Origin of the sequence: Nonomuraea sp. NPDC049152 (assembly GCF_040648355.1) — a bacterium.
Taxonomy (GTDB): Bacteria; Actinomycetota; Actinomycetes; order Streptosporangiales; family Streptosporangiaceae; genus Nonomuraea.
The window spans coordinates 1-83,527 of record NZ_JBEZDO010000041.1 but is presented as its reverse complement, the minus strand read 5'-3'; the positions used below and the strand labels follow the sequence as shown (position 1 = coordinate 83,527).

103 protein-coding genes, 2 tRNA genes and 3 pseudogenes are annotated in these 83,527 nt (G+C 69.4%); 57 read left to right on the top strand and 51 right to left on the bottom strand.

Annotated features, from left to right (window positions below; genetic code table 11):
• Positions 1-801, top strand: an 801-nt coding sequence (locus AB0B45_RS45560; protein WP_358144308.1) for a transposase, incomplete at its 5' end; no start/stop codon positions are given.
• A 172-nt stretch (positions 802-973) separates the two neighbouring features.
• A complete protein-coding gene (locus AB0B45_RS45555) occupies positions 974-1,813 on the top strand; it encodes a hypothetical protein (protein ID WP_358144305.1) in 840 nt (279 codons plus the stop codon).
• Positions 1,814-1,894: 81 nt separating this feature from the next.
• Here AB0B45_RS45555 and AB0B45_RS45550 read toward each other — a convergent pair.
• Positions 1,895-1,968: transfer RNA gene (locus tag AB0B45_RS45550), tRNA-Gly, on the bottom strand.
• Positions 1,969-2,067: 99 nt separating this feature from the next.
• Between AB0B45_RS45550 and dcd the strand changes: the two genes are divergently transcribed.
• The 3 genes from dcd to AB0B45_RS45535 all read left to right on the top strand — a co-directional run bounded on the left by dcd (position 2,068) and on the right by AB0B45_RS45535 (position 4,945).
• Entirely contained in the window at positions 2,068-2,643 is a 576-nt protein-coding gene (gene dcd, locus AB0B45_RS45545; protein ID WP_358144303.1) for a dCTP deaminase, read from the top strand.
• Between the two features lie 679 nt (positions 2,644-3,322).
• Entirely contained in the window at positions 3,323-3,940 is a 618-nt protein-coding gene (locus tag AB0B45_RS45540; RefSeq protein WP_358144301.1) for a DUF47 family protein, read from the top strand.
• A complete protein-coding gene (locus AB0B45_RS45535; protein WP_358144298.1) occupies positions 3,941-4,945 on the top strand; it encodes an inorganic phosphate transporter in 1,005 nt (334 codons plus the stop codon). It begins immediately after the preceding gene.
• Here AB0B45_RS45535 and mshD read toward each other — a convergent pair.
• Positions 4,935-5,852 carry a mycothiol synthase gene (mshD, locus tag AB0B45_RS45530; protein WP_358144296.1) on the bottom strand — a complete coding sequence of 306 codons (918 nt, stop codon included), beginning with the start codon at positions 5,850-5,852 and terminating at the stop codon, positions 4,935-4,937. The genes AB0B45_RS45535 and mshD overlap by 11 nt on opposite strands.
• Before the next feature lie 108 nt (positions 5,853-5,960).
• On the opposite strand from mshD, the gene AB0B45_RS45525 reads away from it, so the two are divergent.
• The 3 genes from AB0B45_RS45525 to AB0B45_RS45515 all read left to right on the top strand — a co-directional run bounded on the left by AB0B45_RS45525 (position 5,961) and on the right by AB0B45_RS45515 (position 8,969).
• Positions 5,961-7,718, top strand: a complete 1,758-nt coding sequence (locus AB0B45_RS45525; protein ID WP_358144294.1) for a bifunctional metallophosphatase/5'-nucleotidase — start codon at positions 5,961-5,963, stop codon at positions 7,716-7,718.
• A 73-nt stretch (positions 7,719-7,791) separates the two neighbouring features.
• The gene (locus AB0B45_RS45520; protein ID WP_358144292.1) at positions 7,792-8,319 is read left to right on the top strand and encodes a GNAT family protein; all 528 of its coding nucleotides are present in this window, start codon (positions 7,792-7,794) and stop codon (positions 8,317-8,319) included.
• A complete protein-coding gene (locus AB0B45_RS45515; protein WP_358144290.1) occupies positions 8,319-8,969 on the top strand; it encodes a 2'-5' RNA ligase family protein in 651 nt (216 codons plus the stop codon). The genes AB0B45_RS45520 and AB0B45_RS45515 overlap by 1 nt, the downstream gene beginning before the upstream one ends.
• A gap of 3 nt (positions 8,970-8,972) precedes the next feature.
• Here AB0B45_RS45515 and AB0B45_RS45510 read toward each other — a convergent pair whose 3' ends face one another.
• Positions 8,973-9,680 (bottom strand): response regulator transcription factor, encoded by a 708-nt coding sequence (locus tag AB0B45_RS45510; protein WP_358144287.1) that lies wholly within the window; start codon positions 9,678-9,680, stop codon positions 8,973-8,975.
• Between the two features lie 219 nt (positions 9,681-9,899).
• Between AB0B45_RS45510 and AB0B45_RS45505 the strand changes: the two genes are divergently transcribed.
• The 11 genes from AB0B45_RS45505 to AB0B45_RS45455 all read left to right on the top strand — a co-directional run bounded on the left by AB0B45_RS45505 (position 9,900) and on the right by AB0B45_RS45455 (position 16,051).
• Positions 9,900-10,151 carry a MoaD/ThiS family protein gene (locus AB0B45_RS45505; RefSeq protein ID WP_358144284.1) on the top strand — a complete coding sequence of 84 codons (252 nt, stop codon included), beginning with the start codon at positions 9,900-9,902 and terminating at the stop codon, positions 10,149-10,151.
• Positions 10,152-10,184: 33 nt separating this feature from the next.
• Positions 10,185-10,850 (top strand): DUF2993 domain-containing protein, encoded by a 666-nt coding sequence (locus AB0B45_RS45500; RefSeq protein WP_358144282.1) that lies wholly within the window; start codon positions 10,185-10,187, stop codon positions 10,848-10,850.
• 37 nt (positions 10,851-10,887) lie between these two features.
• Positions 10,888-11,400, top strand: coding sequence for a sigma-70 family RNA polymerase sigma factor (locus AB0B45_RS45495; protein WP_358144318.1), 513 nt, complete (start codon positions 10,888-10,890; stop codon positions 11,398-11,400).
• Positions 11,400-12,221 (top strand): zf-HC2 domain-containing protein, encoded by an 822-nt coding sequence (locus AB0B45_RS45490; protein ID WP_358144315.1) that lies wholly within the window; start codon positions 11,400-11,402, stop codon positions 12,219-12,221. The genes AB0B45_RS45495 and AB0B45_RS45490 overlap by 1 nt, the downstream gene beginning before the upstream one ends.
• Positions 12,222-12,257: 36 nt before the next feature.
• Positions 12,258-12,680 carry a thioredoxin family protein gene (locus tag AB0B45_RS45485; protein WP_358144280.1) on the top strand — a complete coding sequence of 141 codons (423 nt, stop codon included), beginning with the start codon at positions 12,258-12,260 and terminating at the stop codon, positions 12,678-12,680.
• A 176-nt stretch (positions 12,681-12,856) separates the two neighbouring features.
• Positions 12,857-13,258 carry a DUF4395 domain-containing protein gene (locus AB0B45_RS45480; RefSeq protein ID WP_358144277.1) on the top strand — a complete coding sequence of 134 codons (402 nt, stop codon included), beginning with the start codon at positions 12,857-12,859 and terminating at the stop codon, positions 13,256-13,258.
• Positions 13,255-14,094, top strand: a complete 840-nt coding sequence (locus AB0B45_RS45475) for a sulfurtransferase (RefSeq protein ID WP_358144276.1) — start codon at positions 13,255-13,257, stop codon at positions 14,092-14,094. Before AB0B45_RS45480 ends, AB0B45_RS45475 begins: the two co-directional genes overlap by 4 nt.
• On the top strand, positions 14,094-14,399 hold the full coding sequence (locus AB0B45_RS45470; protein WP_358144273.1) for a DUF1416 domain-containing protein: 306 nt from the start codon (positions 14,094-14,096) through the stop codon (positions 14,397-14,399). Before AB0B45_RS45475 ends, AB0B45_RS45470 begins: the two co-directional genes overlap by 1 nt.
• A 96-nt stretch (positions 14,400-14,495) precedes the next feature.
• On the top strand, positions 14,496-15,050 hold the full coding sequence (locus AB0B45_RS45465; protein WP_358144270.1) for a sigma-70 family RNA polymerase sigma factor: 555 nt from the start codon (positions 14,496-14,498) through the stop codon (positions 15,048-15,050).
• The gene (locus tag AB0B45_RS45460) at positions 15,047-15,808 is read left to right on the top strand and encodes a methylated-DNA--[protein]-cysteine S-methyltransferase (RefSeq protein WP_358144268.1); all 762 of its coding nucleotides are present in this window, start codon (positions 15,047-15,049) and stop codon (positions 15,806-15,808) included. Before AB0B45_RS45465 ends, AB0B45_RS45460 begins: the two co-directional genes overlap by 4 nt.
• Positions 15,809-15,850: 42 nt before the next feature.
• On the top strand, positions 15,851-16,051 hold the full coding sequence (locus AB0B45_RS45455) for a hypothetical protein (RefSeq protein ID WP_358144265.1): 201 nt from the start codon (positions 15,851-15,853) through the stop codon (positions 16,049-16,051).
• Here the strand turns inward: AB0B45_RS45455 and AB0B45_RS45450 are convergent.
• Positions 16,033-16,572: a helix-turn-helix domain-containing protein gene (locus AB0B45_RS45450; protein ID WP_358144263.1), complete on the bottom strand. Its 540-nt coding sequence runs from the start codon at positions 16,570-16,572 to the stop codon at positions 16,033-16,035. The genes AB0B45_RS45455 and AB0B45_RS45450 overlap by 19 nt on opposite strands.
• A 36-nt stretch (positions 16,573-16,608) precedes the next feature.
• Here AB0B45_RS45450 and AB0B45_RS45445 point away from each other — a divergent pair, with 36 nt between their 5' ends.
• Positions 16,609-17,781 carry a benzoate/H(+) symporter BenE family transporter gene (locus AB0B45_RS45445; RefSeq protein WP_358144259.1) on the top strand — a complete coding sequence of 391 codons (1,173 nt, stop codon included), beginning with the start codon at positions 16,609-16,611 and terminating at the stop codon, positions 17,779-17,781.
• Here the strand turns inward: AB0B45_RS45445 and AB0B45_RS45440 are convergent.
• Positions 17,736-18,095, bottom strand: coding sequence for a tetratricopeptide repeat protein (locus AB0B45_RS45440; protein WP_358144257.1), 360 nt, complete (start codon positions 18,093-18,095; stop codon positions 17,736-17,738). The genes AB0B45_RS45445 and AB0B45_RS45440 overlap by 46 nt on opposite strands.
• Positions 18,096-18,164: 69 nt before the next feature.
• Here AB0B45_RS45440 and AB0B45_RS45435 point away from each other — a divergent pair, with 69 nt between their 5' ends.
• Complete coding sequence (locus AB0B45_RS45435; RefSeq protein ID WP_358144254.1) at positions 18,165-19,475, top strand: hypothetical protein; 1,311 nt, start codon at positions 18,165-18,167, stop codon at positions 19,473-19,475.
• Here AB0B45_RS45435 and AB0B45_RS45430 read toward each other — a convergent pair.
• The 3 genes from AB0B45_RS45430 to AB0B45_RS45420 all read right to left on the bottom strand — a co-directional run bounded on the left by AB0B45_RS45430 (position 19,465) and on the right by AB0B45_RS45420 (position 21,586).
• Positions 19,465-20,220, bottom strand: coding sequence for a hypothetical protein (locus AB0B45_RS45430; protein WP_358144252.1), 756 nt, complete (start codon positions 20,218-20,220; stop codon positions 19,465-19,467). The genes AB0B45_RS45435 and AB0B45_RS45430 overlap by 11 nt on opposite strands.
• 92 nt (positions 20,221-20,312) lie before the next feature.
• Positions 20,313-20,963 (bottom strand): hypothetical protein, encoded by a 651-nt coding sequence (locus AB0B45_RS45425; RefSeq protein ID WP_358144249.1) that lies wholly within the window; start codon positions 20,961-20,963, stop codon positions 20,313-20,315.
• Positions 20,960-21,586 carry a hypothetical protein gene (locus tag AB0B45_RS45420; RefSeq protein WP_358144247.1) on the bottom strand — a complete coding sequence of 209 codons (627 nt, stop codon included), beginning with the start codon at positions 21,584-21,586 and terminating at the stop codon, positions 20,960-20,962. The genes AB0B45_RS45425 and AB0B45_RS45420 overlap by 4 nt, the downstream gene beginning before the upstream one ends.
• A 145-nt stretch (positions 21,587-21,731) precedes the next feature.
• Between AB0B45_RS45420 and AB0B45_RS45415 the strand changes: the two genes are divergently transcribed.
• From AB0B45_RS45415 to AB0B45_RS45400, 4 genes are all read left to right on the top strand, one after another.
• Positions 21,732-23,663, top strand: coding sequence for a hypothetical protein (locus AB0B45_RS45415; RefSeq protein ID WP_358144244.1), 1,932 nt, complete (start codon positions 21,732-21,734; stop codon positions 23,661-23,663).
• A gap of 146 nt (positions 23,664-23,809) precedes the next feature.
• Positions 23,810-26,671, top strand: coding sequence for an ATP-binding protein (locus AB0B45_RS45410; protein WP_358144242.1), 2,862 nt, complete (start codon positions 23,810-23,812; stop codon positions 26,669-26,671).
• Positions 26,672-26,859: 188 nt separating this feature from the next.
• Positions 26,860-28,089, top strand: coding sequence for a MurT ligase domain-containing protein (locus AB0B45_RS45405; RefSeq protein WP_358144239.1), 1,230 nt, complete (start codon positions 26,860-26,862; stop codon positions 28,087-28,089).
• Positions 28,079-28,795, top strand: a complete 717-nt coding sequence (locus AB0B45_RS45400; RefSeq protein ID WP_358144237.1) for a glutamine amidotransferase — start codon at positions 28,079-28,081, stop codon at positions 28,793-28,795. Before AB0B45_RS45405 ends, AB0B45_RS45400 begins: the two co-directional genes overlap by 11 nt.
• Before the next feature lie 89 nt (positions 28,796-28,884).
• Here AB0B45_RS45400 and AB0B45_RS45395 read toward each other — a convergent pair whose 3' ends face one another.
• Positions 28,885-29,247 carry a DsrE family protein gene (locus tag AB0B45_RS45395; protein ID WP_358144236.1) on the bottom strand — a complete coding sequence of 121 codons (363 nt, stop codon included), beginning with the start codon at positions 29,245-29,247 and terminating at the stop codon, positions 28,885-28,887.
• Positions 29,248-29,415: 168 nt separating this feature from the next.
• Here AB0B45_RS45395 and AB0B45_RS45390 point away from each other — a divergent pair, with 168 nt between their 5' ends.
• From AB0B45_RS45390 to AB0B45_RS45375, 4 genes are all read left to right on the top strand, one after another.
• Positions 29,416-29,904: an FABP family protein gene (locus AB0B45_RS45390; RefSeq protein ID WP_358144234.1), complete on the top strand. Its 489-nt coding sequence runs from the start codon at positions 29,416-29,418 to the stop codon at positions 29,902-29,904.
• Positions 29,901-30,197, top strand: coding sequence for a DUF2470 domain-containing protein (locus AB0B45_RS45385; RefSeq protein WP_358144231.1), 297 nt, complete (start codon positions 29,901-29,903; stop codon positions 30,195-30,197). Before AB0B45_RS45390 ends, AB0B45_RS45385 begins: the two co-directional genes overlap by 4 nt.
• Before the next feature lie 472 nt (positions 30,198-30,669).
• Complete coding sequence (locus tag AB0B45_RS45380; RefSeq protein ID WP_358144229.1) at positions 30,670-31,089, top strand: Fur family transcriptional regulator; 420 nt, start codon at positions 30,670-30,672, stop codon at positions 31,087-31,089.
• A 4-nt stretch (positions 31,090-31,093) separates the two neighbouring features.
• Complete coding sequence (locus AB0B45_RS45375) at positions 31,094-32,032, top strand: glycine cleavage T C-terminal barrel domain-containing protein (RefSeq protein WP_358144226.1); 939 nt, start codon at positions 31,094-31,096, stop codon at positions 32,030-32,032.
• An 85-nt stretch (positions 32,033-32,117) separates the two neighbouring features.
• On the opposite strand, the gene AB0B45_RS45370 is transcribed toward AB0B45_RS45375, so the two are convergent.
• The 4 genes from AB0B45_RS45370 to dtd all read right to left on the bottom strand — a co-directional run bounded on the left by AB0B45_RS45370 (position 32,118) and on the right by dtd (position 34,937).
• Positions 32,118-32,561 carry a hypothetical protein gene (locus AB0B45_RS45370; protein ID WP_358144225.1) on the bottom strand — a complete coding sequence of 148 codons (444 nt, stop codon included), beginning with the start codon at positions 32,559-32,561 and terminating at the stop codon, positions 32,118-32,120.
• 13 nt (positions 32,562-32,574) lie between these two features.
• Positions 32,575-33,219, bottom strand: a complete 645-nt coding sequence (locus AB0B45_RS45365; RefSeq protein WP_358144224.1) for a response regulator transcription factor — start codon at positions 33,217-33,219, stop codon at positions 32,575-32,577.
• The gene (locus AB0B45_RS45360) at positions 33,210-34,433 is read right to left on the bottom strand and encodes a sensor histidine kinase (protein ID WP_358144222.1); all 1,224 of its coding nucleotides are present in this window, start codon (positions 34,431-34,433) and stop codon (positions 33,210-33,212) included. The genes AB0B45_RS45365 and AB0B45_RS45360 overlap by 10 nt, the downstream gene beginning before the upstream one ends.
• A 78-nt stretch (positions 34,434-34,511) precedes the next feature.
• Complete coding sequence (dtd, locus tag AB0B45_RS45355; RefSeq protein ID WP_358144220.1) at positions 34,512-34,937, bottom strand: D-aminoacyl-tRNA deacylase; 426 nt, start codon at positions 34,935-34,937, stop codon at positions 34,512-34,514.
• A gap of 100 nt (positions 34,938-35,037) precedes the next feature.
• Between dtd and AB0B45_RS45350 the strand changes: the two genes are divergently transcribed.
• Positions 35,038-35,949 (top strand): asparaginase, encoded by a 912-nt coding sequence (locus AB0B45_RS45350; RefSeq protein ID WP_358144218.1) that lies wholly within the window; start codon positions 35,038-35,040, stop codon positions 35,947-35,949.
• A gap of 17 nt (positions 35,950-35,966) precedes the next feature.
• Here the strand turns inward: AB0B45_RS45350 and AB0B45_RS45345 are convergent, their stop codons facing one another.
• The gene (locus tag AB0B45_RS45345; protein ID WP_358144215.1) at positions 35,967-36,551 is read right to left on the bottom strand and encodes an ankyrin repeat domain-containing protein; all 585 of its coding nucleotides are present in this window, start codon (positions 36,549-36,551) and stop codon (positions 35,967-35,969) included.
• A 117-nt stretch (positions 36,552-36,668) separates the two neighbouring features.
• Between AB0B45_RS45345 and AB0B45_RS45340 the strand changes: the two genes are divergently transcribed.
• Both AB0B45_RS45340 and AB0B45_RS45335 read left to right on the top strand, forming a co-directional pair.
• Complete coding sequence (locus tag AB0B45_RS45340) at positions 36,669-37,703, top strand: sensor histidine kinase (RefSeq protein ID WP_358144214.1); 1,035 nt, start codon at positions 36,669-36,671, stop codon at positions 37,701-37,703.
• Positions 37,700-38,320: a response regulator transcription factor gene (locus tag AB0B45_RS45335; protein WP_358144211.1), complete on the top strand. Its 621-nt coding sequence runs from the start codon at positions 37,700-37,702 to the stop codon at positions 38,318-38,320. The genes AB0B45_RS45340 and AB0B45_RS45335 overlap by 4 nt, the downstream gene beginning before the upstream one ends.
• A 189-nt stretch (positions 38,321-38,509) precedes the next feature.
• Here AB0B45_RS45335 and AB0B45_RS45330 read toward each other — a convergent pair whose 3' ends face one another.
• The 3 genes and pseudogenes from AB0B45_RS45330 to ligD form a co-directional block, all read right to left on the bottom strand.
• On the bottom strand, positions 38,510-40,741 hold the full coding sequence (locus tag AB0B45_RS45330) for an excinuclease ABC subunit UvrA (protein WP_358144210.1): 2,232 nt from the start codon (positions 40,739-40,741) through the stop codon (positions 38,510-38,512).
• Positions 40,742-40,743: 2 nt separating this feature from the next.
• Positions 40,744-41,079 (bottom strand): annotated as a pseudogene (locus AB0B45_RS45325) (serine hydrolase domain-containing protein); the annotation flags it as partial.
• Positions 41,080-41,125: 46 nt separating this feature from the next.
• Complete coding sequence (gene ligD, locus AB0B45_RS45320) at positions 41,126-42,091, bottom strand: non-homologous end-joining DNA ligase (protein ID WP_358144207.1); 966 nt, start codon at positions 42,089-42,091, stop codon at positions 41,126-41,128.
• Between the two features lie 196 nt (positions 42,092-42,287).
• On the opposite strand from ligD, the gene AB0B45_RS45315 reads away from it, so the two are divergent.
• A complete protein-coding gene (locus tag AB0B45_RS45315) occupies positions 42,288-43,883 on the top strand; it encodes a DUF2207 domain-containing protein (protein ID WP_358144205.1) in 1,596 nt (531 codons plus the stop codon).
• A gap of 29 nt (positions 43,884-43,912) precedes the next feature.
• On the opposite strand, the gene AB0B45_RS45310 is transcribed toward AB0B45_RS45315, so the two are convergent.
• On the bottom strand, positions 43,913-44,998 hold the full coding sequence (locus AB0B45_RS45310) for an FAD-dependent monooxygenase (RefSeq protein WP_358144202.1): 1,086 nt from the start codon (positions 44,996-44,998) through the stop codon (positions 43,913-43,915).
• A gap of 44 nt (positions 44,999-45,042) precedes the next feature.
• On the opposite strand from AB0B45_RS45310, the gene AB0B45_RS45305 reads away from it, so the two are divergent.
• Positions 45,043-45,936, top strand: a complete 894-nt coding sequence (locus AB0B45_RS45305) for a TetR/AcrR family transcriptional regulator C-terminal domain-containing protein (protein WP_358144200.1) — start codon at positions 45,043-45,045, stop codon at positions 45,934-45,936.
• Positions 45,917-46,255: pseudogene (locus tag AB0B45_RS45300) on the top strand (ankyrin repeat domain-containing protein); the annotation flags it as partial. The gene AB0B45_RS45305 and the pseudogene AB0B45_RS45300, both read left to right, overlap by 20 nt.
• Positions 46,256-46,288: 33 nt before the next feature.
• Here AB0B45_RS45300 and AB0B45_RS45295 read toward each other — a convergent pair.
• Positions 46,289-46,486 (bottom strand): hypothetical protein, encoded by a 198-nt coding sequence (locus AB0B45_RS45295; protein ID WP_358144320.1) that lies wholly within the window; start codon positions 46,484-46,486, stop codon positions 46,289-46,291.
• Positions 46,487-46,579: 93 nt separating this feature from the next.
• Complete coding sequence (locus tag AB0B45_RS45290; RefSeq protein WP_358144313.1) at positions 46,580-47,314, bottom strand: alanyl-tRNA editing protein; 735 nt, start codon at positions 47,312-47,314, stop codon at positions 46,580-46,582.
• 141 nt (positions 47,315-47,455) lie between these two features.
• On the opposite strand from AB0B45_RS45290, the gene AB0B45_RS45285 reads away from it, so the two are divergent.
• Positions 47,456-48,046: an SGNH/GDSL hydrolase family protein gene (locus AB0B45_RS45285; protein ID WP_358144311.1), complete on the top strand. Its 591-nt coding sequence runs from the start codon at positions 47,456-47,458 to the stop codon at positions 48,044-48,046.
• Here the strand turns inward: AB0B45_RS45285 and AB0B45_RS45280 are convergent.
• From AB0B45_RS45280 to AB0B45_RS45240, 9 genes are all read right to left on the bottom strand, one after another.
• Complete coding sequence (locus tag AB0B45_RS45280; RefSeq protein WP_358144198.1) at positions 48,012-48,467, bottom strand: MarR family transcriptional regulator; 456 nt, start codon at positions 48,465-48,467, stop codon at positions 48,012-48,014. The genes AB0B45_RS45285 and AB0B45_RS45280 overlap by 35 nt on opposite strands.
• Positions 48,468-48,520: 53 nt before the next feature.
• The gene (locus AB0B45_RS45275; protein WP_358144195.1) at positions 48,521-48,856 is read right to left on the bottom strand and encodes a DUF2516 family protein; all 336 of its coding nucleotides are present in this window, start codon (positions 48,854-48,856) and stop codon (positions 48,521-48,523) included.
• A gap of 288 nt (positions 48,857-49,144) precedes the next feature.
• Positions 49,145-49,561 carry a hypothetical protein gene (locus AB0B45_RS45270; RefSeq protein ID WP_358144193.1) on the bottom strand — a complete coding sequence of 139 codons (417 nt, stop codon included), beginning with the start codon at positions 49,559-49,561 and terminating at the stop codon, positions 49,145-49,147.
• 3 nt (positions 49,562-49,564) lie between these two features.
• On the bottom strand, positions 49,565-50,107 hold the full coding sequence (locus AB0B45_RS45265; protein WP_358144190.1) for a helix-turn-helix domain-containing protein: 543 nt from the start codon (positions 50,105-50,107) through the stop codon (positions 49,565-49,567).
• A 38-nt stretch (positions 50,108-50,145) separates the two neighbouring features.
• Complete coding sequence (locus AB0B45_RS45260) at positions 50,146-51,051, bottom strand: M56 family metallopeptidase (RefSeq protein ID WP_358144188.1); 906 nt, start codon at positions 51,049-51,051, stop codon at positions 50,146-50,148.
• Positions 51,048-51,404 (bottom strand): BlaI/MecI/CopY family transcriptional regulator, encoded by a 357-nt coding sequence (locus AB0B45_RS45255; RefSeq protein WP_358144186.1) that lies wholly within the window; start codon positions 51,402-51,404, stop codon positions 51,048-51,050. Before AB0B45_RS45255 ends, AB0B45_RS45260 begins: the two co-directional genes overlap by 4 nt.
• Positions 51,405-51,465: 61 nt before the next feature.
• A complete protein-coding gene (locus AB0B45_RS45250; protein ID WP_358144185.1) occupies positions 51,466-51,996 on the bottom strand; it encodes a GNAT family N-acetyltransferase in 531 nt (176 codons plus the stop codon).
• Between the two features lie 10 nt (positions 51,997-52,006).
• Positions 52,007-52,819: a class I SAM-dependent methyltransferase gene (locus AB0B45_RS45245; RefSeq protein WP_358144182.1), complete on the bottom strand. Its 813-nt coding sequence runs from the start codon at positions 52,817-52,819 to the stop codon at positions 52,007-52,009.
• Positions 52,820-52,877: 58 nt separating this feature from the next.
• Positions 52,878-53,624, bottom strand: a complete 747-nt coding sequence (locus AB0B45_RS45240; RefSeq protein WP_358144181.1) for an SDR family NAD(P)-dependent oxidoreductase — start codon at positions 53,622-53,624, stop codon at positions 52,878-52,880.
• 129 nt (positions 53,625-53,753) lie between these two features.
• Here AB0B45_RS45240 and mshA point away from each other — a divergent pair, with 129 nt between their 5' ends.
• Both mshA and AB0B45_RS45230 read left to right on the top strand, forming a co-directional pair.
• The gene (mshA, locus tag AB0B45_RS45235) at positions 53,754-54,989 is read left to right on the top strand and encodes a D-inositol-3-phosphate glycosyltransferase (protein ID WP_358144309.1); all 1,236 of its coding nucleotides are present in this window, start codon (positions 53,754-53,756) and stop codon (positions 54,987-54,989) included.
• Complete coding sequence (locus AB0B45_RS45230) at positions 54,986-55,495, top strand: YbjN domain-containing protein (protein WP_358144178.1); 510 nt, start codon at positions 54,986-54,988, stop codon at positions 55,493-55,495. Before mshA ends, AB0B45_RS45230 begins: the two co-directional genes overlap by 4 nt.
• Here AB0B45_RS45230 and AB0B45_RS45225 read toward each other — a convergent pair.
• Positions 55,422-56,729, bottom strand: a complete 1,308-nt coding sequence (locus AB0B45_RS45225) for an MFS transporter (protein WP_358144176.1) — start codon at positions 56,727-56,729, stop codon at positions 55,422-55,424. The genes AB0B45_RS45230 and AB0B45_RS45225 overlap by 74 nt on opposite strands.
• A 40-nt stretch (positions 56,730-56,769) precedes the next feature.
• On the opposite strand from AB0B45_RS45225, the gene AB0B45_RS45220 reads away from it, so the two are divergent.
• Both AB0B45_RS45220 and AB0B45_RS45215 read left to right on the top strand, forming a co-directional pair.
• The gene (locus AB0B45_RS45220) at positions 56,770-57,549 is read left to right on the top strand and encodes an SAM-dependent methyltransferase (protein ID WP_358144174.1); all 780 of its coding nucleotides are present in this window, start codon (positions 56,770-56,772) and stop codon (positions 57,547-57,549) included.
• A gap of 10 nt (positions 57,550-57,559) precedes the next feature.
• Entirely contained in the window at positions 57,560-58,303 is a 744-nt protein-coding gene (locus AB0B45_RS45215; RefSeq protein WP_358144171.1) for a phosphoglyceromutase, read from the top strand.
• A 112-nt stretch (positions 58,304-58,415) separates the two neighbouring features.
• On the opposite strand, the gene AB0B45_RS45210 is transcribed toward AB0B45_RS45215, so the two are convergent.
• Both AB0B45_RS45210 and AB0B45_RS45205 read right to left on the bottom strand, forming a co-directional pair.
• Complete coding sequence (locus tag AB0B45_RS45210) at positions 58,416-58,862, bottom strand: DoxX family protein (protein WP_358144169.1); 447 nt, start codon at positions 58,860-58,862, stop codon at positions 58,416-58,418.
• 90 nt (positions 58,863-58,952) lie between these two features.
• Entirely contained in the window at positions 58,953-59,411 is a 459-nt protein-coding gene (locus tag AB0B45_RS45205; protein ID WP_358144166.1) for a carboxymuconolactone decarboxylase family protein, read from the bottom strand.
• Between the two features lie 133 nt (positions 59,412-59,544).
• Between AB0B45_RS45205 and AB0B45_RS45200 the strand changes: the two genes are divergently transcribed.
• Positions 59,545-60,438, top strand: a complete 894-nt coding sequence (locus AB0B45_RS45200) for a LysR family transcriptional regulator (RefSeq protein ID WP_358144164.1) — start codon at positions 59,545-59,547, stop codon at positions 60,436-60,438.
• Between the two features lie 106 nt (positions 60,439-60,544).
• Positions 60,545-60,832 carry a hypothetical protein gene (locus tag AB0B45_RS45195; protein WP_358144161.1) on the top strand — a complete coding sequence of 96 codons (288 nt, stop codon included), beginning with the start codon at positions 60,545-60,547 and terminating at the stop codon, positions 60,830-60,832.
• A 106-nt stretch (positions 60,833-60,938) separates the two neighbouring features.
• Here AB0B45_RS45195 and phoU read toward each other — a convergent pair whose 3' ends face one another.
• Positions 60,939-61,583 carry a phosphate signaling complex protein PhoU gene (phoU, locus tag AB0B45_RS45190; protein ID WP_358144159.1) on the bottom strand — a complete coding sequence of 215 codons (645 nt, stop codon included), beginning with the start codon at positions 61,581-61,583 and terminating at the stop codon, positions 60,939-60,941.
• Between the two features lie 146 nt (positions 61,584-61,729).
• On the opposite strand from phoU, the gene AB0B45_RS45185 reads away from it, so the two are divergent.
• Together AB0B45_RS45185 and AB0B45_RS45180 are read left to right on the top strand one after the other, a co-directional pair.
• Positions 61,730-62,905, top strand: a complete 1,176-nt coding sequence (locus tag AB0B45_RS45185; protein ID WP_358144156.1) for an ATP-binding protein — start codon at positions 61,730-61,732, stop codon at positions 62,903-62,905.
• 66 nt (positions 62,906-62,971) lie between these two features.
• Complete coding sequence (locus tag AB0B45_RS45180) at positions 62,972-63,664, top strand: response regulator transcription factor (protein WP_358144154.1); 693 nt, start codon at positions 62,972-62,974, stop codon at positions 63,662-63,664.
• 247 nt (positions 63,665-63,911) lie between these two features.
• On the opposite strand, the gene AB0B45_RS45175 is transcribed toward AB0B45_RS45180, so the two are convergent.
• The gene (locus tag AB0B45_RS45175; RefSeq protein ID WP_358144152.1) at positions 63,912-64,493 is read right to left on the bottom strand and encodes a copper chaperone PCu(A)C; all 582 of its coding nucleotides are present in this window, start codon (positions 64,491-64,493) and stop codon (positions 63,912-63,914) included.
• A gap of 242 nt (positions 64,494-64,735) precedes the next feature.
• Here AB0B45_RS45175 and AB0B45_RS45170 point away from each other — a divergent pair, with 242 nt between their 5' ends.
• The 4 genes from AB0B45_RS45170 (at position 64,736) to AB0B45_RS45155 (ending at position 66,519) form a co-directional block, all read left to right on the top strand.
• Positions 64,736-65,218 carry a CarD family transcriptional regulator gene (locus tag AB0B45_RS45170; protein ID WP_181615762.1) on the top strand — a complete coding sequence of 161 codons (483 nt, stop codon included), beginning with the start codon at positions 64,736-64,738 and terminating at the stop codon, positions 65,216-65,218.
• A 17-nt stretch (positions 65,219-65,235) separates the two neighbouring features.
• Positions 65,236-65,712, top strand: coding sequence for a 2-C-methyl-D-erythritol 2,4-cyclodiphosphate synthase (gene ispF / locus AB0B45_RS45165; RefSeq protein WP_358144149.1), 477 nt, complete (start codon positions 65,236-65,238; stop codon positions 65,710-65,712).
• Positions 65,713-65,886: 174 nt separating this feature from the next.
• The gene (locus AB0B45_RS45160; protein ID WP_358144147.1) at positions 65,887-66,156 is read left to right on the top strand and encodes a GlsB/YeaQ/YmgE family stress response membrane protein; all 270 of its coding nucleotides are present in this window, start codon (positions 65,887-65,889) and stop codon (positions 66,154-66,156) included.
• A 93-nt stretch (positions 66,157-66,249) separates the two neighbouring features.
• Entirely contained in the window at positions 66,250-66,519 is a 270-nt protein-coding gene (locus tag AB0B45_RS45155) for a GlsB/YeaQ/YmgE family stress response membrane protein (protein WP_358144144.1), read from the top strand.
• Here AB0B45_RS45155 and AB0B45_RS45150 read toward each other — a convergent pair.
• Both AB0B45_RS45150 and AB0B45_RS45145 read right to left on the bottom strand, forming a co-directional pair.
• Positions 66,516-67,646: a fumarylacetoacetate hydrolase family protein gene (locus AB0B45_RS45150; RefSeq protein ID WP_358144142.1), complete on the bottom strand. Its 1,131-nt coding sequence runs from the start codon at positions 67,644-67,646 to the stop codon at positions 66,516-66,518. The genes AB0B45_RS45155 and AB0B45_RS45150 overlap by 4 nt on opposite strands.
• Positions 67,647-67,777: 131 nt before the next feature.
• Positions 67,778-69,088, bottom strand: a complete 1,311-nt coding sequence (locus AB0B45_RS45145) for a DUF2637 domain-containing protein (RefSeq protein ID WP_358144140.1) — start codon at positions 69,086-69,088, stop codon at positions 67,778-67,780.
• Positions 69,089-69,120: 32 nt separating this feature from the next.
• Here AB0B45_RS45145 and AB0B45_RS45140 point away from each other — a divergent pair, with 32 nt between their 5' ends.
• From AB0B45_RS45140 to AB0B45_RS45120, 5 genes are all read left to right on the top strand, one after another.
• A complete protein-coding gene (locus AB0B45_RS45140; RefSeq protein WP_358144138.1) occupies positions 69,121-69,498 on the top strand; it encodes a PPOX class F420-dependent oxidoreductase in 378 nt (125 codons plus the stop codon).
• A gap of 82 nt (positions 69,499-69,580) precedes the next feature.
• Positions 69,581-70,972, top strand: coding sequence for a cysteine--tRNA ligase (cysS, locus tag AB0B45_RS45135; RefSeq protein WP_358144135.1), 1,392 nt, complete (start codon positions 69,581-69,583; stop codon positions 70,970-70,972).
• A gap of 13 nt (positions 70,973-70,985) precedes the next feature.
• Positions 70,986-71,948 carry a 23S rRNA (guanosine(2251)-2'-O)-methyltransferase RlmB gene (gene rlmB / locus AB0B45_RS45130; protein WP_358144133.1) on the top strand — a complete coding sequence of 321 codons (963 nt, stop codon included), beginning with the start codon at positions 70,986-70,988 and terminating at the stop codon, positions 71,946-71,948.
• Positions 71,949-71,968: 20 nt separating this feature from the next.
• A tRNA-Thr gene (locus tag AB0B45_RS45125) sits at positions 71,969-72,041 on the top strand.
• 95 nt (positions 72,042-72,136) lie between these two features.
• A complete protein-coding gene (locus AB0B45_RS45120; protein WP_358144131.1) occupies positions 72,137-72,451 on the top strand; it encodes a hypothetical protein in 315 nt (104 codons plus the stop codon).
• A 71-nt stretch (positions 72,452-72,522) separates the two neighbouring features.
• Here AB0B45_RS45120 and AB0B45_RS45115 read toward each other — a convergent pair whose 3' ends face one another.
• The 10 genes and pseudogenes from AB0B45_RS45115 to AB0B45_RS45070 all read right to left on the bottom strand — a co-directional run bounded on the left by AB0B45_RS45115 (position 72,523) and on the right by AB0B45_RS45070 (position 78,268).
• Positions 72,523-73,746 carry a site-specific integrase gene (locus AB0B45_RS45115; RefSeq protein ID WP_358144128.1) on the bottom strand — a complete coding sequence of 408 codons (1,224 nt, stop codon included), beginning with the start codon at positions 73,744-73,746 and terminating at the stop codon, positions 72,523-72,525.
• Positions 73,743-73,928: a helix-turn-helix domain-containing protein gene (locus AB0B45_RS45110; RefSeq protein WP_358144126.1), complete on the bottom strand. Its 186-nt coding sequence runs from the start codon at positions 73,926-73,928 to the stop codon at positions 73,743-73,745. The genes AB0B45_RS45115 and AB0B45_RS45110 overlap by 4 nt, the downstream gene beginning before the upstream one ends.
• Positions 73,918-74,388, bottom strand: coding sequence for a replication initiator (locus AB0B45_RS45105; RefSeq protein WP_358144123.1), 471 nt, complete (start codon positions 74,386-74,388; stop codon positions 73,918-73,920). Before AB0B45_RS45105 ends, AB0B45_RS45110 begins: the two co-directional genes overlap by 11 nt.
• A gap of 115 nt (positions 74,389-74,503) precedes the next feature.
• Positions 74,504-75,274 (bottom strand): annotated as a pseudogene (locus tag AB0B45_RS45100) (replication initiator); the annotation flags it as partial.
• A 196-nt stretch (positions 75,275-75,470) separates the two neighbouring features.
• On the bottom strand, positions 75,471-75,638 hold the full coding sequence (locus AB0B45_RS45095; RefSeq protein ID WP_358144121.1) for a hypothetical protein: 168 nt from the start codon (positions 75,636-75,638) through the stop codon (positions 75,471-75,473).
• 11 nt (positions 75,639-75,649) lie between these two features.
• Positions 75,650-75,970 carry a hypothetical protein gene (locus tag AB0B45_RS45090; protein WP_358144118.1) on the bottom strand — a complete coding sequence of 107 codons (321 nt, stop codon included), beginning with the start codon at positions 75,968-75,970 and terminating at the stop codon, positions 75,650-75,652.
• Positions 75,971-75,985: 15 nt separating this feature from the next.
• Positions 75,986-76,606 (bottom strand): DUF2637 domain-containing protein, encoded by a 621-nt coding sequence (locus AB0B45_RS45085; RefSeq protein ID WP_358144116.1) that lies wholly within the window; start codon positions 76,604-76,606, stop codon positions 75,986-75,988.
• Between the two features lie 21 nt (positions 76,607-76,627).
• Complete coding sequence (locus tag AB0B45_RS45080) at positions 76,628-77,482, bottom strand: FtsK/SpoIIIE domain-containing protein (RefSeq protein WP_358144113.1); 855 nt, start codon at positions 77,480-77,482, stop codon at positions 76,628-76,630.
• Positions 77,479-77,946: a hypothetical protein gene (locus tag AB0B45_RS45075; protein WP_358144111.1), complete on the bottom strand. Its 468-nt coding sequence runs from the start codon at positions 77,944-77,946 to the stop codon at positions 77,479-77,481. Before AB0B45_RS45075 ends, AB0B45_RS45080 begins: the two co-directional genes overlap by 4 nt.
• Positions 77,939-78,268, bottom strand: a complete 330-nt coding sequence (locus tag AB0B45_RS45070; RefSeq protein ID WP_358144108.1) for a hypothetical protein — start codon at positions 78,266-78,268, stop codon at positions 77,939-77,941. Before AB0B45_RS45070 ends, AB0B45_RS45075 begins: the two co-directional genes overlap by 8 nt.
• A 99-nt stretch (positions 78,269-78,367) precedes the next feature.
• Here AB0B45_RS45070 and AB0B45_RS45065 point away from each other — a divergent pair, with 99 nt between their 5' ends.
• The gene (locus AB0B45_RS45065; RefSeq protein ID WP_358144106.1) at positions 78,368-78,733 is read left to right on the top strand and encodes a winged helix-turn-helix domain-containing protein; all 366 of its coding nucleotides are present in this window, start codon (positions 78,368-78,370) and stop codon (positions 78,731-78,733) included.
• A 117-nt stretch (positions 78,734-78,850) separates the two neighbouring features.
• Here AB0B45_RS45065 and AB0B45_RS45060 read toward each other — a convergent pair whose 3' ends face one another.
• The gene (locus tag AB0B45_RS45060) at positions 78,851-79,048 is read right to left on the bottom strand and encodes a hypothetical protein (protein ID WP_358144103.1); all 198 of its coding nucleotides are present in this window, start codon (positions 79,046-79,048) and stop codon (positions 78,851-78,853) included.
• Between the two features lie 148 nt (positions 79,049-79,196).
• Between AB0B45_RS45060 and AB0B45_RS45055 the strand changes: the two genes are divergently transcribed.
• Positions 79,197-79,937 carry a helix-turn-helix transcriptional regulator gene (locus AB0B45_RS45055; protein ID WP_358144101.1) on the top strand — a complete coding sequence of 247 codons (741 nt, stop codon included), beginning with the start codon at positions 79,197-79,199 and terminating at the stop codon, positions 79,935-79,937.
• A gap of 2 nt (positions 79,938-79,939) precedes the next feature.
• Complete coding sequence (locus tag AB0B45_RS45050; protein WP_358144099.1) at positions 79,940-80,416, top strand: NUDIX domain-containing protein; 477 nt, start codon at positions 79,940-79,942, stop codon at positions 80,414-80,416.
• Here AB0B45_RS45050 and AB0B45_RS45045 read toward each other — a convergent pair.
• The 4 genes from AB0B45_RS45045 to AB0B45_RS45030 all read right to left on the bottom strand — a co-directional run bounded on the left by AB0B45_RS45045 (position 80,380) and on the right by AB0B45_RS45030 (position 82,542).
• A complete protein-coding gene (locus AB0B45_RS45045) occupies positions 80,380-81,060 on the bottom strand; it encodes a DUF6000 family protein (protein WP_358144097.1) in 681 nt (226 codons plus the stop codon). The two genes, AB0B45_RS45050 and AB0B45_RS45045, sit on opposite strands and share 37 nt — an antisense overlap.
• Before the next feature lie 31 nt (positions 81,061-81,091).
• On the bottom strand, positions 81,092-81,664 hold the full coding sequence (locus AB0B45_RS45040; protein ID WP_358144095.1) for an HD domain-containing protein: 573 nt from the start codon (positions 81,662-81,664) through the stop codon (positions 81,092-81,094).
• A gap of 73 nt (positions 81,665-81,737) precedes the next feature.
• Positions 81,738-82,187 (bottom strand): winged helix-turn-helix domain-containing protein, encoded by a 450-nt coding sequence (locus tag AB0B45_RS45035; RefSeq protein ID WP_358144092.1) that lies wholly within the window; start codon positions 82,185-82,187, stop codon positions 81,738-81,740.
• A gap of 10 nt (positions 82,188-82,197) precedes the next feature.
• The gene (locus AB0B45_RS45030; RefSeq protein WP_358144090.1) at positions 82,198-82,542 is read right to left on the bottom strand and encodes a hypothetical protein; all 345 of its coding nucleotides are present in this window, start codon (positions 82,540-82,542) and stop codon (positions 82,198-82,200) included.
• A gap of 145 nt (positions 82,543-82,687) precedes the next feature.
• Here AB0B45_RS45030 and AB0B45_RS45025 point away from each other — a divergent pair, with 145 nt between their 5' ends.
• Complete coding sequence (locus AB0B45_RS45025; RefSeq protein WP_358144089.1) at positions 82,688-83,452, top strand: XRE family transcriptional regulator; 765 nt, start codon at positions 82,688-82,690, stop codon at positions 83,450-83,452.
• Positions 83,453-83,527: the final 75 nt, after the last annotated feature.

The window sequence follows — 83,527 nt, the reverse complement described above, 5'->3', positions numbered from 1 at the left end:
GTCTGGAATCGCCAGCAGCTGTCCAACCAGCTGCGTTCTCTGCTGCGCGAGTACTTCCCTGCGGCGCTGAAGGCCTTCCAGGTCAAGAACATCGGTCTGACCTCCCGCGAGGCCCGTGCCGTTCTCCAGGCGGCACCCACACCGGCCGCAGCCGCCAAGCTCACCAGGCGCAGCCTCCAGGCACTTCTGCGCGCCGCCGGCCGACAGCGCAACGTCGAGGCGTGGGCCGACAAGCTTCAGGCCCACTTCCGCGAACAACACCTTCGCCAGCTTCCCCTCGTCGAGGAAGCCCTCGGCCGCCAAGCCCAGGCCATCCTGCTGCAGCTGGACGCGGCCTGCCGCGCCGCCGACGAACTCGCCGAGGCCACCAGCGAGGCCTTCTCCCAGCACCCGGACGCTGCGATCATCACCGGCTTCCCGGGTCTGGCCGAACTGACCGGCGCCCGCGTGCTCGCCGAGCTCGGCGACGACCGCACCCGCTTCATCGACGCCCGCGCGCTGAAGGCCTACGCCGGATCGGCGCCGATCACCCGCGCCTCAGGCAAAAGCCTGGTCGTCCACCATCGCAAGGTGAAAAACCAGCGCCTGGCGGCCGCCGGCTACGTCTGGGCCTTCGCTTCCCTACGAGCACCTGGCCCCCGCGCTCACTACGACCACCGACGCGCCCAAGGCGACCGGCACTCCAGCGCCCTGTGCAACACCTTCAACCGCATGCTCGGCTGCCTGCACCACTGCCTCCAGAAGGGCGTGCCCTACAACGAGAACGTTGCCTTCCGCCCACGCGAAGCAGCCGCAGCTTGACGACTTAGGCAGATCGGATGTCTCTGTGGTCAGTACGGCTAGATGTGATGTCCAGGGACGTTGTCCCGGTTGTTCTGGCATGGATCTGGCACGCGTAGTACATCAAACCTTTTGATCGCAGGACGCGTATCGCTGCGGAGGTCTCGTGCGAAGTTCGGTCGTGTGGTTGTGCATGGTGCTGCTCCTGTCCTCCTGCGGTGGGGATGTTCGCGTTGCGCGCGGCGGGTTCGAGGATCGTGCCCGTGAGGTGGCGACACGCTGGCAGGGATCGGCCGACGACCGCGCTTGGCGCGAAGGGTTCGTTGCGCTGGAAGTACTAAATCCGCAGGGGTGGGGCCGCGTGGGCGATATTCCGGCCTGGGTGAACAGGAGTGACCACAATGGCGCCTGGCATTTGGCGGCCAAGCTGCCCGTGGACTCCCCGGTCCGCGGGGCTGTGCGATGGCCGGACGGCTCGGTCTCGCAGGTGCCGCTCGTCACGGCGGCTGCCGCGTACGCGGAGTTCAGCGAGCCGGCCGACCTCATCGAGGACGAGTGCCCGGCCAAGAAGTGCCGTCCGCTCCGGGTGTCCGGAGTCGAGTTGGGTGAGGTGTCACTGAAGACCAGCCGTGGCATGGTCCGGGTGCCCGCCTGGATGTTCACCGTCAAGGGGGTCGAGCAGAAGAAGGTTCACGTGGCGGTCGACCCCTCGGCCGTCGCCGCCCGTCCTAAGCGGGTGCAGGGGGACGTCGAAGAGGTGATGGCGTTCGACCTTGTCGTCGGCAAGCCCGACGAGTTGCTTCTCCGGTACGGCTACGGCGCCTGCGACACCATTCACGGGGCACATGCTTACGAAACGGACCAGGTGGTGGTGGTCGATGTGGACCAGAGAAGATCCGATTCCGCTGAGGTGTGCCCGGCGATACTCAAGACAGCCACGATCACCGTCACGCTCGCGCGGCCGCTGGGCGACCGCCTCGTGCTCGACTCCGGCGCGGGGTTGCCGGTGCTTCGGGGACTGAACAGGCGCTGACGGCCCGGCTATCGCATCATCCCCTGACAAGATCAAACCTCAAGAGCGGGAATCCACGCCTGGTCAGGCCGTACATGGGAGTGGAGCGGGTGACGGGAATCGAACCCGCGCTGTCAGCTTGGGAAGCTGATGTTCTGCCATTGAACTACACCCGCATCGGCCGGAGCCGCGCCCACCACTGTAGCGGAAATCCGGCGCACTTCAGCAACCCCGAGCCCACCGAGTGTCCCGTGGCACACGGTAAGTTGCTCAGCGTGCTGCTTTCTGACAGAGACATCCGTGCCGAGATCGAGTCCGGGCGTGTCAAGCTCGACCCGTTCGACAAGGAGATGATCCAACCGTCCAGCATCGACGTACGGCTCGACCGGTATTTCAGGGTGTTCGAGAACCACCGGTACCCGCACATCGATCCCGCTGTGGAGCAGCCTGATCTTACCCGGCAGGTGGAGCCTGAGGGGGATGAGCCGTTCATCCTGCACCCGGGGGAGTTCGTGCTGGCCAGCACGTACGAGGTGATCACGCTGCCCGATGATCTGGCGAGCCGGTTGGAGGGGAAGAGCTCGCTGGGCAGGCTGGGGTTGCTGACGCATTCGACGGCGGGGTTCATCGATCCCGGGTTCTCGGGTCACGTGACGTTGGAGTTGTCCAATGTGGCCACGTTGCCGATCAAGCTGTGGCCGGGGATGAAGATCGGGCAGTTGTGCATGTTCCGGTTGAGTTCGCCGGCGGAGCATCCGTACGGCTCGGCGAAGTACGGCTCCCGCTACCAGGGGCAGCGTGGGCCGACGCCCTCGCGCTCGTTCAGGAACTTTCACAGGACGGCGATCTGACCGCGGCGCGTTCTTTGCGCACCTGAACCTGCGGGGCGGGGGCGACGCTTGTGTCGGCCGCGGCCGTCCGTCGGCGGCCGCGGTCGTTCGCGTAGCCGGGGGAGGAGTGTGTGCCGACCTCCGTTCGAGTGGAGCGGCCGTCCCTCCGTGAGGAACGTGAGGGAATGGGTGCCTTCGTTCGCACAGGCGAAAGCGGCCGGCGTGGCACGATCGGCGGCCGGGTGTCGTGGAGGCCGTGGAGCGAGAGCCGGGGACGCGCGCCGGCGACTCCCTGGCCGGGGTGTCGCGGGATCCGTGGGTCGTGGGGTGGGGAGTCCTCGGCGTTGCGATGGCCGTGGTCCGAGGGTCGTGACCCGTGGTGGGAGGGCGAGCCCTCGGCGGGGGTGGCCGGCGGGTCTTGCGGCCGAGATTCGGGGCGGCGGTCCGAAAATCTACCAACGCAACCCAAGGGTGCTGACCAGCGTGCCCACGAGCCGGGTCCCACCCCGCGAAAGGCCGCTACCCACGGCAAAACGGTCACGAGGAAAATAGGCCCCAAAGTACCCTCGAACTCGGTGTCGCAGATCATACGGCGGGTAGCGAGAGGGAGAAGAGTGGGTGTGCGCACCATGAAGTTCGCATTTCCGCTGGTAACCCGTACCCTTCTCTGCGGACCATCCCCGCACATCTGGAGAACGACGTGCGCCTGCGTCTCACGCCTCGTGAGGACAGCTACTACGACCTGTTCGCGGACTCCGCGAACAACCTGGTCACGGCATCGCGTTTGCTGGTGGAGATCATCAGCGATGGCTCGGACAGGGAAGCGCTGGCCGAGAAGATGCGCGCCTGCGAGCACGCCGGCGACGATCGCACTCACGCGATCATGAACCGGCTGAATGAGAGCTTCATCACGCCTTTCGACCGTGAGGACATCTACCGCCTCGCCTCGAACCTCGACGACGTGATGGACGCCATGGAAGAGGCATCCGACCTCATCGTCCTTTACAAGATCGATCACCTGCCGAAGGACGTCGTCCGTCAGGTGGAGGTGCTGGAGCGGGCGGCGGAGCTGACGGCGGAGGCCATGCCGCGGCTACGCTCGATGAAGAATCTCAACGAGTACTGGATCGAGGTCAACCGCCTGGAGAACCAGGGTGACCAGGTCTACAGGAAGCTGCTGGCCAAGCTCTTCAGCGGGGAGTACGACGCGCTCACCGTCATGAAGATGAAAGAGGTCATCGACCGGCTCGAGGAGGCCGCGGACGCGTTCGAGCACGTGGCGAACACGGTCGAGTCGATCGCGGTCAAGGAAAGCTAAGTGGACCTCACGCTCGCCCTCGTCATCGGCGTGGTGGTCGTGTCACTGGTCTTCGACTACACCAATGGCTTCCACGACGCGGCGAACGCCATCGCGACCTCGGTCTCGACCCGCGCGCTGACCCCGCGCGCGGCGCTGTTCCTGGCCGCGGCGATGAACTTCATCGGCGCGCACCTGGGTACCCAGGTCGCGCAGACGGTAGGCAAGGGAATCATCGACGCTCCTGGCGGCACCCACGGCCTGGTCGTGGTGGGAGCCGCGTTGATCGGCGCCATTGCCTGGAATCTCGTCACCTGGTACTTCGGGCTGCCGTCCTCCTCCAGTCACGCTCTCATCGGCGGCCTGGTCGGGGCAGCGCTGGCTTCGGCCAGCGTGGTGCACTGGAACGGGGTCGTGGACAAGGTCGTCATTCCGATGATCCTGTCGCCCCTGGTCGGCTTCTCCCTCGCCGCCGCGATCATGATCGCAATCTACTGGATCTTCCGCAACGCGCAACCGGGACGCACCAACAGGGGCTTCCGTTACGCGCAGACCGTCTCGGCCGCCGCGATGGCGCTCGGGCACGGCCTGCAGGACGCGCAGAAGACCATGGGTGTGATCTTCCTGGCGCTGGTGGTCGGAGGCTACGCGGGTCCCGCGGACCCGATCCCGCAGTGGGTCATCCTGTCCGCGGCCGGCGCGATCTCTCTGGGGACGTACGCCGGCGGCTGGCGCATCATGCGCACGCTGGGCCGCAGGATCATCGCCCTCGACCCGCCGCAGGGTTTCGCGGCCGAGTCCGCCGCCGCCACGGTTCTGTACGTCGCGGCGATCGGTTTCGGCGCCCCCATCTCCACCACACACACGATCACCAGCGCGATCATGGGTGTGGGCGCCACCAAGCGGCTGTCGGCCGTGAGGTGGGGCGTGGCGGGCAACATCGTGACCGCCTGGGTTCTCACGATCCCCGCGGCGGCACTGGTGGCGGCGCTGTCGTACTTCGGCCTTCACGCCCTCATCGAGTAGTAGCCGCGTACATCACGTCGACGTCCCACCGGTTGAACCCGAGGGACTCGTACAGCCTGATGGCCGCCGTGTTGGCCTCGTCCACGTAGAGCATTGCCTGGGCGAGGCCACGCGAGCGCAGGTGGCGCAGGCCGGCGAGGGTGAGCGCCTTGCCCAGCCCGGTGCCCTGCTGGGAGGGGTCCACGCCCACGACGTAGACCTCGCCGAGCGGTTCGTGGCCGTGGTCCTCCGAGGAGGATCCGTGGATCTTGGTCCAGTGGAAGCCCACCAGTCGCGAATCACGAAAAGCTAGGAAAAATCCGGACGGGTCGAACCAGGGCTCGGACTCGCGCCGCCGTACGTCCTCCAGCGTCCACGAGCCCTGCTCGGGGTGGTGCGCGAACGCGGCGGCGTTCACCTTGAGCCACGCCTCCTCGTCCTCGCCCCGTACGAACGTGCGCAGCCGTACCCCCTCGGGCAGGGAGAGGGCGGAAAGGGGCGCGAACAGGGAGCGGCGCATCTGCCACAGCGACCGCACCCGCTCGAACCCGAGCGAGGCCGCCAGGGCCGCCGCTCCCGTGTGGTCGCCGTGGGCCCACAGCCGCAGCCGTCCGTCCCCGGCATCCAGTACGGCACGCAGCAACGTCCTGCCGTACCCCTTGCGGCGGAACGCCGGATGGACGACCAGCTCGCCGCTCGGCCCCTCGACCTCGTCCGTCGGGTCCACGTGCGCGTAGCCGACCAGCGCGTCGCCCGCGTAGAGCAGCAGCGAGCGCGCCCGCTCGTCACCGCCGTAGCGCAGGTGCAGCATCACGTGCTCGTTGAGCGGGCGGACCCCGTCAACGTCGGTCGCCGCTTCAACGACCCCCAACACACCGGCTATTTCCTGGTCATCGAGCCGTCCCCGCTCGACCACGCGCACTGTCATAGATCGAACTCTAGGCTGCCGACTGGCAAATAACGCCATGCGGGGGTCCGATGAATCGTTACCTTTCAGACGTCTGCTGCATAGTTTGCCGCCGTAACGTCTGCAGGCATGACCTCTCGCTCTTTCCTCCCGCTCGTCGTCGCGGGGGCCATCGGCCTGGGCGGGTTAGCGCTCGTGGCGGGGCCCGCCGACGCGGCCAGGCCCGAGCGGACGGTTCCCGTCCGCCTGCTGACGATCAACGACCTCCACGGCAACCTCGAGCCGCCGAGCGGGTCCAGCAGCCGCATCCTCGACCCCAACGGGCCGCTGGTCGACGCCGACGGCAAGCTGACGGGCGTCGTCGGCGGCAAGTACTCCATCGCAGGAGGCGCCGCCTACCTGGCCACGCACGTCAAGCAGCGCTCCGACCGCAACACCATGCTGGTGGCGGCCGGTGACCTGATCGGCGCCTCGCCGCTGATCTCGGCCGCCTACCACGACGAACCGACCCTCCAGGTGCTCGGCCAGATGGGGCTGAAGGCCTCCTCCGCGGGCAACCACGAGTTCGACGAGGGCTACACCGAGCTGCGGCGGCTGATGAAGGGCGGTTGCCACCCGGTCGACGGCTGCTCTCCCGACGGCAAGTGGCGCGGAACCGACTTCGACTTCCTCGGCGCGAACGTGCTGAAGGAGAGCAACGACAAGTACGCCCTGCCGCCGTTCTTCATCAAGCGGATCAACGGCGTCAAGGTCGGCTTCATCGGGCTGGTGACGGCCACGACCCCGACCATCGTCTCCTCCAGCGGCATCCAGGGGCTGAAGTTCACCGAAGAGGTCGCCGCGGCCAACAAGGTGTCCAGGCTGCTGGCGCGCGGCGGTGTCAAGGCGCAGGTCGTGCTCGTGCACGAGGGCGACCAGATCACCCCGAACCAGGACCCGAGCGCCTGCTCGGTCACCCCCGGCAACGGCTCGCGCATCGCCAACGGCCTCGACCCGCAGATCGACATGATCGTGAGCGGTCACTCCCACCAGGCCTACATCTGCAAGGCCAACGACCCGGCGGGGCAGCCGCGCGTCTACACGCAGGGCTCCTCCTTCGGCCGCGTGGTCACCCAGATCGACTTCCAGGTCGACAGGCGTTCGGGTGACGTCGTCCGTTCCTCCGTCGTGGCGGGCAACCACGTCGTCACCCGCGACGTCGCCGAGGACGCGGAGGTCGCGGCCACGGTGAAGAAGTGGAAGGACGCCAGCGCGGCGATCGCGAACAAGCAGGTCGGCACGATCATCTCGGAGATCGGCACCATCGCCGCTCCCTCAGGCGAGCTGCCGCTCGGCAACCTGATCGCCGACAGCCAGCTCGAGGCCACCAAGACCGGCGGCAACGCGCAGATCGCGTTCATGAACCCGGGCGGCGTGCGCGCGCCCCTCAACTACCCGAGCTCGCCCGCGGGCGAGGGCGACGGGGTGGTGACGTACGGCGAGGCGTTCACCGTCCAGCCGTTCAACAACCTCACCCAGGTGATCACACTGACCGGCGCCCAGCTCAAGACCGCTCTGGAGCAGCAGTTCGTCGGCGGGCCCAACAACCAGGCGTTCACCAAGATCCTCCAGCCGTCGGCGAACTTCACCTACACCTACAGCAAGAGCGCCGCGTGGGGCTCGAAGGTGTCGAACATGAAGATCGACGGCGTCGCGGTGACCGACAGCCAGTCGATCCGTGTCGCGGTGAACAACTTCCTCGTCGGCGGCGGTGACGCCTTCGCCGAGTTCAAGAACGGTACGGACCTGTGGAGCGGCCCGCTGGACATCGACGCCTTCGTCGACTACCTGGGCAGGCACAGCCCCGTCGCCCCGCCCGCGACCAACCGCATCACGGTCGTGGACTGACCCTCACCTGTGCCAAGGGCCCGCCCGATCTATTCGGTTGCGGGCCCTTGGTCCGACCTGATCGTCTACCACCATGCTCAACGGAACCCGCATCCGACTGCGCGCCATGGAACCCGGTGACGCCGAGGCGCTCTGGCGGTGGAACAGCGACCCTGAGGTGATGCGCTGGCTGAACGACGGCTACCCCGAGTCCCTCGCCCAGACCGTCTCCCGTCACGAGGACCGTGACCGCAACTCCTACGAGAACGTGCTGCTCGGGGTGGAGACCCTCGACGAGGGCAGGCTGATCGGGCTGGTACGGCTCGGCGGCGCCGAACCGGAGACCGGGCACGCCGAGCTCGACATCTACCTCGGCGAGAAGGACACATGGGGCCGCGGCTACGCCACCGAGGCCATGCGGCTGATCTGCAGGTACGGGTTCGACAAGATGCGCCTGCACCGGATCACGCTGTGGGTGGTGGAGGCGAACACCGGGGCACGGCGGGTCTACGAGAAGGTCGGCTTCGTCGAGGAGGGCAGAGCCCGCGAGGCCTTCCGCCGCGACGGCAAGTGGTACGACACGATCATCATGGGCCTCCTCGAATCCGACCTGCGCGACTGATGCGGAGCTTCGCGGCGTTCGCCGCGCAGGGCCGGTCGGTGCTGCTCGGCGGCGGGACCACGTTCGACCGCCCCCCTGTAGAGGGCTCCAGGCGATGGGGCGCGGCGGCCGTGCTCAGGCCCTCGGGCCCGATGCTGGAACGGCTGGCCGAGCTGGCGGCCGAGCTCGCGCCCGTGGTCGGTGAGGGCCACTGGATCCACGGCACGGACGCGCTGCACGTGACGCTGCGCTCGCTCGAGCCGTACCGGCGGGAGGTCGCCGAGCGGCGCGTCTACGGAGCGGCCCTCGCGGCGGCGGCCCGCGACCTCCCGCCCGTCAGGGTGGAGCTGCGCGGGGTGAGCCCGCACCACGGAGGGGTGCTGGTCTGGGGCGTCCCCGTCGATGACACGCTCGTCACGCTGCAGAAGCGTTTCGGGCACGAGCTGGGAACGTCCGGCGCCTTCGAAAACTGGGCGCGTGACATCTGGTACGTCAGCTTGGCGCACTTCGCGAGCCCCGTGACGACGCCGGACCTGATCGCCGCCTGGTGCGACGAGCGGGCCGGACTGACCGTCGGGGTCGCGGAGCTGGACTGCGTGGAGATCGCCCAAGCCGTGCACACCGGCGCGGGGATGCGGCTGGTGACCCTGGAGAGCGTCACCCTCGGATAGGGGTCAGACGTGGGCGGGGCTGTCGGCGTCGGCGACGCCCCTGTCGGGCACGAAGCGGTAGCCGACGTTGCGCACGGTCCCGATCAGCGACTCGTACTCGGGCCCCAGTTTCGCGCGCAGGCGCCGCACGTGCACGTCCACGGTCCGCGTGCCGCCGAAGTAGTCGTAGCCCCACACCTCCTGCAGCAGCTGGGCCCTGGTGAAGACCCTGCCGGGGTGCTGCGCGAGGTACTTCAGCAGCTCGAACTCCTTGAACGTCAGGTCAAGGGCGCGTCCCCGCAGCCTGGCGGTGTAGGTGGCCTCGTCGATTGCCAGGTCGCCGCTGCGGATCTCGTCGGGCACCTCCTCGGCCCCGGCCATGGACAACCGTCCCGTGGCCATGCGCAGGCGGGCCTCCACCTCGGCGGGCCCCGCGCTGTCGAGCACGACGTCGTCGACGCCCCACTCGGCTGTCATGCCCGCGAGGCCGCCCTCGGTGACGATCACCAGGAGCGGGCAGTCGATGCCCGTGGTGCGGATCAGTCTGCACAGGCTCTTGGCGTGGACGAGCTCGCGCCTGGCGTCGACGAGCACGGCGTCGGCAGGTGGCGCGTCGATGAGGGCGGCGGCCTCGGCCGGCGCGACGCGGACGGAGTGCAGCAGAAGGCCCAGCGCAGGCAGCACCTCGGCAGACGGTTCGAGGGCGTTGGTCAGCAGGAGCAGGTTGCTCATTTCGACTCCTCGGGTAGGGCCCGCGCGTCTGTTCGACCGTGGTGTGCCGTACAAACACGTGTGGGATCCGGGGGCTACGTCGCCCGGATCCCGTCGTACGTGAGGATAACCCACGTGAATGAAGCGTCCAGGTCGCGTCCACCTGGTGAACAGGCGTGCACATGAAACATCTTCGTTAACGACCCCGCACAATGGAACGGAATTGATTGTGAGGTAGCTATGGCCACAGGAAAAGTTCGCTATTGGGCCGCGGCGAAGGAAGCAGCCGGTGTGGCCGAGGAGGTTTACGAGGCCGACACGCTGGAACGGCTCATGATGAAAATCACAGTGAATCGGGAGGAGCTCGCCAGAGTCGTGCGCCGCTCGTCATTCCTGGTGAACGGCGACCCCGTCGGCAAACGGGAGCATTCCTCGGTGATCCTGCCCGAAGGGGCCGTTGTAGAGATCCTTCCCCCCTTTGCCGGAGGATAAGGTAGCGCCAGGCACCGCCCCCGAAGGAGCCCGATGCGCAAGCTGATCGTCTTCCTGATCGTGCTGATCGTCCTTCTCGTAGCTGTGGACAGGGTGGCGGTGTCAGGAGTCCAGCGCGACATCGCCACCAGGATCGCCGCCGCCTCCGACCTGTCGGGCACGCCGACCGTCACGATCGAGGGCATTCCGTTCCTCACGCAGGCGATCGCGGGCCGCTATCCGGAGGTTCGCTTCGACCTGGGCACGCTGACCTACAACACTGTCAAGGTGGAGAACCTGCGGGGAGCCGCCTACGACGTGACGGCACCGCTCGCCGACGTCATCCAGAACAGGGCGCAGATCGTCGCGGGCCGGGTGCACGTGCAGGGCACGCTGTCCAGGTCCACCGTGGACAGGTTCGCGCCGCGCGGGGTGAAGATCGGCGGGACGGGCGACAGGCTGACCGCCTCGGGCGAGGTCAACCTCGGACTGACCAAGGTGAAGTTCGACGCCGAGATGCGGGTCGAGGTCGTCGACGGCGGCATCAAGGTGACGCCGGAGAAGGTCAACGGCATCCCGGCCAAGGCCGCGGGCCTGCTCGGCTACACGATCCCGTTCAAGGGCAAGCTCCCGTTCGACGTGAAGGTGACGGCCGTGAAGGCCGTCCCCGCCGGGCTGGAGATCACCGCCGAGGCAAGTGACGTACCTCTCCGTGGCTGACTTTGAACCGGTACGGCGTGCCGTGCGTGATGAGGGGGTGAGCCCAGCAGGCACAGCCGACGAGGAACTCGTCAGAACCCTCTTCGATGAGCACGCGGGGCCGCTCTACGGTTACGTACTGCGACTGACCGGGGACCCTGGCCGAGCGGAGGATGTCGTGCAGGAGACGCTGCTGCGGGCTTGGCGGCATCCCGAGGCGATCTCCGGGCGCCCGATCAGGGCGTGGCTGTTCACAGTGGCTCGCAACCTCGTCGTCGACCAGCACCGCGCGAGAAAGGCCAGGCCCCAGGAGACAGGGGACGAGGCGCTCGCCGTCATCCCCGCCGACGACGAGCTCGAGAAGGCGGTCGAGTCGTGGGCGGTGGCTGAGGCGCTGGCCGCGCTGCGTCCTGAGCATCGCGAGGTGCTGCTGGAGGTCTACTATCGGGGGCGATCGGTGAAGGAGGCGTCGGAGACGCTCGGCATTCCCGCCGGAACCGTCAAGTCACGGACCTACTACGCGCTGCGGGCGCTGAAGCTCGCCCTGGAAGAGCGGGGGCTGGCGCCGTGATGACGTGCGAGGAGGTACGGCTGTCGCTCGGCGCCTACACGCTCGGGGCGCTCGACCCCGAGGAGGCGCTCGAGATCGAGGTTCACCTGGCCTCGTGCGAGGAGTGCACCGACGAGCTGATGGAGCTCGAAGGGGTGTCCTCGTTCCTGGCGAAGGTGTCGGAGAAGGACGTGGAGCTGGTCGCACGCCCTCCTCGTGAGGTGCTCGACCGGCTGCTGAACGACCGGGTGAAGCGCCACAGGCGCGGGCGGATCCTGCTGGCGGTCGCGGCCTCGGTCGCGGTGCTGGCGGTGGGCGGCACGGTCTGGACCTCCGCTCACCGGCAGGAGGGGACGTCGGCGGCCCCTGCCGCGGTCATCTCCTCCCAGGAGAGGGGCCAGGGCGCGGCGCCCGAGGACTCGAAGGCGCCCAAGCCCACGCAGGCGCCCAAGAACGCGGAGGAGGACCGCAGTGTCGCCGCCGACGTTCCGTCGGCCAGCGCCGCGCCCACGCCTTCCGAGACAGGCCCGATGGCGCTCAAGGCCGAGGGCAGGGCGTTCAACGGCCGCTCGAACGGGGTCGAGGCCACGGTCACGGTGACGCCGGGCATGCCGCTCCAGGTGCAGATCAGCGGTGTCCCCGCGGGCACCGAGTGCACGCTGTACGTGGTGACGAAGGGCGGCGGGCGCGAGAGGACCAAGCCGTGGACGGTCACCGAGAACCACTACGACGAGGGCGTGGCCGTCTTGGCCGTGGAGAGTCACACGCCCCAGGCGTCCATCAGCGCCTTCGAGATCAGGGACACCGACGGCAAGGTCCTGGTCAGCGTCAAAGCCACGTAGGGAAGAATCCCCGCGCCGCCGCGGTTGCACGAGGGGATGACAGGCTGGTGGGTGGTGCTGGCGACGCTGGCGCTCGGCACGGTGATCGGGGTGGTGAAGCTGCGCCGCGACGGACGCATGCGCGAAGCAGGGCAGACGCTCACGGCCGACACGCTCGGCGAGGAGCTGGGCGAGCGCGCCACCCTCGTGCAGTTCTCGACGGCGTTCTGCCAGCCGTGCAGGGCGACACGCCGGGTCCTCGAGGATGTCAGCGGCCTCGTTCCCGGGGTCAGGCACGTGGAGATCGACGCGGAGTCGCGGCTCGACCTGGTGCGCGAGCTCGACATCATGCGGACGCCGACCGTCCTCGTCCTCGACAGGGCAGGGAACGTCGTGAAGAAGGCGTCGGGGCAGCCCAGGAAGGCCGACGTGATCGCGGCGCTCGGTCCGATCGTGTCTCACGACCCGGACGAGATGTGACAGACGGCGAGACGACAGGTAATGTCGTCGCCATGTACCCCACGACAGAGCTGCTGACGAAGCGGCGCGCGGTTGATTTCTGCCGCGTGACCACCGCGCTCTGTCGCGCTGCCTGAGGACGGTCTCGCGCGGACATTCAGGTCCGCCCCCATCCGACCCTTCAGGAGCATCCCACGATGCGTGCCGACCCTAGAGTGCTGCGCCTCGGCGCGGCTGTCACCACAATCGTCCTCGCTCTCGTCCTGGTGACGGGTAGCGTCTGGCTGCTCGCCGTCCAGGCCGTGGTGTTCGCACTCGGCGTGGCCGGCCGCTCGCCGTACAGGATGCTCTTCAAGAGTCCGCCGAAGAAGACGGAGGACGCCCGCCCGCCGCGGTTCGCGCAGGCGGTCGGCCTGGTCTTCGCGGTCGCGGGGCTGATCGGATTCTTCACCGGGATCACGCCGCTCGCCCTCGGGGCGACGGCGGCGGCCCTCCTCGCCGCGTTCCTCAATGCAGCCTTCGGTCTCTGCCTCGGCTGCGAGATGTACTTGATGATTCGCCGTCTACTACCCGCTGCCACAATGGAGGTTCACCCATGAGCCGTTCCGCCGCCCTGGTGGATGCCGACTGGGTCGAGGCCAATCTCGACTCTCCCGGTGTCGTGCTCGTCGAGGTCGACGAGGACACCAGCGCCTACGCCAAGGGCCACATTCGTAACGCTGTCAGGATCGACTGGCAGGCCGATCTGCAGGACCCCGTTCGTCGTGACTTCGTCGACAAGGCGGGTTTCGAGGCGCTGTTGTCGGAGCGCGGGATCGCCAACGACGACCTCGTGGTGCTCTACGGGGGCAACAACAACTGGTTCGCCTCTTACGCGTACTGGTACTTCAAGCTCTACGGTCACTCCAACGTCAAGCTGCTGGACGGCGGTCGCAAGAAGTGGGAGCTGGACTCGCGTGAGCTGGTGACCGACGTTCCCGCCCGCCCGGCGACCACCTACGTGGCGCAGGAGCAGGACTCGGCGATCCGCGCCTTCCGCGATGACGTGGTGGCGGCGATCGGCAAGCTCAACCTGGTGGACGTGCGCTCGCCCGACGAGTTCACCGGCAAGCTGCTGGCTCCGGCGCATCTTCCGCAGGAGCAGGCGCAGCGCGCGGGTCACGTGCCGACGGCTCGTAACATCCCGTGGTCGAAGGCGGCCAACGACGACGGCACGTTCAAGTCCGACGAGGAGTTGAAGGACCTGTACTCGGGTGCGGGTGTCGACTTCGGCAAGGACACGATCGCCTACTGCAGGATCGGGGAGCGTTCGGCGCACACGTGGTTCGTGCTGCACGAGATCCTCGACCAGGCCAACGTGAAGAACTACGACGGTTCGTGGACCGAGTACGGCTCGCTCGTGGGCGTGCCGATCGAGCTGGGAGAGGCCCGCTAATGACTGTTTCGACTCAGGGATGCGCCGCTCCGGAGCAGACCGTCGCGCTGCCCGCGGGGATCGACCTGTCGACCCAGGCCGTGATCCAGGGCGTGGTGACCGGCGCGGGCACCGCCTACGCGCGCCTGCTCGACCACTCCGGCGAGTTCACCGGCGAGGTCGTGGTGTCCGACGAGGGCATCTTCCGCTTCTTCGCCGCCCCCGGTGACTGGACCGTCCGCATCATCGCGGGTGGCGGCGTCACCAGGGACGTCGCCGTCCAGGCCAAGCTGGGTGAGGTCGCCCAGCTCGCCGTCGCGGTCTGACCGCGCAGACACCCGAGAAGGGGGTCACGTCCTGCGGGACGTGACCCCCTTCCCGTCTTTCCGCAACGATCCCGGGCCTCGCGGTGTTATACAGACGTGAACCGACTCGACTGCCTGGACCCGGTACGGAAGGCGCTGCTCGACGACGTCGACGGCGGCTTCGCCGAGCTGTACGGGACCTATCGCGGCCTGGTGTTCTCCACCGCCCTGCGGCTGAGCGGGCGGTGGGCCGATGCCGAGGATCTGACCGCGGAGGCGTTCCTCCGCGCCTACCGGGCGGTGGCGGGTTATGATCGCGCGCGCATCGCCGCGTTGCAGCCGCGTCCGTGGCTGATGACGATCCTCATGAACGTGTGGCGCAACTGCGTCCGCTCCAGGGTCCGCCATCCGCCGCCCGACCTGTTGGAGGAGCCGGTGGACGCGGTGGACACCGGTGAGGGCGTGGAGGCGGCGGCCGAGCGTCGCGAGACCGGTGGTGAGCTGGCCGACCTGCTGCGCCTCCTGCCGGAGGACCAGCGGGCCGCGGTCGTGCTCAGGCATGTCGTGGACCTGCCGGTCAGCGAGGTGGCCACGGTGCTCGGCCTCCCGCAGGGCACCGTCAAGTCGCACGTGTCGCGGGGGCTCAAGCGTCTGAGGGAGATGGCCAGATGAACCAGGATCCGTTGCTCGCAGGGCTCGCCGCACTGTCCGCCGACGCGCCCTCGGGCCTGCTCGACAGGATCGCCGCCCGCTGGGTGCGCGTGCCGAGCCCGCTCGGCGAGGTGTCCGTCGCCAGCACCGACCAAGGCATCGCCTTCCTGCGCTGGAACGAGGATCCCGGCGCGGGGGACGGCTTCGCCGCGGAGTTCAGGGCCCGCTTCGGCAGGCCGTTGCTGCCGGGCGATCGCCCGCCCGCCGGCCTGCTGCCCGCGCTTCGCGCGGGGAAGGTCTCGGGGCTCAGGCTCGACCTGCGGGAGCTGAGCGACTTCCAGCGCGAGGTGCTGACGACGGCGCAGCGCATCCCGCGCGGCGAGGTGCGGCCCTACGGGTGGATCGCCCGCCAGATCGGCAGGCCGGGCGCGGTGCGCGCGGTCGGCACCGCGCTGGCGCGCAACCCGGTCCCGTTGCTCGTCCCCTGCCACAGGGTGATCAGGTCGGACGGCGTGGTCGGCGACTACGTGTTCGGCGGCGAGGCCAAGGAACGGCTGCTGCGGGAGGAGGGCGTGGACCTCGACGGGTTGCGCCGGATGGCAGGGGAGAACGTCTTCTACCTGGCCAGCGACACCACCGGCATCGTGTGCTTCCCGACCTGCCACAACGCCAGGCGCATCACGCCTCGGCACAGGCACGGCTTCCGCAGCGTCGCGCAGGCGGAGTCGGAGGGGTATCGGGCGTGCCGTACGTGCAGGCCGGGGGAGGTGGCGGCGTGAACGCGGAGCTGGGCGGGGTGCTGCGGCTGGTGAGCCAGCAGCATGCCGGAGGGCTGGCAGGGCATGGGGCGGCGGCTGGTGGCGACGGGCGTGTGGCGGCCTGGCAGGACGGTCGCGTTCGCGGGGCTTGCCGTACCCGATCTGCCCGCCCTCGCGGGGGAGGAGGCCACGGAGGGCCTGCGTGGTGCACGCGCCGACGGTGGGCTGTGGCTGGTCCACGACGGTCAGCTGATGGCCGGGTAGCGGATGAGCAGCGAGGCGAGGACCTCCTGCTCGCCCACGGCCGCGTAGCCGTGCGGCACGTCGGAGCGCCAGGTGAGGTAGCCGCCTGGCCCCGCCAGGAGAGGCGCGTCGAGGGGGCCCGCGCTGAGCGTGCCCGTGAAGACCGTGATGTGCTCGGTCACGCCCTCGTAGTGGGCGGGCGAGGTCTGCGTGGCGCCTGACGGCACCCGCATCCGGTAGAGCTCGTAGGTGACGCCCGCGTCCTCGAACAGCTCCAGCAGCGTGGCCTCGACCGCCTCACCGCGCACCGTCACGTAGTCCTCTGGAGGGCCGAGGACGGCCGCGATGGGCACTCCGAGCTGCGCGGTGACGGCCCAGAGGGTGTCGAGGGTGGGGTTGCGGGTGCCCGTCTCCAGACCGGACAGCGTCGCCTTGCCCACGCCCGCCCGCCTGGCGAGCTCGGACAGCGAGATCCCGCGCTCCTGGCGCAGGCGGCGCACCCTCCTGCCGACCTCGTGCGGGTCGCCGTCCACGACTGTCATGAGAGTCATCCTGCCCGATCTGCTAGCGTTCCGTATATGGAACGAACGCAACCGATCGTCGCAGGAGTGGTAACCGCCTTAGTGGGGTTCGCCAGCTCGTTCACCGTCGTCCTGGCGGGGCTGCGCGCGGTCGGCGCCGACGAACGCCAGGCCGCCTCCGGCCTCATGGCGCTCTGCGTCGCTGTCGGCACCGTCTCCATCGTGCTGGGACTGCGGCACCGGATGCCCATCGCCATCGCGTGGTCCACTCCAGGCGCCGCGCTCCTGCTGACCGCTGGTGGCAGGTTCGCCGAGGCGGTGGGCGCGTTCGTGGTGTGCGGGCTGCTCATCATGGCGGCGGGGCTGGTGCCGTGGCTCGGCCGCGCCATCGCCGCGATCCCCGGCCCGATCGCCGCCGCCATGCTCGCAGGGGTGCTGCTCAAGCTCTGCCTCGCGCCGGTGCAGGCCATGGTCGCCGTGCCGTACCTCGCCGGGCCTGTGATCGCCGTCTGGGCGCTCCTCTACCGCTTCGCCCGCACCTGGGCGGTGCCGGGGGCGCTCGCCACCGCGGTGGCGGCCATCGCGCTGACCGCCCCTCCCCCGAACCTCAGCCTGATGCCGGTGGTCGAGCTGACCACCCCCGTCTTCACCGTGTCCGCCGTGGCCGGCATCGCCGTGCCGCTGTTCCTGGTCACGATGGCCGCCCAGAACGTGCCGGGAATGGCGGTTCTTTCCGGGTACGGCTACCGCCCGCCGCTGCGCGGCGTCCTGCTGGCGACGGGGGCGGCGTCGGCGCTCGGCGCGCCCTTCGGCGGGCACGCCGTCAACCTGGCCGCCATCACCGCCGCGCTGGCCGCCTCGCCCGAGGCTTCACCCGACCCGTCCCGCCGCTGGATCGCCTCGGTCACCGCGGGTGTCTCGATGATCGGCCTCGGCCTGCTGTCCAGTGTGGCCGCCGCCTTCGTCCTGCTGTCACCGCCGGTCCTGGTGGAAGCGGTGGCCGGGCTCGCCCTGTTCGGCGCGCTCGGCTCATCGCTCTCCTCGGCCTTCCTCGAGCCCCACGGCAGAGAGGGCGCGGTCGTCACCTTCGCGGTCACCGCCTCGGGGGTGAGCTGGCTCGGTGTCGGCTCCGCCTTCTGGGGCCTGGTCGCGGGCGGCCTCATGCACCTGCTGGTACGGCGCGCTCAGGCGGCCAGCTTGCGCTCCACCCTGCCGACCGAGTCCAGGTAGTCGGGGTCGGCGTGCATGGCCGCGGCCATGCGCAGGTGCGGAAGCGCCTCGTCCAGCCTGCTCGCCCGCTCCAGCGTCCTGCCCAGCAGGAAGCGGGCGTAGTGGTCGCTCGGGTCGCGCTCCAGCAGCCCGTCGAGGGCCTCCTTCGCCCTGCCCAGCTGGGCGGAGTGATAGTAGGAGCGCGCGGCGAGCAGCTGCACGCCGTGGTCGTCGCCGTGCTCGTCGAGCAGCGGCTCCAGCATCATGAGGGCGCCGAGGGGGTCTCGCATCCCGAGGAGACGCTCGGCGAAGCGGTAGCGCTCGATCTCGTTCATGGGTGGTTGAACACTCAACTACACGCGTCGCATTCCCGGTGTTAACCCTGTGACGCTACGATTCACCAGATGTCAGGATCGCCAGGTGTGGCGGCACCACCCCGACCTGCGCCCACGCCGGCCCAGCGGATGCCGTCGCCGTTCTCGTTGCCCCTGCACGCGCTGCGCCTCGCGGGCAAGTGCGCGCTGCCCTTGATCATGTGGTTCTCCGTGGGGGAGGCCGCCAGATTCGGCCTGCTCTACCTGGGCACCGAGATCTCCCATGGCGACTTCCACCAGGCCCGCCTGGTCGCGACCGTCGCGGTGATGACGCTCGTCGTCATGCTCGCCATGGTGACGACCGTGGGCATGCTGTACAGCCTGCGCGCCGCGCTGTGGGAGACCGCGGCCCGCGGGGAGGGCGAGCGGTTCTTCGCCGCCCTCGACCGGATCGCCCCCGCCTTCGCGGCCATCTATCTGACGTGGAACTTCGTTCTTCGCGACGCCCTTGCCTTCTCCGATCTCGACTGGCTGCACAACCTGGACGAGAACTTCTACAGCCCGATCTTGTCCGCGGTGGCGGAAGGCAAGAAGGCCGAGACCACGGCGGGCATGGGGCTCGCCGACCTCGACTGGCGCGTGTCGCTGGCCTCGATGGTCGTGGCGCTGGGCCTCAAGTGGTTCTTCAACCGCATGGTCGAGCGCGGCGAGGGCAAGGTCGCGGGCGTGGCGTCGGCGCTGTCGGAGTTCGCGCTGTTCTTCTTCGGCCTGAACGCCACGCTGACCCTCGCCTCGTTGCGGGCCGACTGGGTGGGGCACCGGCGGGTCGTCGCCGGCTCGGGTGAGTTGTGGAAGCAGGCCAAGGACAACGTGCCGGGCTGGGAAGCCTTCTGGCGGGCCGTCGGCGAGATCTGGCCCTTCTTCGTGGACGCCCTGTTCGTGCCGCTCACCTGGCTCACCATCGCCATCCTGGTCTTCGGCGCCTTCAGCGAGGACACCCGTACGGCGGTGCGCGGCGTGCGACGCCTGGAAGAGGGCGTCGACAGGCTGGAGCAGTCGCACGATGTCACCCAGCGCTCGTTCAACCGTGTGACGGGCAGCTTCATGGAGCGCTGGGTGCCGCTGGTCAACACCTTCAGGCTGACCATCAAGGGCGGCGCCCCGCTCTTCGGCCTCATGTGCCTGCTGTACGTGGCCCTGCGCCTGGGAGCCGACTTCGCCGACAGGGGCGTCCACACGCTGATCGGCTCGGAGACGCCCTACTGGTGGCTGGTCATCGGCGAGCCGGTCGCCTTCGTCAAGAACCTGCTGGTGACGACGCTGACGATGTGCCTGCTGGCCGCGACGTTCGACATCGCGGCCACCAGGGCCAGGCTCAGCGGTCAGGCCATCAGCGACTGAACCGCAGGATGTCCAGGTTGTCGTCGCCCATGGGCTTCATGAGGTCCTTGGTCGGCGTGTCCGAGCGGTAGGAGCTGGGGCGCAGCTCCAGCTCCACCTCCTTGGCCACGACGGAGGGGACGACGGCGACCTTCGTCGTCACGTAGCTCTCACCCACGACGTGATCGACCGGCGCCTTGTCCTCCAGCGTCTCCAACTGCCACGCGCGGCCTGCGCGGTCCTTGAGCAGCACGTCCGGCTGGCCGGTCAGCTGCGCGCCGTCCTTGTCGACGGCCTTCCTGGTGATGTCGATCTTGAGCCACTGCTTGTCGGGCGTGTTGTGCTTGGTGCCCGCGGGCGCCTGCATGGTCCCGTAGGACACCTTCCATGTGACGTGCTCGAACGTGATGTCCTGACCCGCCGCGACCGCGTGGATCCTGTCGTCGGGCTGGCCGCCCTCGAACAGAAGGAAGCGGTCGTAGGTGGGCACGCCGACGGCCACGGCGAGCGCCACGATCGCGCCCACGCCCTGCAGCAGCAGGCGGGGACGTTTGGGCGGCTGTGCGCCCGCCGCGTCGGCGGAAGGCTCCGCGGGAGGCCCTGACCACGGCCCGGAAGGCTGTGTGGGCGGCTGCGCGGGTGGCTGCTGGGGCGGCCGGGACGGCAGCGGGCCCGCGCTCGGCACGGCGGGCAGCGGCTGCGTCGAGCTCCCCGCGGGCTCGCGGGTCGGCGGCACCGGAGGCCACACCTGGTGGTCGGGGTGCACGGGTCGGTGCTGCGGATGGTGGGGGGGTTGCTGAGGCTGCGGGCGCTGTGGCCGTTGGGGTCGCTGCTGCCCCGAGGGGGAGAACCAGTCGCTCATCGCTTGTCCCCCAGTTGGTAGACGTCCTTGGGAGCGGTGAACAGCCGCTGGGCCGCCGCGTCGTCCAGCCCGAGATCCACCTCGACCTCCGGCATGTAGGGCTCGCCGTAGAAGATGCTCGTGGGAATGGAGAACACCGCCCTGGCGCCGGGAAGGGTGGAGGCGGGCACCTCGAACACGAACAGGCCCGACGACCACCAGCCCGGCTGTATCCACGGATTGGACAGCGTCTTCGCCTTCTCGATCCGGTCCGTGGCGGCGAAGCGTTTGCCGTCGTCCGTGAGCAGCTCGGCGGGCTGCAGGTGCAACGGCTCCTTCGGCACGGTGGCCGCCGCCTGCACCACGAGGAAGACCTGGTCCTTGGCCGCCTCGATCGTCTTGTCCCCGACGTCGATCGCACGCGCGGAGGAGATCGAGTCGACCCTCGCGGAGAACCTGCCGGTGTCGACCTCGTCCTTGACGGCGCCCGTGTAGGTCAGCGGGGCGCCGAGCTGCTCGGAGGTGAGCATGAGCGTCTGCAGGCCGATGGCGCCGCCCGCCAGGGCCAGGCCCACGACGGCGTTGAGCACCTTGGACCCGCCGCCCTTGCGGGAGGATCGCCGCGACTGGCGCGGCGGTGCGGACCTGCGCTGGTCGGTGGCGGTCACGAACGTGCCTCCGGCTTCACGGGGAGCGTGATCTGGCCCAGGACGACGGGGACCTGCTTGTCGTCCTTCTCCTCGCTGGAGGTCACCCAGCCTCGGGCGGGAGTGAAGTCGCCCTTCAGGTACTCACGCGTCCCGACGTCGAGCGTGACCTTGTCCGGTGGCTTGACGCCGGGCTCCAGCTCGTAGCGGACCAAAACCTTGGTCTGGACGCCGGGCTGGAGCTGCCCGCTCGGGCCGCTCTGGGTGGGCACGATCGTGATCACGCCGTACTTCGGCTTGATCTCCGGAGTGATCTTCAGCAGCGTGGACTGGAACGCCGAGCCGGCGGAGGCGGTCTCCTCGCCCTCGTTGGTCACCTTCGCCTCCACCTCGAGGAAGCGCTTGGGGTCGCCGAAGGACGTGTCGGGCTGCACGGTGGTCACCCTGCTCTCGACGAACTGGGTCTTGAACTGGCCCTGGTCGATCTCGGTGGCGACCTTGAGTGCGGGCGGGTTCGGGTCGGGAGCCTCGTTCAGGCCGCCGAGCAGGGCGGTGATGCCCAGTCCGGTGGCCAGGACCAAACCCACCGCGGGCACCAGGATCGGGCGTTGCGCCTTGTTGTCCTCGGAGGAGGGTTCCGTCATGGGCAACGATGGTAATAGGTCACGTCTGTACCATCCGCCGCAATCCTCCCATCGGCTGGTCGAATTGCCGTGAACCCTGCCGGAACCGCCTGTCAAACTCGTAGGCTGGGGCACTACTAACGAGATAGGGCGGCCGGAGGGTCACGTGGCGGACGTGCATCCCGAGCAGGCACAGCTGCAGGCGGATCGCATCTACCTGGGCTGGCAGTACGTCCTGCTGCACCCAGATCCGGGATCGCCGCCCAAACGCCCCTCGCCGGTCGTGGAGCCGCAACGGGACTCCCAGCCTGATCCCGAGCTGGTGCGCAGGGAGCGGATGCAGGAGGACCTGCTCAACCGCCCCGTGAAGATCTTTCGAACGTTCATGGCGGTGTTAGCCGTCGTCATCCTGGGCGCCGCGATCGCCGGGGCGCTCAACTGGTCGTTCGCGATCATCGGGCTGGCGGCGGCCGGAGGCGTCGCGGGCATCTGCAGCTACGCCGTCCTCCAGGGCGACAGGGCGGTCCGCTACCGAGTGCAGGAGCAGCAGGCCAGGGACGACCGGCTTCGGCAGGAACGTGACAAGGAGCTGTTCAGGGCACAGGAGGAGCACGCCGAGCGGTACCGCGGCTGGCAGGAGCTGAAGGACCGCTACGACCGGCAGCTGACCTGGTACGCGGTCGCCGTACCCGACGAGATCGACCGCGTCGACGTGGCGGGAGGCACACTGCCAGGCTGGTCGGCGCTGGTGACGCTGCTGGGCGCGACGCGCCTCTACAGCGGCGGGCACCTGACCGTGCTCGACCTGTCGGAGGGTGCGATCGCCAAGGACCTGATCGAGCTGGCCCGCAGGGGCGGCGACGACCCGCTGGTGTGGGTGCTGCCCGTCGACCTGCCCAAACTCGACCTGGGGGCGACGCTCAAGCCCGAGGCGTTCGCCGACGTGCTGGCGCACGTGGTGAGCGTGAGCGAGGAGCACCGCACGACGCGCGATCTGAGCTTCGACAACGCGATCCTCGAGCGGGTGCTCGAGGTGCTCGGCGAGAACGCCACGATCGCCCAGGTGACGGCCGCGCTGCGGGCGCTGGCCCAGGTGGGCGACCCGCGCGACGACCTCGAGTACGGGCTCATCACCGCCGAGCAGCTGGAGCGCATCGGCACGATGTTCGGCCGAGGGGTCAGCGACCGGGTGGTCATCGAGCGGGCGTGGGCGCTGGAGTCACAGCTGCGCAAGCTCGAGACCCTCGGCACCGAGGCCGTACGGCTGCCGCCCGCGCGCCTGCGGGTGGTGAGCATGGACCGGCAGGCGGGCGTGTTCGGCAACCGCGTGCTCGGCACGTACGTGGCCACCGCGCTCACCCACATCCTGCGCCAGTCGCCCGCCTCCGACCGGCCCTGGTACCACACGATCATCGTCGCGGGCGCCGACAAGCTCCGCGGCGACGTGCTCGACCGGCTCATGGACGCGTGCGAGACGTCGAGGACGGGGCTGGTGCTGACCTACAGGTCGCTGACGCCGACCGTGCGCGAGCGGCTGGGGCGAGGGCACGCCGCCGTGGCCTTCATGCGGCTGGGCAACGCCGAGGACGCCCGCGTGGCCAGCGAGCACGTCGGCACCGAGCACCGCCTCGAGCTGGCCCAGCTCACCGAGACGATCAGCGCCTCCGTGGCCGGGCTCAACGGCACCCCCTACACCTCCACGATCGACCAGGTGGAGGAGGGGGCGGAGGAGCGGGGCGAGAGCCGTACGGACCTGAAGGAGGACATCACCGAGTCCACCGAGTGGGGCAGGACCGCCGACAAGATCGGCGAGAAGGAGCGCGTCCTGCAGCGCTCGCGCGAGTTCCTCGTCGAGCCGCACCAGTTGCAGCAGCTGCCGACCACGTCCGTGATCGTCACCGACGCCACCGCCGACGGCCGCCGCGTACGGCTGGCCGACGCGAACCCGGCGATCCTCACCTTCCCCAAGACGACGCTCGGCGAGCTCGAAGAGGTACGCGAAGCGGTGCTCGGCATGGACCAGGCGGCCGAGTCCGACGAGCCGCCGCCGAACCTCGGCCCGCCCCCGCCACGCCTCGACTGGCGGAAGAAGGGGTAATGGCATGGTCAATTCAGGGGTGACTTCTTGATCATCGGCGGACTTTCCTATGAGGAACGTGTGCTGTAGACCCTCCTCCGCCTCTGTTGTCCAAGGAACCCTTCGGCGGTTCCACGCACACGTTTCCCATCCCTGGAGGTAACGACGTGCTGAGTGGTCCGTGGTATCGGATCCAGTCCATCGCCGCGCCCGCGCGCTGTTCGTCGGCGGAGTCCGACTTCGTCGCCGTGCTGCCCGCCGTCCTGTCCGCCGCGCAGCGTGACAGCTCCTTCGTGATCGGCTGGGTGTCGCGCGGGGGTGGGGCTCCGCTCGAACTGATCACCAACGCGGGCCCGCTGTCGGCGCGCAACCCCGTCGAGCCGCTGCTGTTCCCCGGAGGGGCGCGCGGCGAGCGGCTGGGGGAGGACTACCTGGCCGACCTCGGCGACCTGGTGTGGGTGCCGTGCCCAGGACGGCAGGCCCCGCCGCTGAGCCGCAGGCGGGAGAGCGACCCCTCCGAGCCCACGCTGTTCGAGTCGACGCTGGTCACGCTGATGGCGCGGCCGTTCGCCTGGCTCGTGGTCGCCGAGCCGACCGGCCTGCTCGACACCGAGGTCGCGCACCTGCGCACGCAACTCAACGTGCTCAGGCAGTACGGCGAGGCCTCCGAACGCTCCAGGTTCGACGTCGAGCGCGCCGAACGCCGCATGCAGGAGCTCGACGCCTTCCGCGAGGCGGGGCTGTGGAACGTCAGGGTGATGGCGGGCGCGGCGACCTCCGAGGAACTGCGGCAGATCGCGCCCGTGCTGGTCGGCTCGGTGGAGCTGGGGCACCATCCCTACCGGCTGCGCAGCGCCCTGCCCGCCGCCTGCTCGCTGCAGGAGGCGCTCGGGGCGAGCATGCAGGACGCCGGTGACGGCGCGGCCGTGCCGTTCGCGGCGACCGCTGGGACGCTGGCCGCGCTCGCCGGGCTGCCCAGGCGTGAGGTGCCGGGGGTGCGCGTGCTGGAGGCCGGGTACTTCGACGTGACCTCAGAGGCCGCAGGCGAGCTCGACCTCGGAGCGATCCTCGACGGGCAGGACAGAGCGGTGGGCTCGTTCGAGGTGCCGCTCGCGACGCTCAACAGGCACGCCTTCGTCACGGGCGCGACGGGCTCGGGCAAGTCGCAGACCGTGCGGCATCTGCTCGAACGGCTCAGCGCGGTCAAGATCCCATGGCTGGCCATCGAGCCGGCCAAATCGGAGTACGCCGCCATGGCGGGGCGCGTCGCCGAGCCGGTGACGGTGATCAACCCGTCGGCCCCCGACGCGGTGCCGTTCAGCGTGAACCCGCTCGAGCCCGAGCCCGGCTACCCCGTGCAGGCGCACATCGACATGGTGCGGGCGCTGTTCATGGCCGCCTTCGACGCCGAGGAGCCGTTCCCGCAGATCATGTCCATGGCCCTGCAGCGCGTCTACGAGGCCAACGGCTGGGACGTCGTCACCGGCGGAGCCGTACCGGGGTCCAAGGTACAGCCGTCGGTGCCCACGTTGGAGCAGCTCCAGCAGCACGCCATGCACGTCATCCAGGAGATCGGCTACGGGCGGGAGGTCCAGGCCGACGTCGAGGGGTTCATCTCGCTGCGGCTGCGGTCGCTGCGGGTGGGCTCGGCAGGGCGGTTCTTCGAGGGCGGGCACCCCGCCGACATCGGCGGGCTCCTCCAGCGCAACGTCGTGCTCGCCATCGAGGACGTGGCCAACGACGAGGACAAGGCGTTCCTCATGGGGACGCTGATCATCAGGATCGTCGAACACCTCCGGATGCGGGCCCGCCACGAGAAGACCGGAGATCTCCGGCATGTGATCGTGATCGAGGAGGCACACCGGCTGCTGCGCGACAGGGGAGCGGGAAGGGCGTCCACCCACGCGGTCGAACTGCTGGCGGGCATGCTCGCCGAGATCAGGGCCTACGGCTCCGGCCTCGTCGTGGCCGAGCAGATCCCCACCAAGCTCATCCCTGACGTGGTGAAGAACACCGCGCTGAAGGTCGTCCACCGGCTGCCCGCCGCCGACGACAGGGCCCTGGTCGGCGCGGCCATGAACCTCAACGACGAGCAGTCGCGCCAGGTCGTCTCCCTGCGGCCCGGCGTCGCCGCCGTCTTCGCCGACGGGATGGACAGGCCGCTGCGCATCCAGGTGCCGCTGGGCGAGGACAGGGAACACGCCGTCGCGGGGCCGCCGCCGCCGATCAGGGGGCGCAGGTCGGCGGCGTGCGGGGCGCAGTGCCGTACCGGGCAGGCGTGCACGCTGGTCGAGCTGCGGGAGGCCGACCTGCTCGCCGACGCGCCCGAATGGGCGTGGCTGCGGATCTGGAGCGACACGGTCGTCCTCGCCTACGTCAGCAACCGGCCGCTGCCCGGAGTGCCGCGCCACCTGGCAGGGACGTGGAACGAGCTGCCGGAGCGCCGCAGGGAGTGCTTGCTGGCGACGCTGATCGAGCGGGCCGTCAACCGGCGGGCGTGGTCGCTGCGCAGCTGGTTCGACCCCGCGCTGCTGACGGAGAAGGCGGCGGAGAGCGCGGGGCGGCTGCTCGGCGCGGTCGAGTCGGGAGGAGAGCGGCCCGGACCCTCGTGGGTCATCCCTCAGGTGCGGTGGCTGCACGAGGTCGAGCGGCTCTTCCCGTACGGCAGGCCCGCGCCCGACCTGCGCAGCCCCGCGCCGCCCATGGAGTACACGCTGTTCAGCGGGGCTTCGGCCGGCGAACTGCTCGGGCACCGGGCCAAGGCGCTGCGGCACCACCCGCTGTCGATGGAGATGGACCACAACAGGACGCTGGCCTGGCGGGTCATCCTCGGCGACGACGAGAACGCGGGCGTGCAGCGGGACATCGGGACGGTCGCGGTCGGAGTGGAGCCTTCGGCGAGGATCCGGCACGTGGGGCAGACGATGGGGGCGGGGTGGCTGGAGGGCGTGCTGTCGTGGCCGCGCCGCTTCGTCCTCCCCTTCGACGGCAACGGCCCGGCCGAGATCACCTTCCCCGACCTCGCCTAGACGCCTCCCCGCCCATCCGAAGGGTGCCCACCCCCCCGGGCACCACCCTCCCGCCCACCGTCCGTCTCCTTCTGCAGAACCCACGCCCGCCGTCCGGGTGGCTGGAAGACGATCCCGGTGAGCGGGAGGGTGGTGGCGTTGCGATCGAGAGGGTGACGGCCGACGTGGTTCGACTAGGATCGGTCAGCATGACCCAGCTTCCGCTGCGGGCCCAGCTCGCGAGTGCCCTGGGGCGCACCGCCGCCACCTTGTCGAGGGTCACCGGGCGTGGTGACGGGTCCGTGATCGGCGGGCGCGTCGGCTTGGTGCTAGAGCCTGATCTGCTCAAGCAGCTGGCCAGGGACCGCAAGCTCGCGCTCGTCAGTGCGACCAACGGCAAGACGACCACTACCCGCCTCATCACCGCGGCGCTGACCGAGCTGGGCGAGGTGGCCACCAACGCGTTCGGCGCCAACATGCCGGCCGGTCACGTGTCCGCGCTCTCGGCCCACAAGACCGCGCCGTACGGCGTGCTCGAAGTGGACGAGAAGTACCTCCCCGAGGTGCTGGAGACCACAGGCGCGAGCGTCGTCTGCCTGATGAACCTCAGCCGCGACCAGATGGACAGGGCGGCCGAGATCTGGCTGCTGGCACAGAAGTGGCGCAGGGCGCTGTCGGGCAAGCCCACCCACGTGATCGCCAACTGCGACGACCCGCTGGTCACCTGGGGTGCCTCCACCGCCGCCAAGGTCACCTGGGTCGCGGGCGGCCAGCGCTGGAAGGAAGACTCCTGGAGCTGCCCCGAGTGCGGGGGCCCGCTCGACAGGAAGGGCGCCGACTGGGCGTGCCGCGAGTGCACCTTCCATAGGCCCGAGCCCCACTGGGTGCTCGACGACGACGCGGTGATCGACCCGCGCGGCCACCGCTGGGTGCTCGACCTGCAGCTGCCCGGCCTCGCCAACCGGTCCAACGGCGCGATGGCGCTGGCGGTGGCCGAGGCGTTCGGGCTGCACGTGCAGTCGGCGCTGCCCAGGCTGCGCGAGGTCACCTCGGTCGCGGGCCGCTACACCACCGTCCAGCGTGACGGCAGGGCCGCGCGGCTGCTGCTGTCGAAGAACCCCGCGGGCTGGCTGGAGGCGTTCGACGTCTCCGACCCCTCGCTGCCGATCATCCTGTCGGTCAACGCGCAGGGCCCGGACGGGCGCGACACCTCGTGGCTGTGGGACGTCGACTACCGCATCCTGCGCGGCCGTCCCGTCTACATCACCGGCGAGCGCCGCCTCGACCTGGCGCTCCGGCTCGACGTCGCCGACGTGCCCTTCCAGCTGTGCGAGAGCTTCACCGAGGCGTTCAACGCGATCCCGCCAGGGCGGCTCGACGTGATCGCCAACTACACCGCCTTCCAGCAGATCCGATCGGAGTTCGGCCGTGCCGTCTGACAGCGCCCTGCGCCTGGTCTGGATCTACCCCGACCTGCTCAGCACGTACGGTGACCAGGGCAACGTGCTCGTCCTCGAGCAGCGGGCCCGCAAGAGGGGCATCGAGGTCGAGACGATCCACGTCCGCTCCTCCGACCCCGTCCCCGACAGCGGCGACATCTACCTCATCGGCGGCGGCGAGGACAGACCGCAGATCCTCGCGGCCCAGCGGCTGCGCAAGGACGGCGGCCTCCACCGGGCGATCGCCCGCGGCGCGGCCATGCTGGCGGTCTGCGCGGGCTACCAGATCATGGGCAGCACGTTCGGCGGCGAGGAGGGGCAGCCCGTCGACGGCATCGGCCTGCTCGACATCGCCAGCTCACGTGGCCCCGCGCGTGCGGTGGGCGAGCTGGTGGCCGAGGTCGACGCGTCGCTCAACCTGCCGACCTTGACCGGGTTCGAGAACCACATGGGCGTCACCCACCTGGGTCCGGGCGTCAAGCCGCTGTCGCGGACGCTGGCCGGGATCGGCAACGGCGACGGGTTCGAGGGCTGCTTCGCCGGGCACGTCGTCGGCACCTACCTGCACGGGCCCGCGCTCGCCCGCAACCCCGCGCTGGCCGACCTGCTGCTCGGCTGGGCGACGGGCAGCACGCTTCCGCCCATCGACGACGCCTGGTACGACCGGCTGCGCAAGGAGCGCCTCGACGCGGTCATGTCCCGCTGACGGCAGCGACACCTTCCCGGAGCCTGACGGGTGCCGTGGTTCCGCAGCCTGACGGCGGCGTCGCCGTACAGGAACGTGATGCGGGGAGGTCAGTAGACGAGGGCCTGCGCGTCCTCGGCCACGGCCTCCTCGACGAACGCGGGCGCGCCTGCGATCCGCACGCCCTGGATGAGGTCGTCGACGGTGATGTCGCGCCTGGCCGCGCACTGGGTGCAGACCGTGACGCGGCCCGCGGCGAGCACGGCGTCGAGCAGGTCCTGCAGAGGAGCGGCGTGCGGCAGGCTGAACTCTTTGGCCCTGCCGGGAAGGGCGAACCACGACGCCTCGCCCGTCAGCCACAGCGAGACGGGAACGCCGCTCGCCAGCGCCGCGGCCGCGACCGTGAAGGCCTGGTTGCATCGCTCGGGGGCGTCGGCTCCCGCGGTCACCTTGATGACCAGTGATCGTGCCATGTTCGCCAGCCTAGACCGATCTGCGCCGGACGTCCGCATCCGGCCGCTCTTCCCGTTGGGGGGCGGGATCCACGCGAGCGTCTTCCTCCGGACCAGGCGTCACGCCTGCTCCATCCATGGGTGAGGTCCTCGTCAGGGAAGGCCAGGGACGGCCTAGGCTTGCTTGACATGGAAGAACCTGAAGTGCATCCCGACCTCGAGCCGATCGCCTGGCTGCTCGGCAGGTGGGAGGGCGCGGGAGTCGGCGGCTACCCGACGATCGACAGCTTCAACTTCGGCCAGGAGATCGAGTTCGGCCACAACGGCAAGCCGTTCCTGACCTACGTCAGCCGCGCCTGGCTGCTGGACGAGTCCGGCGCGAAGGTCCGCCCGCTGGCCACCGAGAGCGGCTACTGGCGCCAACTGCCCGACCGCCAGCTGGAGGTCCTGCTCGCCCACCCGACGGGCATCGTGGAGATCTACGTCGGTGAGGTGGTGTTCCACAAGATCGAACTGCGCACCGACGTGGTCGCCCGCACCTCGACCTCGAAGGAGTACTCCGCAGGTCACCGCCTCTACGGCCTGGTCAACGGCAGCCTCATGTGGGCCTACGACATGGCCGCCGAGGGGGTCCCGCTGACCTCCCACATGTCCGCAGAGCTCAAGAAGGTGGCATGAGCAGCCCATTCACCCCCGATGTGGTCGAGGCGATCAAGCGTCACATGAACGACGACCACGCCGACGACGGCCTGCTCATCGTGCGCGCGCTCGGCGGTCGTCCCGAGGCGACGACCGCGACGACCAGCGACGTGGACGCCGAGGCGATCGAGTTCACGATCGACGGGGGCGAGCGGGTGCGCGTGCCGTGGGGCGAGACGCTGACCGAGCGTCCCCAGGTACGGCTGGCGGTCGTCCGCCTCTACAACGAGGCCTGCGCCGCACTCGGCCTCCAACCACGCGGCGAGCACTGACACCTTCACATGTGTACGGCCCGGCCGTGCTCCTACCTGGCAGGTCCAACGGGTACGGCACGCTGAAGGAGCACGGCAGGCCGGACGAGCCAAGTCCAACGGGGGACCGGCGCGTGCTCGCCAGAAACGGCTGATGGCACCGGGAAACGGCCGTGGCATCAGGAAACGGCCGTCGGGAAATGGGAAAGGGCCCCGAGCGTTCTCCGCTTGGAACAAGCGGGCCGGATGGACCACAGTCAGGGTCGAACCCTGACTTCCAGCTGCTCGGAGCCCCGGTGGCTGCCTCAAATTCGCCTCTGCGGCGTGAGACCTCCAGACCTGGTCCGGATGGTTCCGCCGCTAGCGGACAGCCACCTCGCTAGCCCAACTATGAATCACCATTGCTTGGACCACCTCCTTTCCGCGTGCCTTCAAGTTATGTGGAGCCTTCGGTAACGGGCAAGCGATTATTCGTCGGCCGTAGACTCGAGGCATGACCGAGACCGCATGGCACGAGGAGCTCCGCGCCAAGGGCTACCGCGTGACTCCGCAACGGCAGCTGGTCCTCGAAGCGGTCAAGACGCTGGGGCACGGCACTCCCGAGGAGATCTGCGCGAAGGTCCAGCAGACGGCCCGCGGGGTCAACATCTCCACGGTCTACCGCACGCTCGAGCTGCTCGAAGAGCTCGGCATGGTCACCCACACGCACCTCAACCACGGCGCGCCGACCTACCATCTGGCCACCGAGGCCGACCACGTCCACCTGGTGTGCCGAGACTGCGGCGAGGTGAGCGAGGTGCGCCTGGAGCTGGCCGACGGGCTGGTCAAGGGCCTGGACGAGGAGATGGGTTTCGAGACCGACGTCCGGCATCTGACCGTCTTCGGCCGCTGCCGTAACTGCCGGGTAGCCTGACGGCATGCGTAGCCCTCTGCTGGATCTTCCCGGCGCCGTCGCGGCCGAGGCCCCCGACGCCGACGTCGCCGCCCATTACGGCGACCTGTTCGCCGAGCAGCGCGCGCTGCTGAAGGGCGAGGCGGTCGTCGACCGCAGCAACCGTGAGATCGTGCGGATCAGCGGAGCCGACCGGCTGAAATGGCTTAACGACCTCAGCTCGCAGAAGCTCGACCTCCTGCAGCCGGGCGTGTGGACCCAGACGCTGATCCTCGACCTGCAGGGCAGGGTGGAGCACCACCTCACGCTGATCGACGACGGCGAGGCCGTACTGGCGCATGTGGAGCCCGGCGCGGCGGCCGCGTTGATCGACTACCTCGACCGCATGCGGTTCATGCTCAGGGTCGAGGTGTCGCTCGTCGAGGACCTGGCCGTCCTGTCGACCGCCGACGAGGACGTGCTCGTGCCGCGCGCCGAGCTGGCGGACCATCTGGGCAAGCCACTGGCCGGGCTGTGGGCCTACGAGGCGCTGCGCATCGAGGGGCACCGGCCGCGGCTCGGGCTCGACACCGACCACAAGACGATCCCCCACGAGGTGGGCTGGATCGGCGAGGCCGTCCACCTCACCAAGGGCTGCTACCGCGGGCAGGAGACGGTCGCCCGCGTCCACAACCTGGGGCATCCGCCGCGGCGCCTGGTGTTCCTGCACCTCGACGGCAGTGTCGACACCCTGCCGCCGCACAACGCGCCCGTGGTGCTCGACGGGCAGGAGGTGGGTTTCGTCGGATCGTCGGCCCGCCACCACGAGCTGGGGCCGATCGCGCTCGCGCTGGTCAAGCGGACGGTGCCGGTCGACGCGCCGCTCCTCGCCGGCGGCGTCGCGGCCGGCCAGGAGGTCATCGTGCCCCCGGACGCGGGTCGCAACGTCGCCATCGACCCCGCCCTGCGCCGCCGCATCCGCTGACCCACCCCGAGGGTGTCGCACCGCCGAAGGGTCTCTTCGCTGCACGGCCGGCGAAACCCTTCGGCGCGTCCGGTTCGCGACGGCGTTACGCCTCGGCGCACATCCGGGGCGGGCAGGTGAGGGTTCGGGGCATGCCGGACAGGAGCACCCTGGTGCCCTTCGGGACCGCGAGGGTGTAGATCGCGCCGCAGCCGCGTGTCTCGCAGGTGAAGCCGGCCCGAAGCCAGCGGCCGTTCCACGACTCGCTCTGTTCGCGAGGTCCAAGGGCCCAGGCGGACTCGCGCCTGATCGTCAGCCGGTCGTCCCTGCCTGGAACGACCTTGATGTCGATCTCGCCTGTCACGTCCACATACACCTCGGGCGTGGTGATCACGTAGACGCTCTCGGTGGTCTCCTTCGTGGTGGTGGAGATCAGAGAGGTGTCCGCCGACTCGTCGGGCGTATTGGCGCCGATGCCGAACGCCACCCCCATGCTGACGATCGAGATGAAGGCGAACGCCCCGCCGGCGATGAGCCACAGCCTGCGCATGGTCGAGCTCCTTTCAGACCTTCAGGAAACGCAGCACGGCGAGCACCCGCCGGTGATCCTTGTCGTCGGCGCCGGACAGGCCGAGCTTGGCGAAGATGTTGTTGATGTGCTTGCCGACCGCGCCCTCCGAGACGACCAGGGCCTCGGCGATGCCGGTGTTGGAACGGCCCTCCGCGATGAGCGCCAGTACCTCACGCTCCCGGCGGGTGAGCTGGTCGAGCGGGTCGCTGCGGCCGCGCAGCAGCAGCTGGGCGACGACCTCGGGGTCGAGCGCGGTGCCGCCCGCCTCGACCCTGCGCAGCGCGCCGACGAACTCGGCGACGTCGGCCACCCTGTCCTTGAGCAGGTAGCCGACCCCGGTGGTCTCGGTGGACAGGAGCTGGCTCGCGTACCGCTCCTCGACGTACTGCGACAGCACCACGATCGGCTGGCCGGGCCGCTGGCGGCGCAGCACGAGCGCCGCGCGCAGCCCCTCGTCCCTGTGCGAGGGGGGCATCCGCACATCGGTGATCACCAGGTCGGGCTGGTGCTCCTCGACGGCGCGCAGCAGCTCCTCGGCGTCGGCCACCGCCGCCACGACCTCCATGCCCACCGAGCCGAGCACCCACGTCAGGCCCTCTCTCAGCAGGACGGAGTCCTCGGCCAGCACTACTCGCATGGAAGCTCCACTTCGATCGTCGTCGGCCCGCCGACGGGGCTGTCGATGCGCAGGCTGCCGTCCACCGAGCCGACCCGCTGGGCCAGGCCGCGCAGACCCGTGCCGCGCTCGGGCGCGGCACCGCCTTTCCCGTCATCATGTACGGCGAGCCGCAACCGGTCGCCCTTGCGGGTGACCGTGATCGAGGCGCTGGTCGCCTCGGCGTGCTTGGCGATGTTGGCGAGCGCCTCCGAGACGACGAAGAACGCCACGGCCTCGATCGTGGGCGAGGCCCGGTCCCTGACGTCGACGCTGAGCCGTACCGAAAGGGGAGCGCGGGCCGCGAGCCCGGACAGGGCCGCGTCGAGGCCCTCGTCGGTGAGGACGGCGGGATGCAGGCCGCGCACGAGGTCGCGCAGCTCTTTCAGCGCCTGCTTGGCCTCCTCGTGGGCCTGGGCGATCACCTGGACGGCGGGCTCGGGCAGGTCGGTGAGGGTGGCGCGGGCCATGCCGAGGTTCATGGCCAGCCAGACCAGACGCTGCTGGGTGCCGTCGTGCAGGTCGCGCTCGATGCGGCGGCGCTCGGCGTCGGCGGCGTCGATCACCTCGGCGCGGCTCTCCTGCAGGGTCTCCACCCGCTGGGCGAGCTCGTCGCTGATGCTCGGGCCGAGCAGCGTCCTGCCCGCGATCACGTCCACCCAGGTGAACGCCCTCGCCACCAGCGGTCCTGCCAAGAACAGGCCGAACCCGATCACCGCGAACAGCAGGCCGAACCCCTTGGAGGGCGACATGTCGAGGGTGCGGACCGTGAGGAAGGCCATGCCGATGGTGCCGCCCCACGTGATGAGCAGGGCGGCCGAGCCGAGGCCGTTGAGCAGCGGGCACAGCAGGTGGTAGGCGATCTGCCGCCACGTGCTGAGCGTCTTCGCCTGGTTGATCAGCCACGTGATCGGGTTGCGGACGGGGAGCGCACGCGGCAGCGGCGGAATCCGGAGAGTCAGATAGGCCGCGAAGCGGGAGCGTTGCAGGGCCGTGAGGTGTGGCATCGACCAGAACAGCAGGCCGATCGCGATCACGGGCACGACCACGGTCCAGACCAGCAGCACCGCCGCGACCAGCAGGGCGACGATCACGCCTGCCGTGAGGAGCCCGGTGAGCAGGCCCATCGCCACGTGAAGCGTGCGCAGCCAGGTCGCCGCTCCCCAATGGGCGCGGATCCGATGCCAGATGGTCATGCGTCAACCGTAGAGAGGCCGGTGAGGGGCGGGAATGGGCGCACTATCCGGGAAAAGGGTGAGGCTGGCACTACCGTTTCACACGTCGATGACCAGCGTGATCGGGCCGTCGTTGAGGAGCGAGACCTTCATGTCGGCGCCGAAGCTGCCGGTCTCCACGTGCGCGCCGAGCGACCTGAGCTCGTCGACGACCGCCTGGACCAGGGGCTCGGCGATCGGGCCAGGCGCGGCGGCCTGCCAGGTGGGGCGGCGGCCCTTGCGCGTGTCGCCGTACAGGGTGAACTGGCTGATGACCAGCAGCGGGGCGCCGACGTCCGAGCAGGATTTCTCGCCGTCGAGGATGCGCAGGCCCCACAGCTTGGCGGCCAGCTTGCGGGACTCGGCGGCGGTGTCGGTGTGGGTGGCGCCGACCAGGACCATCAGGCCGGGCTCGTCGATCGCGCCGACCGTCCGACCTTCGACGACGACGGAGGCGTGGCTGACCCGCTGCACGACTGCTCGCATGACACCCCATTCTGTCCCACTTCGGGGGCGCCGGAGGCCGTCACGGACGGCGGATACCGAGCGCGGCCACGGCTAGACTCATCGCGAAAAGGGAGGGGAAATGTCGCTCGTTGTGGAGGTTGTCCGTTCCGGGTTCGTGGAGTCCACGCACCAGGCCCGGATGCTGGCGGTGTCCGCCGACGGAACGCCGGTCCGCGCGCACGGTCCCGTCGACGCGCTGGCCTCGCCGCGTTCCTCGATGAAGCCGCTGCAGGCGCTCGGCATGCTGCGCAGCGGCCTCGACCTGGACGGCGAGCTGCTCGCGCTGGCATGCGCCTCCCATTCGGGCGAGCCGTACCACGTCGACGGCGCCAGGAAGATCCTCGCGAGCGCGGGGCTCGACGAGAGCGCCCTGCTCTGCCCGGAGGACTACCCCGAGGACAGGTCCGTGCCCACCAAGGCGCGGATCTTCATGAACTGCTCCGGCAAGCACTCGGCGATGCTCGCCACCTGCGTCGTCAACAACTGGCCGCTGGAGACCTACCTGGAGCCCACGCATCCGCTGCAGCGGGCGATCAGGGAGACGGTCGAGGAGCTGACCGGCGAGCGGGTGGCCGCGACCGGCGTGGACGGCTGCGGCGCACCGCTCTTCTTCGTCTCGATGGTCGGCGTGACGCGCGCGTTCAGGGCCTTCCCGCTGGGGGAGCAGGGCTCGCCGGAACGGCGCGTCTACGAGGCCGTCACCGCCCATCCCGAGTGGACCTCGGGCACCACCCGACCCGAGGCCGCGCTGATGCGGGCGGTACCCGGGCTGATGGTGAAAGTGGGCGCCGAGGGGTTCGACGCCTTCGCCTTCGCCGACGGCCGCGCAGGCACCGTCAAGATCGAGGACGGGTCGTCGCGGGCGCGCGTCCCCGTGACCGTGGCCGCGCTGCGGGCGCTGGGTCTCGACGCTCCCGAGCTCGACGCCCTGGCCGCCACTCCACTGCTCGGCGGCGGCCACCCGGTCGGAGAGGTACGGCTGCGCGCCTGACGGGCGTCAGGCGGGACTCAGGCGCGACGGAGGATCTCGGCGACCTCCCGCTGCCCCTTCTCCTCGGCGTGCCGCAGCGCGGTCACCCCGTTCGCGTCGGCCAGGCCGGGGTCCGCGCCCGCGGCGAGCAGCAACCTGACGATTTCCTGGTACGGCCGGCCGCCGTCGCCGAGAATGACCGCCTCCAGCAGTCCCGTCCACCCCAGGTCGTTGACGTGGTCGACGTCGATGTCCGTCTTGAGCACCTCGCGCACGTAGTCGACATGACCCCGCTCGCAGGCGGGAATGATCGACACCCCGCCGTAGCGGTTCCTGATCGTCAGGTCGGGGTTGGCGGGAAGGAGGACGCGCAGCATGGCCACGCTGCCCGTCACGCCGGTGACCAGCCACGGGGTGTCGTGCTGGGCGTCGAGGGCGTCCGGGTCGGCACCCGCGGCGACCAGGATCTCGGCGACCTCCACGTGGTCGGCGGCGCTTGCCAGGAGCAGGGCGGTGCGTCCCTGGCGGTCGCGCGCCTCCAGGTCGGCGCCTTCGGTGACGGCCTCCCTGACGGCGGCGGCGTCCCCCGAGGCGGCGGCTGTGAGCAGTTGTCCGTTGAGCACGTTTGATCCTTTCATGCCAGGTTGCGACGGTTTCGGACGGGCTGGGGTGGTAGGCATCGCACGGCCGATGGAATTCGGGGGAAGAATCGAATGGTCGATGCGAGGACAGGAGGAGCGGTGGAGCGCGTCTGGCTGAACAGGGCCATGCACGTGGGGTTCTTCCTGCTGCTCGCCGCCTCGGCCTCCAGGCTGCTGTTCAGGCACGGGCTCAATCCTGAGAGCGTCCGCAACGTGAGCCTGGCCGCGGGCCTCGGCGTCCTCTACGCGGCGGGCGTGGTGTTCTGGCGTCGGCTCGGTCACCGCGGACGGCTGGCGTGGCTCGTCGCGGTGCTCCTGCTGTGGCTGGTGCTGGTCGAGCTCGCGCCGTCCTTCTCGTGGTGCGCGATCCCGCTGTTCTTCGTCTGCCTGCGCCTGCTCTCGCCGCCGCTGACGATCGTGGCGGCGACCGTGCTGACGGTCGCGGTGATCGTCGCCCAGATCTACCTGGCAGACAGCTTCGACCCCAGCCAGGTGCTCGCACCCGTCGCGGTCGCGGCGATGACCGTGGTCATCTTCTGGGAGCTGCGCCGCGCGGGCATGCTGGAGGAGAGGGAACGGCTCAGCCGCGAGATCCACGACACGATCGCCCAGGGCCTGACCAGCCAGCGCATGCTGCTGCAGGCCGCGGACCGGGCGTGGGAGAGCGATCCGGGCCGGGCCCGCTCCTATCTGCGCCAGGCCATGGCCCAGGCGGGCGGCAACCTGGAGGAGGCGCGGCGCTTCGTCAGGGACCTCGGGCCCGCCGACCTGGCCGAGCGGTCGCTGCCCGACGCGCTCAGGGCGATCAGCGACGACTTCTGCCAGGAGGGCGCCGAGTACCCCCTCGATCCGAAGACGCAGGCCGTCCTGCTGAGGGTGGCGCAGGGAGCGCTCGCCAACGCGCGCGAGCACGCCCACGCCGACAGGGTGGTCGTCACGCTGTCGTACCTGGAGGGCGAGGTCACGCTGGACGTGTTCGACGACGGGGTCGGGTTCGACCAGGCCGTCTCGGGCCCGGGGCGCGGCTACGGCCTGCGCGGCATGCGTGACAGGCTGGCCGAGGTCGGTGGCACCCTGGTGGTGGAGAGCGTGCCGGGCGAGGGCACGGCCGTGGCTGCGAGGATTCCGGCGTGAAGCTTTTCCTGGTGGACGACCATCCTGTGGTGCGGGCGGGGATCGCGGCGCTGGTCGGCGACGAGCCCGACATGGAGATCGTCGGGGAGGCCGCGACCTCGCAGGAGGCGGTCAGGGGGATCGCGCTCAGGGAGCCCGACGTGGTGCTGATGGACCTGCAGCTCGGCGAGGGGCCCGACGGCGTGGAGACCACGCGGCTCGTGCGCGCGCTCCCGCACGCCCCGCAGGTGCTCGTCCTGACCACCTACGAGACCGACGCGGACATCGTCAGGGCCATCGAGGCGGGCGCGACGGGCTACGTGCTCAAGGCCTGCCCTCCCGACGAGCTCTTCCACGCGATCAAGGCGGCGGCCAGGGGTGAGACCGTACTGTCGCCGAAGGTGGCGACGCGGATGATGCGCCGCATGCGCGACCCCGGGCCCGCCCTCACCGCCAGGGAGATCGAGATCCTCGAACTGCTGGCCAAGGGCGCGGGTAACAAGGAGATCGCCAAGACGCTGTTCATCACCGAGGCGACCGTCAAGACCCACCTCGTCCACGTCTATGGCAAGCTCGGCGTCGACACCCGCACCGCGGCCGTCGCCGCGGCGGTCGAACGCGGCCTGATCAGGCGGTGAAACGCCCACCGGCTCGACCGCCCTCGCCGACGAGCACCCCGGCACCCCACCGCCCTCCTCCGCCCTGCATCCCACGGCCCTCCCCCCCCGGCCCGCGAGGCGGAGAGAGGGCCGGAGGCGTGGCCGCGGATGGGAGGAGCGCTCAAGGGATGGCCGGGGGTGGACGAGCGCCGCTAGGAAGGTGGAGGGTCAGGAGCGGTAGCGGCGCAGGTATTCGCCGGTCAGCGACTCCGAGGAGGCCAGCAGCTCGGCCGGGGTGCCGGTGAAGACGACCTCGCCGCCGTTCTTGCCGCCGTCGGGACCGAGATCCACGATCCAGTCGGCGTGCTGGACGACGTCGAGGTTGTGCTCGATGACGACGACCGTGTTGCCCGCGTCCACCAGCCGGTCCATCAACGCGAGGAGCGTGTCGACGTCGGACATGTGCAACCCGGTCGTCGGCTCGTCCAGGACGTACACGCTGCTCGTCCGGTTGAGCTGGAGCGCCAGCTTGAGCCGCTGGCGCTCGCCGCCGGAGAGGCTGCTCAGCGGCTGTCCCAGCGTCAGGTAGTCCAGGCCGACGTCGATCAGCGAGCTCAGCTTGGACTTCAGCGCGGGCTCGGTGAAGAACGTGACGGCCTCCTCCGCGGGCAGTTCGAGCACGTCGGCGATCGACTTGCCGCGCACCGTGTGGACCAGGACCGACTCCTTGAAGCGGCGGCCCTCGCAGCTCTCGCAGTGGGTGGTGACCGGGTCCATGTACGCGACCTCTGTGATGATCACCCCGCGCCCCTGGCACTCCTCGCACGCTCCGGTGGAGTTGAAGCTGAACAGGCCCGGCGCGACCCCGTTGGCCTTGGCGAAGAGCTTGCGGATGGGGTCCATGAGGTCGAGGAAGGTGGCGGGGGTGGAGCGGGAGGACGCCGCGATCGCCGACTGGTCGACGAAGATCGCGGAGGGGTAGGCGGCCATGAACTCACCGGAGATCAGCGAGCTCTTGCCGGAGCCCGCCACCCCGGTGATCGCGGTGAGCACCCCTGCCGGGATGTCCACCGAGACCTTCTTCAGGTTGTGCAGGCTCGCGTCCTTGATCGGCATGAACCCCGTGGCCTGCCGTACGGCCTGCTTGACCTGGGTGGAGCGGCGCAGGCCGCGACCGGTGAGGGTCTCGGCGTCGCGCAGTTCGGCGACCGTGCCGGTGAAGACGATCTCGCCGCCGTGGACGCCCGCGCGCGGGCCGACGTCCACGATGTGGTCGGCGATGGTGATCACGTCGGGGTCGTGCTCGACGACCAGGACCGTGTTGCCCTTGTCGCGCAGCGCCCTGAGAAGGTCGTTCAGGCGGCCCACGTCGCGGGGGTGCAGGCCGACGCTGGGCTCGTCGAAGATGTAGGTCATGCCGGTGAGGGCCGAGCCCAGGTGCCTGACCATCTTCAGCCGCTGGCCTTCGCCGCCCGACAGGGACGTGGTCGCGCGGTCGAGCGAGAGGTAGCCGAGGCCGATGTCGGCGATCCGCCGCAGGGCCTCCTTCGCTCCCGCCGCGGCGGCGCCCTCGAGGCCGTCCAGCACCTCGATGAGGTCGGTGACCTGCATGCGGGCCCAGTCGGCGATGTTGCGCCCCTCGATGCGGGTCTCCAGCGCCGCGGGGTTGAGCCTGTCGCCCGCGCAGGCGGGGCAGACGCCCTCGGTGAGGAAGCGCTGCATCTGCTCGCGGGTCCGCTCGCTCAGCGTGCTGAGGTCGCGGGTGACGCCACGCCTGGTGAAGCGGTCGACCAGGCCCTCGTACTCGGCGCTGAACGTGCCGTTCTTCATGGTCAGCTCGATCTTGACGCCATCGCCGTGGAGGAGCGTCTCCATCTCCTCGGCGGTGTAGTCGGCGAGCTTCTTGGCGGCGTCGAGCCCGGGGTGCTTGCCGTACATCTGCCACTCGAGGCCGCCGACCTTGTATCCGGGCAGCAGGATCGCGCCCTCGTCCAGCGACTTGTCCGGGTCGAGCATGAGCGAGACGTCGGCGCGGATGGTCCTGCCGATGCCGTCGCACGACGGGCACATGCCCTGCGGGTCGTTGAAGGAGTAGGCCGAGACGTGGCGTCCGCCTGTCCTAGCGAACATGGCCCTGATCATGCCGTACACGTCGGTGATCGTGCCGACCGTGGAGCGGGCGTTGCCGCCGATGGGCTTCTGGTCGACGATCACCGGCGTGGTCAGGTTGTCGATCACGTCGGCGTGGGGGCGCTCGTACTTCGGCATCTGGTTGCGGATGAACCAGGAGTAGGTGCTGTTGAGCTGGCGCTGCGCCTCGACGGCGATGGTGTCGAAGACGATGGAGGACTTGCCGGAACCCGAGACTCCGGTGAACACCGTGATCTGGTTCTTCGGAATGGTGAGGGAGACGTCCTTGAGGTTGTGCTCGCGAGCGCCGACGATCCGAATGCTGTCCATGTTCACCTGTTGAAGACGAGGTCGGCCGTGCTGAAGTCACCGGCCGAGTGGCGGTTCTTGGTCAAGGCGTAGGCGGTACGGCCGGCGGTGTCGGCGAACGCGATCGTGCCCCCGCTACCGCCCCATCCGAACATAGTGGGCGAATTCAGCGTTTGGGTCATCATTTCGATCGAATAACCGAGAGTGGTGCCCGCGGGCACGCCCGGCACGCCGGTCGAGTGGGTGAGCGCGTGCCGAAGGGGCGCGGCCTGCTTGCCGTGCGCGCCGAACTCGGGCCACACCTCGGCGATCGGCGTGTCATAGGACAGGACCCCGCGGTCGACGAGCACATGGACGACGGTCGCCGTGACGCCCGCGAAGGGGAGTCGAGGTCTGGCCGATCCTTCACGAGGCCCGAGAGATCCGCACCTCCTCCGGCCCCTTGTCCTCGCGCAGCCCCCGCCACGAGGGGTGCCTGATGCGCCCGTCCGCCGTCCACTCGGCGTAGCGGACCGCCCCGACCAGGACCGGCTCCACCCAGTGCGCGTCGCGCGCGTGCTCGGGCGGCACCCCGAGCACCGGGGGGTCCGGCCTCTCCAACGGCCGCAGCCGCGCGCCCAGATCGGCCAGCGCGCGCTCGGTGAAGCCGGTCCCCACGTGCCCCGCGAAGACCAGCCGGCCGCTCTCGTCGTGCACGCTCAGCAGCAGGGAGCCGATCATCCCCGCTCTCCTTCCTTCGCCCGGCTTCCAGCCGCAGATGATGACCTCCTGGGTCTTGAAGTTCTTCACCTTGGTCCAGTCGGCCGAACGCTGCCCCGGCCGGTAGGGCGAGCCGAGCCGCTTGGCCACCACGCCTTCGAGGCCGAGCGACTTGCTCGCCTCCACCGCGTCGGCGCCCGCCCCGCGGAACCACACGGGTACCTGCCAGCGGGCCCCCGGGGTGACCGTCTCCTCCAGCAGCTGTCTCCTGTCCGTGTACGGCAGGCCGACCACGCTCACCGCGTTGATGTGCAGCAGGTCGAACAGCATGAACGTCACGGGCACCGACCTGACCAGCTCGGCGATCTTCGTCGGGTTGCGCTGGTGCATCCGCGGCTGCAACGCCCCGAAGGAGGGCCTGCCCGCGGCGTCGAACGCGACGATCTCGCCGTCGAGGACGAGGTCGTGGCCGCCCACCGCGCCGCCCAGCATGCGCAGCTCGGTGTAGGCGACGGTGATGTCCTTGCCGTTGCGCGACATCAGCCTGACCGCCCTGTCCTCGACGTAGGCCAGCGCCCTGACCCCGTCCCACTTCATCTCGTAGGCCCACTCGCCGGTGACCGGCAGCGATCCCGGCCTGGCCAGCATCGGCTCGTAGGGAGGGAGTGTCATCAGGACACCTCCTGCGTGGGCGCGGCCCAGGAGACGTGCGCTCCCGGCCTACCGACGATGAAACCCCGTCCGCGCTCGGGCGTACAGGGCCGCCGCCCGACGCCGCGGTCTGCCCACACTCCCCGAACCATCACATTCCCCCTGGTCAGGGCCTACCCATTCAGAGCGTCCGTGCCAACCGCTACGATCGGCCGCCATGACGGGTATCAGGGTCGCCTTGGCCGTGCTTCTGCTTGGAGCGCTCCCCATGGCCGCGCCATCGGGGGCGCTCACCGACGAGGTGACGATGGAGCTCGGCAAGGGCGGCGTGCTCCACGTGAGCGAGAAGATCAGCGGCGCCGGCGGCGAGGTCAAGCGGACCTTCCTGAGCCGCACCCGCTTCGACGACTCCTTCGACAGGCTCTACCGGATCTCCAACGTCAAGGGCGGCACGCTCGCGGGCGACGTGCTGACCATGAAGGGCGACGGCACCGTCTCCTACGACGTCACCGGCGCAGTCACCCAGGCCGGCGGCAACGAGGAGCTGCGCTGGTTCGCCGTCGGCGGGTGGGACGCCCCCGTGGAGAAGGCCACGGTCAAGGTCACGGGCCCCGCCTCGATCCAGAACCTCTCGTGCTTCGCGGGCGACCTGACCTCCGCGATCGGCTGCACGTCCGCCTCCATGGACCACACGGGCTCGCGCGCGGACTTCGAGCAGCAGCGGCTCAACGCGGGCCAGGCGCTGACCGTCGTCATCGGCTTCCCCAAGGGCGCCAGCGGCGGCGCGCCCATCCTGGAGCGCCGCTGGTCGCTGGCCTCCGCCTTCACGATCGACCTGGTCACGGGCGGTGCCCTGGCCGGCCTGCTGGTCCTGCTGCTGGGCGGGGTGGGCCTGCTGTGGTGGACCCGCGGCCGCGACGCCCGCGTCGTCGGCCACGAGCAGGGGGCGGTCGCCGCGGTCCAGGACGGCCACTTCACCCCGCCCGACGGGGTACGGCCGGGCCAGATCGGCACGCTGATCGACGAGCAGGCCGACGTGATCGACGTGACGGCGACCATCGTCGACCTGGCGGTCCGCGGCTACCTGCGCATCGACGAGCAGCCCCGCCAGACCTACGACGCGCCCGACTGGCTGCTCGTCAGGCTGCCGAACGCGCCCACCGGCTCGCTCATGCCGTACGAGCGGGCGCTGTACGACGCGGTCTTCGACGGGCGCGACACGGTGCTGCTGTCACAGCTGTCCGGTTCCTTCCACGCCCACCTCGGCAAGGTGCGCGACGCCCTCTACACCGACGTCGTACGCCAGGGCTGGTTCGCCCGCCGTCCCGACGCCGTCCGCACCAGGTGGACCACGATCGGCGTCGTGCTCTGCTTCGTCGGCGTGGCGGCGACGGTCGCGCTGGCCTGGTTCACCACGTACGGCCTGCTCGGGCTCGCGGTCATCATCGCGGGGGCGGCCATGGCGGTGGGCGGGCAGTCGATGCCGGCCAAGACCGCCAAGGGATCGGCGGCGCTGGCCCACACGCTCGGGTTCCGGCAGTACCTGCTGTCGGGCGACCTCGGCAACGTGCCCGAGCAGCACAGGGTGGAGCTGTTCTCCCGCTACCTGCCGTACGCGGTGATCTTCGACGGAGTGGAACACTGGTCGCGGGTGGTCGCCTCGGTGACGGGCAACGGCCAGGAGGCCGACAACCTGTACTGGTATCACGGCCCGGCGGAGTGGGACCTGTCGAAGTTCGCGGGGTCGATGCGCACGTTCACGACCACGACGTCGGGCGCGATCTCCTCGACCCGCCAGTTTCGCTCCCTCTGAGCCGCCGCCCGTCCCGAGGAGACCCCAGGTCAAAGGGTGATGGCGTCCTTCGCCTTCTCCACCGACTCGTCCGAGGCGGGACCTCCGGGGTTCTCCAGGGCCAGCGCCTGGTTGAGCTCGACGAACTCCCGCATCCGCTCCTCGTACCGGTCGAAGGCGCCGTCCATCGACCTGCCCAACTCCTCGGCCAGGACGTACGCCCCCACCATGGCCAGGCTGGTGCCCTGGCCGGACAGCGGCGAGGCGCAGTAGCCCGCGTCACCCACCAGCGCGACCCGCCCCTTAGACCACCTGTCCATCCTGATCTGCGCCATCGCGTCGAAGTAGAAGTCCGTCGCCTTCCACATGGCCTCCAGCAGTTTCGGCGCCTCCCACCGCAGACCGCCACAGCGCTCGGCCACCACCCGCTTCTGCTGCTCGATGTCCCGGTAGTCGTACTCGAACGGCTCGCCGCCGAAGCCCAGGTTGACCTTCAGTTGCGTGTTGCCGCGCACGGGGAACAGCCCGAGGCCCGCCTCGCCGTCCCTGAGCCAGATCTGCCAGTCCTCGAGTCCCAGCATGTTGTCGGCGGTGAAGATGCAGAGGTGCATCCCCAGGTGGTGGATGAACCGCGACTCCTCGCCGAAGGTCAGGCGGCGGACGTTGGAGTGCAGGCCGTCGGCCCCGATGACCAGGTCGAAGCGGCGGGGCGCGGCGTTTTCGAAGGTGACCTCTCCGGCGGAGCCGATCGCGGTGATCGAGTCCCCGAAGAGGAACTCCACGTCGTCGCCGAGGCGGTCGTGGACGATCCTGGTCAGGTCCTCCTTGAGCAGTTCGACGTCCCCGCTGTCGAACCGGCCGCCGCTGTAGGTGCCCTCGGTGTCGCGCATGATCTCGTTGCCGTCGCCGTCGAGCATCGACATGCCGCGCCAGGTGGTGCGGACCTGGCGGATCTCGTCCGCGATGCCCATCCGCTCGGCGACCGTGAGCGCGGCGCCGCGCACGTCGATGGCCTGGCCGCCGGGGCGCAGACCGGGGGCCCGCTCGACGACGGTGGGGTGGAAGCCGTGGCGGCGCAGCCAGTAGGCGAGGGTGAGTCCCGCGATGCTGGAACCGGAGATCAGGATGTTCGTCATGTTCTGAATGTACGATGTATTGTGTACTAGTGCAGTCGCCCTATTTGGAAATCGTCGAAGACATCAAGCGCCGCATCGCCTCGGGGAAGCTGAAGCCCGGCGACCGGCTGCCGCCCGTCCGGCAGGTCGCCAAGCGATGGGGAGTGGCCCTGGCGACCGCGACCAAGGCCATGAACACGTTGCAGCAGCAGGGGATCGTCCAGGCGAAGCCGCGTGTGGGCACGATCGTGGCCGCACCCGGCTTCACCGCCGCGCCCGCCGGGGAGCTGACCCGCGAAGGGATCGTGCGGGCCGCGATCGAGATCGCCGACGCCGAGGGGCTGGGTGCGCTGACCATGCGCGGCGTCGCGGCCAAGCTGGGCGTGGCGCCCATGTCGCCCTACAAGTACGTCGGGAGCAAGGAGGACCTGATCCTGCTCATGGCCGACACGGTCTACGGCTCGCTGGCCTATCCCGACCGGCACCCCGCGAGCTGGCGGGCGGGCCTCGAGGAGGCCGCGCGCACCATGTGGGCGCTCCACAAACGTCATTCGTGGCTCGGGCAGGTCACCTCGCTCAACCGGCCGCTGGCGCTGCCCAACCTGGCGATCCACGCCGACCGGGTGCTCGGCGCGCTCGAACGGCTCGGCCTCGACCCTGTCATGACGCTCAACGTGCATGTCGTGTTCTACGCCTACCTCCAGGGGCTGGCGGCCAACCTGGAGCGCGAGGCCCAGGCCGAGGAGGCCAGCGGCATGTCGGAGGAGGAGTGGATGGACGTTCAGGAGCCGAGGCTCGCGGAGCTCGCCGCCTCGGGCGCCTATCCCGCGTTCGCGAGGGTGCTGGACACCCTCGACGGCGGATACGACCTGGATCTGGACGAGATCTTCGAGCTCGGGCTCAGGCTGCACCTCGACGGTCTGGCCGCGATGATCGAGGATGGACGCCATGGACGTTGACGACCCGACCGCCGTCGCCGTCGTGGCGGCCATCCACGCCGGTGACACCGCCGAACTCGACCGCCTGCTGACCGAGCACCAGGGGCTCGCCCGCGAGTGGCTGGAGGGGTGCGACGGGACGAAGCGTTCGCTCCTGCACGTGGCCACCGACTGGCCGGGCAGCTTCCCCGCCGTGGGGCGGACGATCGCGACGCTCGTCGCGCACGGGGCGGACGTCAACGCCCGCTTCGTCGGCCCGCACACCGAGACGCCGCTGCACTGGGCGGCCAGCAGCGACGACGTCGAAGCGCTCGACGCGCTGCTCGACGCGGGCGCAGACATCGAGGCCACGGGAGCGGTCATCGCGGGCGGCTCACCGATCGCCGACGCGGTGGCCTTCGCGCAGTGGAAGAGCGCACGGCGCCTGGTCGAGCGGGGCGCGTCCGTGGAGGCGCATCAGGCGGCGGCGCTGGGGCTGCTGGATCGCATGGCCGAGCCGTACGACCTGGATCTGGCCTTCTGGTTCGCCGCGCACGGAGGGCAGCGCGACATCGCCGAGTATCTCCTGCACCGGGGCGCGGACCCCGCATGGGTGCCCGAGTGGGAGCCGTTGGACGCGGGGGCGCGGCCAGGCGCAACGGGTTCGGCGAGGTGGCCGACTGGCTCAGTCGGAGATCGTGATCCGCAGGCGGCGGAAGCCCCTGCCCTTGCTCTCGATCTTCGCGACCTTGATCCGGCCGATCTGCTTGGTCGAGGCGACGTGGGTGCCACCGTCGGCCTGGGTGTCGAGGCCGACGATGTCGACGATGCGGACGTCCTCCACGGTCTCCGGCACCAGGTTGGTGGCGGTGCGGATGATGTCGGGGATCGCGAACGCCTCCGAGCGCGGCAGCACCCGCACGTCGATGCGCCGGTCGGCGGCGATCTCGGCGTTGCAGGCGTCCTCGACCGCCTCCTTGAAGCCCGGCGGCACCTCGGGCAGGTTGAAGTCCATCCTGGCGGAGAACTCGTCCATGTTGCCGCCGGTGACCAGCGAGCCGTAGTCGCGGAAGACCACCCCGCACAGCACGTGCAGCCCCGAGTGGGTCCGCATGAGCGCCGAGCGCCGCTCGTCGGCCACGGCCGCGGCGACGACCGTCCCCACCGGAGGCACGGGGTCGCCTTCTGCCGGAATCAGGTGGAGATCGTCGCCTTTGCGCACCCCGACGATCCTGGTTTCCACGCCCTGCCAGAGGAGAACTCCGTGATCGGCCGGCTGACCGCCGCCGCCTGGATAGAATGCCGACTTGCTCAAGACGATCCCCTCTGGCGTCGAGTCCAGGACGACCGCCTCGAAAGAGCGCAGGTTCTGGTCGGAGAGTTCGAGCCGTTGCGTGCGCCCGTGGAGATCGAAGGTCATGTCGGCAGCTTAAAGCCCCTCGAGGTGGTCATGCGCGGCGTGCTGCGTAGTCGTCTGCTCGCATCGGCCGCCACGATAATCGGGATTTGTCCCGCTATTGCGGGGTGCAACAGCGCTGCCGCTTCGCGGCCGCCGGTGCGCGTGCCCGCCGTACAGAAGGCGGTGCCGGTGATGATGTTCGTCGGTGACAGCTTCACCGTCGGCTCGGGGCCCGTGCGCACGTGGGAGACCTACGCGACCGAGACCGCCAGGCGGCTCGGCTGGCAGCCGGTGGTCGCCGGCGCGGGCGGCACCGGTTTCGTCAACAGGGGCAGGGTGGGTCGCAACTTCGAGCAGTCGTACGTGGCGGAGCTGGCCTGGAGGCCCGCTCCCGACCTGCTGATCATCTCGGGCGGCCACAACGACCGCAGGTGGACGGGCGCCACGGTACGGCTGGCCGCCGCCAGGCTCGTCTCGTCCGTCAAGGCCCACTGGCCGCGCACCAGGATCGTCATGATCGGCCCCATCTGGATCGACAGGGCCCCGCGTCAGGCCTACCTGGTGCGCGACGCGCTCGCCGAGGTGGCCGACCGCGAGCGCATCACCTTCCTCGACCCGCTCCAGCAGCGCTGGACCGCGGGCGGGCGGGCCGGCGTGCTGCTGCCCGACGGCGTGCACCCCACGGCCAACGGGCACGTCAGGCTGGCGCAGTGGCTGGTCAGCGCTCTGCGGGCCACTCCCGCGCCCTCTTGATCTGGCGCTCGTAGAGCTCGCGCGAGTCTCTGAGGAAGCGGGTGACGGCGTCCACCTGCTCGTCGGTGTACTGGGACAGGATCGCCTCACCCTCGACGATGAAGGGCCCGTACAGCTCCTGCGCCTTGGCGACGATCTTCTCGGTGGGCCGGACGACCACCTTGCGGCGGTCCTCGGGGTCGGGGGAGCGGGTCAGGTAGCCGAGCTTCTCCAGCCGGTCGAGCATGGCGGTGACGCTGCCCGTGGTCAGTCCCAGCGCGGGACCCAGGATGCCGGGGGTGATCTCGCCTTGTTGCAGCAGGATCTCCAGGCATCGGGTGTCGGTCCTGTTGACGCCCAGCACGCGGGCCGCGGCCGCGTCGAAGTCGTCGACCGCCGCCTGGAATGCCTGCATCTCGCTGCCGATCAGCTCTCTTGACATTAAACCCTCTTGGAATTCAAGCTAAATGCCAGGATAGCGGTTTCGCGTGGGAGTCACCAAGGCCCGTAGGGGCCGTTGTTGCCGCCCTTGCCCATGCCCTGGACCGCGGGCTTGACGTCGGCGAGGTAGACGCCGGCCGCGATGACCGAGGCGATCGCGAAGATGTTGAGCCGCGCCAGGCCGCTGGCGCCGAAGTAGCCCCATGCCGTGGCGAACGCGAACAGCGTGCCGAGGCCGAGGATCAGCACCCACCATTTCTTCTGCAGTTTGCCCGCCGCGATGAAGGCGTTGGTCGGGGTGCGGAGGGCGTGGACGAGCGCCCAAACCGACATGCCGAACGCGATGATCGCGAGAATCGCGAAGATGAGGTCAAGGCCAAAGGTGATCATGTCCGCTCCGCCCAATGCCGCGATGTCGCCACCCACCCTAATCCATTCACCCTCAAACCCGTTTCCTCTACGGCAAGCCCCCCTTGGCACCTCCGTGGTCACCCGGTCCCCTCCGGCGCGGGCGCGCCGCCCAGCAGGACTCCGCTCCCCGCCGTCACGGCGCCCGCTCCGCAACCCCCGCGGGCCGGTCCAGGAGACGCGAGAACCCCCGCCCGCCCCGCAGGCTGATCCCAGGAAACGCGAGAACCCCCGCCCAAGGAGGATGGGCAGGGGTTCCGGGTGTGCGGGTCAGGCCTTCGGGGTGGCCTTGGTGGGGCGGGTGGTCTTCTTGACCGGGGTGGCGACCGGCGGCTCGGCGGCCTCGGAGACCTCCTCCAGCTCCAGCGCGGCCTCGCCGCTCACCTTGCTGACGACCTTGCGGCCGCGGCTGGCGAACTCCTCGTAGACCTCGGTGGCCCTGCTGCCGAGCTGGTCGGCGTAGTCGCGCGCCTTCTCGGGGAACTCGCGGGCGAAGCCCTCGGCCTTGATGCGGGCCTCGCGCGCCTTCTCCGGCAGCTCCTTGGCGATCTCGGAGCGGCGCGACTGCAGCTTCAGCAGCTGCTCGGGCAGCTCGCGGAGCTTCTCGACGGCGTAGTCGCCGGCGCCGGCTACGGCGTAGAACGGCTTGGAGTCGGTGAGCTTCTTGACCTCGGTGGCGAGCGTCATGGGTTAACCTTCCTTGGTTTCCTGGGTGACGGTGCCGTTGTTCGAGGAGCTGGATGGATCCGCCGCATAAGGCGCGAGCGCGGCGAGAAATTCCTCTGGCAGCGGCTGCTCGTCGTCCGTTTCGGGGTCGCGCTGGGGATGAGCGTTCTGGGAGGTCTGCTCTTCCCCGGCGCGGTTCTCCTTGCGGAACGACTCGTAGATATCGATCAGCACCTGGCGTTGCCGCTCGGTGATGAGGTGGTCGGCCCTGATCGAGGTGATCACGTCGCTCGGCGGCTCGCGGTCCTCGATCAGCCCTGCTTGCACGTAGAGCGCCTGTGACGAGATGTGCAGGCCCTTGGCGATCTGGTTCAGGATCTCGGCACTCGGCTTGCGCAGGCCGCGCTCGATCTGGCTGAGGTAGGGGTTGGAGACCCCCGCCGCCGCCGCGAGCTGGCGCAGCGAGATCTTCGCCTGCTGCCGCTGCTCGCGGATGTATTCACCGATCGATCCGACCTTGGGTAGTGCCATACCCCTAGTCTGCACCTCAGGTGCTTGCAATTGCAAACGGAGTAGCTAACACCTGCAAGCAGTAAACGGTGAGGTCAGAAGGGCAGCGCCCACAGGAAGGGGGCGGACGTGGCCAACGTCACACTCAGCGCGACGAGCCCGTAACGCCGGGAACGCGACAGCTCTGGAGTCGGCTTGATCAGCCTGTCGACCCTGGCCATCACCTGGGAGTGGGCGGCGCCCAGCATGCCCTGCGGGGTCGGGACGGCGCCTGCCGTACCGAAGCGGAGCAGGGCGGTGGCCAGGCGGCGCGGCGAGCAGTAGCGGCGGGCGCGGTCGTCGGCGGCCATCTCGACCAGCAGTTCGACCTGCGACTGGGCCTCGCGCGCCACCTTCGAGAACGGCAGCGCCCTGCGCAGCGCCCCGAACGGCAGCAGCACCAGGTCGTGGCGCTCGCGGACGTGAGCGGACTCGTGGGCGAGCACCGCGGTCAGCTCGTCCTCCGACAGCAGTTCGAGCGTGCCGGAGCTGACCACGACGTGCGAGCGCAAGCCGGGGACGCAGTAGGCGGCGGCGCCCGGGTGGTCGAGGACCCGCACGCCAGGGATACGCGGCTCCTCGCGGGCGATCAGCGTGAGCAGCATGCGGTGGCGACGCCTGGCGCGAAGCGTCTGCGCGCCCGCGGCCAGCAGCACGACGACGAGGACGGCCAGCATGGTGAGCCCGGCGATCATCGCGAGCGCGTGGAGCAGATCCCACCGCTCATGGGGCCTCTCACCGGCGGCGAAGGCGACCAGCCCCTGGACCACGCCGCTGTCATACGGCATGACGGCGAAGGCGAGCAGGGCGCCGGTGCTGGCGAGGCCCCAGGCGACGCCGAGCGACTGCCACAGGGCGATGGCGAGGCGGGGAGCGCGGAAGGTCCACCGCGCGGCGGTGAAGCGCCAGGCGCCGATCGCGCACGCCGCGGCGAGCGCTGCCAACGCCGCCGCCGTGATCACTCGTCCTCCAGCTCCGTGAGCGCCTTGCGCAGGATCTCCGCCTCTGGCCCTGAGACGGCCTGGGCGAACCGGGTGAGGGCGGCCGATCGGTCGCCCGTCATGCCCAATGCTTCAAGCATAAGCTCGGCGACGTAGCTGTCACGAGTTTCGGCTGGTTCGTATCTCCACGCGCGGCCGTCCCTGGTCCGCTCGAGGAAGCCCTTGCGGGTGAGCCGGTCGAGAACGGTCATGACGGTGGTGGGGGCCAGGTCCCGGTCTTCTATCAGCCTGCCGACCTCGCGGGCGGTCAGGGGGCCGTTCTGCGCCCAGAGGATGTCCATGATGCTGCGTTCGAGTTCGCCAAGACCCTTCACACTCATCAGCGTAGTACTACAGGCTGTCGAGCTGAGATTCGGGCCGCCGATGAGAGGGACATCACGCGTTCTCGGGCAGGAACGCCACCATGTAGATCTCGTCGCGGTCGTCGCCCTCCGCCACCCTGATGGCGCGGGGCACCCGGCCGACCTCGCGGTAGCCGTACCTGGCGTAGAAGTGCTCGAGGCCGAGCCCGCCCCTGGCCGTCAGCCTCAGTGACTCCAGTCCGAGCCGCGTGCCCGCCTCCGCCACGGCGCGCATGAGTTCGCCGCCGTAGCCCTTGCCCTGGTGCTTGGGGTGCACCATCACCCGCATCACGCTGCGCCAGTGCGTCATCAGCGAGTGTCCCGTCGAGACCAGGACCGCCCAGCAGGCCACCCGCCCGTCGTCGTCGAAGCCGGCGACCAGGGTGTCGGGGCCGCCGTCCGCGCACTGGGCGAACGTCTTGGTGGCCGTGGGCCTGATGTCGTCGGCCGTCACGGGCGGCACCCACCCGACCGCGCCGCCCGCGTTCGTCACTTCGACCCAGCAGTCGAGCAGGTCGTCGAAGAGCTCAGGCGAAATTTCGGGAGAAATAACGAAACGCGGCATGGGCAGAAGGTTATCGGCCGACCGGATGGACGGCCGACCACGGGATCGAGAGTTCACCCAGCCGCCACCGAGCGGTGCCGCCCAGTGGCGCCGTGCGGTAGACGGGCCAGCCGTCCGCGAGGATCTCGACGGCCCTCAGCCACCGTTGCCGCAGTCCGTGCGCCCCGTACGGCGCGGCCACCGCCCACGCCCTGTCGAAGTCGCGGAGGAAGGCGTGGACGGGCTCGCCGGGCACATTGCGGTGGATGAGCGTCTTGGGCAGCCGGTCGGCCAGGTCGGACGGCTGCTCGAAGGCGTTGAACCTGGCCGAGAACGTCAGCGTACGCGGCCCCCCGGCCGACAGGCACGCCCAGACCGCGCGGTGCCCGACCTCCGAGCACGTCCCCTCCACGAGGATCCCGCCCGGCGCCAGGCGCGACGCGAGGAGGTCCCAGTAGCGCCACGCCTCCGTCTCGCCGTACTGCCTGAGCACGTTGAAAGCCCTGATCACCGTGGGCGGCCTGGAGACAGGGAGCTCGAACCCGCCGAGCGCGAACGACAGTCCGTCGCGCTCGTAGGGCTTGGCGAGCGCCACGCGGGCAGGGTCTATCTCTATGCCGACGACCTCCACCGAGGGCGACACCCGTCGCAGGCGGGTGAACAGCTCAAGCGTCGTGATGTGCGACGCGCCGTACCCCAGGTCGACCACCAGGGCGCGCTCGGTGGCGCGCAACAGGCGGCCGTGGACGGCGGCGAGCCACCTGTCCGCGCGACGCAGCCGGTTGACGCCCGTCGTCCCCCTGGTCACGCTGCCGACAGGTCTACCGGTGGAGAACGCGCTCACCCAACCGCCACCTCGCGCTCGCTCGCGCTCGTCGACGATGGTGACGGCAGCACGTCCCTCACTGGACGTCGACCCGGTGGACCTTGTGCTGGGCGGCCTGGGCGCGCGGGCGGATGACCATCCTGTCGACGTTGAAGTGCGCCGGCCTGGTCACGCTCCACGCGATCGCGTCGGCCACGTCGTCGGAGGTCAGCGGGTTCTCGACCCCCGCGTAGACCTTCGCGGCCGCGTCGGCGTCGCCGCGGAAGCGCGTCACCGCGAAGCCCTCGCTGCGCACCATGCCGGGCGCGATCTCCACGATCCTGATCGGCTGGCCCACGAGTTCGAGCCGCAGCGTCTCCACCATGGCGGTCTGGGCGTGCTTGGCCGCGACGTAACCGCCGCCGCCCTCGTAGGAGACCAGGCCGGCGGTCGAGGTCAGCATCACGAGCACGCCGTCGCCGGAGTCGATCAGCTTCGGCAGCAGTGCCTGCGTGACGCGCAGCGAGCCGAGCACGTTCGTGTCGTACATGCGCTGCCAGTCCTCGACGCGGCCCTCGGCCACCGATTCCGTGCCGAGCGCGCCGCCCGCGTTGTTGACCAGCACGTCGCACCGCTCCAGCGCGGCCGCGAGCGCGTCCACCGACTCCTGGGAGGTGACGTCGAGCGTCACGGGCGTGATGCCGTCGACCTCCTCGGCCAGCTTGTCGAGCCGGTCCTTGCGCCTCGCACCCGCCACGACCTCGTATCCTTCGGCGGCCAGCCGCCGCGCGGTCGCCTCCCCGATGCCGCTGCTCGCACCGGTCACCACTGCCGTCTTCGTCATGGGCCCATCCTGCCAGGGCGGCAAAAGCTGAACGTGTGTTGGGGAATGCCGGAATGTTCTTGCCAGTTATAAACCCTCTGGAGGTGATGTCTGTTGAGGCGACGCGTCAACAGGGTCGCGACGGTGAGCATGCACACGTCTCCGCTGGACCAGCCGGGCACCGGTGACGCCGGCGGCATGAACGTCTACATCGTCGAGACGGCCAAGCGACTCGCTCAGCTGGGCGTCGAGGTGGAGATCTTCACCAGGCAGACGGCGCGCGATCTGCCGCCGGTGGCCGAGCTGGCTCCCGGCGTCCTGGTCAGGCACATCACCGCGGGCCCCTACGAGGAACTGGACCGGCGCGAGCTGCCCGGTCAGCTGTGCGCGTTCCTGTCCGGCGTGCTGCGCGCCGAGGCGATGCACGAGCCGGGCCACTACGACCTCATCCACTCTCACTACTGGCTGTCGGGCCAGGTCGGCTGGCTGGCAAAGGAGCGGTGGGGCGTTCCTCTCGTGCACACCATGCACACGATGGCCAAGGTGAAGAACCTGCTCCTGGCCGAGGACGACAAGCCGGAGCCCCAGGCGCGGGTGCTCGGCGAGGAGCAGGTCGTCGAGGTCGCCGACCGCCTGGTCGCCAACACGGAGGCGGAGGCCGGCGAGCTCGTCGACCTGTACGGCGCGCCGTCCGACCATGTCGCCGTCGTCAACCCGGGCGTCAACCTGACCGTCTTCCAGCCCGCCTCCCAGGGCGCCGCGCGCCACCGCCTCGGCCTGCCGCAGGACGCCCACGTGCTGCTGTTCGTGGGCAGGATCCAGCCGCTCAAGGCGCCTGACGTGCTGCTGCGCGCCGCGGCCAGGATGCTGATCGAGGATCCCTCGCTGCGCGGCCGCCTGGTGGTCGCCGCCGTCGGGGGACCCTCTGGCAACGGCCTCGCGCGGCCCTCGATCCTCACCGAGATGGCTGCCGAGCTGGGCATCTCCGATGTCGTACTGCTGGTGCCTCCCGCGCCTCAGCACGAGCTCGCCGACTGGTACCGGGCGGCCGACGTGACGGTCGTGCCCTCCTACAGCGAGTCGTTCGGCCTGGTCGCGCTGGAGTCGCAGGCGTGCGGCACGCCGGTGGCCGCCGCGTCGGTGGGCGGGTTGCGCACCGCCGTACACGACGGGGTCTCAGGGGTGCTCGTCGACGGCCACGACCCCGGCGACTGGGCTCGGGTGCTGCGCAGGTTCGTCACCGAGCCGCTCTGGCGCGACGAGCTGTCGCAGGGGGCGAGGGCCCACGCCAACGCGTTCGGCTGGTCGGCCACGGCCGCGCGGCTCATGGACGTCTACGGCGGCGCGGTGTCACATCTGCACGCCATGTCTAGGCTTGCCGTATGAGGGATGTGGTCGAAGCCGCGCTCAAGGCCGCCGAGGTCACCTACGACGAGCCCCGCGAGGGCGCCTTCCTGGTGACACTGCCCGGCCAGCACAAGCTGGCCACGATGACCTGGCTCATCGTCGGCGACCACGCCCTGCACGTGGAGGCCTTCTTCTGCCGCCAGCCCGACGAGAACCACGCCGAGTTCTACAAGTGGCTGCTGAGCAGGAACGGCGGCATGTACGGCGTGCACTTCGCCGTCCACCCCGTCGGCGACGTCTACCTCGTCGGCAGGATCCCGCTGTCCGCCGTCGGTGACGAGGAGATCGACACCGTGCTCGGCTGCGTGCTCACCTACTCGGACGAGTGGTTCGACAGGGCGCTGGAACTCGGCTTCGCCTCCTCGATCAGGCGGGAGTGGGAGTGGCGGGCCAAGCGCGGCGAGTCGCTGGCTAACCTGCGGGCGTTCGCTCGGTTCGCCGATCCTGATCGTTCGCCTGGGGATTCGGTGCCACCCGCTTCCTGACCACCAGGCCGAAGGCGGCCACGCACAGTCCGAGCACGCCCGACACCACGAACGGCGCCGCGGGCCGCCAGTGGTCGTAGAGCAGGCCGCCGAGCGCCGAGACGCACATGATGCCGAGCGCGCCCATCAGCGCCTGCACGCCGAACGCCGACCCGCGCACCGCCGCGGGCGCCTGCTGGGCCAGCAGCGGTCCCGCCGTGTTGATCCCCGCGATCTCGCCGGCGCCGACCAGCATGGCAACGACGATCATCCCCGACCCCAGCGGGTCGCTGATCAGCAGCGTCGACAGGTAGGCGAGCGCGGCGACGAGCTGCGCGCCGATCACCAGGGTCTGCCGCCTGATCCTGTCGCCGAGCCAGCCGAGCACGGGGGAGGCGACCAGCGCCATCGTGTGCGCGATGCCCACGATCATCCCCGCCCTCGCGAGGGCCCCGGCGGGTGACATGCCCTGACGGGTCGCGTGGTCCACGATCCACAGCGACATGAACCCGGCGATCACCGCGAGGTCGGCCCTGGCCACGAACGCCGCCAGGTAGGCCAGCGCCGCCCCAGGGTCCCTGAACAGCGCCGCGCCCTCGCGCACCAGCCGGGTCAGCGGCACGTGCCGCGCGTTCCCGCTCACCCCGGCCGGCGAGAGCGTGAACCGCATGACGACCGCCACGGCCAGCAGCCCGGCGGCCACGACCAGGAACGACACCTGGGCGGCCGCGGCGGGGCTCATGCCTCCGCTCTCGAAGGTCCCGGGCAGCCTGGCCAGCACGAGCACCGCCAGCAGCCCGCCGATACCGCAGAAGACGCCCAGCACGCCATAGGACCTGCCGCGAGAATCCTCCCTCGCGTAGTCCACGGCGATGGTGGCGAACATGCCGCCGAGTGCCGCCGCGCCCAGCGCGAACACCACCAGCACGGCCGTGTCGCCCGCGAAGGGGAACAGTGCGGCGCCGAGCGCGCACAGGACGAAGCCGGCGATCACGACGGGGCGCCTGCCGTACCGGTCGGCGAGCGCGCCGTACCAGGCCAGGGTGAGGATCATCGTCAGCTCTGCGGCGAGGCCCAGCAGGCCGACCACTCTGCCCTGCGCCTGCGAGGGCACTCCCAGAACCCCGCCCAGCAAGTACGGCGTCGCCGTCGGGAGGAAGGAGATGACCATTGTCGCCGTGAGACCGAGCGACCAGCAGGCCCACATATTCGTCTTGGAGAATCCGGGGGCGAGACCCACACCGAGCACGCGCATGGGGTGATCATGATGCCGAAATATCGTACGATCAAGATTTGTGGCCGAGCCTGTGAGCTTTGATCCGAATATCCCGAATGTCGCGCGAATGTACGACTATTTTCTCGGCGGGAAAGACAATTTCCCCGCCGACCGCGCGGCGGCCGAGAAGGTGCTGGAGATCGTTCCGCACATTCCCGTCGGAGCGAGGGAGAACCGCGCCTTCCTCGGGCGCGCGGTCAGGTTTCTCCGGGCTCAGGGAATCCACCAGTTTCTGGACATCGGCACCGGCCTGCCGACGCGGAACAACGTCCACGAGGTCGCGGGACCCGACGCCAGGGTCGTCTACGTCGACAACGACCCCCAGGTGCTCGCGCACGCCCGCGCCCTCCTCGAGGACACCCCCCAGGTGCGGATCGTCCACGGCGACCTGCGCCGGCCCGAGGACATCCTCGCCGAGGCCCGCACCCACCTGGACTTCTCCCGGCCGGTCGCCGTCCTGCTGCTGGCGATCGTCCACTTCGTCCAGGACGATCCCGCGCCCATCGTCGCCACGCTGACCGGCGCGCTCCCTCAGGGCGGCTATCTCGCGCTCTCGCACGTCTGCAGCGACCTCCAGCCCGAGGCGGCCCCAGGAGTCGAACGGATCTACCAGGGCGCCTCCGCCCAGTTCACCGCCCGCCGCTCGTCGGAGATCGTCTCTCTGTTCGCCGGGCTCGACCTGGTCGAACCCGGCGTCGTCAACCTGCCGGAATGGCGCTCGGACAACCCGGACTTCACGCCGTTCAAGGACGTGGGCCCGTATTTCCTCTGTGGCGTGGCACGCAAGCCCGCTCGCTAGGCTTGTCCGCATGGCGACTTTGGTGCTTGTACGGCACGGTGAGAGCGAATGGAACGTCAAGGGCCTGTTCACCGGATGGGTGGACGCCCCGCTGTCACCCAAGGGTGAGGAGGAGGCCCGCAGGGGCGGCGAACTGCTGGTCGAGGCGGGCATCAGGCCCGACGTGGTGCACACCAGCCTGCTGAACCGGGCGATCCGCACCGCCAACCTCGCGCTGGACGCCGCCGACCTGGCCTGGCTGCCCGTCACGCGCTCGTGGCGGCTCAACGAGCGCCACTACGGGGCGCTCCAGGGCAAGAACAAGGCGCAGACGCGCGAGGAGTTCGGCGACGAGCAGTTCATGCTGTGGCGCCGCTCCTACGACGTGCCGCCGCCGCCCATCGCCGACGACGACGAGTACTCCCAGCAGGGCGACCCCCGTTACGCGCTGCTGCCCTCGGAGCTGATGCCGAAGACGGAGTGCCTCAAGGACGTCGTCGACCGCATGCTGCCGTACTGGTACGACGCGATGGTGCCCGACCTGGCGGCGGGCCGCACGGTCATCGTGTTCGCCCATGGCAACTCGCTGCGGGCGCTGGTCAAGCACCTGGACGGGATCTCCGACGAGAAGATCGCCGGACTGAACATCCCGACGGGGATCCCGCTGCGCTACGAGCTCGACGAGGACTTCCACCCGCTGGTGGCCGGAGGGGAGTACCTCGACCCCGAGGCGGCGAAGGCGGCGATCGAGGCCGTGGCGAACCAGGGCCGCTGAGCCGGGCGATGACCGGCGTCGGAGACGACGTCGACGCCGAGATCAACGTCCGCATCCGGCACGGTGGCATGGAGGTCGCGCCTGACGGGGCCGCGGCCTCCATGGCGGGGCGTTATGTGCGCTGCGTCGCGCCGCGCATGCCCCGCGGGCGCTCGTCGCCGCGCGGGCGCCAGAGCTCGCTCCACTCCGCGGGCCTGGACGCCCAGGCGAGCGCGGCCATGATCGCGAGGTGGATCGGCGCAGAGACGCTCTCGTAGAGCGGATCCCTGCTGACGATGTGCGTGATGACCGCGCCGATGAGGATCACGACCAGGAGCGCGGAGGCCATGAACCTGAACCTCCGGCGCGGGATGACCAGCAGCACGGCGGCGAACAGTTCCCCCGCCCCGATCACGAAACGGAACCAGGACGGGTAGCCCCATTCCACGAACTTCACCGAGTACGCGGGTCCGAAGAACGTCTCGCCTGGCCAGAACTTCGTCACCGCCCCGATGGTGAATTCCACTGCCAGGTACAGGCATAGGGCGATCAGCAGTCTTCGGCGCCACACAGGGGCCATGGTGTCCTCCTTGGATTGAGCGAGATCGACGACCTCCCGCCGGTCATCGGGTGTGACACGGCGGGAGGGGAGAATGTGACAGCGGCGGGCTCAGCCCCAGGAACCGCCGGCCTGCTGCCTGGTGGTGGCGTTGAGACGGTTGAACAGGTTGGTCACGCCGATCATGAGGATCAGGGCCGCGAGCTGCTTCTCGTCGTAGTGGCCGGCGGCTTCGTCCCAGATCTCGTCGGGGACCGGGTCGGGCCGGTCGGCCAGCCGGGTGGCCGATTCCGCGAGCGCCAGCGCGGCGCGTTCGGCGTCGGTGTAGTAGGGCGTCTCCCGCCAGGCGGCCACCGCCCACAGTCGCTCGTCGCTCTCGCCCGCCTTCTTCGCGCCGCGGGCTCCGGAGTCCACGCAGGGACCGCAGCCGTTGATCTGGCTGGCCCGCAGATGGACCAGCTCCAGCGTCTCCCTCGGCACGCCGCAGGAGAACGAGGCCTTGTACAAGGTTTGAACGGCTCGCATGGCGTCGGGAATGACCGTCGCCGGATTGTTCATCCGCGGTTGCATGACAGCTGTCCTTTCATAGGTCACAAAAGGCTTTTCGGGCAGCTCTCAGCCTCCGGCACCGGCTCCAACAGCATCAACGCCAGTCCGAGCAACGTGCGTTAATCTCACGCTTAACGTCCGAAAGGGAGCGCTCGTGGAGCTACGGGATATCGAGATCTTCCTGACTCTCGCCGAGGAGCTGCACTTCGGCCGCACCGCCGTACGGCTGCGCATCACTCCGGCACGGGTCAGTCAGGTGATCAAGAAGCAGGAGCGCCGCATCGGCGCCGACCTCTTCGAGCGCACCAGCCGCGCGGTCCGGCTGACCCCGCTCGGCGAGCAGCTCCGCGACGACCTGCACCCGATCTACCACGGGCTGAAGGAGAGCGTGGAGCGGGCCAGGCGGACCGCCAGGGGCATCACGCGGGTGCTCCGCGTCGGCATGATCCCCAGCAACGCCCACGACCTGCGCCCCTTCTGGGACGCCTTCCGCTCCCGACACCCTCACTGGGGGCTGCAGATCCGCCACGCCACCTTCGTCGACCCCTTCGGCGGGCTGCGCAGGTCCGAGGTCGACATCCTGATCGCCTGGCTGCCCGTCGAGGAACCCGACCTGACCGTCGGGCCCGTCATCTGCACCGAGGGCAGGGTGTTAGCCGTGGCCGCGCGCCACCAGCTGACCGATCGGGGGTCGGTCTCGTTGGAGGCTCTCGCCGACTTCGGCGTCCTCGCCTCGGTCGTGCCCGTGCCCCAGTACTGGGAGGACGCGTTCGTCCCCTTCCACACGCCGAACGGCCGCCCGATCGAGCGCGCCCCCGTCATCGCGAACCTCGATGAGCTGTACACCATCGTCGGCGCAGGCGAGGCAGTGAACTCCCTGGGCGATCACGTCACCCGGTACCACGCCCGCCCCGGCATCTCCTACCTGCCCATCCACGACGCGCCGCCGCTCAGGTGGGGCCTCGTCTGGCGCAGCGACGCGGAGAACGATCTCATCCGCGCCTTCGCCCAGGTGGTCCGCGACCTCGGTGTCTTCCGGGAATCGTGACCATGACACAGCCAGAGGCTCTTCTGCGGTCGACCCGCACCGTCGACGGCGTTCCTCACCGCATGACACGCTGGAGGGGAGGTCCGCCGTCCGGGGGAGGCCGCCCATGGCCCCGAAACTGCGCCTGACGACCGTGAACGCCGGTCCCTTCACGATGCCGAAGGAAGCCCTCGTGTACGGCGCGACCGGCACCATCACCGTGCCCTCGACCGTGGCCGTCATCGAGCACTCCGCGCACGGGCTGATCCTGTTCGACACCGGCGTCAACCACCGGGTGGCCGACCCCGGGTCGGGGGAGGACTATTGGGGTCCAGGCCTGCGGTCGAAGTACGGCGCCGAGGCGTGCGCTCGGCCGGGCCGGAGTGCGGATCTTCCTGTCCCACGACCCCGATGATTACGCCGCCCTGCCCCACGACGGCGCCTACTGGGACTGATGCTCCCATCGCGGACACGAAAAAGGGGGATGGAAGCCTCCATCCCCCTTGAGCGCGCGTGCGTGCTCAGGTGTTGCGCGACCCCGTCACCAGGTAGATCACGTCACCGGCCACCCGCACCGCGTGGTCGGCGTAACGCTCGTAGTAGCGCCCGATCAGCGTGATGTCGATCGCGGGCTCGACGCCGTGCTTCCAGTCCTTGTCCAGGATCTCCTTGAACAGGCGGCGGTGCAGGCGGTCCATCGCGTCGTCGTCCGCCTCGAGCTCCTTGGCCGCCTCCACGTCGCGAGAGGCCACGCACGCGCCCGCCTTCGTGATGAGGTTCTCGGCGATCTGGCCCATCTGCAGGATCGTGGAGCGGATCTCCGGCGGGATCGCCGACTCGGGGTGGCGCAGCCTGGCGACCTTGGCCACGTGCTCGGCCAGGTCGCCCATGCGCTCGAGGTCGGTGCCCATGCGGAGCGCGGTGATGACCATGCGCAGGTCGATGGCGACGGGCTGCTGGCGGGCCATCAACTCGTAGATCGACGCCTCGACGTCGCTGAAGATCCGGTCGATCTCCTCGTCGTGCGAGATGACGCTTTCCGCGAGCGGCAGGTCGGCGTCCAGGAGCGCGGTGGTGGCGCGCGAAATGGCCGAACGGACGAGTCTGGTCATCTCGACCAGCTTGTCGGTGAGCGAATCAAGATCTTCGTGGTAAGCGTCACGCATGTCGTTACCGTACGGGCACCACGATGAACGAACCTCTACCGAGAGGTGAACTTTCCGGGAAAGAGAGTGTTCATCCCCTGGTGAGGGGTCTGGAAGCAGGACAAGCCGACCTACCATCGACAGTGTGGACTGCAGGAAGGATGCGCATGGGTGAGATGGCCATGAGCTTCGCGGCTTTGGCCGGCTTCGTCGTGGGGGCTGTCGCCGTCCTTGTCTACCGGAACCAGATCGAGGTTCCCAACAGGGGCGAGAACACCGACGACGGGGAGACCGGCGCCCTGCCGCAGGGCGTGGCTTCCGTGCTGGCCGTACTGCCGTCTTCGGCGGTGGTCCTGGACGCGCACGACCGTGTTCTGCGCGCCAGTTCGGCCGCGAGGGCCTTCGGTTTAGTGAAGGGTGACCGGCTGATGGCGGCCGAACTCCTCGCACTGGCCAGGCAGGTACGGCGCGACGGCGAGATCCGCGAGAGCGAGATCGACGTCGCGGGGCACAAGTTCGGCCAGGAAGTGACCAACTTCGCCGTGCGCGTGGCGCCTCTCGGCTCCCACGGCCAGGTGCTCGTGCTCGCCGAGGACCAGACCGAGCGGCGCAGGGTCGAGGCGGTCAGGCGTGACTTCGTCGCCAACGTCAGCCACGAGCTCAAGACCCCCGTCGGCGCGCTCAGCCTGTTGGCGGAGACCATCCAGGACGCCGCCGACGACCCCGAGGCGGTGACCCGTTTCGCCGGACGCATGCAGCATGAGGCGGCCAGGCTGACCTACCTGGTGCAGGACCTCATCACGCTGTCCAGGATCCAGGGCGCCGAACCCATTCCGACGCCTGGCCAGGTGGCGATCGACGAGGCCGTCCACGACGCGATAGACCACTGCAACACCAAGGCCATCGCCAAGGACATCACGCTGGTGGCGGGCGGCACGGAGGGGCTGCGCATCTGGGGCGACGACGAGCTGCTCGTCACCGCGCTGCGCAACCTGATCTCCAATGCCATCGCCTACAGCCCCGAGCACACCAGAGTCGTCGTCAGCGCCCGCCCCGCGGGCGACAGCGTCGAGATCAGCGTCAGCGACCAGGGGATCGGCATCCCCGAGGAGTCGCTTGAGCGCATCTTCGAGAGGTTCTTCAGAGTCGACGCCGCCAGGTCCCGCGCGACCGGCGGAACAGGCCTCGGCCTCGCCATCGTCAAGCACGTCGCCGTGGCTCACGCCGGGGAGGTGAGCGTGTGGAGCAAGGAAGGCTCGGGCTCCACGTTCACGATGCGCCTGCCCGCGTTCGGCGGCTCCGCCGTCCCCCTTCAACGCCCTCTGGAGGCCGCCAATGGCTGAGCGTCGCGAAGCCGTCAACAGATATCGCACCACCGTTCGGGTCACGAACCCGACCAAGGAGGGATCGTGACCCGAGTGCTCGTCGTGGAGGACGAGGAGTCGTTCTCCGACGCACTTTCCTACATGCTCCGCAAGGAGGGCTTCGAGGTCTCGGTTGCCGCGACCGGGCCCGAGGCTCTTGACACCTTCGATCGCAGCGGCGCCGACCTGGTGCTTCTCGACCTCATGCTTCCCGGATTGCCCGGCACCGAGGTCTGCCGCTCGCTGCGGCAGCGCTCGAAGGTGCCCGTCATCATGCTGACCGCCAAGGACAGCGAGATCGACAAGGTGGTCGGCCTGGAGCTGGGCGCCGACGACTACGTCACCAAGCCGTTCTCCTCCCGCGAGCTGGTCGCCCGCATCCGCGCGGTGCTGCGGCGGCAGGGAGACACGGTGGAGGAGCTGGAGTCGGCGGTGCTCGCGGCCGGTCCCGTCCGGATGGACGTGGACAGGCACATCGTGGCCGTGCGAGGTGAGCAGGTGCAGCTGCCGCTGAAGGAGTTCGAGCTGCTCGAGGTGCTGCTCCGCAACGCCGGCCGGGTGCTGACCCGCGGCCAGCTGATCGACAGGGTGTGGGGCGCCGACTACGTCGGCGACACCAAGACGCTCGACGTCCACGTCAAGCGGCTGCGGGCCAAGGTCGAGGCCGACCCGTCCAACCCGCGGTGCATCCTGACGGTCCGCGGGCTCGGCTACAAGTTCGACCCCGTGGACGGCTGACGCCTTCCCCCGGGACGAGAAACCCCGCCTGCCGGTACGTGGCAGGCGGGGTTTCGTACGTCAGATGGGGCTGCGGGGGCCTGAGACGGCTCCTGGAGCCCATACCGTGACGCCCTGGCCTCTGAGGCCGTTCGGTGGGCGTGACGGCGGGAACCGGAGTCCTGCTGGGCGCGCGCCCTCGACGGGGGTGCGCCCAGCGGGGACGGAGGCGCCTGGCCGGCTTGCCGTACCGAATGGATCGGGACGGTCAGTGACCGGTCTCGGCGGTGTGCGACGCGGTCGGCGTCGGCGCGGGCGGCGCGGGGGTGGCGCCCGGAGCGCTCGGGTACTGCGTGAACTCGCGGCTGCGGGTGACCACGGGCACCGTCACCGACACCGTGCCCGCGTTGGCGAACTGCAGCGCGAGCTTGACGCTCTCGCCGCCGCTGAGCGGCCTGCTGAGGCCCTCGATCATCAGCTGGGGGGCGGGCTTGCCCGTGTTGACGCCCTGGTTGCTCGGCAGCGCGATCGGCGCGGTCATCTTCACCGTGCCGAGACCCTCGGCGGCGACACCCACGAGCGAGTCGGCCTCGCCGTTGGTGTTGACGACGTGGAGGTAGATCGGCGCGGAGCCGCCCTGGGCGAGCTTGGCGCCCGAGTCGGGGCCGAGGACGAAGGCCTGAGGGATCTTGACGCCGCGCGTTCCGTAGGAACCGTCCTGGATGAGGGCCGCGGCCTCGTTGGGCGCGTACGGCTTGTTGGTGTTGGCGTCGGATCCGGCGGCACAGCCGGCCAGTACCGGTGCGGCAAGGAACGCAACGGCGGCGATAATCCAGCGACGGCTGGTCACGGGCGGGTTCTCCTTATGGCGCGCGTGTGCGAGTTGGGGCAGCGCTCACCATATCCATCCGGGTTCATGGTCATATCCGCACCCCCGCAGGTCATTCGCTATGTCAGCCTCTGTGATTCACAGAGTTGAACGGTTGTCAAGTAGTAATATGCGGCTTTGACCTGCAGTTATGGTGATTTCACTGTTCCGGGAGGCTGTGGACGCGTGGTACTCTGGAGTACAGCGGAAGGGGTACTTGTCACATGACTTTCCAGGTCGGCGACACTGTCGTCTACCCCCACCATGGGGCTGCTCGGATCGAAGAAATCACGACCCGGACCATCAAGGGTGTGGAAAAGACCTACCTGGTTCTCAAGGTCGACAAGGGCGACCTTACCGTCCAGGTGCCTGCGGAGAACGCGGAACTGGTCGGTGTGCGCGATGTCGTCGGCCAGGAGGGCCTTGAGCGCGTTTTCGACGTTCTGCGCATGCCTCACACCGAGGAGCCGACCAACTGGTCGCGGCGTTACAAGGCGAACCTTGAAAAGCTCGCGTCGGGTGATGTCAACAAGGTCGCCGAGGTCGTTCGGGACCTGTGGCGGCGTGACCGCGAGCGTGGCCTGTCGGCAGGCGAGAAGCGGATGCTGGCCAAGGCCCGCCAGATACTGGTGAGCGAGCTGGCTCTGGCGGAGAAGACCAACGAGGACAAGGCCGAGGCCCTGCTCGACGAGGTTCTCAACTCCTGAACACCAATTTCCCACGGGTGGGCGTCGGAGTCGACGTCCACCCGTTCGCGTCTGGCCGTGAGCTCAACCTGGCCGGCCTCCACTGGCCGGGCGAGACCGGGCTCGAGGGCCACTCCGACGGCGACGCCGCCGCGCACGCGGCCTGCGACGCCCTCCTGTCCGCCGCGGGTCTCGGCGACCTGGGCGGGCTCTTCGGCACCTCCGACCCGCGCTGGTCGGGTGCCGCCGGCGTCGCGCTCCTGGAGGAGACCGCCAGGGTCGTGCGCGCCGCGGGCTTCACGATCGGCAACGTCGCCATCCAGGTGATCGGCAACAGGCCCAAGCTGGCGCCCCGCCGTACCGAGGCGGAGAAGGTGCTGAGCGCGGCCGTCGGCGCACCCGTGAGCGTCAGCGCGACCACCACCGACGGGCTCGGTCTCACCGGCCGCGGTGAGGGCATCGCCGCCTTCGCGACCGCTCTCGTCGTCGCGGGAGTCAACCCTCCGGGCGAGTAGAGCGTCTATCTGAGCGAGGGGTAATCCCGGCGGGTAGTCCCTAGCCCGCCGAGCCACCGAGGGTGGCGGTCTGTCACTGGCGCGGTACGGACCGCCGCCTTTGGCATGCGTAATCTGCGGAGATGTCGGGTATGTCCCGATCCGGACATGTCAACATCACGGGGGGAACGTGACATGATCGGCTCGATCATTTCCGCGATCGTCTTCGGTATCGTCATCGGCGCGATCGCCAGGCTCATCGTCCCTGGCAAGCAGCACATGTCGCTCGTCATGACCTGGGTAGTCGGCGTCGTGGCGGCGCTGCTCGGCACCCTCGTCGCCTACTTCCTCGGGCTCACCAGGTCCCCAGGCATCAACTGGTGGCAGCACATCATCCAGATCCTGTTCGCCGTGGTCGGCGTCCTCATCGTCGCGCGCGCCCAGGCGACACGAGGGACGCATTGACCTGCGACTTCGCCCTGGCCGTGATTATCGGCGCACAGCCGGGTAATCGTCTCCCCGTGGGCAGTGAAAATCTCACCCCACGGGGAGGTTCTCATGACAATCGAATCCATCATCGGCGCCATCGTCATCGGGGCCGTCATCGGCGCGATCGGTCGTCTTCTTCTTCCCGGAAGGCAGGCCATCGGCTGGATCCTGACCATCGTGGTCGGGATCGTCGCCGCGCTCATCGGCACGGCTCTGGCGCAGGTCCTCGGCGTCCAGACGACCCCGGGCATCGACTGGATAGAACTCGTGATGCAGGTGGTCCTGGCGATCGTGGGTGTCGGTATCGTCGCAGGCCTTCGGCGCGGTACCAGCGTCTAGACGGCGGGGAACACCGTTCCACGCACCTCACCGAACCCGACCCCGTCGAAGGTACGGGCGGTGAGCAGGACGGAGTCCCCGTCCGCCAGGAACGGCCCGTTCCCCGTCAACTCCAGCAACGTCGCATTGCCCCCCACAGGGCCTGAAGCGAGTAGATCGCCGGTGCGCAGCGGCGCGCCGGCGATCGTGCTGTGCGCGAGCAGCTGGGGTCCCGTCCAGTACTGCCCCGCGTAGTCGGGCTCGGACAGCAGTTTCCCGTTGACGTTGACGCCGAGGGTGACGCGCAGACCCGCGGGCTCGTACGCCTTCAGGTACGCCGCGGGCTCCAGCTCGGGCTGGGGCTGCTCGACCCTCGCGGCGTTCAGCGCCGCCAGCGGCACCACCCACGGGGAGACCGACACCACGAACGACTGGCCCAGGAACGGCCCCAGCGCACGCGACTCCAGCGCGATCAGGTCGTAGGCCCGCCAGACGTTCATCAGCACCATGCCGAACACGTGGTGCGGGAAGTCCTTCGTCGTCAGCGGGTACGGCGGCGCCGAAGGCACGCCCACCACGTAGCCGAGCTCGGCCGACAGGTCCAGGCGTTCGGCGGGCTTGAGGAAGCCGTCCTTGCGCTGGCCCGAAGGGCGCACGACAGACGTGCCGGAGACCGAGACGGCCGAGGCTCTGCCGTACTGGCCGACGGGCATCCTGCGCCACGCCGGCGGCAACGGGTCGCGGCCCGGCGGATGGAACATCCTGCCGAGGTTCGTCGCGTTCTCGATCGAGGTCTGGAACAGGACCAGATCCGCCACATTGAACGGCAGATGCATCCTGACCTCCGACTGCGGCCGGAGACAGGGGAGCACCCGGTCCATGTACGACTCGTCGGTGAGCAGCTCGGTCAACCGCTCCCGCACGTGGAACCAGGCGCGAGGACCCGCTCCCATGAAGGTGTTCAGCCTGCCGGCGGCGAACCAGTAGGCCTCGGGCATGACGCCCGTGACCGTCAACTGGTGCAGATCGAGCACCTGGTCGCCGATGGCCACGCCGACGCGCGGCAGCTCGCCCTCCCGGGAGAAGACCCCGTAGGGCAGGTTGTGGATGGGAAAGTCGCTTCCCTCAGGGATTGGTACCCATGCCATGATCGCCACGGCAGGCTACTTGCCCGCTTTCGGGTCAGCTCGCCACCCTCGTCAGGTCAAGCTTCGGTCTTCCTTCCTGGGGCGACCGAGCTTCCTTCCTGGGGTGAGCGAGCTTCATTCCTCGGGCGGGTTCATTCTTCGGGAGGGAGAGGGGTGCTGCGCAGGCGTCCTGAGGGGGCGTCGGGGTGCGGGGGTTCCTCCGGGGGCTCGCCCGGGCCTAAGACGGGCTCGGTCTCGTCGGCCGCCTCGGGGCCGTGCCCGGGGTCGGGGGCGTCGGCGCGGGCGGCCAGGGGGCGGATGGGTCGGCCGGAGACGACCCTGACGGGCTGGGTGTCGGCGTCGCGGACGCTGTCGGGACGCGGGTGGACCAGCACGTCGGTCGGCTCGGCCCTGGACAGGTCGCCCCAGCGGACGGGGCGCTCGGGCTCGTCGACGGGTTCCGCGGGTTTCGTTGGTTCCGCGGGTTCGCCCGAGTGGACGGGGTGGGGTGCGGTCACGGCGTCGGCTTCCTGATCGTGTTCTTCGGCCGCCCTCGGAAGCTCTTCGGTGGTCAGGGCCTCGGAGTCGGTGTGGGCGGCCTTGGCGCCTTCGACCGGCAGGGGTCCAGGGAGCTCCTCTTCGGCGGGTGCGGTGTCGTGCCGGCCCGGCTCGGTGTCGTGCCTGCTCGGCTCTTGGTTCTGCCGGCTCCGCTCGGGGTCGTGCCGACTCGCCTCGGGGGCGTGGGTCTCGACCATGGGGGCGGGGTCGAGGTCGGGGTCCGGGTCGGTCCTCGGCTTCGGTACGGCCTGCGGCTCCGTCGTCCTGCCCTGCTCCGGCTGCCACGGGGCGACCCGCTCCTCCGACACGGGGATCGGCGGCACGGGAGGCGTCTCGGGCGCGGGCGTGGGACCGACCACCGGTGTCGGCTCCTCCGGCTCCTGCTCGGCCGTACCGGCCAGCGGGGGCGCCTCAGAAGGGCCGCGGAACGGGACGATGTCGCGCTCCGCCGTACGCTCGGCGGCGTCGGCGGGCTCGCGGCGGGCGTGCACGTGCTTGATCATCACCAGCCACAGCCACAGCGCGACCGCCAGCATCACCCACGGCGCGACCGCCACGCCCACCGCGACCGCGACGGCGGGCAGCCGGGCGGCGCCGTCCGTGGTGACCAGCACGTTCACGGCGGCCGCTGCCGTGATGAGCAGCACCAGCACGACGGCCGCCTGCGAGCGCACGAGCAGCCGCCCCGAACGCAGCAGCAGCACGCTGATCAACGCCACCGCCAGCAGGGCGTCGAAGGCCGCCGGATAGAGGTAGGCGAGGTCGGCGCGGGCCGTGCCGGCGACGGCGAGGGCGCGAAGGTCGTCGAAGGAGAGCACGCAGGCGGCGGCGGTGAGACCCGCGACGGCGAGCCCGGCGAGCGCGATGCCGATGCGGCGCAGCGCGGAGGGGGGAGTCACGTCCATGGCGTTTTCGAGCCTACAGAACAATGGTGTTCATGAACGAGAGCGTGAGAAAGCTGTTCGACGCCGCCAACTACGCGACTCTGACGAGCATCAATCCCGACGGCGGGCCCCAGTCGACGGTGGTCTGGGTGCGGATGGACGGGGACGACATCCTCGTCTCCACGGTGAAGGGACGCCGCAAACCGCGCAACTTCGAGCGCGAGCCGCGCGTCAGCATCCTGGTGATCGACCCCGCCGACCCCTACAGGTACGCCGAGGTACGCGGCAGCGTGACCATGGAGGACGACCCCGAGGGCGCGCTGATCGAGGAGCTGTCACTGAAGTACACGGGCAACTCGTGGGAGGAACCGCCGGGCAACGAGCGGCTGATCGTCCGCATCCACCCCGACAAGGTCATCCTCAGGGGTTGAGCGCCCCACGTATTGACACGGATTGGGTGCCATGCGTGGGATCGCTTAGCCAAAGACCCCCGTAGTCCGTACCCTTGCCTTCGTGAGCCTGCACCTATACGACACCACCACGCGCGCCATCCGTGAATTCGTTCCGGTCGAAGCCGGCCGGGCGTCGATTTACCTGTGTGGGGCCACCGTGCAGGCGCCGCCCCACATCGGGCACATCCGCTCCGGCGTCAACTTCGACGTGCTTCGGCGCTGGATGACGCGGTCGGGCTACGACGTGACGTTCTGCCGCAACGTCACCGACATCGACGACAAGATCATCAGGGTGGCCGCGGCAGAGGGCGTGCCGTGGTTCGTCGTCGCCGAGCGCAACCAGCGGGCCTTCACCTGGGCGTACGACACGCTCGGCTGCCTGCCCCCGACCGTGGAGCCGCGCGCCACGGGACACGTGCCCGAGATGGTCACGCTGATGCAGCGGCTGATCGAGCGCGGCCACGCCTACGCCTCGGGCGGCGACGTCTACTTCAACGTCCAGTCCTACGCCCCCGAGTACGGCAAGCTGTCCAACCAGAAGCTCGAGAACATGCGCGCCGCGGGCGACACCGACGACGAGTCGTGCAAACGCGACCCGCGCGACTTCGCGCTGTGGAAGGGCGAGAAGCCGGGCGAGCCGACCTGGCCGACCCCGTGGGGGCCCGGCCGTCCCGGCTGGCACCTGGAGTGCTCGGCCATGGCCACCAAGTACCTCGGCTCGACCTTCGACATCCACGGCGGCGGGCTCGACCTGATCTTCCCGCACCACGAGAACGAGATCGCCCAGTCCCAGGCGGCCGGTGACGGCTTCGCCCGTTACTGGATGCACAACGGCATGCTCAAGATCGGCGCGGAGAAGATGAGCAAGTCGCTCGGCAACTCCCTGCTGATCCCCGACCTGCTGGGCCGGGTGCGCGCCGTCGAGCTGCGCTACTACCTGGCGGCGCCGCACTACCGCTCCTCCATCGAGTACTCCGAGGAGGCGCTGCTCGAAGCGGCCGCCGCCTACCAGCGCATCGAGGGGTTCGTCACCCGCGCGGCCGAGGTCATCCACGACGTCGACGCCGACGCCCCGCTGCCCCAGGCCTTCGTCGACGCCCTCGACGACGACCTCGGCACGCCCCAGGCGCTCGCCGTGGTCCACGAGGTCGTCCGCGAGGGCAACGTCGCGCTGTCGCGCGGCGACAAGGAGGCCGTCGCCCGGCTTCTGGCCGAAACCCAGAACATGCTCGACGTGCTCGGCCTCGACCCCCGCTCCCCCCAGTGGCGTACGGCAGGCTCCGACCTCACCGGTGTCGTCGACGCCCTGGTCAAGGTCGCACTCGAGCAGCGCCAGGCGGCCCGCGCCCGCAAGGACTACGCGGCGGCCGACGCCATCAGGGACGGCCTCACCGAGGCGGGCATCACGGTCGAGGACACCCCGCACGGGGCTCGATGGGAGTTGACCCGCTAGTACCCTAGGTGACATGGCAGCAGGTGGAAGAGCGTCGGGCAGGCCCTCCAAGAAGAAGGGCCCGGCCAAGGGCACGGGCGGAAACGTCCGTCGATCCCTGGAAGGCAAGGGCGCGACTCCGCCTGCGCACATGAGGCACTGGTACAAGGACAAGGCGCGCGGCGAGCGCATCGCCCGCGAGGAGCGGGGCGGGTCGTCGTCGCGGCCTGCCGTACGGCAGAAGAAGTCCGAGGACGCGCCCGAGTACATCGGCGGGCGCAACCCCGTCGTCGAGGCGCTCCAGGCCGGAGTGCCCGCCAACGCCCTCTACGTCGCCCACCGCATCGACAACGACGACCGCGTCCGCGACGCCATCAAGATCGCCGCGGACAAGGGCATCGCGCTGCTCGAAGTCACCCGCGACAAGCTCGACCGCCTCACCGAGGGTGCCGTCCACCAGGGCATCGCCCTGCAGATTCCCGCCTACGACTACGCGCACCCCGACGAGCTGGTCGAGCTCGCCCGTGACGCCGCCGAGGTGCCGCTCATCGTCGCCCTCGACGGCGTGACCGACCCGAGGAACCTGGGCGCCATCGCGCGCTCGGCGACCGCGTTCGGGGCCCACGGGCTGCTCATCCCGTCCCGCCGGGCGGCAGGAGTGACGGGAGGGGCGTGGAAGACGTCCGCCGGCACCCTCGCCAACCTGCGCGTCGCCCGCGCGGCCAACCTGACGGCCGCGCTGCGGGAGTACCGCGAGGCGGGGCTGTTCGTGGTGGGCCTGGACGGGGCGGGCACGGTGGACATCGACGAGGTGTCCCTGCTCGCCGAGCCGCTCGTGGTGGTCGTCGGGTCGGAGGGGAAGGGACTCTCCCGTCTGGTGCGGGAACACTGCGACGTGGTGGCGCGGATCCCGATGCATTCGGCGGCGGAGTCACTGAACGCGGGGGTGGCGGCGGGGGTGACGTTGTATGAGGTCGCTCGTCATCGGCGGCGGTAGCGTCTAGACTGTGAGGCCGCGCCGACGTAGCTCAATCGGCAGAGCATCTGTCTTGTAAACAGAAGGTCAGGGGTTCGATTCCCCTCGTCGGCTCTGCAGCACAAAGGCCCTTCGGGAAGATCCCGAAGGGCCTTTGTGATCTCTATACAGCAGCGAAATACAGCAACGGCATCGGCTTTGGGGGTTCCGTGGAAGCGTGGTACGCGGTTCGATGCGTCTTCCGGTGGGTCACTCACGGCGCTTACGAGGAACGGATCACCCTGTGGCGGGCCGATTCGACTGAGACGGCGATCCTGCTGGCTGAGCAGGAGGCAGCCGAGTATGTCGAAGGGCAGGACTTCGAGTTCTTGGATTTCGCGCAGTCTTACCGTCTGTCGGACGCGGCAATCGGGCAGGGCACAGAGGTCTTCTCCCTTCTCAGAGACAGCGATCTTCCACCCGATGCCTACCTGGATGCGTTCTTCGATACGGGTTCGGAGCGACAGGAAGTTCTTGGCGGGTGATCTGCAAAACGCAGGAAGTCCCACCCCGGATCGCGCGGCTAGGGGTGGGACTCCGACTGATGTAGCAGCAGTCAGCCGCCGAGGCCGTCGTTGAGCTTGTCGAGTGCCTTGCGGGTCTCCGGGCTGGGGATCTGGGTGTAAACGTTCATGGTCACCGAGATCTGCGAGTGCCTGAGGATGCGCATGGCTACGCGGGGGTGGACGTCGAGGGCGGCCAGGAGCGAGGCGCAGGTGTGCCGGGTGTCGTGGACGCGGATGCGAGGAACGCCGGCGTTCTTGCAGTGAGCGTCGAAGGCACGGTTGAGGTTGCGCGGTTCGATAGGCGTGCCGAACTTCGTGGTGAACACGAGGTCGGAATCCTTCCACTTCTCGCCAGCGTCCTGGCGGGCTTCCTCTTGGGTTTGGTGGCGCCGTTTGAGGGCCGAGATGCACAGGCCGAGCAGCGGGAGCGAGGCGGACGAGTCGTCGGTCTTGGTCTTGTCCCGATGCAGGAGCTGGCCGCCGACTCTGGTGAGCTGCCGGGCGATGTGGAGCTCTTCGGTGGCGAGATCTACGCAGTCCCAGGCCAGGCCGAGCACCTCCCCGCGCCGCAGGCCAAGGACGAGGATCAGCACGTACGCGGCATAGAGCGGATCGTCCTGGACGTGTTCGAGGAAGCGGCGAGCCTCATCGACGCTCCAAACGGCCTGTTGGCGCTTCTTCTTGGTCTTGCTGGCGCTGGGCAGCGTGGTCAGCGCCGCGACGTTCTTCGAGATCAGCTCCTCCCGGATGGCGTGGCCGAAGGCAGCCCGAAGGGTGCGACGGATGCCGATGATCGTGTACCGGGCTGGGTAACCCTTGCAGCACTTCCCGATGGCGCAGCATCGGCGCTTGGCCTCAGGACGCTTGTGGTCCTTCTTCTGGTCGCAGCAGGTACAGAGGGTGGGCAGCGTGTTGAGCCAGGCTTGCACGTCGCGGACGGTGAGCTTGTCAAGGCGCTTCTTGCCCAGGCCAGGGATGATGTAGAGCCTGACGAGCGGCTCGTACGCGACGTAGGTCGTGGGTTCACGGTTGGGTTCGACGACCTCCGCGAGCCAGCGCTTGAGGAAGGCGGCCAGGGTCTCGTGCTTGGTGGGCACCGGTCCTTTGCGGGTCTGCTCGTGGAGCTTGAGCCACTTCTCGTGGGTCTCCTCGCGGGTCTTGCCGTACGCCCACTTGCGGGTCTTCTTGCCCTCGGGGGTGGTGACCCAGACATAGCCTGCCCAGCCGTCTTTGTACGGGAAGATCGAGCCTTCTCCATTGGATCGCTTGGTCATGAGAGGGCCTCCTCGCAGAGTCGGGTCACATAGGTGTCGAGGGCTTCCGCGGGGATGCGTCTACAGCGTGCGCCGACGAGGATCGAGGTGACCTCGCCGGAGCGGATGAGGTTGTAGAGCGTCCATCGGCTGATCTTGAGGGTGGCCATCGCTTGGGGAACGGTGAGGAGTTCAGCGCTCATGCGAGCCTCCTCGGGGTGTGCCTGTGATGGCGGCGGCGAGGAGTTGGTCGCCCGCGGAGTGGCCTTTACCTGCGTAGGTCCATTCGCTGAGCACGAGGACGGTGTCCTCGTCGAAGAGCGGGAGGCGGCCGGTGGTGATCTCGTGGTCGCGGGCGTGGTCTTCGCGGGCGGCGCGGAGGGCGCCGAGGGTGGTGGAGTAGCGGCGGGATCGGGTGGAGAAGTGGCCCTTGAAGCCGAGCATGTGTGCCCATTGGGTGAGCCGGAGGTCGGCCAGGTCCTCGATGGCGCCCAGGCGTAGGCATTCGGTGATCAGGCGTTTGGCGTGGTCGCGGAGGTTGAAGGCGTCGAGGTTGTCGAGGGGGTTGATGCGGCGGTCGAGGGTGCCGACGCATTCGGCGACTTTGGTGGCGTATTTGGCGACGTAGCCCGCGACGGCTTGTTCGGTGAGTTCGCCGTTCAAGGTGATCGGGCGGACGTCGAGCTGAGCGCCCCAGGCGGGCCGGTTGGTCGTCGGCGGCCGGGACGAGGGCGCTGACGACGCGGGCGGCGTGGCGTACGGCTTGCTCCAGGGTGTCGGCGGTGGCCCAGGACGGGGGCGGTGTGGCGGGGCCATCGGGTCCGTCGAGGCGGATCACGGCGTGGAAGTGGACGACGCCGCGCCGCTGGTATTCGGCGACCTTGGCGAAGGAGACGGTGAGGTGGTCGCGGAGGTCGCGCAGGGCCAGGCCGCCGAGCTTGGCCAGGTGCCGGCGGAGGGAGTCGGCCAGGCGCTTCCACAGCAGCGGGGCAAGGGCGTTGAACAGGACGGATCCGGTGTAGTCGTAGCAGTCGGGGCAGAGCGGTTCACCGAGGCGGGGGTCGTCGGGGCTGTGCTTGGCCGTGCAGGACATGATCGTGCCGTGCGAGCACGTAGGCGCGTTGCGGCGGGCGTGGCATGGTCCGCTGTCTCTGCGGGTGTGGACCGGGCCAAAGGAGGGGGCGGTGAGTGTGACGAACAGGGTCGGGTGGTCGGTCACCGTCTTGGGGACGCCTTTGCCGCCGATGAGGCCCGCGCGGATGAGGTGGTAGGTGTCTGCGCGGTAGATCTCGGCGCAGGCGGGGCAGCGGGAGACGCGGCGGGTCTTGCAGGGCAGGCGGAGGATGCCGTCAGGCTCCTTGCGGGTGGTGTAGCGGTGCAGCAGTTGGCCGGTGGCAGGGTCCCAGTGCTCGACCTTGCCGCGGAGGTGAATGGGCTGGCGGCATCCGCCGGTAGCGCGGATCTGGGCGGCCCACCGGTCGTAGTCAGGGGCGTTGAGTCGGGTGATCAGGCCCGTGATGGCGTGCGGATGGGGGTGGTTTGCGGGCAAGATAGAGACCTCCTTTCACTCGTTCGGGTGGAGGGATGGCCCCCGACCTGGCAGGCGTCTTGGCGGATGTACGGCCAGGCCGGGGGCGCCGCGCGTTAGGCGCCGTGGTTGTCGATGCCGGTGCCGTCGCAGTCGACGCAGGCTTCGTCGTCGCTGTCGAGGCCGGTTCCGTTGCAGGTGCAGCAGCGGTAGCGCGTCATACGGGTCTCCTTTCGCGTGGTGCGGTGCTGACGTAGACCCGCCAGTGATGTGACTTGGCGCGGTCGGGGTAAGCGCGAGAGACGCCGGAGACGGTGAAGTTCAGGCGTAGCCGGAACAAGGCGTCGATGATCTCGGCACGGGTACCGTCGAGGCGGATGCGCATGCTGGGTGCTCCTAGGACGGCTTGACGCAGCCGCGATAGCTGTCGTCGGCGGCGTACTGGGCGCGGGCGGCGGCGAGGATGGCCACGGCCCGGTACTCGACGGGGCCGAACTGGACCGACGTGCGGTAGTGGCCGTGAGGGGTCTGCTCCGCATCGACCGGTGCGTCCAGGCACGCGGCGATCTGGTCGACCTCGGCGCACAGGTCCGTATCGGTGGTCTGGCGCGGGAAATGGTGGATGGTGGCGGACTGCGGGGCGGGCACGTCGGGGTTGGCTTCCAGGAAGGCGGCCAGGTCTCGCAGGCCGGTGATGAGAGCGGTTCGGTGGGTCATGGGTTCTCCTTTCGGTCAGGCGGTTCGCAGGGTGTGGAGCAGGTCGGAGGCGAGTTGGTTGGAGACGCCCAGGCGGGCGCGGAGGGCGTCGCGGGTGATGGGCTTGCCGTGCCGGGCGTGGTGTTCGTCGGCGACGCGGCGGGCGTAGTCGAGCAGGGCGGGGGCGGGTTCGGCTTCCGGCTCGTCCTCTCGTTCGTCCTCGGTCTCCAGGACGGGCGCGAGTTCGGGGACGGCGACCGGGGACGGCTCAGGACGGGCGATCATCCGGCGTTCGAGCATGGAGACGGCGATGAGGAAGGCAGCGGCGGGCGTGGCGGCGGTGATCCAGCCCCACACCGTCGGCTCGGCCTGGGCCAGGTTGGCGGCCAGGGACAGGACGATGCCGCCGGACAGGACGAGGACGGGCCAGGTGATCCGGCCGCGCCGTGCCCTGCCTGTGGTCTTGTCGCGTTGGCGTTCGCGGGCGGCCATGACGCAGGTGAGGTCGATGCAGACGGCCACCGCCCAGGACATCCAGCCGGTTTGGCCGTGGTCGGCGGCGGTGTCGCGGATGTGGGTGAACGATCCGGCACCCGCGATGACGGCCAGGATGACGACCGGGCCGGTGTCGAGCAGTCGGCAGGCGAAGCGTCGCATCGTCGCACCCCCTTTCGTGGTTCAGGCGTTGACGGCTTGTGGAAGGTGGGCGGTGATCTCGTCCCAGGGCGGGGCGAGGTGGGCATACGCGCGGGCGGCGTGCTCGGCGGCCTGTTCGCTGACGTGGAAGGAGCGGGCGCGGTACCACTGGCCGTCCTGGGAGGCGACGATGGCGACGCCGGGTGTCTCGGCGGCGATGGCACGGGCGGAGACGAGGGCGGCGGGGTCGAGGTCGCCGAGGGTCATGGTCGCGGTTTCCGGGTCGTTGACCCGGTGGCAGATGCGGCCCGAGCACTGGGCGCGCAGGGCGGTGACGCCGGGGCCGAGGTCGGAGCCGATCCTTTGGCCGCAGCAGAACAGGTAGATACCGAAGGCGCGGCCGAGCTGAGCGACCCGCAGCAGCGCCGTCGAGGTGCGGGCGATCTCGTCCTTCTCGCTCTTGTCGGCCATCAGGTACAACTCGGCCAACTCGTCGACCAGGACCACCACGGGCACCGGTCGAAGCGCGGGCGGGAGTTGCCAGACGTTGCGGGCCGATGCCTGACGGCACAGTCCCATCCGGTCGACCATGAGCGCGACAAGGTCATCCAGGAGCGTGAGCGACTCGGTGCGGGAGGTGGCCAGGGCCGACAGCCGCGGACTGTACGGGGTGAACTCGACGCCGCCCTTGAGGTCGAAGCCGACCAGCGCCACCGGTTGCGGGGACAGGCCGACGATCAGGGCGTTGGCGAGGTTGGACTTGCCGGATTGGGTGGCGCCGGCGTTGAGCCAGTGCGGGACGGTGCGGAAGTCGATCACCCACGGCTTGCCGGTCTCCAGGCGTCCCACGGTGACCTTGAGCAGGTCGGTGGAGGGTGGCAGGTGGTCGACTTTCACGAGGGGTCGCGCATGGTGGCCATGAGCACGACGCGGCCGGGCCGGGGTGAGGAGACGCGGACCGCGTGCACGCCCCAGGAGTGGGCGAGGCGTTCGGCGGCGTCGGCGTAGTCGTCGGGGATCTGGCCCTCCAGCGTCCACAGGGTGACGCGCCAGCCGTACCGGGTGGGCAGTGGCAGCCACATGAACGGTTTGGTGTCGACGGCGACCCGTTGGAAGCGCCGCCGTACCTTGACCAGGCCGGTGGAGGCGACCGCGCCGGGGGTGAGGGTGAACCACCAACGCTGCCGCTTCTTGGTCAGCCCGCAGCCCAGCGCCACCCGCCGCCAGGACGCCCGGACGGACAGGGCCATCAGCGGGAAGCCGACCGCGAGCCAGAAGGACGGGTAGTGGAAGCGGCGCCAGGCCCACAGCCCGGCCGCCGTAGCGGCCAGGACCGTGAGCAGGAGCAGCGGGTCAGGCATTGGCGGCCTCCCGCGCCGGGAGCAGGGCCGAGGCACGGTAGGCGATCCCCCACCGGCCGGCGATCTCCCAGACGTAGCCGAGCAAGCCGACGGCGGTGACCTGGTCGCCGGTCGTGATGGGCGGTTCGCCGGTAGTGCCGATCTTCACGAGTTCGATGCGGCCGAACTCGTCCTCAACCGAGACGGTGACCTCGAAGACGGTGTTGCCGTTCTTGTCGGTTTTGATCTCGCCGGTGTCGCGGTTGAGAACGCGCGGCTGAGGAGCCTTGACGCAGGTGATGGCGAGCTTGGTGGTGTCCACCGGGATCGGAACGGAACGCATAGCTGATGACCTCCTTGTTTGTCTTGGTCAACATAGTCAACCTAGTTGGCTCAGTTGTCAATGTTGGCGTGGGTGACTTGGTGTGGTGAGATTGGTGCGATGGTCAAGCACACCGGGCGGCCCGGCTACCTCCAGATCGCTGACGATCTGCGCTCGCAGATCCGCGGCGGCTCCCTCGCGCCCGGCAGCCCGTTGCCCTCCACCGCCCAGCTCGCCGAGCGGTACGACGCGTCGCTGTCGGTGGTGAAGATGGCGGTCGGCATTCTGCGCAACGAGGGCCTGGTGATCGGCCAGCAGGGCAAGGGCGTGTTCGTCCGTGATGTCGACGCGGCAGCCCCGGCCGGGGATCTCGCGGGCGAGGTCGCCGACCTGCGCTCCGCCGTACAGGAGTTGTCGGTACGGCTCGCGCAGGTCGAGGAGCAGCTATCTACGTCCACGACACGCCCCGCCCCACGTAACCGGTAGCCATCCGGTCGCGAAGGCTTGCGCTCATAGCCCTGTCGGCGCGGTGAATGCTCACCACGATCATCACGAAGCCGACCAGGACAGCGAGGCCGAGAACCGCGGCGATAACGAGCGCGATCATGACCAGATCACCCCAGCCTTGGAGCTCTTGCGCGGGCCGCGCGGGGGACGGCGAGTCTGTCCGCGACGATTGCGCTTGCCCGCCTGCTTCCTGGCCCAGCGGTCACGGGCCAGGCACTTGAGGCAGCGGGTCTGTCCCTCGTCCAGGACCGCGCCGCACTCGCACGCGGGGGCCGGGTAGATCTCGTTTGTCATGTGATCACCTCTCCTCTCGGTCGCGGTTCTTGCTTGCGAACTGAGAATGCGACGGAGTGTGAGGACGAGATCACTACAGGACGGGACATGTTCAGGACGTCCGGCTTACGATGTCGAGGTCCCCGGACGTCCTCCCGGAGCAGGTGAGATGGCGAACGAACGGCTACGCGCGGCACTGCTGGAACGAGGGGTGAGCATCGCGGATCTGGCCGACGCGATCCGGGTCGACCCGAAAACGGTCGAGCGGTGGATCACCAAGGGGCGCGAGCCGTACCGAAAACACCGGTATGCGGTGGCTTCCTACCTGGGCACGGACGAGACCTACCTATGGCCGGAGGCGCTCACACGCGAACAGGTAGCGTCGGCGTCCGAAAGCGAGGTCGTCCGCGTCTATCCGCATCGCTGGGCCGTGCCCCGGGACGCGTGGGGACGTCTGTTCGCGGAGGCGTCCGAGGAGATCGGCGTGCTCGTCTACAGCGGCCTGTTTCTCGCCGACGACGCGGGCATGGTTCGGATGCTTGGCGAAAAGGCCGGCTCGGGTGTGCGGGTCCGTATTCTGCTGGGCGACCCTGACTGTGCCGAGGTCGCCCAGCGTGGCGAGGACGAGGGCATTGACGGCGGTATGGCCGCCAAGATTCGCAACGTCCTGGTCCTCTACCGGCCGTTGCGGGGGCGGGAGAACGTGGAGATCCGGCTGCATCGGACGGTGCTCTACAACTCGATCTATCGCGCCGACGACCAGTTCCTCGTCAACACCCACGTGTACGGCACGCCCGCCGGTAACGCGCCCGTCTTCCACCTGCGCCGGGTGCAGGGAGGCGACATGGTCAACACCTACCTCGACAGCTTCGAACGGGTGTGGGCCGGAGCCGTCCCGGTAGGCTCCTGAACATGGGCCGCCGCATCGACTTCTACGACGACCCCGCCGCGCCCAAGCCGAACAGCCTCGTCCCGTCGGTGAACGTCGTGGTCACCAACGAGGCGGGGGACGTTCTGATGATCCGGCGTTCGGACAATGACAACTGGGCAGTGCCGGGCGGGGCGATCGACCTGGGCGAGTCGATCCCAGCCGCTGCGGTACGGGAGACCGTCGAGGAGACCGGCATCACGTGCGAGATCACGGGACTGGTCGGCACCTACAGCGACCCCCGTCACGTGATCCTCTACACCTCCAACGGGGAGGCGCGGCAGGAGTTCTCGCTCGTGCTCACCGCCCGTGCGGTCGGCGGGGAGCCGACGCCGAGTGACGAGTCGCGCGAAGTGCGGTGGGTGCCCCGCGGCGAGGTAGCCGCTCTGAAGATGGATCGGTCGATGCGGATGCGGATTGAGCGCTATCTCTCGGGAGCGTCGTCGCCGTACATCGGCTGAGCGGGGAAGAGCCGCTCACGGGGCAACCACTCATTCACCGTGCCGGTCATACAGCTCTCGGCGAAGGCGCACATCTCAGCCATGAACAGCTTCTGCTCATGTGGGTCTTGCTCCCGCATGGCTGACCGTTCCCACAGACCATCGGGCACGAGGAAGCGCGCGGCGTGATCGGTGCCGAGCCGCTCGTCCAGGCGGAGCAGCGCACCCATCGCGTCGTGCTGGTCGTAGTAGCAATCCAGCCGGGGAAGGTAGCGGTCCAAGTACGCGATGAGAATTGCGGCGTCACTGTCTTCGGCGAACCTGGCGAGCGCGAAGCAGTACCCGCCACCCGCATAGACCATCTCGCTTTCCAACAGCAGGGTCCCGAGCCGTTCCCGAAACTGCGTGCGCCGGTCGAGACCGATCAGCCAGGCAGCGGTCAGCCGGGACCGCCAGTCGAACGCGAGCAGCATTTCAAGGTCATCATCGGTAATCCTTCGCGCGTGTCTGGCCAGGGAACGCCCGAAACGGACCAGCTGCCGGTCGGGCAGCTCCATGAAGGCGCCCATGAGCTGCAAGTACCGTCGGACCTCGCCCCTTCCCGCGCTGACATAACGTCGGGCGACGGCGATCTGTCGGAGCTCAGACAGGGTCGGTAACCACATGAGGTCATCATGCCGGGATCGAGCGCACTACCTAACCGGCGAAGGCGAGCCGTACATCGGCTGAGTCGAGCCGTTCCCGCACCGTGCGGACGGCGGACAGGATGCACGGGGTGGCCTTCTGGATGGTGACGGTAACCAGGTGCTCGGGGCCGTAGCGGCTGCTGATCTCCGCCAGCCGGTCCTCCACCTTCACCGGGACGCCGTCGGGGCTGGTGGTCATGTCGCAGAAGGTGAGCGCCTCGACCAGATCGGGACGCTCCATTGGGAACTCGCGCTCCAGGATGTCGAGCAGACCACGGTCGCCGGCCTCGATGGCGGCGCAGGTGTGATGGGCGACCAGCTTGCACAGCAGCTCGTCGGCGCCGTGGACGTCGCGCAGGTAGCGGGCGCCGTCGATCGGGTGGAACCCGGTGTCGACGAGGTCGGGGGTGTAGCCGATGTCGTGCAGCCAGGCAGACATGGCCAGGAGTTCGGCGTCCTCGCCGAGGATGGGGGCGATCTCTTCGCCTCGTGTGCCGACCCCGCGCGAGTGATCCCAGCGGCGGGGCAGCGGCCGCTCCAGCAGCTGGTTGGCCAGGCCTCGCGCCCAGGCAACATGTCTCATGCTGTTCACGATAGGCAGGGGGCCCGGAGGGGAAGCTAGAGGATGAGTTGGGACGTCCCGGGACGTCCCAGACTTACCCTTCGCTGACGAACCGGCCCTTGCCCGGGTGGGCGATGACGAGGCCCTCTCGCTCCAGCACGGCCAGCGCCTGCCGCACGGTGTTACGCGAGACCTCGTAGCGCTGCCGTAACTCGCTCTCACTCGGTACGGCAGCGCCGGGCGCGAGGCTCCCAGCGGCGATCTGGCCGCGCAGGTCGGCGGCGATCACTTGATAGCGGTACGGCGCGGCCTGCGTGCCTGACACCACGCGCCCCTTGGCAGGAATGGTCACGATCAGGCCCTCGGCCTCCAGGACTGCCAAGCCGCGCCGAGCTGTGTTGCGGGCGACGCCGAACTCGGTGCACAACTCCGCCTCAGAAGGCAGCGTGCCCGCCGGATACTCGCCCGCGGCGATGCGTTCCCGGAGCACATCGGCGAGCTGGCAGTAGACCCGCCAGCCGGTCAACCACCGCGATTCGCGCATGGTAACGGCGTCAGGAACGATGAGAGTTGGCGATCTTGCTGAGGTCGACGCCGATCTCTCCTTGCTCGCCCTCGTTCCATCCGTTCGCGACGACTTCCGCCAGGCGCTCGACGGCGGCGAACAGACGCAGGCAGGTCACCCGCTCATCCTGCTGGTCACCCCAGTAGAACCAGCAGAACGCCAGGTGCACGAAGACGCGGCGGGTCCGGAACCGACTGTCGACGACGTCCAGGCCGGGCCGTCCGTCTTCGGCGATGACAAGGACCGCCGGGATCGTGCGGGCACGCAGCTCGTCGCGCAGGGCGGTCAGCAGTCGCTCTTGGTAGGCGAGCTGGTCGGGGCGGGTGTTCACCATCGGGACTGTCCCTTCGACGTGGTGAGGCTTGTCCGTCGAGGTTCTCCAGAGGTTAGGAATCTCTACACCGCAACTCTGGGACGTCTAGGGACGTCTCGTGTTAGCGTCCCTGGCAACGGGCGGTTTTGCCTGAGGAGCGGACCGGATGAACCAGCACCTGCGTTACGCGCTCGTCAATGCCAGGCTCCACGCGACCGATCTTGCAGCGCGCCTGGCTGTGGACCCCAAGACGGTTGAGCGGTGGCTGCAAGGCCGTGTTCCCTATCCGCGACATCGGTGGGCCGTGGCCGACGTTCTGCAAGTCGATGAGGCCGACCTATGGCCGGAGGTAGCCGGGTACCGCCGAACGATCTCCAGCGAGATTCAAGCGGTGTATCCGCACCGTCACGCCGTACCGCAAGCGGTGTGGCGACAGCACTTCGCCAGCGCCGTCAGGGAGATCGACATCCTGACCTACAGCGGGCTATTTCTCGCCGAGGACACCAGCCTCATGCTGACGATCGCTCAGCGGGCCCGCGTGGGGGTAAAAGTACGCGTGCTCCTGGGCGATCCTGACAGCCCGGAGGTAGCAGCCCGAGGGGCGGACGAGCACATCGGTCCCGACGTCATGGCGGCCAGAACCAGGAACGCGCTCATGCTCTACCAGCCTCTCCATGACGTCCCCGGCGTCGAGGTCCGCCTCCACGGGACGGTTCTGTACAACTCCATCTACCGGGCCGACGACCAGATCCTCGTCAACACCCACGCGTATGGCATCCCAGCTGCCCAAGCCCCGGTCACGCATCTTCAGTCAGGCACCGAAGCCGGCACCGCGGCTGTCTACCTGAGCAGCTTCGAACGCGTATGGACCAGCGCCAGGCCGCATCCCCTCAAGATCACGATCAACGACCACGTGTCTAGACCCACGTGATGCTTGACGGTTCCGTCCCACCACATGCTTGACGATCGCCCTTGAACTCATAGGGCGGCCTTGCGGGGCCGGTGG

What these genes read in the sequence shown, in the direction of transcription:
- AB0B45_RS45315 (WP_358144205.1), top strand. Translation starts at nt 42,288, where the DNA reads ATGACGGGTATCAGGGTCGCCTTGGCCGTGCTTCTGCTTGGAGCGCTC.
- AB0B45_RS45060 (WP_358144103.1), bottom strand. Translation starts at nt 79,048, where the DNA reads ATGACAAACGAGATCTACCCGGCCCCCGCGTGCGAGTGCGGCGCGGTC.
- AB0B45_RS45445 (WP_358144259.1), top strand. Translation starts at nt 16,609, where the DNA reads ATGGAACGAACGCAACCGATCGTCGCAGGAGTGGTAACCGCCTTAGTG.
- phoU (WP_358144159.1), bottom strand. Translation starts at nt 61,583, where the DNA reads ATGCGTGACGCTTACCACGAAGATCTTGATTCGCTCACCGACAAGCTG.
- AB0B45_RS45240 (WP_358144181.1), bottom strand. Translation starts at nt 53,624, where the DNA reads ATGACGAAGACGGCAGTGGTGACCGGTGCGAGCAGCGGCATCGGGGAG.
- AB0B45_RS45145 (WP_358144140.1), bottom strand. Translation starts at nt 69,088, where the DNA reads ATGGACGTGACTCCCCCCTCCGCGCTGCGCCGCATCGGCATCGCGCTC.
- AB0B45_RS45025 (WP_358144089.1), top strand. Translation starts at nt 82,688, where the DNA reads ATGAACCAGCACCTGCGTTACGCGCTCGTCAATGCCAGGCTCCACGCG.
- AB0B45_RS45490 (WP_358144315.1), top strand. Translation starts at nt 11,400, where the DNA reads ATGACGTGCGAGGAGGTACGGCTGTCGCTCGGCGCCTACACGCTCGGG.
- AB0B45_RS45455 (WP_358144265.1), top strand. Translation starts at nt 15,851, where the DNA reads ATGCCGGAGGGCTGGCAGGGCATGGGGCGGCGGCTGGTGGCGACGGGC.
- AB0B45_RS45055 (WP_358144101.1), top strand. Translation starts at nt 79,197, where the DNA reads ATGGCGAACGAACGGCTACGCGCGGCACTGCTGGAACGAGGGGTGAGC.
- AB0B45_RS45420 (WP_358144247.1), bottom strand. Translation starts at nt 21,586, where the DNA reads ATGACGGAACCCTCCTCCGAGGACAACAAGGCGCAACGCCCGATCCTG.
- AB0B45_RS45380 (WP_358144229.1), top strand. Translation starts at nt 30,670, where the DNA reads ATGACCGAGACCGCATGGCACGAGGAGCTCCGCGCCAAGGGCTACCGC.
- AB0B45_RS45170 (WP_181615762.1), top strand. Translation starts at nt 64,736, where the DNA reads ATGACTTTCCAGGTCGGCGACACTGTCGTCTACCCCCACCATGGGGCT.
- AB0B45_RS45505 (WP_358144284.1), top strand. Translation starts at nt 9,900, where the DNA reads ATGGCCACAGGAAAAGTTCGCTATTGGGCCGCGGCGAAGGAAGCAGCC.
- AB0B45_RS45440 (WP_358144257.1), bottom strand. Translation starts at nt 18,095, where the DNA reads ATGAACGAGATCGAGCGCTACCGCTTCGCCGAGCGTCTCCTCGGGATG.
- AB0B45_RS45390 (WP_358144234.1), top strand. Translation starts at nt 29,416, where the DNA reads ATGGAAGAACCTGAAGTGCATCCCGACCTCGAGCCGATCGCCTGGCTG.
- AB0B45_RS45225 (WP_358144176.1), bottom strand. Translation starts at nt 56,729, where the DNA reads ATGCGCGTGCTCGGTGTGGGTCTCGCCCCCGGATTCTCCAAGACGAAT.
- AB0B45_RS45310 (WP_358144202.1), bottom strand. Translation starts at nt 44,998, where the DNA reads ATGACGAACATCCTGATCTCCGGTTCCAGCATCGCGGGACTCACCCTC.
- mshA (WP_358144309.1), top strand. Translation starts at nt 53,754, where the DNA reads ATGCACACGTCTCCGCTGGACCAGCCGGGCACCGGTGACGCCGGCGGC.
- AB0B45_RS45515 (WP_358144290.1), top strand. Translation starts at nt 8,319, where the DNA reads ATGCGGAGCTTCGCGGCGTTCGCCGCGCAGGGCCGGTCGGTGCTGCTC.
- AB0B45_RS45040 (WP_358144095.1), bottom strand. Translation starts at nt 81,664, where the DNA reads ATGAGACATGTTGCCTGGGCGCGAGGCCTGGCCAACCAGCTGCTGGAG.
- AB0B45_RS45085 (WP_358144116.1), bottom strand. Translation starts at nt 76,606, where the DNA reads ATGCGACGCTTCGCCTGCCGACTGCTCGACACCGGCCCGGTCGTCATC.
- AB0B45_RS45450 (WP_358144263.1), bottom strand. Translation starts at nt 16,572, where the DNA reads ATGACAGTCGTGGACGGCGACCCGCACGAGGTCGGCAGGAGGGTGCGC.
- AB0B45_RS45045 (WP_358144097.1), bottom strand. Translation starts at nt 81,060, where the DNA reads ATGTGGTTACCGACCCTGTCTGAGCTCCGACAGATCGCCGTCGCCCGA.
- AB0B45_RS45160 (WP_358144147.1), top strand. Translation starts at nt 65,887, where the DNA reads ATGATCGGCTCGATCATTTCCGCGATCGTCTTCGGTATCGTCATCGGC.
- AB0B45_RS45435 (WP_358144254.1), top strand. Translation starts at nt 18,165, where the DNA reads ATGTCAGGATCGCCAGGTGTGGCGGCACCACCCCGACCTGCGCCCACG.
- AB0B45_RS45395 (WP_358144236.1), bottom strand. Translation starts at nt 29,247, where the DNA reads ATGGCACGATCACTGGTCATCAAGGTGACCGCGGGAGCCGACGCCCCC.
- AB0B45_RS45510 (WP_358144287.1), bottom strand. Translation starts at nt 9,680, where the DNA reads ATGAGCAACCTGCTCCTGCTGACCAACGCCCTCGAACCGTCTGCCGAG.
- AB0B45_RS45210 (WP_358144169.1), bottom strand. Translation starts at nt 58,862, where the DNA reads ATGGCCCCTGTGTGGCGCCGAAGACTGCTGATCGCCCTATGCCTGTAC.
- AB0B45_RS45365 (WP_358144224.1), bottom strand. Translation starts at nt 33,219, where the DNA reads ATGCGAGTAGTGCTGGCCGAGGACTCCGTCCTGCTGAGAGAGGGCCTG.
- AB0B45_RS45480 (WP_358144277.1), top strand. Translation starts at nt 12,857, where the DNA reads ATGCGTGCCGACCCTAGAGTGCTGCGCCTCGGCGCGGCTGTCACCACA.
- AB0B45_RS45065 (WP_358144106.1), top strand. Translation starts at nt 78,368, where the DNA reads ATGGTCAAGCACACCGGGCGGCCCGGCTACCTCCAGATCGCTGACGAT.
- mshD (WP_358144296.1), bottom strand. Translation starts at nt 5,852, where the DNA reads ATGACAGTGCGCGTGGTCGAGCGGGGACGGCTCGATGACCAGGAAATA.
- AB0B45_RS45050 (WP_358144099.1), top strand. Translation starts at nt 79,940, where the DNA reads ATGGGCCGCCGCATCGACTTCTACGACGACCCCGCCGCGCCCAAGCCG.
- AB0B45_RS45270 (WP_358144193.1), bottom strand. Translation starts at nt 49,561, where the DNA reads ATGACGCTCGCCACCGAGGTCAAGAAGCTCACCGACTCCAAGCCGTTC.
- AB0B45_RS45095 (WP_358144121.1), bottom strand. Translation starts at nt 75,638, where the DNA reads ATGCGCATCCGCCTCGACGGTACCCGTGCCGAGATCATCGACGCCTTG.
- AB0B45_RS45475 (WP_358144276.1), top strand. Translation starts at nt 13,255, where the DNA reads ATGAGCCGTTCCGCCGCCCTGGTGGATGCCGACTGGGTCGAGGCCAAT.
- AB0B45_RS45360 (WP_358144222.1), bottom strand. Translation starts at nt 34,433, where the DNA reads ATGACCATCTGGCATCGGATCCGCGCCCATTGGGGAGCGGCGACCTGG.
- AB0B45_RS45405 (WP_358144239.1), top strand. Translation starts at nt 26,860, where the DNA reads ATGACCCAGCTTCCGCTGCGGGCCCAGCTCGCGAGTGCCCTGGGGCGC.
- AB0B45_RS45275 (WP_358144195.1), bottom strand. Translation starts at nt 48,856, where the DNA reads ATGATCACCTTTGGCCTTGACCTCATCTTCGCGATTCTCGCGATCATC.
- AB0B45_RS45150 (WP_358144142.1), bottom strand. Translation starts at nt 67,646, where the DNA reads ATGGCATGGGTACCAATCCCTGAGGGAAGCGACTTTCCCATCCACAAC.
- AB0B45_RS45350 (WP_358144218.1), top strand. Translation starts at nt 35,038, where the DNA reads ATGTCGCTCGTTGTGGAGGTTGTCCGTTCCGGGTTCGTGGAGTCCACG.
- AB0B45_RS45230 (WP_358144178.1), top strand. Translation starts at nt 54,986, where the DNA reads ATGAGGGATGTGGTCGAAGCCGCGCTCAAGGCCGCCGAGGTCACCTAC.
- AB0B45_RS45110 (WP_358144126.1), bottom strand. Translation starts at nt 73,928, where the DNA reads ATGAGCGCTGAACTCCTCACCGTTCCCCAAGCGATGGCCACCCTCAAG.
- AB0B45_RS45500 (WP_358144282.1), top strand. Translation starts at nt 10,185, where the DNA reads ATGCGCAAGCTGATCGTCTTCCTGATCGTGCTGATCGTCCTTCTCGTA.
- AB0B45_RS45035 (WP_358144092.1), bottom strand. Translation starts at nt 82,187, where the DNA reads ATGCGCGAATCGCGGTGGTTGACCGGCTGGCGGGTCTACTGCCAGCTC.
- AB0B45_RS45155 (WP_358144144.1), top strand. Translation starts at nt 66,250, where the DNA reads ATGACAATCGAATCCATCATCGGCGCCATCGTCATCGGGGCCGTCATC.
- AB0B45_RS45375 (WP_358144226.1), top strand. Translation starts at nt 31,094, where the DNA reads ATGCGTAGCCCTCTGCTGGATCTTCCCGGCGCCGTCGCGGCCGAGGCC.
- AB0B45_RS45525 (WP_358144294.1), top strand. Translation starts at nt 5,961, where the DNA reads ATGACCTCTCGCTCTTTCCTCCCGCTCGTCGTCGCGGGGGCCATCGGC.
- AB0B45_RS45185 (WP_358144156.1), top strand. Translation starts at nt 61,730, where the DNA reads ATGGGTGAGATGGCCATGAGCTTCGCGGCTTTGGCCGGCTTCGTCGTG.
- AB0B45_RS45215 (WP_358144171.1), top strand. Translation starts at nt 57,560, where the DNA reads ATGGCGACTTTGGTGCTTGTACGGCACGGTGAGAGCGAATGGAACGTC.
- AB0B45_RS45090 (WP_358144118.1), bottom strand. Translation starts at nt 75,970, where the DNA reads ATGACCCACCGAACCGCTCTCATCACCGGCCTGCGAGACCTGGCCGCC.
- AB0B45_RS45195 (WP_358144161.1), top strand. Translation starts at nt 60,545, where the DNA reads ATGGCCCCGAAACTGCGCCTGACGACCGTGAACGCCGGTCCCTTCACG.
- AB0B45_RS45385 (WP_358144231.1), top strand. Translation starts at nt 29,901, where the DNA reads ATGAGCAGCCCATTCACCCCCGATGTGGTCGAGGCGATCAAGCGTCAC.
- AB0B45_RS45520 (WP_358144292.1), top strand. Translation starts at nt 7,792, where the DNA reads ATGCTCAACGGAACCCGCATCCGACTGCGCGCCATGGAACCCGGTGAC.
- AB0B45_RS45330 (WP_358144210.1), bottom strand. Translation starts at nt 40,741, where the DNA reads ATGGACAGCATTCGGATCGTCGGCGCTCGCGAGCACAACCTCAAGGAC.
- AB0B45_RS45205 (WP_358144166.1), bottom strand. Translation starts at nt 59,411, where the DNA reads ATGCAACCGCGGATGAACAATCCGGCGACGGTCATTCCCGACGCCATG.
- AB0B45_RS45485 (WP_358144280.1), top strand. Translation starts at nt 12,258, where the DNA reads ATGACAGGCTGGTGGGTGGTGCTGGCGACGCTGGCGCTCGGCACGGTG.
- AB0B45_RS45460 (WP_358144268.1), top strand. Translation starts at nt 15,047, where the DNA reads ATGAACCAGGATCCGTTGCTCGCAGGGCTCGCCGCACTGTCCGCCGAC.
- AB0B45_RS45030 (WP_358144090.1), bottom strand. Translation starts at nt 82,542, where the DNA reads ATGGTGAACACCCGCCCCGACCAGCTCGCCTACCAAGAGCGACTGCTG.
- rlmB (WP_358144133.1), top strand. Translation starts at nt 70,986, where the DNA reads ATGGCAGCAGGTGGAAGAGCGTCGGGCAGGCCCTCCAAGAAGAAGGGC.
- AB0B45_RS45370 (WP_358144225.1), bottom strand. Translation starts at nt 32,561, where the DNA reads ATGCGCAGGCTGTGGCTCATCGCCGGCGGGGCGTTCGCCTTCATCTCG.
- AB0B45_RS45250 (WP_358144185.1), bottom strand. Translation starts at nt 51,996, where the DNA reads ATGCCGCGTTTCGTTATTTCTCCCGAAATTTCGCCTGAGCTCTTCGAC.
- dtd (WP_358144220.1), bottom strand. Translation starts at nt 34,937, where the DNA reads ATGCGAGCAGTCGTGCAGCGGGTCAGCCACGCCTCCGTCGTCGTCGAA.
- ligD (WP_358144207.1), bottom strand. Translation starts at nt 42,091, where the DNA reads ATGACACTCCCTCCCTACGAGCCGATGCTGGCCAGGCCGGGATCGCTG.
- AB0B45_RS45075 (WP_358144111.1), bottom strand. Translation starts at nt 77,946, where the DNA reads ATGCCTGACCCGCTGCTCCTGCTCACGGTCCTGGCCGCTACGGCGGCC.
- AB0B45_RS45115 (WP_358144128.1), bottom strand. Translation starts at nt 73,746, where the DNA reads ATGACCAAGCGATCCAATGGAGAAGGCTCGATCTTCCCGTACAAAGAC.
- AB0B45_RS45140 (WP_358144138.1), top strand. Translation starts at nt 69,121, where the DNA reads ATGAACGAGAGCGTGAGAAAGCTGTTCGACGCCGCCAACTACGCGACT.
- AB0B45_RS45470 (WP_358144273.1), top strand. Translation starts at nt 14,094, where the DNA reads ATGACTGTTTCGACTCAGGGATGCGCCGCTCCGGAGCAGACCGTCGCG.
- AB0B45_RS45555 (WP_358144305.1), top strand. Translation starts at nt 974, where the DNA reads ATGGTGCTGCTCCTGTCCTCCTGCGGTGGGGATGTTCGCGTTGCGCGC.
- AB0B45_RS45070 (WP_358144108.1), bottom strand. Translation starts at nt 78,268, where the DNA reads ATGCGTTCCGTTCCGATCCCGGTGGACACCACCAAGCTCGCCATCACC.
- AB0B45_RS45280 (WP_358144198.1), bottom strand. Translation starts at nt 48,467, where the DNA reads ATGTCAAGAGAGCTGATCGGCAGCGAGATGCAGGCATTCCAGGCGGCG.
- AB0B45_RS45290 (WP_358144313.1), bottom strand. Translation starts at nt 47,314, where the DNA reads ATGACCTTCGATCTCCACGGGCGCACGCAACGGCTCGAACTCTCCGAC.